Source organism: Bradyrhizobium sp. T-12, from assembly GCF_058314695.1.
Genome location: NZ_CM177756.1, coordinates 1,580,197 through 1,695,539 on the forward strand (window position 1 = coordinate 1,580,197; position 115,343 = coordinate 1,695,539).

89 protein-coding genes and 2 pseudogenes (1 of these 91 running past the window's edge) are annotated in these 115,343 nt (G+C 60.5%); 51 read left to right on the forward strand and 40 right to left on the reverse strand.

Annotated elements, in window-relative coordinates; translation table 11 throughout:
* Positions 1–175 precede the first annotated feature (175 nt).
* From AC0WRY_RS07630 to AC0WRY_RS07690, 13 genes are all read left to right on the forward strand, one after another.
* Positions 176–499, forward strand: a complete 324-nt coding sequence (locus AC0WRY_RS07630) for an STAS domain-containing protein (RefSeq protein ID WP_194406400.1) — start codon at positions 176–178, stop codon at positions 497–499.
* Positions 499–864, forward strand: a complete 366-nt coding sequence (locus tag AC0WRY_RS07635) for a response regulator (protein WP_018317043.1) — start codon at positions 499–501, stop codon at positions 862–864. The genes AC0WRY_RS07630 and AC0WRY_RS07635 overlap by 1 nt, the downstream gene beginning before the upstream one ends.
* Entirely contained in the window at positions 861–2,954 is a 2,094-nt protein-coding gene (locus AC0WRY_RS07640) for a chemotaxis protein CheA (protein WP_194406401.1), read from the forward strand. The genes AC0WRY_RS07635 and AC0WRY_RS07640 overlap by 4 nt, the downstream gene beginning before the upstream one ends.
* A complete protein-coding gene (locus AC0WRY_RS07645) occupies positions 2,954–3,415 on the forward strand; it encodes a chemotaxis protein CheW (RefSeq protein ID WP_194406402.1) in 462 nt (153 codons plus the stop codon). Before AC0WRY_RS07640 ends, AC0WRY_RS07645 begins: the two co-directional genes overlap by 1 nt.
* Before the next feature lie 37 nt (positions 3,416–3,452).
* The gene (locus AC0WRY_RS07650; protein ID WP_491122871.1) at positions 3,453–5,150 is read left to right on the forward strand and encodes a methyl-accepting chemotaxis protein; all 1,698 of its coding nucleotides are present in this window, start codon (positions 3,453–3,455) and stop codon (positions 5,148–5,150) included.
* 65 nt (positions 5,151–5,215) lie between these two features.
* Complete coding sequence (locus AC0WRY_RS07655) at positions 5,216–5,698, forward strand: chemotaxis protein CheW (RefSeq protein ID WP_491122872.1); 483 nt, start codon at positions 5,216–5,218, stop codon at positions 5,696–5,698.
* Positions 5,699–5,757: 59 nt separating this feature from the next.
* Positions 5,758–7,566: a methyl-accepting chemotaxis protein gene (locus tag AC0WRY_RS07660; protein ID WP_194406406.1), complete on the forward strand. Its 1,809-nt coding sequence runs from the start codon at positions 5,758–5,760 to the stop codon at positions 7,564–7,566.
* A gap of 137 nt (positions 7,567–7,703) precedes the next feature.
* Positions 7,704–8,558, forward strand: a complete 855-nt coding sequence (locus tag AC0WRY_RS07665) for a CheR family methyltransferase (protein WP_194406407.1) — start codon at positions 7,704–7,706, stop codon at positions 8,556–8,558.
* Positions 8,559–8,573: 15 nt separating this feature from the next.
* Entirely contained in the window at positions 8,574–9,665 is a 1,092-nt protein-coding gene (locus AC0WRY_RS07670; protein ID WP_194406408.1) for a protein-glutamate methylesterase/protein-glutamine glutaminase, read from the forward strand.
* 5 nt (positions 9,666–9,670) lie between these two features.
* Positions 9,671–11,395, forward strand: coding sequence for a chemotaxis protein (locus tag AC0WRY_RS07675; protein WP_491122873.1), 1,725 nt, complete (start codon positions 9,671–9,673; stop codon positions 11,393–11,395).
* Positions 11,396–11,545: 150 nt separating this feature from the next.
* A complete protein-coding gene (locus tag AC0WRY_RS07680) occupies positions 11,546–11,992 on the forward strand; it encodes a hypothetical protein (RefSeq protein ID WP_491122874.1) in 447 nt (148 codons plus the stop codon).
* Between the two features lie 107 nt (positions 11,993–12,099).
* On the forward strand, positions 12,100–12,381 hold the full coding sequence (locus tag AC0WRY_RS07685) for a hypothetical protein (RefSeq protein WP_194406411.1): 282 nt from the start codon (positions 12,100–12,102) through the stop codon (positions 12,379–12,381).
* Positions 12,382–12,502: 121 nt separating this feature from the next.
* Entirely contained in the window at positions 12,503–12,949 is a 447-nt protein-coding gene (locus AC0WRY_RS07690; protein ID WP_491122875.1) for a CHRD domain-containing protein, read from the forward strand.
* Positions 12,950–12,995: 46 nt separating this feature from the next.
* Here the strand turns inward: AC0WRY_RS07690 and AC0WRY_RS07695 are convergent, their stop codons facing one another.
* From AC0WRY_RS07695 to AC0WRY_RS07710, 4 genes are all read right to left on the reverse strand, one after another.
* A complete protein-coding gene (locus AC0WRY_RS07695; protein ID WP_491122876.1) occupies positions 12,996–13,361 on the reverse strand; it encodes a VanZ family protein in 366 nt (121 codons plus the stop codon).
* Positions 13,362–13,438: 77 nt separating this feature from the next.
* Positions 13,439–15,025, reverse strand: a complete 1,587-nt coding sequence (locus AC0WRY_RS07700) for an EAL domain-containing protein (RefSeq protein WP_491122877.1) — start codon at positions 15,023–15,025, stop codon at positions 13,439–13,441.
* 465 nt (positions 15,026–15,490) lie between these two features.
* The gene (locus AC0WRY_RS07705) at positions 15,491–15,652 is read right to left on the reverse strand and encodes a hypothetical protein (protein ID WP_491122878.1); all 162 of its coding nucleotides are present in this window, start codon (positions 15,650–15,652) and stop codon (positions 15,491–15,493) included.
* Positions 15,653–15,896: 244 nt separating this feature from the next.
* Positions 15,897–16,070: a hypothetical protein gene (locus AC0WRY_RS07710; RefSeq protein WP_194406416.1), complete on the reverse strand. Its 174-nt coding sequence runs from the start codon at positions 16,068–16,070 to the stop codon at positions 15,897–15,899.
* A 1,038-nt stretch (positions 16,071–17,108) separates the two neighbouring features.
* On the opposite strand from AC0WRY_RS07710, the gene AC0WRY_RS07715 reads away from it, so the two are divergent.
* The 7 genes from AC0WRY_RS07715 to AC0WRY_RS07745 all read left to right on the forward strand — a co-directional run bounded on the left by AC0WRY_RS07715 (position 17,109) and on the right by AC0WRY_RS07745 (position 21,351).
* On the forward strand, positions 17,109–17,396 hold the full coding sequence (locus tag AC0WRY_RS07715) for a hypothetical protein (RefSeq protein WP_194406417.1): 288 nt from the start codon (positions 17,109–17,111) through the stop codon (positions 17,394–17,396).
* A gap of 42 nt (positions 17,397–17,438) precedes the next feature.
* Positions 17,439–17,855 carry a hypothetical protein gene (locus AC0WRY_RS07720; protein WP_194406418.1) on the forward strand — a complete coding sequence of 139 codons (417 nt, stop codon included), beginning with the start codon at positions 17,439–17,441 and terminating at the stop codon, positions 17,853–17,855.
* Positions 17,856–18,424: 569 nt separating this feature from the next.
* Positions 18,425–19,306, forward strand: a complete 882-nt coding sequence (locus AC0WRY_RS07725; protein WP_194406419.1) for a hypothetical protein — start codon at positions 18,425–18,427, stop codon at positions 19,304–19,306.
* Positions 19,306–19,665 carry a hypothetical protein gene (locus AC0WRY_RS07730; protein ID WP_194406420.1) on the forward strand — a complete coding sequence of 120 codons (360 nt, stop codon included), beginning with the start codon at positions 19,306–19,308 and terminating at the stop codon, positions 19,663–19,665. Before AC0WRY_RS07725 ends, AC0WRY_RS07730 begins: the two co-directional genes overlap by 1 nt.
* Before the next feature lie 9 nt (positions 19,666–19,674).
* A complete protein-coding gene (locus AC0WRY_RS07735) occupies positions 19,675–20,127 on the forward strand; it encodes a hypothetical protein (protein WP_491122879.1) in 453 nt (150 codons plus the stop codon).
* A complete protein-coding gene (locus AC0WRY_RS07740) occupies positions 20,124–20,852 on the forward strand; it encodes a hypothetical protein (protein WP_194406422.1) in 729 nt (242 codons plus the stop codon). The genes AC0WRY_RS07735 and AC0WRY_RS07740 overlap by 4 nt, the downstream gene beginning before the upstream one ends.
* A gap of 262 nt (positions 20,853–21,114) precedes the next feature.
* Positions 21,115–21,351, forward strand: a complete 237-nt coding sequence (locus AC0WRY_RS07745; protein WP_246776488.1) for a hypothetical protein — start codon at positions 21,115–21,117, stop codon at positions 21,349–21,351.
* A gap of 15 nt (positions 21,352–21,366) precedes the next feature.
* On the opposite strand, the gene AC0WRY_RS07750 is transcribed toward AC0WRY_RS07745, so the two are convergent.
* Entirely contained in the window at positions 21,367–22,578 is a 1,212-nt protein-coding gene (locus AC0WRY_RS07750; protein WP_194406423.1) for a hypothetical protein, read from the reverse strand.
* A gap of 184 nt (positions 22,579–22,762) precedes the next feature.
* On the opposite strand from AC0WRY_RS07750, the gene AC0WRY_RS07755 reads away from it, so the two are divergent.
* Positions 22,763–23,005, forward strand: coding sequence for a hypothetical protein (locus tag AC0WRY_RS07755; protein ID WP_194406424.1), 243 nt, complete (start codon positions 22,763–22,765; stop codon positions 23,003–23,005).
* Between the two features lie 238 nt (positions 23,006–23,243).
* Here AC0WRY_RS07755 and AC0WRY_RS07760 read toward each other — a convergent pair whose 3' ends face one another.
* Complete coding sequence (locus AC0WRY_RS07760) at positions 23,244–23,726, reverse strand: hypothetical protein (RefSeq protein ID WP_491122880.1); 483 nt, start codon at positions 23,724–23,726, stop codon at positions 23,244–23,246.
* Positions 23,727–23,991: 265 nt separating this feature from the next.
* A complete protein-coding gene (locus tag AC0WRY_RS07765; RefSeq protein WP_491122881.1) occupies positions 23,992–24,489 on the reverse strand; it encodes a hypothetical protein in 498 nt (165 codons plus the stop codon).
* 111 nt (positions 24,490–24,600) lie between these two features.
* On the opposite strand from AC0WRY_RS07765, the gene AC0WRY_RS07770 reads away from it, so the two are divergent.
* Positions 24,601–24,975 carry a hypothetical protein gene (locus AC0WRY_RS07770; RefSeq protein ID WP_491122882.1) on the forward strand — a complete coding sequence of 125 codons (375 nt, stop codon included), beginning with the start codon at positions 24,601–24,603 and terminating at the stop codon, positions 24,973–24,975.
* Between the two features lie 3 nt (positions 24,976–24,978).
* On the opposite strand, the gene AC0WRY_RS07775 is transcribed toward AC0WRY_RS07770, so the two are convergent.
* Both AC0WRY_RS07775 and AC0WRY_RS07780 read right to left on the reverse strand, forming a co-directional pair.
* A complete protein-coding gene (locus tag AC0WRY_RS07775; RefSeq protein ID WP_491122883.1) occupies positions 24,979–25,641 on the reverse strand; it encodes a hypothetical protein in 663 nt (220 codons plus the stop codon).
* 62 nt (positions 25,642–25,703) lie between these two features.
* Positions 25,704–26,441 (reverse strand): metallophosphoesterase family protein, encoded by a 738-nt coding sequence (locus tag AC0WRY_RS07780; protein WP_194406427.1) that lies wholly within the window; start codon positions 26,439–26,441, stop codon positions 25,704–25,706.
* A 193-nt stretch (positions 26,442–26,634) separates the two neighbouring features.
* Here AC0WRY_RS07780 and AC0WRY_RS07785 point away from each other — a divergent pair, with 193 nt between their 5' ends.
* Positions 26,635–27,261 carry a transglutaminase-like cysteine peptidase gene (locus AC0WRY_RS07785; protein ID WP_491122884.1) on the forward strand — a complete coding sequence of 209 codons (627 nt, stop codon included), beginning with the start codon at positions 26,635–26,637 and terminating at the stop codon, positions 27,259–27,261.
* Between the two features lie 11 nt (positions 27,262–27,272).
* Here the strand turns inward: AC0WRY_RS07785 and AC0WRY_RS07790 are convergent, their stop codons facing one another.
* The 3 genes from AC0WRY_RS07790 to AC0WRY_RS07800 all read right to left on the reverse strand — a co-directional run bounded on the left by AC0WRY_RS07790 (position 27,273) and on the right by AC0WRY_RS07800 (position 29,612).
* A complete protein-coding gene (locus AC0WRY_RS07790) occupies positions 27,273–28,547 on the reverse strand; it encodes a hypothetical protein (protein ID WP_491122885.1) in 1,275 nt (424 codons plus the stop codon).
* Between the two features lie 151 nt (positions 28,548–28,698).
* Positions 28,699–28,974 carry a hypothetical protein gene (locus tag AC0WRY_RS07795; RefSeq protein WP_304489374.1) on the reverse strand — a complete coding sequence of 92 codons (276 nt, stop codon included), beginning with the start codon at positions 28,972–28,974 and terminating at the stop codon, positions 28,699–28,701.
* A 74-nt stretch (positions 28,975–29,048) separates the two neighbouring features.
* Entirely contained in the window at positions 29,049–29,612 is a 564-nt protein-coding gene (locus AC0WRY_RS07800; protein ID WP_472757362.1) for a hypothetical protein, read from the reverse strand.
* 277 nt (positions 29,613–29,889) lie between these two features.
* On the opposite strand from AC0WRY_RS07800, the gene AC0WRY_RS07805 reads away from it, so the two are divergent.
* From AC0WRY_RS07805 to AC0WRY_RS07850, 10 genes are all read left to right on the forward strand, one after another.
* The gene (locus tag AC0WRY_RS07805; protein WP_491122886.1) at positions 29,890–31,092 is read left to right on the forward strand and encodes a polysaccharide biosynthesis/export family protein; all 1,203 of its coding nucleotides are present in this window, start codon (positions 29,890–29,892) and stop codon (positions 31,090–31,092) included.
* A gap of 173 nt (positions 31,093–31,265) precedes the next feature.
* Positions 31,266–31,853, forward strand: a complete 588-nt coding sequence (locus AC0WRY_RS07810; protein WP_491122887.1) for a hypothetical protein — start codon at positions 31,266–31,268, stop codon at positions 31,851–31,853.
* Between the two features lie 82 nt (positions 31,854–31,935).
* The gene (locus AC0WRY_RS07815; RefSeq protein ID WP_491122888.1) at positions 31,936–33,384 is read left to right on the forward strand and encodes an O-antigen ligase family protein; all 1,449 of its coding nucleotides are present in this window, start codon (positions 31,936–31,938) and stop codon (positions 33,382–33,384) included.
* Between the two features lie 140 nt (positions 33,385–33,524).
* Complete coding sequence (locus tag AC0WRY_RS07820; RefSeq protein ID WP_491122889.1) at positions 33,525–34,142, forward strand: hypothetical protein; 618 nt, start codon at positions 33,525–33,527, stop codon at positions 34,140–34,142.
* A gap of 268 nt (positions 34,143–34,410) precedes the next feature.
* A complete protein-coding gene (locus AC0WRY_RS07825; RefSeq protein ID WP_491122890.1) occupies positions 34,411–36,678 on the forward strand; it encodes a polysaccharide biosynthesis tyrosine autokinase in 2,268 nt (755 codons plus the stop codon).
* 6 nt (positions 36,679–36,684) lie between these two features.
* Positions 36,685–37,428 carry a hypothetical protein gene (locus AC0WRY_RS07830; RefSeq protein WP_491122891.1) on the forward strand — a complete coding sequence of 248 codons (744 nt, stop codon included), beginning with the start codon at positions 36,685–36,687 and terminating at the stop codon, positions 37,426–37,428.
* Between the two features lie 457 nt (positions 37,429–37,885).
* Positions 37,886–38,737 carry a hypothetical protein gene (locus AC0WRY_RS07835; RefSeq protein WP_491122892.1) on the forward strand — a complete coding sequence of 284 codons (852 nt, stop codon included), beginning with the start codon at positions 37,886–37,888 and terminating at the stop codon, positions 38,735–38,737.
* Complete coding sequence (locus AC0WRY_RS07840; RefSeq protein ID WP_491122893.1) at positions 38,734–39,945, forward strand: polysaccharide biosynthesis protein; 1,212 nt, start codon at positions 38,734–38,736, stop codon at positions 39,943–39,945. Before AC0WRY_RS07835 ends, AC0WRY_RS07840 begins: the two co-directional genes overlap by 4 nt.
* Positions 39,942–41,348: a hypothetical protein gene (locus AC0WRY_RS07845; RefSeq protein WP_491122894.1), complete on the forward strand. Its 1,407-nt coding sequence runs from the start codon at positions 39,942–39,944 to the stop codon at positions 41,346–41,348. The genes AC0WRY_RS07840 and AC0WRY_RS07845 overlap by 4 nt, the downstream gene beginning before the upstream one ends.
* Before the next feature lie 261 nt (positions 41,349–41,609).
* Positions 41,610–42,296, forward strand: coding sequence for a TylF/MycF/NovP-related O-methyltransferase (locus tag AC0WRY_RS07850; protein WP_491122895.1), 687 nt, complete (start codon positions 41,610–41,612; stop codon positions 42,294–42,296).
* 22 nt (positions 42,297–42,318) lie between these two features.
* Here AC0WRY_RS07850 and AC0WRY_RS07855 read toward each other — a convergent pair whose 3' ends face one another.
* From AC0WRY_RS07855 to AC0WRY_RS07875, 5 genes are all read right to left on the reverse strand, one after another.
* The gene (locus AC0WRY_RS07855) at positions 42,319–43,356 is read right to left on the reverse strand and encodes a glycosyltransferase (protein WP_491122896.1); all 1,038 of its coding nucleotides are present in this window, start codon (positions 43,354–43,356) and stop codon (positions 42,319–42,321) included.
* A gap of 14 nt (positions 43,357–43,370) precedes the next feature.
* On the reverse strand, positions 43,371–44,042 hold the full coding sequence (locus AC0WRY_RS07860) for a hypothetical protein (protein WP_491122897.1): 672 nt from the start codon (positions 44,040–44,042) through the stop codon (positions 43,371–43,373).
* Positions 44,043–44,431: 389 nt separating this feature from the next.
* Positions 44,432–45,610, reverse strand: a complete 1,179-nt coding sequence (locus tag AC0WRY_RS07865; RefSeq protein ID WP_491122898.1) for a CDP-glycerol glycerophosphotransferase family protein — start codon at positions 45,608–45,610, stop codon at positions 44,432–44,434.
* Positions 45,591–46,034 carry a glycerol-3-phosphate cytidylyltransferase gene (tagD, locus tag AC0WRY_RS07870; protein WP_491122899.1) on the reverse strand — a complete coding sequence of 148 codons (444 nt, stop codon included), beginning with the start codon at positions 46,032–46,034 and terminating at the stop codon, positions 45,591–45,593. The genes AC0WRY_RS07865 and tagD overlap by 20 nt, the downstream gene beginning before the upstream one ends.
* Positions 46,035–46,099: 65 nt before the next feature.
* Positions 46,100–47,467: an undecaprenyl-phosphate glucose phosphotransferase gene (locus tag AC0WRY_RS07875; protein ID WP_491122900.1), complete on the reverse strand. Its 1,368-nt coding sequence runs from the start codon at positions 47,465–47,467 to the stop codon at positions 46,100–46,102.
* Between the two features lie 471 nt (positions 47,468–47,938).
* Between AC0WRY_RS07875 and AC0WRY_RS07880 the strand changes: the two genes are divergently transcribed.
* The 4 genes from AC0WRY_RS07880 (at position 47,939) to AC0WRY_RS07895 (ending at position 51,958) form a co-directional block, all read left to right on the forward strand.
* Positions 47,939–48,850, forward strand: a complete 912-nt coding sequence (locus tag AC0WRY_RS07880; protein WP_491122901.1) for an ABC transporter substrate-binding protein — start codon at positions 47,939–47,941, stop codon at positions 48,848–48,850.
* Between the two features lie 209 nt (positions 48,851–49,059).
* Positions 49,060–49,332 carry a hypothetical protein gene (locus AC0WRY_RS07885; protein ID WP_491122902.1) on the forward strand — a complete coding sequence of 91 codons (273 nt, stop codon included), beginning with the start codon at positions 49,060–49,062 and terminating at the stop codon, positions 49,330–49,332.
* Between the two features lie 283 nt (positions 49,333–49,615).
* Positions 49,616–50,590: a GDP-L-fucose synthase family protein gene (locus AC0WRY_RS07890; RefSeq protein WP_472757347.1), complete on the forward strand. Its 975-nt coding sequence runs from the start codon at positions 49,616–49,618 to the stop codon at positions 50,588–50,590.
* Between the two features lie 60 nt (positions 50,591–50,650).
* Positions 50,651–51,958, forward strand: coding sequence for a WcaI family glycosyltransferase (locus tag AC0WRY_RS07895; RefSeq protein ID WP_491122903.1), 1,308 nt, complete (start codon positions 50,651–50,653; stop codon positions 51,956–51,958).
* A 104-nt stretch (positions 51,959–52,062) separates the two neighbouring features.
* On the opposite strand, the gene gmd is transcribed toward AC0WRY_RS07895, so the two are convergent.
* From gmd to AC0WRY_RS07910, 3 genes are all read right to left on the reverse strand, one after another.
* Positions 52,063–53,154 (reverse strand): GDP-mannose 4,6-dehydratase, encoded by a 1,092-nt coding sequence (gene gmd / locus AC0WRY_RS07900; protein ID WP_472757345.1) that lies wholly within the window; start codon positions 53,152–53,154, stop codon positions 52,063–52,065.
* Positions 53,155–53,353: 199 nt separating this feature from the next.
* The gene (locus tag AC0WRY_RS07905) at positions 53,354–53,938 is read right to left on the reverse strand and encodes a transglutaminase-like cysteine peptidase (protein WP_491122904.1); all 585 of its coding nucleotides are present in this window, start codon (positions 53,936–53,938) and stop codon (positions 53,354–53,356) included.
* A 506-nt stretch (positions 53,939–54,444) separates the two neighbouring features.
* Positions 54,445–54,927 (reverse strand): hypothetical protein, encoded by a 483-nt coding sequence (locus tag AC0WRY_RS07910; protein WP_491122905.1) that lies wholly within the window; start codon positions 54,925–54,927, stop codon positions 54,445–54,447.
* Between the two features lie 277 nt (positions 54,928–55,204).
* Here AC0WRY_RS07910 and AC0WRY_RS07915 point away from each other — a divergent pair, with 277 nt between their 5' ends.
* Positions 55,205–55,459 (forward strand): hypothetical protein, encoded by a 255-nt coding sequence (locus AC0WRY_RS07915; protein WP_472757343.1) that lies wholly within the window; start codon positions 55,205–55,207, stop codon positions 55,457–55,459.
* A 5,354-nt stretch (positions 55,460–60,813) separates the two neighbouring features.
* On the opposite strand, the gene AC0WRY_RS07920 is transcribed toward AC0WRY_RS07915, so the two are convergent.
* Positions 60,814–61,152: a hypothetical protein gene (locus AC0WRY_RS07920; protein ID WP_246776432.1), complete on the reverse strand. Its 339-nt coding sequence runs from the start codon at positions 61,150–61,152 to the stop codon at positions 60,814–60,816.
* A 323-nt stretch (positions 61,153–61,475) separates the two neighbouring features.
* On the opposite strand from AC0WRY_RS07920, the gene AC0WRY_RS07925 reads away from it, so the two are divergent.
* The gene (locus AC0WRY_RS07925; RefSeq protein WP_194408513.1) at positions 61,476–61,739 is read left to right on the forward strand and encodes a hypothetical protein; all 264 of its coding nucleotides are present in this window, start codon (positions 61,476–61,478) and stop codon (positions 61,737–61,739) included.
* Positions 61,740–61,988: 249 nt separating this feature from the next.
* Positions 61,989–62,273, forward strand: coding sequence for an H-NS histone family protein (locus tag AC0WRY_RS07930; protein WP_371746354.1), 285 nt, complete (start codon positions 61,989–61,991; stop codon positions 62,271–62,273).
* A gap of 706 nt (positions 62,274–62,979) precedes the next feature.
* On the opposite strand, the pseudogene AC0WRY_RS07935 reads toward AC0WRY_RS07930, so the two are convergent.
* From AC0WRY_RS07935 to AC0WRY_RS07945, 3 genes and pseudogenes are all read right to left on the reverse strand, one after another.
* Positions 62,980–63,726, reverse strand: a pseudogene (locus AC0WRY_RS07935) (IS5 family transposase).
* Between the two features lie 172 nt (positions 63,727–63,898).
* Positions 63,899–64,912, reverse strand: a complete 1,014-nt coding sequence (locus tag AC0WRY_RS07940; protein WP_491122906.1) for a methyltransferase — start codon at positions 64,910–64,912, stop codon at positions 63,899–63,901.
* 35 nt (positions 64,913–64,947) lie between these two features.
* Entirely contained in the window at positions 64,948–65,907 is a 960-nt protein-coding gene (locus AC0WRY_RS07945) for a Bug family tripartite tricarboxylate transporter substrate binding protein (RefSeq protein ID WP_491122907.1), read from the reverse strand.
* A 113-nt stretch (positions 65,908–66,020) separates the two neighbouring features.
* Between AC0WRY_RS07945 and AC0WRY_RS07950 the strand changes: the two are divergent.
* A pseudogene (locus AC0WRY_RS07950) lies at positions 66,021–67,569 on the forward strand (winged helix-turn-helix domain-containing protein).
* A 1,505-nt stretch (positions 67,570–69,074) separates the two neighbouring features.
* Here AC0WRY_RS07950 and AC0WRY_RS07955 read toward each other — a convergent pair.
* The 3 genes from AC0WRY_RS07955 to AC0WRY_RS07965 form a co-directional block, all read right to left on the reverse strand.
* Positions 69,075–69,293, reverse strand: coding sequence for a hypothetical protein (locus AC0WRY_RS07955; protein WP_304489398.1), 219 nt, complete (start codon positions 69,291–69,293; stop codon positions 69,075–69,077).
* A gap of 788 nt (positions 69,294–70,081) precedes the next feature.
* A complete protein-coding gene (locus AC0WRY_RS07960; protein WP_491122908.1) occupies positions 70,082–71,716 on the reverse strand; it encodes a calcium-binding protein in 1,635 nt (544 codons plus the stop codon).
* Between the two features lie 645 nt (positions 71,717–72,361).
* Positions 72,362–72,568, reverse strand: coding sequence for a cold-shock protein (locus AC0WRY_RS07965; RefSeq protein WP_194406476.1), 207 nt, complete (start codon positions 72,566–72,568; stop codon positions 72,362–72,364).
* Between the two features lie 388 nt (positions 72,569–72,956).
* Between AC0WRY_RS07965 and AC0WRY_RS07970 the strand changes: the two genes are divergently transcribed.
* Positions 72,957–73,202, forward strand: a complete 246-nt coding sequence (locus AC0WRY_RS07970) for a DUF7662 domain-containing protein (RefSeq protein ID WP_194406477.1) — start codon at positions 72,957–72,959, stop codon at positions 73,200–73,202.
* Between the two features lie 610 nt (positions 73,203–73,812).
* Here AC0WRY_RS07970 and AC0WRY_RS07975 read toward each other — a convergent pair.
* From AC0WRY_RS07975 to AC0WRY_RS07995, 5 genes are all read right to left on the reverse strand, one after another.
* A complete protein-coding gene (locus AC0WRY_RS07975) occupies positions 73,813–74,427 on the reverse strand; it encodes a DsrE family protein (RefSeq protein ID WP_194406478.1) in 615 nt (204 codons plus the stop codon).
* A gap of 27 nt (positions 74,428–74,454) precedes the next feature.
* Positions 74,455–74,802 carry a hypothetical protein gene (locus AC0WRY_RS07980; protein ID WP_246776433.1) on the reverse strand — a complete coding sequence of 116 codons (348 nt, stop codon included), beginning with the start codon at positions 74,800–74,802 and terminating at the stop codon, positions 74,455–74,457.
* A gap of 278 nt (positions 74,803–75,080) precedes the next feature.
* Entirely contained in the window at positions 75,081–76,121 is a 1,041-nt protein-coding gene (locus AC0WRY_RS07985; RefSeq protein ID WP_194406480.1) for a TAXI family TRAP transporter solute-binding subunit, read from the reverse strand.
* A 39-nt stretch (positions 76,122–76,160) separates the two neighbouring features.
* Positions 76,161–77,555: a hypothetical protein gene (locus AC0WRY_RS07990; protein WP_491122909.1), complete on the reverse strand. Its 1,395-nt coding sequence runs from the start codon at positions 77,553–77,555 to the stop codon at positions 76,161–76,163.
* A 1,070-nt stretch (positions 77,556–78,625) separates the two neighbouring features.
* Positions 78,626–79,726, reverse strand: a complete 1,101-nt coding sequence (locus AC0WRY_RS07995) for a helix-turn-helix transcriptional regulator (RefSeq protein WP_491122910.1) — start codon at positions 79,724–79,726, stop codon at positions 78,626–78,628.
* A 992-nt stretch (positions 79,727–80,718) separates the two neighbouring features.
* On the opposite strand from AC0WRY_RS07995, the gene AC0WRY_RS08000 reads away from it, so the two are divergent.
* On the forward strand, positions 80,719–93,555 hold the full coding sequence (locus tag AC0WRY_RS08000; protein ID WP_491122911.1) for a VCBS domain-containing protein: 12,837 nt from the start codon (positions 80,719–80,721) through the stop codon (positions 93,553–93,555).
* 185 nt (positions 93,556–93,740) lie between these two features.
* On the opposite strand, the gene AC0WRY_RS08005 is transcribed toward AC0WRY_RS08000, so the two are convergent.
* Entirely contained in the window at positions 93,741–94,004 is a 264-nt protein-coding gene (locus tag AC0WRY_RS08005; RefSeq protein ID WP_491122912.1) for a hypothetical protein, read from the reverse strand.
* Positions 94,005–94,582: 578 nt separating this feature from the next.
* Here AC0WRY_RS08005 and AC0WRY_RS08010 point away from each other — a divergent pair.
* Positions 94,583–94,849, forward strand: a complete 267-nt coding sequence (locus AC0WRY_RS08010) for a hypothetical protein (protein WP_304489406.1) — start codon at positions 94,583–94,585, stop codon at positions 94,847–94,849.
* Between the two features lie 76 nt (positions 94,850–94,925).
* Here AC0WRY_RS08010 and AC0WRY_RS08015 read toward each other — a convergent pair whose 3' ends face one another.
* The gene (locus tag AC0WRY_RS08015) at positions 94,926–95,663 is read right to left on the reverse strand and encodes a metallophosphoesterase family protein (protein WP_491123450.1); all 738 of its coding nucleotides are present in this window, start codon (positions 95,661–95,663) and stop codon (positions 94,926–94,928) included.
* A 612-nt stretch (positions 95,664–96,275) separates the two neighbouring features.
* Here AC0WRY_RS08015 and AC0WRY_RS08020 point away from each other — a divergent pair.
* Complete coding sequence (locus AC0WRY_RS08020) at positions 96,276–97,706, forward strand: undecaprenyl-phosphate glucose phosphotransferase (RefSeq protein WP_211419554.1); 1,431 nt, start codon at positions 96,276–96,278, stop codon at positions 97,704–97,706.
* Between the two features lie 42 nt (positions 97,707–97,748).
* On the opposite strand, the gene AC0WRY_RS08025 is transcribed toward AC0WRY_RS08020, so the two are convergent.
* The 3 genes from AC0WRY_RS08025 to AC0WRY_RS08035 all read right to left on the reverse strand — a co-directional run bounded on the left by AC0WRY_RS08025 (position 97,749) and on the right by AC0WRY_RS08035 (position 101,211).
* Positions 97,749–98,036, reverse strand: a complete 288-nt coding sequence (locus tag AC0WRY_RS08025) for a hypothetical protein (protein WP_194406487.1) — start codon at positions 98,034–98,036, stop codon at positions 97,749–97,751.
* 417 nt (positions 98,037–98,453) lie between these two features.
* The gene (locus AC0WRY_RS08030) at positions 98,454–100,688 is read right to left on the reverse strand and encodes a Wzz/FepE/Etk N-terminal domain-containing protein (protein ID WP_491122913.1); all 2,235 of its coding nucleotides are present in this window, start codon (positions 100,686–100,688) and stop codon (positions 98,454–98,456) included.
* A gap of 31 nt (positions 100,689–100,719) precedes the next feature.
* On the reverse strand, positions 100,720–101,211 hold the full coding sequence (locus AC0WRY_RS08035) for a hypothetical protein (RefSeq protein ID WP_246776435.1): 492 nt from the start codon (positions 101,209–101,211) through the stop codon (positions 100,720–100,722).
* 689 nt (positions 101,212–101,900) lie between these two features.
* Between AC0WRY_RS08035 and AC0WRY_RS08040 the strand changes: the two genes are divergently transcribed.
* Genes AC0WRY_RS08040 through AC0WRY_RS08055 form a run of 4 tightly spaced genes read left to right on the forward strand, consistent with a single transcriptional unit; the run spans position 101,901 to position 106,652 of the window.
* Complete coding sequence (locus AC0WRY_RS08040; protein ID WP_246776436.1) at positions 101,901–103,103, forward strand: acyltransferase family protein; 1,203 nt, start codon at positions 101,901–101,903, stop codon at positions 103,101–103,103.
* 7 nt (positions 103,104–103,110) lie between these two features.
* On the forward strand, positions 103,111–104,448 hold the full coding sequence (locus AC0WRY_RS08045) for a hypothetical protein (protein WP_194406490.1): 1,338 nt from the start codon (positions 103,111–103,113) through the stop codon (positions 104,446–104,448).
* 9 nt (positions 104,449–104,457) lie between these two features.
* Positions 104,458–105,564: an acyltransferase family protein gene (locus AC0WRY_RS08050; protein WP_194406491.1), complete on the forward strand. Its 1,107-nt coding sequence runs from the start codon at positions 104,458–104,460 to the stop codon at positions 105,562–105,564.
* On the forward strand, positions 105,561–106,652 hold the full coding sequence (locus AC0WRY_RS08055) for an acyltransferase family protein (RefSeq protein WP_194406492.1): 1,092 nt from the start codon (positions 105,561–105,563) through the stop codon (positions 106,650–106,652). Before AC0WRY_RS08050 ends, AC0WRY_RS08055 begins: the two co-directional genes overlap by 4 nt.
* 21 nt (positions 106,653–106,673) lie before the next feature.
* On the opposite strand, the gene AC0WRY_RS08060 is transcribed toward AC0WRY_RS08055, so the two are convergent.
* Complete coding sequence (locus AC0WRY_RS08060) at positions 106,674–107,819, reverse strand: glycosyltransferase family 4 protein (RefSeq protein WP_246776437.1); 1,146 nt, start codon at positions 107,817–107,819, stop codon at positions 106,674–106,676.
* Positions 107,820–108,059: 240 nt separating this feature from the next.
* On the opposite strand from AC0WRY_RS08060, the gene AC0WRY_RS08065 reads away from it, so the two are divergent.
* On the forward strand, positions 108,060–109,517 hold the full coding sequence (locus AC0WRY_RS08065) for a lipopolysaccharide biosynthesis protein (protein WP_194406494.1): 1,458 nt from the start codon (positions 108,060–108,062) through the stop codon (positions 109,515–109,517).
* A 19-nt stretch (positions 109,518–109,536) separates the two neighbouring features.
* The gene (locus tag AC0WRY_RS08070) at positions 109,537–110,898 is read left to right on the forward strand and encodes a polysaccharide pyruvyl transferase family protein (RefSeq protein ID WP_246776438.1); all 1,362 of its coding nucleotides are present in this window, start codon (positions 109,537–109,539) and stop codon (positions 110,896–110,898) included.
* 27 nt (positions 110,899–110,925) lie between these two features.
* Here AC0WRY_RS08070 and AC0WRY_RS08075 read toward each other — a convergent pair whose 3' ends face one another.
* Together AC0WRY_RS08075 and AC0WRY_RS08080 are read right to left on the reverse strand one after the other, a co-directional pair.
* On the reverse strand, positions 110,926–112,053 hold the full coding sequence (locus AC0WRY_RS08075; RefSeq protein WP_194406496.1) for an acyltransferase family protein: 1,128 nt from the start codon (positions 112,051–112,053) through the stop codon (positions 110,926–110,928).
* Between the two features lie 231 nt (positions 112,054–112,284).
* Positions 112,285–115,343, reverse strand: the 3' portion of a protein-coding gene (locus AC0WRY_RS08080; protein ID WP_194406497.1) for an RHS repeat protein. 850 nt of this gene lie beyond the right edge of the window; only the last 3,059 of its 3,909 coding nucleotides appear in the window; its start codon lies off the right edge, out of view; the stop codon is at positions 112,285–112,287.

Genomic DNA, 115,343 nt, shown 5'->3' on the forward strand with positions numbered 1-115,343 from the left:
GCGGCGCATCACTCGCCACGGCGCGCACGTAGTTTCACGGAGCTGTGCACGTCTGCATGCACTTGCGCGAATTCCGAGAGAATGTGACCCGTAGTTGTACGGACCACTCCGTTAGGAGTTTGCTCATTTGATTCACGTCAAACGTGTATCGGAATTTAGCAGAGGCGGGGCAGCGATGGCGCTCAATCCGACGGAGCCGAAGTGGTCGTTGCGGTTGCCCGCCGATTGCAGCATAGCGGCCATTCGCAGTGTCTATGATCTCATTCGCGAGGCGTTCGGCCGCCAGCAGCGGCTCGAGATCGACTGCTCGAACGTCGACAAGGCCGACGTCACCTCGATCCAGCTTCTGCTGTCGACCGCCAAGACGGGCGAGGCCCAAGGCCGCCCGGTGGTCCTCACCTCCTTCTCCCAGTCTCTGCGTAACACCCTTCGCCGCGCCGGCTTCGCCAGCGAGGCGATGATCGATCAGCATTTCCCGCAAAAGAAAGATGGCACCTAATGGCCACGATTCTCACGGTCGACGATTCCCCAAGCATCCGGCAAATGATCAAGGTCGTGCTCGAGCCGGCCGGTCATAGCGTGATCGAGGCCGGCGACGGTGCGCAAGGGCTCGCCAAGGCGCAGGCCGGCAAGCTCGATCTCGTGATCACCGACCTCAACATGCCCGTCATGAACGGGCTGGAGCTGATCCGGGCGCTGCGCAAGCTGCCGAGCGCGGTCGGCATGCCCATCGTGTTCCTGACGACCGAATCCAACGACACGGTGAAGCAGGAAGCCAAGAGCGCCGGCGCCACCGGCTGGATCACCAAGCCCTTCAAGCCCGAGCAATTGCTGGCCGTGGTCGGCAAGCTGGTGCGCGCATGAGCGCGATGGACCCGACCGAGATCTTCCGTCAGGAAGCCGCCGAGCTCTTCGAAGTTCTTGAAGGAGCCCTGCTCGATCTCGGCCTGCGTCCCGACGACCGCGAACTGGTCGATTCCGCATTCCGCGCCCTGCATACGATCAAGGGCTCGGGCGCCATGTTCGGCTTCGACAAGGTCGCCTCCTTCACCCACGAATTCGAGACCGCGTTCGACCGCGTCCGCAAGGGCGAGATCAAGCCGACGCAGGAGCTGATCTCGGTCGCGCTCGCCGCCAAGGACTATATCCGCGCGCTGATCGAGGATCCCCAGTCGACCGACGACGTCATCGGCGAGGCCATCCTCGACGACCTCAAGCGCTTCGTCACGGCCGACCAGCCTGCCGCTGCGGTCGTCGCGATCGCCGAGGCGCCGCCGCTGGCCCCGGCCGAGAGCAAGCAGGCCGGCTGGCACCTGTACCTGGAATTCGAATCACACATCCTGCGCAACGGCTCGAACCCGCTCGACCTGCTGGAAGATCTCTGCAAGCTCGGTCCCTGTTTCGTCGTGCCCGTCACCGACGGCATTCCGCTGCTCGACGAGATGGAGCCGGAAGACTGCTATCTGAAGTGGGACGTCAAGCTGCACGCGGTCTGCGACAAGGACGCGATCGACGACGTCTTCATGTTCGTCCAGGACGAGATGAAGCTGACGCTCTCGCCGCTCGCGCAGGCCGAGGCGCCCGCGCCTACGCCGCTGTTCCAGTTGCTCGACGAGGAGCCGCTCGTCTCCGAGATGGCTGCGCCGGTGGTCGAGCCCGCGCCCGTCGTCGAACAGCCCGCCGCAAAGACGGAATCCGAAGCCGCATCCGAATCGAAACCCGAGATCAAGCGTGAGGCGGCGCCCGCGCGCCGCGAGGAGGCCAAGCAGGATCGCGGCATTGCCACCGTCCGCGTCCAGGCCGAGCGCCTCGACGAGTTGATGGACCGCGTGGGCGAGCTTGTCATCGCGCAGGCGCGCCTGAGCCAGCTCGCTTCGTCCGGCTCCGACCTCTCGATCAAGATGATCGCCGAGGAAATCGAACGTCTCGCCTCGTCCCTGCGCGATACCACGATGGGTGCGCGCATGGTGCCGATCGGCTCGCTGTTCGGCCGCTTCCGCCGCCTGGTGCACGACCTGTCGCGCGATCTTTCGAAGCCGGTCGAATTCGTCACCACGGGCGAGGACACCGAGCTCGACAAGACCATGATCGAGTGTCTCGCCGATCCCCTGGTCCACCTGATCCGCAACGCCATCGATCACGGCATCGAGGATACGGCCACGCGCTCCGCCAACGGCAAGACCGAGCAGGGCCGCATCGAGCTGGCCGCCGTTCACTCCGGCGCGCAGGTGCTCGTCACCGTGAAGGACAATGGCGGCGGCCTCAATACCGCGCGCATCCGTGCGAAAGCGGAAGAGCAGGGGCTGATCGCCGCTGGCGCCGTGCTCACCGATCACGAGATCCATCAATTCCTGTTCCACCCCGGCTTCTCGACGGCGCAAACCATCTCGGCCTTGTCCGGCCGCGGCGTCGGCATGGACGTGGTCAAGCGCACCATCGAGAACATGCGCGGTTCGATCGACCTCTCGACGAGGCCCGGCCAGGGCACCACGGTGACGCTGCGCCTGCCGTTGACGCTCGCGATCATCGAGGGCCTCCTGATCCGCGTCGGCGAGGGCCGCTACATCATCCCGCTGTCCGCGGTCGAGGAATGCATCGAGCTGACCGCCGAGGACGAACGCTCGCGCGGCCGCAATTTCCTCAACGTGCGCGGCAATCTCGTGCCCTTCCTCCGGCTGCGCGAGATCATGACCGCCTCCGGTGCGCCCGACCAGCACCAGAAGACCATCATCATCTCGACCGGCGAGACCCACGTCGGTCTCGTCGTCGACCAGATCATCGGCAACCACCAGACCGTGATCAAGTCGCTCTCCAAGCTGCACTCGGACGTCACGATCTTCTCCGGCGCGACGATCCTGGGTGACGGCACGGCGGCGCTGATCCTCGACGTCGCCCAGCTCGTCGCGTTGGCGCAGTCGAAGGTCGAAAAGCAGCATATCAGCGAGGCGGCGTGATGAACGATGGTTTGACTGGCGAGCGTCAGACGGGCGCGATGCAGGTCGTGATGATCGGTCTCGGCGAGGAAAAATTCGCTCTCGATGCCGGCCTCGTCCGCGAGATCATCGACCCCGTTCCCGTGACCAAGGTCGCCGGCGCGAGGGCCTTCGTTCCCAGCGTGATCAACGTGCGCGGCAACGTCATTCCGCTCGCGGACCTGCGCATCCGCTTCGGCATGCCGCAGCTCGACGACTCCGCCGACACGCGCATCGTCGTCATCGAGCTCGAGCTGGACGGTGAGCCGGTTCTGGTCGGGGTCACCGCCGACAAGGTCTACGAGGTCACCGAAATCTCGCAGACCGACGTGCAGCAGACGCCGCGCGTCGGCATGCACTGGAAGCCGGAGTTCATTCGCTTCATTGCGAAGTGGCGTGAAGAGTTTGTCATCGTTCCGAACATGGAACGCATTCTGAACTGACAAGTGGTCTCGGGCGAGACCGGGGTAGGGGCTGGAAATGAGATTTACGGTCAAGGCAAAGCTTGCCATTGCGTTCGGTGTGGTTCTGTTGCTCTCGATGGCGGCGGGCGGCCTCGCTTATGTGAAGCTGAGCGAGATGATCGATACCGCCGACAATCTGGTGTCCCGCGCAGGCCGGATGGAGCGCGCGGCGGAGATCGAGAGGGGAATCCTGACCCAGGTCCGGTCCGAGAAGAATCTGCTTCTGGCGCCCGATAGCGAAGCGGACGGCTTCGTCGCCGAGATCGCAAAGCAGCGCGAGACGCTCCTCAAGCTGAAAGAAGAGATTCACGCCGCAGCCTCCCCGGAAGGCAAGAAGCTGATCGAGAATTTCGGCGCCGCCTACGCGCGGATGAATGCCGTTCAAGACGACGCGCTCAAGACCGCCCGGACGAACAGACCGAAAGCCGTCGAGCAGTCCGCGGTCGAGGTGCGTAAGGCGGTTCGCGAGGCGATGGACGCCGCCAGCCTCTATGTCAACAACGTCAAGAAGAACATGGCGGACCGCGCCGCCTTGGCGCATGAGGACGGCAATCGCGCGCACGTCATGCTGGTCTCGGCGGTCGTCGCATCGCTCGTGATCGGCCTGATCGCCGCGATCTGGATCTCCCTCAGCATCTCCCGCGGGCTCGGCCGCGCGGTCGGCCTCGCCGGCGCCGTGGCGGGCGGTGATCTGACGCAGACGATCAAGGTCTCCAGCAACGACGAGATCGGTGATCTCGTCAAATCCCTGAACACGATGGTGGAGAAGCTTCGCCAGGTCGTCGAAGAGGCTCTCACCGCGGCCAACAATGTGTCGGCCGGCAGCCAGGAGCTGTCCGCGAGTGCCGAGCAGCTCTCGCAGGGTGCCACCGAGCAGGCCTCTTCGGCCGAGGAAGCTTCCTCCTCGATGGAGGAGATGGCGTCCAATGTGAAGCAGAACGCCGACAACGCCAACCAGACCGAGAAGATCGCCGCGCGATCGGCTCAGGACGCCGAAGCCAGCGGCGTGGCCGTCGGTCGTGCGGTCCAGGCCATGCAGACCATCGCCGAGAAGATCACGATCGTGCAGGAGATCGCGCGCCAGACCGATCTGCTCGCCCTCAACGCCGCGGTCGAGGCCGCCCGCGCCGGCGAGCATGGCAAGGGCTTCGCGGTGGTCGCCTCCGAGGTGCGCAAGCTCGCCGAGCGCAGCCAAGCCGCTGCCGCCGACATCGGCACGTTGTCGACTGAGACCGTGAAGGTCGCGCAGGAAGCGGGAGACATGCTGTCCAAGCTTGTGCCCGACATCAAGAAGACCGCCGAACTGGTGCAGGAGATCACCGCGGCCTGCCGCGAGCAGGACGTCGGCTCGGCCCAGATCAACCAGGCGATCCAGCAACTCGACAAGGTCGGCCAGCAGAACGCCAGCGCGTCCGAGCAAGTGTCGTCGACCTCGGAGGAACTCGCCTCGCAGGCCGAGCAGCTCCAGTCCACCATTTCGTTCTTCCGGATCGAGGATGCTGCCCGCAAGGACAAAGCGGTGGTCGAGCCGATCGACCGCGCCGTCGGTCAGCTCCGGGCCAAGGCCGCGCACATGGCGTCGGTCGATCGTGGTGCGAAGAAGCCCGTGCCCGCCCGCAGGCCGACGCGTGCGATGAAGGTCGCCGGTGGCGGTGGCTTCGCCTTCGACATGCATGACGGCGAAGACGAGCGCGACGCCGAGTTCCAACGCTGATCAACCGGTCCGGCGTCGCGCCGGACCGCATTTGCTTCCAAACCTTCGGAACCCCGGAACGCACCATGGCCGCAACCTCGCAATACCTGACGCTCGGTCTCGCCGGCGAGACGTTCGGCATCAGCATTCGCAATGTCCGGGAAATCCTGGACATGCGGCCGATCTCACGGCTGCCGCACGCGCCGGATTTCCTGCTCGGCATGATCGACGTCCGCGGCAGCGGCTATCCGATCGTCGATCTCAGGACCAAGCTCGGCCTGCCCGGCGTGTCGGCCACCGAGGCGACCCGCATCATCATTCTCGACGTGCCGATGAAGGGCCGTCTGGTTGGCGTCGGTTTCGTCGCCGATTGCGTCTTCGAAGTCACCGACATCGACGAGCAGGCGATCGAGCCCGTGCCGGAGGTCGGTGGCAAGTGGCAGTCCGACTATGCGGCCGGCATCGGACGCAAGGGTGAAAAGTTCGTCATCATTTTCGATCTCGCCAAGCTGATGGCACATGACGAGATCCCGGAAGGAAGCGATGCGGATGCATTCCGCGCCGCGTGAATTGAAGAGCGTAATGCGTTGCCAAGTGAATAAACCCGATTAGAACCGATGAGAAAACCATGAGATTCACTGTCAAGGCCAAGCTCGCAAGCGCATTCGGCGTCGTCATCCTGCTCTCGATGATCGCCGGCGCGGTCGCCTATCTGAAGCTCAACGATACGGTCAATACAACCGAGCACCTGTCGGCGCGGGCAGCCCGTCTTGCCAAGGTCGGCGACCTGCAGCAGAGCGTGCTTCTTCAGGTCCGCGCGGAGAAGAACACGATCCTCGCGGCGACCGAAGCGGACCAGGAAAAGTTCGTCAGCCAGATCGCGCAGCTTCGCGAGACTGCCTTGAAGATCAAGGATGAGGTCTATGCCGGCGCGAGCGAGGCCGGCAGGAAGATGATCGATACCTTCGCCAGCACCTATGCCGCGTCGAACAAGGTGCAGGACGAAACCATCAGGATGGTCAAGCAGGATAAGGTCAAGGCCGCCGAGCACTCGATGAACGAGGGGCTGAAGTCGACGACGCTGGCCCTGAACGCGGCGAACGACTACATCAACTACGTCAAGAAGGCGATGGCCGAGGAGAGCGCCGAGGCGCGGCACGAAGGCAGCAAGGCGATCACCATGCTGCTGGCGCTGGTGGCCGCATCTCTGGTCATCGCCGTGGTCGCCGCGGTCTGGATCGCCCTCAATATCAGCCGGGCGCTGGCGCACGCTGTCGGGCTGGCCGATGCCGTCGCGATCGGCGATCTCAGCAAGAAGATCGATTCATCCAGCAATGACGAGATCGGAGATCTGATCAAGTCGCTGAATGCGATGACGGTGAACCTCAATCAAACCGCGGCCCTCGCCAACGAGATCGCGCAGGGCAACCTCACGGTTGAAGCCAAGCCGCTCTCGGACAAGGACACGCTCGGCCTTGCGCTCGAGAGCATGGTTGTGAAGCTCCGCCAGATCGTGTCGGAAGCGCTGACGGCGGCGCAGAACGTCTCGGCCGGCAGCCAGGAGCTCTCCGCCAGCGCCGAGCAGCTCTCGCAAGGCGCGACCGAGCAGGCTTCGTCCGCCGAAGAAGCGTCCTCCTCGATGGAGGAGATGGCTTCCAACGTGAAGCAGAATGCCGACAACGCCAACCAGACCGAGAAGATCGCCGCGCAATCGGCCAAGGATGCGGAAGCCTCCGGCGCAGCCGTCGGCCGGGCCGTCAACGCGATGCAGACCATCGCCGAGAAGATCACGATCGTGCAGGAGATCGCGCGCCAGACCGACCTGCTGGCGCTCAACGCGGCGGTCGAGGCCGCGCGTGCCGGCGAGCATGGCAAGGGCTTTGCCGTGGTCGCCTCGGAGGTGCGCAAGCTCGCCGAACGCAGCCAGGCTGCGGCGGCCGAGATCGGCACGCTGTCGACCGACACCGTCAAGGTGGCGCAGGAGGCCGGCGCGATGCTCTCCAAGCTGGTTCCCGACATCAAGAAGACCGCCGAGCTCGTCGAGGAGATCACCGCGGCCTGCCGCGAGCAGGACGTCGGCTCGGCCCAGATCAACCAGGCGATCCAGCAGCTCGACAAGGTCGGCCAGCAGAACGCCAGCGCGTCCGAGCAGGTGTCCTCGACCTCGGAAGAGCTCGCCTCGCAGGCCGAGCAGCTGCAGTCCACGATCGCCTATTTCCGCATCGAGCAGGGCGCGAGGAGCCAGGCGCCGGCGCAGATCGACCGGGCGGTGAGCCAGCTGCGCGCCAAGGCGGTGACCATGGCGGCTGCCGAGCGTCCGGCGAAGAAGGTCGTGCCGGCCAAGCCGGCGCGCGCCGTGAAGGTCGCCGGCGGCGGTGGCTTTGCCTTCGACATGAACGACGGCGAGGACGATCGGGACGCCGACTTCCAGCGCTGATGTGTCGCGGCGGATCGGCGCGCAGCCAAGGGCCTGCCGATCCGCCCCCGTTCTTCCAGTAGAAGCGTAGGATTGCAGATGGCCAGGATGGCCCGACATTCAGTGCAAGCGACCGTTGGTGACTGGAGCCGGCATCCATGATGCCCGCCGTGCAGGATACCGCCGTCCACCTGTCGGACCGGCACTTCCGGACCATCGCCGAGCTCATCGAGGGGCAGGTCGGCATCAAGCTGCCGCAGGGCAAGCGGCTGATGCTGGAGGGGCGGCTGCACAAGCGCGTGCGCGCGCTGAATTTCTCCGACCTCAACGAATATGTCGAGAACCTGTTTGAGGCCGATCATTTCGACACCGAGCTCACGCATCTCATCGATGTGGTGACGACCAACAAGACCGACTTCTTCCGGGAGCCGCAGCACTTCACCTTCTTGCGCGATGTCGCGATCCCCGCCTTGCTCAAGTCCCACGGACGCAAGAATGCGAACCTGAAGATCTGGAGCTCGGCAAGCTCCACCGGCATGGAAGCCTACACGACCGCGATGGTGCTGGACGACATGACGCGGAACGGCTCGCGCTTTCAGTACCGCGTCCTCGGCACCGACATCTCGACCGCCGTGCTGCGCCTCGCCAAGACTGCCATCTACACAAGGGACGTGGTCGCCCCGGTGCCGGAGCCCTTCGTGAAGCGATATTTCCTGTCGTCGCGGGACAAGTCGCGCGGCGAGGTGAGGGTGGTGCCGGAATTGCGGCGCATGACTCATTTCATGAGGATGAACCTCATGGACGCGTCCTATCCCGTCGATCGTGACGTCGACATCATCTTCTGCCGCAATGTCCTGATCTATTTCGACAAGCCGACCCAGCGCAAGGTCGTCCAGCAGCTCTGCAGCCATTTGCGGCCGGGTGGATATTTGCTGGTCGGGCATTCGGAATCGATGATTCACAGTTCCGTCCCGGATCTGAAGCAAGTTCAGCCGACGATTTTCCAGGTCTGATTGGAGCCACACCAGATGCCGAAGGAGAAAGTTCGCGTACTGATCGTGGACGATTCGGCGTCGGTGCGCCAAATCCTGCAGACGATCCTCAACGACGACCCTGATATCGAGGTGATGGCGACGGCCTCCGATCCGTTCGTGGCGGCGCGTCGTCTCCAGGACGAGATTCCCGACGTCATCATCCTCGACCTCGAGATGCCGCGCATGGACGGCATGACGTTCCTGCGCAAGATCATGGCGCAGCGACCGATCCCGGTGATCATCTGCTCGTCGCTGACCGAGGAAGGCTCGAACGTGATGTTCGAGGCGTTCGAAGCCGGTGCGGTCGACATCGTGCCGAAGCCGAAGATCGACACGCGGCAGGCGCTGCTCGAATGCTCGACGCGGCTGCGCGAGGCCGTGAAGTCGGCGGCGCGCGCGCGGGTGCGCCCACGCGCGGAACGTCGCGCCATCGAGAAGAAGCTGACCGCCGACGCCATCATCCCGCCGCCGGTGCAGGGCAGGGTCCGGCCGACGACGGAGCGCATCGTTTGCATCGGCGCGTCGACCGGCGGGACCGAAGCGCTCAACGACGTTCTGGAGATGCTGCCGGCGCATTCCCCGCCGATCGTCATCGTCCAGCACATGCCGGCAGGCTTCACCGCCGCGTTCGCCAAACGGCTCGACGGCCTCTGCCAGATCAGGGTCAAGGAGGCCGAGGATGGCGAGCCGGTGCTGCCGGGCTGCGCCTATATCGCGCCCGGCGCCCGGCACATGCTGCTCCAGCGCATCGGTCTGCGCTACCAGATCGCGATCAAGGACGGCCCGCCGGTGTCGCGGCATCGCCCCTCCGTCGACGTGTTGTTCCGCTCGGCGGCCCAGCACGCCGGCGCCAACGCGCTCGGTGTCATCATGACCGGCATGGGCGATGACGGCGCGCGCGGGATGCTGGAGATGCGCAAGCTCGGCGCCTCGACGCGGGCCCAGGACGAAGAGAGCTGCGTGGTGTTCGGCATGCCCAAGGAAGCCATCGCCCATGGCGGCGTCGAAAAGGTCGTCTCGCTGCATCAGATCCCGCGCGAGATCATGCTCTGGTATCAGGCCGGCCACGCCGCGGTGGCGGGTTGATGGCCATGTCCACCGTTCCGGCCAACATGCTCGCTGAGGCGACCGCGGCGATCGAGGACGTCTCCTCGCGCATCGAGGACGTCTTCGCGCGCGTCGGTCACGAACTCGGGCGCGGTCACCTCATCTTCCAGGAGCTGAACCAGGGCTTGGCGACGCTCTCGGGCGAGCTCTCTGGCGCCGAGATCGAAGGCGCCGCGACCGCGCTGCAGGAGATCGCCGCGCGGCTGAGCGAGCTGGAGCGGGCGTTGCCGGCGGAAAGCGCGCTGCTGCAGACGATCGGCAAGAGCACGGCGGAAGCGTCTTCGCTGCTCAAGCCGCTGTTCAAGCACATCCAGATGATCACCATCATCGCGCGCAGCGCGAGGATCGAGGCGGCCTCGCTCGACGGCGACCGCGAAGGCTTTCTCGCCTTCACGCAGGAAGCCTATGATCTCGGCAAGGCGGTGCAGCGCTCGATCGAAGGCTGCGCGCGCGACCAGCAGCGCCTGTCGGAAGCGGTCGCCACCGCCTCCGGCCGGCAGAAGGACTTCGAGAGCCGCTACCGGGCCCAATTGATGTCGGAGAGCGACGAACTCGGCGCGGCCTATTCCGGGCTGCGCGACCAGCGCAGCAAGAGCAGCCATCTGGCCGATCGCGCCAGCTCCAGCACCAGGAAGATCGCCGAGGCGGTCGGCAGCGCGATCATCTCGCTGCAGGCCGGCGACAGCACGCGTCAGCGTCTCGAACACGTGTCTCACGGTCTCGGCCTCGCGTCGGCCACCGCGCCGAGCCTCGTCCCCGAACCCGTGACGAGCGATCACGGCATGCGCGTGATCTGCCATTTGCAGGCCGCGCAGCTGAGGGATGCCCAGCGCGAGTTCGGCGGCGACATCGGCCGGATCGTCGGCGCGCTGACCGCCATCCTGCGCGACGCGGGCAGCGTCGCCGGCCACGGCCGCACGCTGTTCGGCGGCGAGGAGGACGGCTCGTCGTTCCTGACGCGCATCAAGCAGACGCTGGCGCACGCCTCGAACCTGATCGCCACCTGCGAAAGTGCGGGCCGCTCGGTCGACGAGGCGCTCGCGATCGTCGAGGACACGCTGGCAAAATTTCGCCAGGCCATCGCCGGGCTTGCCGAGGCGACGGTCGACATCACGCTGATCGGAATGAATGCCGGCCTCAAGGCGAGCCATCTCGGCAGTCGTGGCAGCGCCTTCGTCGTTATCGCCAACGAGCTCAAGGCGACCGCCGACCAGGTCTCGGCGGGCGCCGGGCGCCTGCGGCCGGTGCTCGACGGCATCGAGCGCTCGGCCAATGAGCTGAAGGAGCTGCGCGTGCAGGGTGACCCCACGCAGCTTGCCAAGCTCGAGCCGCAGATCCTTGTGGCGCTGCGCGAGGTCGAGGCCGGCAATGAACGGCTCGGCAAGCTGATGAGCCGGCTCGTGAACGAAGGGGCGGAATTCGAGCGGCTGATGAATTCGGCGCAAGGGCAGATGACCACGCTCGGCGAAAGCTCGGCGGCCTTGCCTGCGGTCGCCACGCGGCTCGAGACGGCGAGTGCGGGTGCGCAGCGGCTCCAGGTGGAGCTGCAGGATCAGGCGATCCTGGACGATCTCTTCGCGCGCTACACGATGGAGCGCGAGCGTGACGTTCATCGCGAATTCCTGCACGCGCTCGGACTGGTATCGGCCGCCGCCTCGCGCCGGGTCGAGGCCGTCGAGACTGCGGACGACGGCATAGAATTGTTCTGACGGCGCCGCCGGCACCGCCTCGCGCGGCGGCGGCAATTTGATGTGTTGGTTTTGCAGGGCGTTAACCGTGGCGGAATGCTCGCCGCATCGGTCATTGTCGCGCCGCACAGTTGGCTGCAAATACCGGTCAATTCTACGGTGGATGTTACCATGATGAGAGACGGCAAATACGCGGCCTGGTTCAGGACCCCGCGCGCGCAGGGCACGGGCATCGTGCATCTGACGGAAGGGCGGATCTCCGGCAGCGACAGCTTCTTCACCTATGGCGGCTCCTATCGGTTCGATGACGAGCAGCGCTTCACGGCGGTTCTGACCACGCGGCGCCACGCCGATGGTCCGCCGACCGTGTTCGGTCTGGACGAGGTCGAAGTCGAGCTCGCGGGCGTGTGCAGCGGTGCGATGGCGACCTGTTCCGGAACGGCCAGGCAGGCGCCCGACGTGATGTTCGAGGTGACGCTGATCTACAGCCAGGACGCGGTGCCGGCCGCGGAGGCTCGCGGCGCCGTCGTGAAGCTCAACGACAAATTGCCCAAGGGCCTCGACAGTCGTTCGCGGCCGCGCCAGTTCCCGGCACCTTCGAAGCCTTCCGCATCTTAGTCTTGCGTTGACGCTGTCGCGTGAAACGGGCCGTGCGTGCGGCGCGGCAACGTAGCATTCAGGTGCACGAGGCTAGCAAGAGGCCGCTGTAAAGGACGGACGAAAACATGCCTCAGATCTGGATGACCTACGACGAGCTGGCCACACTCAGCGGCTGCACGCCGGCAGAAGCCAGGATGCGCGCCCTGCATTTGTCGCTCGACCGCCGCAAGAGCCGCGACGGCGCAACGCGCGTCAAGCTCGACCTGGCGCTGACGGCGAAGTTCTTCGCATCGATCCGCGACGCGGATTTCGATCTCGACGGTGCCATCGCCGCGCTCCAGAGCACACACCGGCAGATGGCCGAGCTGCTGGCACCGACCGGGTTCCGCGAGCGCGGGGCGGCATAAGCGCTTCGCGCTCGGAACTCCGATAGCTCATCGCGAATCAGGCATAGTCTCGTCTTCCGGAAGATATCGCCGGAGCCGGGGTTTCAACCGAGACGGGTCTTGGTGCCCGCAGGAGAATGCCATGAGGAAAGCCAAGTATCGGATCGGCGTGACTTCGTTGGGAATGGCGATGCTCGGTGGGCTGCTGATCGTCACAGCCGCGCCGTCACATGCGGATGTCGTCAAGCTGCAGGCCGACCTCAAGGGCAGCAATGAAGTGCCTCCGAACAACTCCACGGGTTCAGGCAAGGCCGAGGCCGCATTCGATACCCAGACGAAAGTCCTGACCTACACGGTCACCTATGCCGATCTCTCTGGTCCGGCGATGGGAGCTCATTTCCATGGTCCGAGCGAAGCGGGCAAGAACGCCGGCATCGCTTTGCCGTTCAAGACGGTCCAAAGCCCGATCCAGGGCAGCGCCACGCTGACCGACGCTCAGGCAGCCGATCTGTTGGCCGGGAAATGGTACGCGAACATCCATACGGCCGCGAACCCGGGCGGCGAGCTGCGCGGGCAGATAATGAAGTAGGGATGATGTCCCCGCGGCGCTGAACAAATTGTCAGCGCCGTGATTGTCAGGCTGGCGGCCGGGGTAGGAAGGCCAGGATCGTCTGGGCGAGGATGACGCCGACGGTCCCGCCCGTCGCCTTTTGCAGCACGTCGAGGAAGCCCGGATCGCGATCGGGGGTCAGCGCTTGCAGGACTTCCAGCCCCATTGCGACGGCCACGACGAGCGAGCAGGCCAAAACGAGCCGGCCGGGCAACAGGAAGGACAGCAGGAAGCCGAGCAGGCCATAGGCGCTGAAGCGCTCGATCACGACGATCCAGTAGGCTTCGCTATGCCCCATCAGCGCCGGCCGTCCCGCCAGTCTTGCCAGGGTGGCATAGACGATAAGGGCGAGGCAGATTCCCGCGGCTGCGATGAGGTGATTTCGGCGCATGGCCCAGCATAGCCCCTCGGCTGCGATCCCGCTTTGAAAGACGAGAATATCGTTAAAGCATCCCCGGCGGGATCCGGTCAGGCGACCAGGACATCGCCGGCCGGCGCCGCGGACGCGGTATGGCGGCGTGACGCGACGAGCTCGTTGAATTTGGCGAAGGGAAGCGGTGCGGCGACGAGATAGCCTTGTCCCTCTTCGACGCCGGAGGCGATCAGCGCACGGCGCTGCTCGTCGGTTTCGATGCCTTCGGCGACGACCGTCATCCGGAAGTCCTTGGCGAGCGCGACCAGCATCTCGACGATCGTCGTGGTCGATGCATCCACGGTGATGGTGTCGACGAAGAACTTGTCGATCTTGATCGTGTTGGCGCCGAGCCCCTTCAGCCGCGACAGTCCGCTATGACCCACACCGACGTCGTCGATGGCGACGCGGAAGCCGTGGTCACGCAGCTCGGCCACGACGGAAGCGGCGCGTGCGAGATCGTCGAGCTCGTCGCGTTCGGTCACTTCGACCACGATCTGGCGCGTGGAGATTCTCGCCGCCAGGACCGTGCGGCGCAGCGTTTCGATGAAGCCGGCACTCAGCAGGTGCTTGGGCACGACGTTCACGGACATCTTGAAGGTCTTGTCCGCCCTCAGCACGGCCTTCAGGTCGGAGAGCGCGGATCCCAGGATCTGCCAGGTCATCACCTGGATGCGCCCGCTGGATTCGGCCAGCGGAATGAAATTCATGGGCGGCACCACCGAGCCGTCTCGACGAACCCAGCGCGCCAGAATCTCGCAGCCCGTGATCCGGCCCGTCCTGAGATCGAAGATGGGCTGGTAATAGGGTCTGAATTCGCCGGCTGCGAGGGCGCGGTCGAGATCGGCGACCGGCCCCTCCATCCGGCGGCTGCGTGCCAGCAGGATGCCGAAGAGTGCACCAAGTCCAAGGGCCACCGCGAGTGCCGGCCAGTAAGCCTCGTTGTTCCAGCTCGAGAGCACTGCGTGCTCGAGCCGGATCGTGGCATGAAGCGGCAACCGCGTGGAATGCCGCTCGAAGCTGATCGGCCCTGGCAGGGGCCTGTCGGCATCGAGCCGGAATTCACCGAGCTTCTCGCCATTGCTCAAGGCGAGGATCACCTCGCTGTGCGCGCGCAGCTCGGCGGGCATGAGATCGAACAGATTGGCGTTGATGCCGACGATGGCAACCAGTGCGGAGCTGCGATTGACGTCACTGAGCACGCCCAAGGCGTCGCCGCCGAACTGCTCCACGCGAAACAGGGAAAGCCTCTTGTCCTGCGAGGGCAGCATGTCGCGACGATCCGCCCATCCCTTGTCGAACTCGAGCGTCTCGGAATAGGCCGAACAGATCACCGATCCGTCCGGATTGACGAGACGGACGTCCTTGATCGCCGAGCGCTGGTAGACGTGGAGCCGGATGGCTTGCAGCGCTGCCGGTGCGCAGCTGGCAAGATCGCGCTTGGCGAGTTCGTCGAGGCTAGCCGCTGCAAAATCGACAGCGAGTTCGGAGCGGCGCAGAACCACCTCGGTCAGCTCGTTCAGCTGGTGCGCCTGCTGGTGGCGAATGACTGCCTCTGCCGCAAAATGGCCCGCCAGCCCAAACGCCATCATGCTCGCAAGCACGAGCGCTACAAACGGAAGGTTCGGTCGCTGGTGTCTCATCCGGTCCGGGCGGAATTCAGGAGAGGCAGGGGACTAGGCTAGCGAATTATCTTGAGAACTATCTTGAGCGCTATCTTGGGAATTGATCCTAGCCAGCGGGGGCTAAGATAGGGTTTAACGGGCCGACCGGCGCGGATGGGCGACCGAGTGGTTGCCTGACCGATGGTCACGCGGCCCGAGCATGAAAGTTGAGCAGTATGATCAGGACGTTAAGCCTCCTCCTCCTGTCGTTGGTCGTCGGAAGCTCCGTGGCCTTGGCGCAGGGGACCAAAGACCAGCCCGCGGGCAATCAGCCCACCACACGCAGCGGCACGGCGACGAATTCCGGTTCGGACAGCATGGGTGGTGCTTTCAAGGGGACAGGGACCCCCAACTATGGAACCAGCCCCGGGATGGGGTCCCAGAAGAAGACGCGCAACTAGCCTGAGGCGCCGGCTGATCGGCTGCAAAGCGGCCGATCGAGTCTCACCGTCCGGGCCGTTGGCTCAGGGGGATCGCCTCCGGATAAGTGGCGCTGGAATTGTGGATGTAGGGGCCGGGGTGGTGGGTGGCCCGCAACCGGAGCACCACGAAGGCGATGTTGATCGCCAGCCAGACCAGGACCGCGGAAATGGCAAAGTGGAGCACTGCCAGACCTCGCTGTGGGACCGGAATCAACCTCCAAGCGTGGGTTTGGTTCCGTCCCGCCGAGGTAATGGCGCCGGAAACTAATGTTGCATCTGCGAGGTGACCGTGGGCCTCTGGGGTGACCTGCCGGTCCTGTCGTTGAGGTCGTTCGTCGTCACCGCCACGAGCCTCTGCGCCCGCTGGCGCGCCGAAGCGGGAAATCGTTCTGCAAGGCTCACGGCGAGCGTGGCCGCATTGCCGAGGCCTACGTCTTCTTTCCCGTCTTCGACTTTAACGAAAGACCAAGCCGCAAGGCCATGCGCTTGATCGCATCCGGCGAACGGCCGAGAAGTTTCGCCGCCTCCTCCAGCGAGGCTGAAGACTTGGCCAGCTCCATGAGCCGGCGGTCTTCCTTGAACGACCAGGGCTTGCGCGCCATAACCGAAACCATCCTCTTCGACACAATGACAAAGCCGCCAAGCGACCCATGTTCGCTCGACGGCTTTGCTTGGGTGGGGCCAGGCTTGGGGGAGCCTGGTGCGAAGATGGATATGCGTTTCGCGAGACTTCGCAACAAGCAACGCGGATTAAGCTAACTGCTCAACCTTACTGCGATGAAGTCGGCACGGGGCGCCCCGTATAACCACGGTATTTCGTGGCGAATCCGATGCACTGCGCTGCCGGTGGCGATGGTTGGAGCCGACGAAGTCGCACCGACGACGGAGGCTTTCCGTCAGTCGCCGCGGGCTGTCTGGAGCCCGCCGAAGACGGTCGTCATCATGCGCGCCATGAACGAGGGTTCATGGCGTCGCCGCGTCGAGTTCTGGTAAAAAGAAGAAAGAGAGCCTCTTCTCCGCGCTTGGTGCCCTCGCGTGCCGACCAATCTTCAAGCACCACGTTGCACAAACTTCATGTTCGTCTGACAAAAGTTTCAGCGGTGCCGAGCTTGAAGTCGACACACCGAAAAGATGAAATGAGCGCGGGAGGAGCGTTCCGGCAAACGTGGGAACATTCCAGATGTTGGCTGTCTTGGTTTTGATTTCGATTTTCGCAGCGGGCTTTTGCTGCGGCTATGGTGTGCGGGCGTGGCGCTCGTGGAGGCGATCGGCACGATATCGTCTTTACGCACCCTATACTCCGGCCTCGATGGAGGCCGGTCGAGCTCAGAGGCCATCGTAATCAGGGCACGCCACCCCGATGAATGGACGTCGGGGCGACGCCGAAATAACCATGGGCGGTTAGGTTAATCCGTCGCCGTCCTTGAGCGCTTTGGAAAGGCAGCCTAAGACGGAACAATTGATAGCGAAAGTTTGGCCGCTCCATTTTTCCGGGGCGCGCAGGTGGGCATAGATGACGTATCTCATTGCGTTGCTGGGCGCGACGATCTGCGTCCTCATTTCGATTGCGTTTGTTTGCAGCTATGGCCGGCGTCTGAAAGATCTTCCGGGTCCGTGGATCATGAACGAGGGTCATTCAAATGATTGATCAACGGCACAACGCCCCCCGCAGGTATTTCGTCGACGCGCAAGGGCATCGTGTTCTGATCGGCCTGTCGCTGCAGGAGACGGCGGAATTCGAAGCGCTGGATGTCGCAGCAGAGAGGCCGCAAATCGTGACCGAGACCGGCATGGGCAAGGCTGCCGCCGCGGTTGACGACGTTCGATGGCTTGAGCTCTACTCCAAGCACGAAGGCGCCTGGCGGGTGTGGATCGCACGGAGCCAGGCGGAGCGGACGCCTGATTTAGGCTTTGTTAACTATGTCTGACCGATGGTAGCCGCCTAAATCTCGAATGTGGGGATGGCCCAAATGTTTCAGCTGTTCCTGAGAGCGCGCGCACACAATCTTCTCGGCTCCCGCCGCGAGGACAAGGGTTTCAAGGCCCGCTCCGCGGAGCGTGACGCGGAGACCGACCGCACGCGGATCGGTGCGGTCATGGCGGCGATCGAAACGGCGTTGCAGGAAGCGGAGAGAGAGCAGGCCGGCCTCAACCGGCGTGTCGACGACGCACTTGCGCGTGCATCCGTCACCTTCGGAAACGGCACCGACGAGTATCTCGAGCGCGAGGCGCTCGACAATCACCACCAGGACCTTTTTGCGGCCGACATCTCGAACGGCCAGCGCCGGCTCAAGGAATTGGCGACCAGCATTGCGCACCTGAAGTTCGTCAAGACCGCAATGCTGACGCGCTTCCCGGACTTCAAGCCGCCGCAGCTCAATAGCTAGAGCGGATTGGCTTTTGGAGTCGATCGGTCAAAGTCGAGAGGCCTGAACCACTCGACCTTCTTGGCCCAGTCACGCAGCGTCTGCGGCGCGCAGCGGATCTTGGCCGCGAGGTCGCCGCCGCCCACCGCGACGGGAGCTTGTTGGCGCGATCCAGAATTATCCGGCCCAGACCTTCAGACAAAATTGTTCGTCGTCTTGCTTATCATGGCTCCATCCGCCCAAGAGTTGGAGCCTCGGCAAACCCGCGGCAGTTCATAACGAGGCTATTCCGAGCCCGTCCCAGGTTTTTCGGAGACAGTCCTAGCAGTTGGCGCAACCGCCTCGGCCTATCAGTCCTCACGAAACTAGCGGATCCAGCCCTGGATTTTTCAGGTGGGCGTTTCACTCGACGTTTTCATCGGACGAAATAATGCGCCGCACAAATGACCGAGGGTGCAGGCGCCTTACCCTGACCACTTGGTGCGGTCGCCCGACATTGGTGGTGGTGTTTATCTCACAGCACAATCTGATTGATTGTCAGAAATTTGCGTGATCAACTCGATTCAGGAGCTGGATGGGGAGAGGGGCCGATGCGTTCCGTGCGTTGCGCGGTAGCCGTTGTTTGCACGCTGTGGCTCGGAGCTTGCACCACAGAGCCTTACAAAGAATCGATCAGTACTTTCGCGAAGGGGGTCGTCGCGAGCCAGTCGGCACTCGCTAAGCTTGATGAACGCAACAATGAGATAAAGCGCAGAATCCAGATCCGAGCGCAGCTCAAGAATCTTAGAATTGGGACTTGCGAAATAGGAAGAGGCTGCACGTTCGAAGGGCTTCCGCCACCGAAGTCGACCATACCAAATGCTCTTCTCTACATGGCGCAAGTAACTGCTTACAGCAACGGGCTTGCAGAGCTGGCCGCTGCCAAAGATACCGAAGCGATCCAGAAAGCCGTCGGAAAAATCGACTCCGCGGCGCGCGCGGGCGTCAAATCATTCGGATCGCAAGTCCGGCAGTCCGCTACAGTGCTTGCGGCGCTAGATCTTGTAGGATTTGTAGCAAGCGAGGTTATTGAGGCGCAGCGTGTCGAGGCTCTAAGAGCGGCGATCATCAGAAACCGATATCGTATCGAGAATGCGATAACGTCCTTGGGGGCTACGTCCTATCAGCTTCAAGGCATCGTTATCGGTGTTGAGAGGGGATATCTTCAAGAGCAGGCTGAAGCCCTTAGGAGGTCCACGGATCCTGCCGAGCAGGCGCGATTGACCAACGAGCTAAGCCTTCAAGAGAAAAGCCTGAACGAACTGGCAACGGCGGATTCGCGCGTCCCGTTCAGAGCCCTTCTTTTGGCTCACAGAGCCGTCGTCCGCGCGGCTAAGGATCCGACCTATTCGTTTACCGATGCTGCCGGTCTGCTGCTCGACTTCCTTGAGAAGGCACAGGCGCTGGATGCGGCCGTGAAGAAGGGCGCTTGATGATGGCAAACAGCCAGCAATTCGCTCAAGCCGGAACTCTAATCATTCCGAGCCTCCAAAACTACATCAATCTGCTCGAGGCGGACTACCAAAACCAAAACGTGGCGCCGCCCGAGACAAGGGCGGCAATGGCAACCGCCATAAGGCGGCTCCGCGAATATTTGTTCGGACTGCAGAACGCCCAACTTCAGGCCGCTGATGAATCGGAAGAACTCAAACGGGCAATTGCCGACCTCAAATCAGCAAATGCGGATATCCAAAGCGAGATCAATTCCGCGAAAGAGTTCCAGGAGAACGTCGAGGCGGCAGCAGCGATTGCCGACATCATTCAACGAGCCATTGGTCTGGCGCTCGCGTAGGAGATATTGATGCCGGCCCCAATTCAGTCGTCCGATACCGGGTTAGATCGATTTAGCAAAATGTTGCCTGCCGACGTGACAGCGGCATTCATCAGCACCAAGGCTAGTTTGGGGAGTGCCTTCCAGGCTCCTGAGGAGCAGAATTACCCGGTCGTCATTAGCTTCCTCGTCATTCTTTGCCTCAGCCCCCTCTATTTTCGGCACGTGACCAAGATAGCAAATCGCTGGCATCGCTATTTTTTAGTGGGCACCTCCGCCGTGTTCGCGATTTCGCTTGCCAATGCCCAGCTGGCATCAGTCTTGATCGACGCGATTGGCGCCCTCCACATTCCTACCGAAAACGTGAATCCGATCGTGTCGGCGATGTCGGCCGTTCTTCCCATTCTTTGGACCCTCATCATCTCGCAAATTGCGCTGAGCGCCTTGAGCGACAAGGCTGTGGACCCGGGAGCGTCAGCATGAAGAAGTACGTGATTCTTGCGTCGCTCCTCTTCGCTTTGTGTTCTGAAGCGTGGGGCGAATGTTTTTCGTCGCCCAAGCCGATCGAGGATGCGAGAACGGTAAACCTGGGGACGTTGTTACTGAGTGCCTCTGGACGCTATTACGTCCTTGATCCCTGTGTGAGGATTAGCCGACGTCAGTTCGGCTCGAGGCTCAAGCTTGGCTTCATGAACAATTTCCGGAATGCTGACACGGCCGCAGCTTTCTACTCGGTAAAATCGAAGCGTACGCTTTCTCTGGATCAAACCACTCATGTCTCGCTGGTGCGAACGCCGGGATGGTTTGGCTATCCGACAACTTCAGACACAGAGGTCCAGCCGGTCCCCGAGACAAGGGGAGATCCCTTCCGGGGGACCATTGAACAGTGGAATAGCGCGCATGCAAACGGTTCTGGTCCGAAAGAGCTTCGAAATATCCCGGGCCTCATTCGACCATGGCACGCGTTTGTTGACCGGGAACAGTCGCTGGCATCAAGCTTCGATCCGCAGTTCTGGCAGATCAACCCGGCAGACATGACGTCGAAGACGATCGTCACAAACTATATTGTTCGATTCGCGCCCGCGCCCACCAACACATTTCTGGATTTCGACGTCTACATCCAGGACGGGGTGAAAAGTGTTGATTTGACCATTGCTTCTCAGATCGAGGCATTTTCCGGCAGTCGCACTTTCATCGTAGTCCCCTAGCTGCAATAGTTCGTCATCGGACCAAACCCTCTGCGGTGTCGAACCAGCGCACCCATGTTGGGGTGTCTCAAGTATCTCGACGCTGTCCGCGGTGCTGCTGTATGCGATGTCTCCGCAAGCAAAGTTGACCGCGTGACAATCGGCGCCGCTTTGCCGCTTGGCGCCTCGATCCTTTTTGCTATGGTTCCGGCAAACGTTCACGGTTCATGGGAGCAACAAGGTGCCGGTCAGAAATATACAGAGGTTGGTTGGATTGGCGTGCGTGTTGACCCTGGCTGCGCCGGCAACGGCATCGGCCATCACCGCGGAAGTGGCGCGCGCATGCGATGCGGCGGTGGCCAAGGCCTTTCCGCCCAAGCAAATTGGCAACCCGGCGGCCGGCAGCACCAAGGGTACCTCCAAGGACCGGCGCCAATATTTTGAGAAATGCGTCGCGAACAACGGCAAGGTCGATGACGCTCCGGCGGACGCGCCCAAGGACAGCAAGCCGTCAAAGTGAGAAATCAGGGTTCGGCTAGCGCCGCGGTGGCGGACAGGGCGAGTAGAACGCGCCGTTCGCAGCATTGATGCGTTCGACACATTGATTGGGATCGGTGACCGTTCCAGCCACCGTGAAGTCGTAGCCCATGCCCTTGATCACCACGACGTAGCGGCCGGGAGTGAGCGTAAAGCCGTCCTGCTCCGGTTGCAGCAACAGCATCCTCTGCTGATCCTCGACCGGTCCCACCTTGTAGGGATAGGACATGCTGCGAATGACCCAGGAATCGCCCGCGCTGACCATCGCGGCTTTCCCGGTGGCATCGACCCCCATGGCGCGTGAGACTTTCGCCACGACCCGAACTTCGGTCCCGCTTGCATCGACACCACCGTCGGGCCTGAACACGATGAACTTGACGTCGCCGTCCATCAGCGTGGTCGCGCTCGGCGTGTTGATGGCCGCCGAGATCGCGACGCGGCGGTCCGGAATCTTGCCCGGTACCGACTTGAGCTCATGGAGCTGGCCCTCGCTCAAGGCGTAGACGCCGAACGTCGTCGGCAGAGGCATCGAAGGTTGTGCAGCCTGCGCCGGCTCCTTCTGACTATCCGGGGTCCGTTCAACAGCCTCGCTCACGGCGGGAGGCGGACTGGCGCCCGGCTGAGATTGCGGGCCGTTCGGTGCTCGCTCGGGCGGCGGCACCGTCTGCGACAAGTTGGTCAGTTGTGACTTCAGCCGAGGCCAATAGACAGCCGCGGTCGCGCCCCCGCCAATGAGCAGGAGGATGATTGCCAGTCGAACCAGAGACTTGAAGGCGCCGCTTCGTTTGGGTCGGTCGAGCGAATCCGCAGGACGGCGCGGTGCTCCCGTGTCCTTCGGGCTGGACGGCGCAGCCGAAACCGGTGACGGCACCGGAACGGGTGGGGGAGTCGAAGTTTGGACCGCCGGGGTCACCGGAGCGGTGGTTGCCGCGACCAGTTTCTGCTGTTCCGCCGCGGCGCTGCGCTCGAAGGAACGTTCGACCTCCTTGATGGCACGTTCGAGGACCTGCTGGAGCTCGCGGGATTCCCGCGCCTCGGTGTGGGTGAATTGCTCCAGCAGCTTGACGCGCGCCAACTCATAGACGATCTCCCGCATCTGCTGGGGATCGTCGGATACGGCGCGGATGCGGCTCGACAGGAGACGGATAAACCCGGCTTTGATCTGTTGCGCCGAGGGGGCGTTGGCCGCAGTTTCACCGGAGTCGGTCATCAAGGCGATCAAGTAGCCCGGATAAGGCCATTTCGCTAGGTTTTTCCGCCTGAAACCTCGCGATCGAGGCAGCTCTCCCGCGGATGAACGGGTCTGCCGACGTCCCTCTCGGTCCCTTGAAGGCGCTTGCTTTTAGGGGAAAACCTGTGACATTTCGCCAAGCTCCTCTTTCCGGTGTTCAACCATGCGCGGCGTTCTGACAGTCCTCTCGGTCTTGACCTTCCTGGCCTCGCCTGCCGTTGCGCAGGGGATCAAGGATCAGGCCAACACCACGAGCTCCAGCATCATCACGACGCCGACGAAGAAGGCGCAAACCACCCAGGCGGCGTCCCGGCCGACCGCGGTCCGGCATGTGACGGGGCTTCCGGCCGGAAAGTCGGCGCAAGGCGTCTGGCGCGACGGCAAGCTGGTCGCCGTTCCCCGCTGAGGCTGCGACCCAACGAAGCGTGAAGGAACGGTGATCGCCTCCCTGACGTTCACGCTCGGGAGATATCATATGAAACGACCAGTTCTGATCGCCATTGCGTTGCTTGTGCCCGCCGCTGCCTGGGCGCAGGGCGTCAACGACCCCTCGACGCCCAACCGCAACGTGACCATCGTCAATCCGTCGCAGCCCGCGCCACCCAATGCGACGCGGAACATCCCAAGCCGGATCGAGCCGCCGGTCACCACCGGGAGCGGACGCGCCCGCCCATACTATGGGAGCAGAACCCGGGGCAGCGCGTCGAGCCACCGCTAGCCGCGCCGTTCACCGTTCGCCAGCCTCCTGGCTGTTGCGGGTTGACCTCGACCTCCAGGGTCGAAGTTCCCGAATCATGTCGGTTCTTGCCCGAGATCAGCAGCGTGAACTTGTCGGTGCCGCGCGTTTCGTTTTCCGCCGAATAGCGGAAGCCGGACCCGACCACGGCCAATTGTCCTCGCGAGGGGGCGCTGACGACCGACACGTTGAAGATCTGCATGTAGGACCAGCGCAGGCCCTGGATGCACTCCGCGCCAGGCGCGATCGACATCGTCCATCTCACCGTATCGTGCGACAGGGCAAACGGCGTCCGTTCCTTTATGCAGAGGGGGCTGGCGTGCGCCGCGAGGCCCGACACCACGGAAGCCGCGACGGCAATACCTGACAGCAATAAGGGTCTTGCACGCATGCCCGGCAACTCCACGGAGGGATGCCGAAGCTAGCAGCAAGGAGCTAATGAGGTCTTAGAAGAGAGCCGTTGTCGGTTCCGGCGCGGATCGCGGGTTCATCGGCCATCAGCCGGGCCCCCTCTCCGGGCCACGCCGGTCTGCCCTCTGTTTTGCCCGGGAAGTCAATCTCGATTTCGGAAAGTCGTAACCCATTGATTTGATGGGAGCCGGCTACTGTGCATGGGGTTGTTTTTCGATTTTTGAGGGGACGGCGCCGAGGTCCGGTTATTGCCCGTTTGGTGTCATCCCGCCGCCGGCAGGGAAGTTGCTGGACTTGAGCGTCATTCCGGAGACGCGGAAGCGGACATTTCCAGCCAAATAGAGATAGTCCGAGGTGGTGCTGCCAACCGTGCGCACTTCGACATAGGTCAGCGTGATCGAACCGACGCTCGGGGTCACCTGGGTGATCTCGACGTAACGTGCTCCAGGGAAGAGCTTCTGGTCGAGGCCGTAGAAGATCTTCTCGCGCTCGGACCACAGGACGAAGTGCCCGCCGGTCTTCTGATCGACAGCCTCATATTGAGTATGGATGACTTGCGGGTATTCGATTTGGCCGGCTCTCGCGGGCTGCACGCCGAAGCAGATCATCAAAATCAGCAAAGCAATGATGCGAGCCACGATCAAAATCCTCAGACCAAAAACGAAATCCTGCCCGCGAATTCGCTTCCTTGCAATCGGCAAAGCGATAGACTGAAAGCCTTGCGCCCAAGCGTTTGCGGCCAATCGCCGTTGTTGTGATGTGTCTTTGGATTTATCGATATGCGAACCGTTCGACCTGACCAATTGCCAGCTGGCGAACGCCGGCTTGTGGCGCTGGCTGGAGCAGTCGCAACCATGGCCGGTGCGGTCGGTCTTTGTCTTGCCAGTCCGTCCCTGTGTCTTGCTCAGACCGATCCGGAGCCTTCTATCAGCGACTATCTTCCGCCCAAAGAGCCGGAAGTCTCGCGCGACGAATGGCGGCAACGCATCGAGGAGGCGCGGCGGCGGGCCAAGGATGTCTCGCGCGAGCGGCGGGAGCATCCGGAGCTCTACAAGCCGATCCCGGAAGATCCGGACCTCGTCGCGACCGAACGTCTGCTCCGCGACGACAGCCTGCAGCGAGGCGACATCGTCACGACCAAGAAGGGCATGTTCGTCTACCAGGGTCGATCCGATCAGCCGCGCCGCGATCAGGATTTTGTGCCGGTCAACCCGAAATCGGTGCGCTGAGGCTCAGTAACGCCGCAGGATCTCGTTGAACTTGGGATCGGTCAATTTCGTGGTGTCGAGCAGCAGCGACTTGCCTTGCGGCGTGGCCTGCACATAGGCCGCGATCAGCAGCGGCTCGTAACGGGAGCGATTGGCCAGCGCGGAGCGGATGTCGGACTGCGCCAGCAGCTTGATCTCCTCATCCGTCGCGGCGGCGCCCGAGGTCACGGTCCGGACGCGGGCGAAGGCGACGTCGATCGGCACCGATCCGGTCAAATAGGACATCTTCACCGCCGGCGTTGCCGCTTCGCCGGCTTGGGCCTGCAGCGTGCCGAGCGTGAGCCAGAGCGCGGGCCTGATCGGCGAAACCTTCAAGGCCGAGACCACGGCGGCCTGGGCGGCCTTGTTCTCGCGGGCTCGTCCGTCCGCATCGACTGCGGGCCGATGAAGAACGTCAGCGGCCTTCGCCGCCGCGTAGTTCGCGAGCAGGTCCCCATCCAGCGAAAACGATGCCAGAGCACCGCCGGCCGCCAGCTTTGCCTTCTCGGGCGGGATCTCGCCCGAGAACAAATCGATGGCGCGAAAATCCGGTCGGACGAAATCGCCGTAGAAGGCCATGGCGGCATGAAGCGCCAGCAGGATCGCGGCGCAAATGCCGATAACGCGAAGCAGGATCATGCGGTTCATGGTGGAATCGACGCGGCCTGTGAGGGCAAAGCAAATACGCGATTGAAGGGAAAGCGGGGACCTTAAATTGCCATCAGACTATCGCCCTGGATCGTCAACAGCGTCAAGTTGCCGGTCGCGTAGGCGCCGGTGTCGATGTTGATGCGGTTCGGGCGAATGTCGGGCACGCTGACCGGCGTATGACCGTGGACGATATATTTGCCGAAGCGCTCCTCGGACGCCAGGAACTCCTCGCGGATCCAGAGCATGTCTTCATCCTTCTGGCGCTCGAGCGCGACGCCGGGCTTGACGCCGGCATGGACGAAGAAGAAGTCGCCGCAGGTAAAGGACGAGGGCAGTTGCTGCAGGAAGGTCAGGTGCTCCGGCGGCAGCGCGCGCTTCAGTCCGTCGATCAGCTCGACCTGCTGCTCCGCGGACGGGTTCATGGTCGGCGTGATGCCGTAAGAGACCAGCGTCAGCAGGCCGCCATAGTGGCGCCACTCCTGGAGGCGGGCGGGGTCCTTGAGGACCTCGAGCAGGAAGACCTCGTGGTTGCCCTTCAGGCAAACCGTCTCGTGCGATTTCGAGCGCGCGATCAACAGATCGAGAACGGCGCGGGAGTCCGGGCCGCGGTCGACATAGTCGCCGAGAAAGACCTGAATGGCCCGCTCGGGGGCGGAGCGGGCAAGATCGGCGTCGATGACGGTTAACAGCGATTGAAGCAGATCGGCGCGGCCGTGCACGTCGCCGATTGCATAGACGCGAATGCCATCGGGGAGCCGAGGCTTGGTTTTCTTTCGAAAGCGCGAGGAAAGGCCCATCAGGTCGGTCGAATCGCATCCAGCGTCACGAGCGGAACGTCGTGACCGCTCTTAGCAGAACAAGTTACACATCGGTATTCTTAATTGTTTCCGACCAAGTCGTCCGCATTTTGATTAAAGGATCGTGCGGCCTTTGAGCCGTATTTCAAGACGTCTCGCGTAGCGTTTCCTCAACAAGAACGGGGAGCGCGACATGCGCAAGATTGTAAAGTTCCTGGCGGCCGTGGCCGCGATCGTCGGTGCTGCAGGGGTGCAGCAGCGTGCTGAAGCCGCTTTCGTCGGTGCGCCCTTGGGGCTGCGCGGCGCCATCCAGTACATCAAGTTCGACCAGCCGACGCTGGCGCCGATGGCCTACACGCTGTTTTGCCTGAAGTATAAGGACGAGTGCAAGCCGCGGCCGCAGCAGATCGTGTTCCGTGGCGGCCGGCTGAAGCTCACGGCGGAGCGGATGGCGCAAATGCAAGAGGTCAACCGGCAGGTCAATACCGCCATTCATCCGGAGGCCAATCTCGAAGGGTTGCGCGGCGAGAAATGGCTGCTGCATCCGACCAGCGGCGACTGCAACGACTACGCTGTGACAAAACGCCACGAGTTGATCGCCATGGGCTTTCCGGCGCGCTCGGTGCTGCTCAGCGAGGTCGTGACCACCTGGGGCGAGCATCATCTCGTGGTCGTGGTGCGGACTTTCTCCGGCGATCTCGTGCTCGACAATCTCTCCGGTCACATCCTGCCGTGGTCGAAGAAGCCCTATCGCTGGGTCCGCATTCAGTCGCCCAAGAACCCGAACTACTGGGCTTCCCTCGGCGATCGCGCGGTCTGATCACCCGCGCTCTATCGTGATCCGGACTGGCCGACGCTCTGCGACAGGCCCAGTCCCACGATCACCGCAAGACACAGGATTGCTGCGGGCCGCAGCAATCCGGGACCTGCGAAGCTCTGAACCAGCGCAAACAGAACACAGGCCGCGGCGGCCGCAGGGAAGAACGAGTCGCGTCCGCGCTGCAAAGCACCGAAGAACAGCCGTACCAAAGCGATCAGGGCTGCCAGCAACGCAAGAGCAAGACCGATCGCTCCCATGCCGGCGAAGATCGCTGTTGCCGTCGACGGCGCCGCCAAGGCCGCTCCGGCATCGCTCTGATAGATCCTGCCGACCGCCGAAAACGTCCTTGCGCCCGCGCCGAACCAGCGTGTGTCCGCCAACATCCGCTCCAGCGCAGCCCGCGTTTCCGCGCCGATGTCGGGGTTGAGCCGCAGGAGGATCGGCCCGGAGCTCTGTTCGAACAGGAAGGTCAAGACAATGGCCGATCCGATCAGCGCGGCGGCGGCGAGCGCGCTCGCCGCCAAGGGCGACAGATCAAGCCGGCGGATGACGAGGATCAGAAGGATCAATACGACGCCGAAGCCCGCGGCGATCGCGTTGTTGGTCCCGGAAAGGCCGAACACCGCGGCTGCGCTGATCAGGGCTCCGGCAAGGCCGAGCAGGCCAAGCATGATCGAGCGAAGCAGCGAGTGATGCGTTTCGGCCCGCTCCGCGGCAAGCTGCATCACGGCAAGATTCAGGACGAGGCCGAACCCTGCCAGGGTCGTCGCGAACTCGGACGTTGCGGTCGCCCCCGCAATGGCCGGCGAGAGCCGGTGCAGATCCAGGGTCAAGGCGGAGACCGCTGTGATGCCAGCGAGGACAAACAGGACAAGCTCGGCGCGGCCGCGATCGCGGACGACCACAATGGTTACGCCGAGCAGCGCGGTTGCTGCCAGCGCCAGCATCAGCGCGTTCAGGGTCAAGCCAAGATCGGCGGTGACCGGCCCGAACGGGAGGCCACCAAGTGCGTCGCGAGCGCTCGCCCAGATCGGATGCCCGAAGCCCAGCGGAAGCGGCATCAGTTGCGCGGCGATCAGCAGCGGAATGGCGATCAGGATCCAGCGGGCCCAGGAGGTCGCGCGGACATAGTGGTCGTAGTCGGCTTTTCGCGCGCTGAGCGTGGCTGCCAGCAAGCTCAGCGCGGCAGCCATCATCCCGAGCTGCGCACCGAACTTGGCGCCGGCGATTTCGAGAGCGGATGCGGAAACGATGGAAACGATGAGGGCAAAATAAGCGAGGGACAAACGGCGCGCTCGATGCGGATTCCTGAAACGATCAGGTCACCATACAAGCGAGCGGGTGGTTTTCAAGCAAAGGTCGGCGCGGGCCAACAACTTGACTGTGATCCTCCGCATGCGTGCGAACGGTCGAGCGCAAGAGATTAGCTGAGGGAGATCAGCGAGCGCTCTTGACCGGACGGGCAAACACGCGCGCGGCCCGGGCGGCGGCAAGGCTGAAGCGAGCGGCCGAGCCAAAGAGGTAGCCGGCCTGGAGCGCAATGGCTGCAAAGGCCGCAGCCTTCAGGCCTTCGAGGACGCCAAGACTGGTCACGAGGCTGACCGGCAGCACGGTGAGCATCAGGGCGAATGTGACCGGCAGCAGCACCAACACGCGAAAGCGTTGGCCCAGCACGGCACCTACCAGAAAGCTGAAAATCAAAAACGCGGTCATCCGAAACACTCCGTGCTTCGGACCCTAGGTTCCCCACCCTAAAAAGACCCTTAAGCTGTATGGCTAAATTTGGCCTATAGGCCGCAATTTGCCAGCAGCGAATGATAGGCCTCCCGCAAGCCGTTCAGGGCCACCAGGCCTTTGATCTCGCTGTCGCTTTCCTTAACCACCACCGACAGCGAGGCCGTCGTCTGCCATTTGCCGGCGGCAAAGGCCGAGACCTCGTCGGGCAGCAGCACGGCAGCCCCTGCGGCGGCCATGCTGGCGTCAACGGTCAGGGTGCCGCCGCCGCTCGCGGCGATGGTGACTTTTGGACGGCTCCTGGGCGGGAAGGGCCGGATCAAGGCCACCAGCACGTCGATCTTGCCCTTTGGGGCACAGCGCACGATGAGACCGGCGAAGTCCGGGTCGGATTGGGTGGTATCCGCGGTCTTCGTGATGGCCGCGAAGCTCTCGCCGTCCTTGCCCCCTTGCGTGCGGCTGAACTTCCAGACGGAGGAGGGAGTGGAGGTCGCCACTTCGACGACGGGGGCGATCGGACACGAGGGCTGTGCGCAGGAGGTAGCCCCGTCCGCGGCGCGATCGGCGCCGCCAAGGAGCGATCCTGCCAAAAAGGCGAACAGAAGGAGGCCAGACACGGGGGAATCCTATCCTGATGGGTTCCAGCCTTAGCAGACGGACGCGAGGTCAAAAAGGCCGGTGCTGGCGTGCCGGGCCCTCCGCTTGGGCGGTTTGCCCGCGGACCGGGCACACGAAATACAACAAATAGTCACAAAGGGTTAAACCAAGCCCCAAAGCGTGACCCGCACGCAACAGTCACCGGTGATTGCACCGTTAACCATTCAGGAACCCTTGTCGCACCGCCCCCAGCGCCGTACCAATCGAGTCTAATTGGGGTCTCCTGGGGCGCGATTGATGCATTCCTTTGCCAAGTCATATCTTTTCAAGCCGGCATTTCTGGCAGCAGCTTTGGCGCTCGGCGCCTGTTCGACCAATCCCGGCTCCGGTCCGCTGACCGACGACGTTAACAACAAGATCCAGACCGAAAGCGCGCCGGCCTATGAGCTGGTGCCGCTCAATCCGGCCACCGTGAAGATCTTGCACACCCATGAGCCCAAGGGGCTCGCCGGTGTGTTCACCGACCGCCGTCCGCCCGCCAGCATCGTGTTCGGCATCGGCGACGTCGTCAGCGTCACCATCTTCGAAGCCGCGGCAGGCGGTCTGTTCATTCCGGCGGAAGCCGGCGTCCGTCCCGGTAACTATGTGACGATCCCGGATCAGTCGGTCGACAATGACGGCTTCATCACGGTGCCCTATGCCGGCCAGATCAAGGCCGCGGGCCGCACGGCGGTGGAGATCCAGCGCTCGATCATCGAGAAGATCGGCAACCGCGCCATCGAGCCGCAGGCCGTGGTCTCGATGTCGTCGCAGCGCACCCAGCTCATCAGCGTGCTCGGCGAAGTCAATTCGCCGGCGCGTTACCCGGCGAGCGCGGCGGGCGCCAAGGACAAGGTGCTCGACGCGATCACCCGCGCCGGCGGCATCAAGGGCCAGGGCTTCGAGACCTGGGTCATGCTGGAGCGTGGCGGACGTCGGGCCACCGTGCCGTTCGAGAATCTCGTGATGGCGCCCGAAAACAACGTCTATGTGCGTCCTGACGACAGCATCTATGTCTATCGCGAGCAGCAGAAGTTCATGGCGTTCGGCGCCAGCGGACAGAGCGGCGAGTTCAACTTCGATGCCTGGCGCATCAACCTCGGCGAAGCTGTCGGCAAGGCCGGTGGTCTGCTCGATGGTCAGGCCGATCCGGCTGCCGTGTATCTCTATCGCCGCGAGCCGCGCGAGGTTGCTGCCCAGCTCGGCATCGACGTGAGCAAGTACACGAGCGAGACGATCCCGGTCATCTTCAACGTCAACTTCCGCGATCCGGGCGGCTTCTTCCTGGCCACCAAGGTCATGATGAAGAACGGCGACATCATCTATGTCTCGAACTCGCGCAACGTCGAAGTTGCCAAGTTCCTGAACTACATGCGTGTGATCATGGCGACCGGCAGCGATGCCGTGAACCTCAGCAACGACGCCCTGATCTTCCGCAACAACGTCAAGCTGGCGCCGTAAGACGCCGACTTGATCGACCAACAGCGATGGCACCGGGGCTTCGTCCCGGTGCCATTTTCGTTGTGCGATCCAGGCGATATTGTCGCGGCCACGGATCGCCGTTGGGATCAAGGCGCTATTCGGCACGTCGCGCCGGTCGCTCACCCCGCATTAATGCAAGAGGCTTTCGCTTCATGCGCGTTCGAACAGTCTGGCGCCTTCCGGCTCTCGTCTTGCTGTGCCTTTGGCTTGGACTTGCGCCGGCCGGGACGGCTCTCGGCGCCCCTGCGGAGCTCGGCGTCCGCCACCGCATCGATGTGACGGTCTCCGCCGAGCCCGATGCCCCGATCTTGTCGCGCCTCAGGGGAGCCAAAGGCGAGCTGTCGTTTACGGTCCGGCTGTCGGCGAACTCCAAGGAGAGCAAGTTCTTCGGCATGCTGCGTCCGTCCTTCCCGGATATCGTCGTGCCTGACGGCGCGGGCAAACCGCTGGTGCAGCAGACCAAGCTGTGGGAGGAGGAGGTCTGCCATCAGCGCCGCGGCCTGCCGAAGGTCACCGTGACCCAGCTCGGCGGGCATTTTGGCGAGGGGGAGGGGCGGATCGAGATTTCCGCCATCGTCAGACACATCGGCGTTCTGGTCCCGCCCGATGAATTAACCCCTGGAATAAAACTCGATCAGGGGAGTGATAGCTTTGGGCTATTCTACGCGTTCCGGGCGCAGACCCGGAACAGCCGCCTCAACGTGGACCTGAAGATCTATCCGATCGATTGCTTCCTCTAAGCCCAGAGCAAGGCTCGCAAGAACGACGATGCGCCTTTGGTCTCCCAACCTCAGCTGGTCCAGGATTCGTTGGTCATGGAGCTTGCCCGCGACCTTCATCCTATTCTCAGTGGTGGCCGGCGCGCCGTTCCCGTTCGGCTCGACCAATGATCTGTCGATCGCGTTCTGGTGCCTGTGTCTCGGGATCGCGGTGATCTTCGCGCCGACGCGCGATCTGCGGGCGCCGCATCTGTGGCTGCTCGCCGGCATCGGAATGATCGTTGCCGCTTACGCCTTCGTGCTGCATGAGCAGCTCTCCGACCATCCCTGGGTGGCGCCGTTCCAGCCGATCTGGAAGCAGGCCTCGGATCTCTTGGGCGTGCCGATCGCGCCGTCGGCGTCGATCGTGAAGAACGAGGCGTTCTTCGCGCTCGGCGCGCCGCTCGCCAATATCCTCGCCATCGTTCTCGGCATCACCGTCGGTGCGAACCGCGAGCGCGCGCGTCGCATGCTGTGGGTGATCGCAATTTCAGGCGCGGCTTACGCGCTCTACGGCGTGCTCTCGTTCCTGATCGAGCCGACCATGATCCTGTGGCGGGACAAGACCGCCTATCTCGGCAGCGTCACCGGCACCTTCATCAACCGCAACACGGCGGCGGCCTATTTCGGCTCCTGCGCGGTGATCTGGATGCTGCTGATTTTGGAAGACGTCCGCCGCCGTCTGCCGGAGCGGCACATCGAATGGCGACGCCTGTCGCTCGACCTGCGCACCATCCCGCCACGGGAAATCCTGCCGCAACTCGGCTGCCTCCTGATCTGCCTGATGGCGATGTTCATGACGACCTCGCGCGCCGGCGTCGGCCTGTCGCTGCTGGCGATGATCGTGTCGTTCACGCTGTTCCTGCGCAAGGACCTGCCGCCGCGCACCGGCATCTGGATCTCGCTGGGCTCGGGCGCCGCGGTCGCGCTCGGCCTGTTGCAGCTGCTCGGCGGCCGTGTCTCCAGCCGCTTCGACAGCCAGGGCCTGGTCGACGAGGGCCGTATCGAGGCCTGGAAGTCGACGCTTCGGATCATCGGCGACAATCCCTGGTTCGGCACCGGCATGGGCACCTTCCAATGGGCGTTCCCGCCGTATCGCAGCCCCAACATCTCGATTCGCGGCGTGTGGGACGCCGCGCATTCGACGCCGCTGGAGCTTGCCTCCGAGGTGGGCATCCCCATGGCGCTGCTGGTGGCGCTCGGCTGGGCTGTGATGCTACTGGTGCTGGCGAGGGGCGTGATCGGCCGCCGGCGCGACGTCATCATCCCGCTGGCGGCAGTGGCGACCGCGACGCTGTCGCTGCTGCATTCCTCCCTGGACTTCACGCTGCAGGTGCCCGGCTACAGCATTCCATTCTTTGCGCTTTTCGGCGCGGGCCTGGCGCAATCCTTCCGCACCAAGGAGGGGCGCCAGATGGCGGAGGCGGGTGCCACCAGCCGGCGAGGCGAGGGCCGTCGGACAACCGCTGAAGCTGCTGCGAGCCGGGTCCCCGAATTTCACAAAACTGTCTAGTTTTGAAGCAGTTGCGACGTTTACGAAGTCTTTAGAATAAGTGGACAGCCCTTTTCTCTTCCGCTAGGTTCCTGCACTGAACAGCCATTTGCCCGGGCCGAGGACGCACATTGGGGCAGCTGATTTTTGGAGGTTTGTTTATGAGCGTTATGAAGATTGCGCTTCGCATGGCTGCCGCTGCGGCCCTCGCCGCGACGATCACCACGGCCGCCAGCGCCGCCGTTTACCCGCCGCAGCGCCAGCTGCCGGCCACCGTCATTTCCGACTTCAAGGCGTCGCCGAACAGCCTGCTGCAGCAATATCCGACCGGCGGCCCGCAGCTGATCTCGCGCGTGCGCGACCTCGGCGCCTCCGATCCGACCACGCTTCCCGGCCTGATCGCGCTGTTGAAGGATCCCGCGACCACCAAGGACCAGATGCGCGGCATCGTCGCCGGCCTCGCCCAGGTCGCCCGCATGGCTGCGCAGACCGACCAGGCCTACGCCAATGAAATCCAGGCCGCGATCGCCAACACCGGCAACGCCGACGTGATCGCCGCCTACCAGGCCGCAACCGGCGACGTCGCGATCGCCGCGACCGGCGGCGGCGCGGGCGGCGGCGGCACCGGCGCGGGTGGTCCGACCGGCACCAGCGGCTTCGCCACCGGCGGCAATGGCGGCGGCGGCTTCACCTTCGGCAACAACACGACGGCCAACAACGCGCCGAACGGCGGCAGCGGCGGCGTCGGCGGCACCACCAACAGCGTCAGCCCCCGCTGACCGGAACCGGCCTTCGCGGCCGGCCCATGACACCTTACGGCAGCGGCGCCAGCGGGCGCCGCTTTGCTTTTGCGCCGTTAAGCTTCCTGCAAAAAGTCGCGTGAAGCGCGCATTGCACTGCATCGATCGCGTTCAATTGCAGGCTGGCTTGTGCTAGTGTGACGCGCAGCGCGGTACCTTGGCATCCGGTTTGCTCCGGATTGCCGTCAGGCCTTTGGCCAGCATTGATCCCAAGACGACAGATCGATCCATTTTCAGGAATTGCTAGATGTTGCAGGTGAACAAGCCGACCTCGGAGATCAACCGTGATTTCGCCGAGGCCGACGGCTCTCCGTCGCAGACGCTGACCTCCTATCTCGACATCGTCAGGCGCCAGTTCCCGACCATGGTCGCGATCGTCTCGGCCTGCGTGATCCTGGCGCTGCTCTACCTCTTCACCGCCGCTCCGCAATTCACCTCGACCGCCTCGATGGTGATCGACACGCGAAAGGTGCAGCTGTTCCAACAGCAGTCCGTGCTCGGGGATATCGCGGTGGATTCCGCGACGGTTGAGACCCAGGTCGAAATCCTGAAATCGGAAAACATCAGCCTTGCGGTAATCCGCGATCTTCATTTGATTGAGGATCCCGAATTTACAGGCAGCGGCGGCGGATTTCTTGGATCGGTGGTTGATTTCGTCGGCACGCTTTTTTCGGATGGGCATGCGCCGTCAGAATTTGAGCTCACCCGCAAGGCGCTGGAGCGCTTCGAGAAGAACCGCCTGATTAAGCGGCTCGGACTCACTTATGTTATGGAAATCGGCTTTACCTCGAAGGATCCAGCTAAGGCCTCGAAAATCGCCAATTCGATAGCCGATGCTTACATAGTTGACTCGCTTGAGGCCAAGTATCAAGCCACGCGCCGCGCCAGCGTGTGGTTGCAGGATCGTATTAAGGAGCTTCGTACCCAAGCCTCCGCGGCACAGAAGGCAGTGGTGGATTTCAAGACCGCCAACAACATCGTCGACACCGGTGGGCGACTGATGAACGAGCAGCAGCTCGCCGAGGTCAACAGCCAACTGGTGATGGCGCACGCCGCTACTGCCGAGGCCAAGGCGCGGATGGACCGCATCAACGATATCCTTAAGCAGGAAATTCCGGATGCCAGCGTCGCCGACGCGTTGAAGAACGACACCATCGTCAAGCTGCGCGGCCAATATGTCGACATGGCCTCGAAGGAATCGATCTGGTCGATGAAATATGGCTCGGATCACCTCGCCGCGGTGAACCTCCGCCGGCAGATGGCTGAGATCAAGAAGAACATCATCGACGAGCTGAAGCGGATCCAGGAGTCCTACAAGAGCGACTACGACATCGCGATGACACGCGAAGATGCGATTAAGTCCAGTCTCGCCAATGTCGTTTCGGAATCGCAACTCACAAACCAGGCGCAGGTGCAACTGCGTGAGCTAGAGAGCAACGCGCAATCTTATCAGGCAATGTATGACAACTTCCTGCAGCGCTATATGGAAAGCGTGCAGCAGCAATCCTTCCCGATCACAGAAGCGCGTGTAATCAGCGCGGCCACGACGCCTCTTAAGAAGAGCTATCCAAAAACCTTAATCATCCTAGCTGCCGCCCTTGGTGGAGGTTTGATTGTAAGTTTTGGGGCGGCAATGGCTCGGGAGCTTTCTGACAAAGTATTCCGCACTACGTCGCAAGTGGAAGAGATTCTGGGCGCAAACTGTATCTCGATCCTGCCAACGTTGAGCGCCACGACCTCTAAAGGAAAGGATTTCGCGAAGGGGCTAAGCAACAAGTTTTCAAAAAAGGCAAATCCGGAGCCGGATCTTCTTCGTTACGTGGTCGACAATCCGCTATCGCGCTTTTCGGAGGCCGTTCGTTCATTGAAGGTCGCGGTTGACCTCAATTCGATCGTTCGCGAAAATCGCGTCCTGGCGACGACCTCCACCCTACCTAACGAAGGTAAGAGCACTCTTTCAACTAACCTCGCGCAGCTTATGGCCCACGGAGGCGCTCGAGTCATCCTGGTGGACGCCGATCTGCGAAATCCATCTCTTTCTCGTGCTCTCGTCCCGGACGCGAAGCTCGGTCTCGTCGACGTGGTTGGCAAGAAAGCTCAGCTTGCTGACGCAGTGATCGTCGACGCTCAAACTAAATTGTCGATCCTCCCTGCCGGACTCACGTCCAAGCTGTTGCACACTAATGAGATACTCGCCTCTCAAGCGATGCACGCCTTGATCACTCAGCTGAGGTCACAATTTGACTACGTCGTGCTTGATATGCCCCCTATGGCCCCGGTCGTCGACGTGCGAGTTACCTCGTCGTATGTTGATTCGTATATCTTTGTCGTGGAGTGGGGCAAAACTAACATCGATGTCGTTAGGCACAACCTGCGTGGGTCACCAGAGATCCAAGACAGGCTGCTCGGTGTGGTTCTGAACAAGGCTGACACCAAGGCGCTCGCTCGGTATGAGGCGTATCACGGCCGATATTACTATCAGAAGTATTATGCCCGATATGGGTATGTGGAATAATGTTAGATGCGCGAGTTTCCGGTCAGATGTGGTCTTTTATTGGCTGGAGTAATCGCAGTTTTGTGGTTCGCCTTTACTCTACCATCATTCCAATCCGCGACCGCTGCAGCAAATGCGGCCTCTCAAATTCTGTCTGGCCAACGCTTTAGGCCTGTAACGCTCTCCGAGTTTTTGGAGCGGTTGGGCGCGTCGCCTGCGACGAGCATGCCTCCATCAACGATGATAAGAGCCGAAGCATTAATTAGAGTTAGCTTAGCGGAGAACGTAGACCGCCAACGAGGCACCGATGAGATTGATAAGCAAATCGATGTGGCAGCGGAGAAGATCAAGCTTTCTCTAGCTCTTAACCCGAGCGATTCATTCCTTTGGTTTTTGCGTTACTCACTCGAAACACGACGTCTCGGCTACGATTCCAGGAACCTAAGGTACCTCAATTATTCGTACGAACTCGGACCTTATGAGGGTTGGATATGCTTGCGGCGTCACCGGTTGGCGCTCACGATCTTTGATTTGCTCAGCGAAGCCGTTCAGGAGCGTATAGTCGCAGAGTTTGCGCAGATAACGGATGCTGATCTCATCGAGGATGCTGCGCAGGCTCTAATCAGCACCGGCTGGCCACACCGACAACGGCTACTTGCCGGACTACAGAAGGCTGATTTGCTCTCAAGAGAAGGTCTTAGTCGTCGGTTAGCGCGCGACGGCTTCAAGGTGGATATCCCGGGGGTTAAGAAGGACGACAGACCTTGGTAAATTCATCTCGTTTGTCCCGCAGAGCAATTTTTGGTCTCTTTTTAGTTTCCGCTTCAATTTGGGTTTCGGAAGCTCAAGGTCAGTCAAGCTCAACGATAACCTTGCAAGGACCCGCCGAAAGCTCAAACCAGCCTATAATGCGAGACGGGCTGGGTCGTCCTTGCCTGGACATCGAGGCCGCCGCTCGTAGCCATGCGGTTAATCCGAAGATATTCGATCATGTCGTGAGTATCAAGAATAACTGCCCTCGCAAAATAAACGTCAGAGTTTGCTACTATGGCTCTGAGAAATGTAATGCGATCGATCTCCTTGGCTACAAGAGAGTAGACACTATCCTGGGTACAATGACCGGCGTCAAAGTATTCAGATACGTCATATTTCAAAAGTAAACCTGAGGCGAAACTTGCTGCCTATATTCACATATGAAACGCGAAACGCAGGTCATGTTGATGCCTTCATGGAAAGCGGTAAACGTGCCTGCGCTCATGTCACTTTGCTCTCAACGCCGCCTGATAAGAGCAATAAGGGTTACTCAGTTTTCCTCCAGAACTATATTCACAAATCGCTGAATCCGCCGGCATTTGAGATCGCATGTTTTGCTCGATACTTCGCAATAGCCGACCACCTAAAGCGCTCTTCGGTGGATAAGTTTTTCTTGTCCGATACGGACATTTTAATCCAGTCGAAATTTCGTGAGATCGAAAGCTTTGTCGGTGATGTCGATGCTCTCCTAAGCGGAGCTACGACAGCGACACGAGCTCCTTCCACCTATCTAGAAATGTCACCGCATTTTTCGTTCTGGCGCAAAAACTCCCTTGCCTCGTTCTTGGACTACGTTCAGCAGATTTACGGCACTGCCACTGGAAAAGCGCTTCTGGAAGCGGTCTTCGAAGGAAATCGCCGGCTCGATCCGCGCTCTGGAATATCCGACATGACGCTGCTTGCGATGTGGCAAAAGGAGTGCGGTCTCAAAATTGAGAACGGAACGACTATACGAGACAGCAAGACCATCGATCACAACGTTGGGATGTCCTCTCACCAAAGCGCTAATCAATTCCAAATGCGTTGGGGCATCAAGCGACTTGTTCGGGACGGTGCAGATCTTTGGTTCCGGACTCACTCAGGGCAATTGGTCTATCCCTACGCCATTCATTTTCAGGGCAAGTATAAGATGATAATGGCGGACACGCTTGCAGGAAGGTCATTTCTTCCTGTTGTCACCGCTCAGCTGATCAGTGCATTGCGGAGAGGTAGGTCAAAGCTCGCCCGAAGGCGGCAGGTAGGAAACTCGTCATCGACGGGGCAATGAACAAAGTGCCCAGACTGCTGCAGTTTCCGCGGTGGCTTAGCAATCTCATGTTGCTGACCGGGCGGGCGTCGGTCTACGCATCAGGATTCCTGTACAATCTTGTATTCTCATCCATTCTTTCGCCGGCCCAATTTGGCGCATTTGCTACTTTGATGGCTATCGGGGAGTTGCTGCTGGTTCCTGTCACTTTGGGAAGTGGACTCTTGGTCTATCGTGAGGCGAGGCGTACAGGGGTCATGCCCGCCGCTCAGATTGCGACAAGTCTCGGGCTAGGCGCGGTACTTGCGCTACTATTACTCCTCGCTCTTTTGAGCGTTCCAAGATTTACAAGTGAGCAGCTGTTTTTCGCTTTGAGTATCGCGCTCCCGCTTGGTGCGACCCAGTTGGTGATAAATGCGTTTCGTGGCTTTGGATCGGTGACGCTATTTACTCTAGATCCGGTCATTCGATATTTCCTATACACAGCCTCAGCGAGCTTCCTCTGGCTCTGCTCTGTCCACAATCTTAGAGATTTCCTTTTTGCCATTGCGGCATCGAACTGTGTGATCTTAATTGTGTATTCTTGGGCGAGCCTCAGGGGGCGTGAGCTCTCATGGAGGATGGACGGAGTTGATCGTCGGGAGCAAAGCTGGCTGCTTTTCTCAGCGCTTCTCAGCTTTGCTGTTCGTAAGAGCGACATCTTGCTTCTATCTAGTAGTCTGGGGAATGCAGAACTAGGAAGTTTCAAAATAGCTCTGGTGCTTTCAGAAGCGCCTATGCAGTTTGTTCAAGCCATCATGTATAAGTACTCGGCGGCATTCGAGTTTGGATATATGGGGAGCCGCCGGAGACTCGCTTTAAGCCTCGGCGCCTTGGTATTGCTGCTTAGCTTTACCGCGCTATGCGGGGCCTTCGCATTTCAGCAATACTTTTCCGAGAAGTACGACTTCTTGTCTCAAATGCCTTATCTTCTATCCTATTACTTTTTTAGAGTGTTATGCCTGCCGCTGGACCAGGCATTAGTCATGGATGGTAGGACGAAACTTCTGACGGTAGTCTATGGGGCTTCGGCTATTCTCAAGATCAGCATACTATTGGCGAGCGCGCAGATGTTGGGTAGCGCCGTGCTAGTAGTCTATCCTCTTCTTGGCTTGATTGATGTTGCCATAGTTCAAACTGTGGTTCGGAAGCATGTTGGAATATCGTTCTTGAGATGGCTGCTGGGATGAATCGCCTCTCTTATAGCCGTTTAGCGCAGCGGTCTATGCCGAAGCGAACTCAGGGATTCGCGCCGTTTTCGCTTAGCGTGCTCGTTGTCAACTTAGGTACGATCCCACTCTTGCTAGCAGTGGGTGTCGGTCCGCTGACATATTACGCGCTTTTTGCAATGTACCTGCTGACCCTAGGCTTCTGGCTCGTTCAGGGCGACGTAACTGAGGACTTTCTGGCGCTCTCGGTGATGTTCGTTGCATTCTACGTTTTGCTTCCCGAGCCGATGTTGTCGGAAGCACAATACTATTTTTGGAACGCGCCGTCGGAATTCAACAATCCAAATGGTTCTGTATTGTTGATGTGCGGAGCGTTTTTGGCTACTGCGACGTTTCCAACGCTCTGGCGAACCCGTATGCCACGAGAGTTTGCAGCTCTTCCTGTGGTAAGATTGCGTCTTCCCGTTCTTGGGCTTGTCATGCTCAGTCTGATCGTCTTTGCTGCTTTGTTTCCCAGCATCTTGCTACAAACCCGGGCTGAGGTGCGGACTCAGGTGGGTCAAGAAGGGGGTGCTCTTCGCCAACTTTTGCTTGTCACCGCTCCGCGCGGATTAGCCGGCGGCTACTTGATCGCTCTTGCGATCTCTGCTTGTGGACGGATAGCTCGCCAAAGGGCTTTGCCGCTTGCGGAATTGATGCTTGCGTTGCCCGGTGTCGCGTTCTTCAATCCGGTTGCGATCTCGCGTCAATTGCTGTTGACAGGCTTTCTCGCGGTGATCTTTATATCGTCTCGCTTTCGCATCGTCGATCGCAAATGGATTTTGATTTGTCTGCCCCTTGTCTCCTTGGTTATAGCGCCGGCAATCTCTAACATTACGAGGTACGAGGCGCGTAATGACGTCTTTCCCTTCGCGCCCGATTTTGATGTTCATCAGAATATCGCCCTAGCGATGCAGTTGGTCGAACTCGAAGGTCATAGGTTTGGTCTTCATTTGCTTGCGTCACTTTCTACGGTGTTGCCATCGGACTTAAAGTTATTTCAGGCTGAGCATCTCCTCGCCTCGGGCCGACTCAAGGCCATATATAGTCAGACCAATATATCTCTTCCTATCTTTGTCGAATTCTTCGTGGACTTCGGGTGGATTGGTGTGGTCATCATGACGTACGCGCTATTCGCGGCGCTACGAAAACTTCAGGAAAGAGTTTACTATCAATCGCCGAGCCTCTGGCTATTGGGTGTTTCGGCAATCATTAGCGCAAATTGGCTTTCTCTTAACCGTGGTCCATTTCTAGGTAACAGTCCGGTCTTAATCTTCTTCATGCTTGGCTGGACTGTTTGTGTATTGGGCTTGAGATTGAAGGAGCCCATTTCGAACGCTGCAGAACGCTATTCTCGGCACCTGCTAGAGCGGAGAACAGGATGATGCGTGGAATGAGGATATCTGCAATATTGTCTCCGGCGGATGATCGCAAACTGGATCCGAAGGTTCAGCGGCTTGTCAGCAAGCGAGTTGGCTTGACGTGGGCTGGACCAAGCGTGTGGCGTCTCGAAAATGGCGGCGAGGCCGATGTCTTCCAGGAGCGAGATCTGGCATCCGTGATTACGCTTCGTGGCGGCGACCAAGATTAGCTTCGATGCGGTCTGGCGGGTGACCGCCAAATTCCTTTAACATTTGGGGGATGCTATGGGTCTGCAAAGCTCTTTAGTTGAGATGGTTCGTCGAGAGCTTAATAGAAGAAACCGCACTATCATTGCAACGATGCCCAATCTCGGGCGACCGCGGCGGATTGACGTATTTGAGAATCTCTATACGAATGAATATGTTCGCCTCTCGACGCTTGATTTGATAGCCGACGAAATCGCTCGAAAGCAGGTAGGAGGGGCGGTCGCGGAGCTAGGAGTATACAAGGGATATTTTGCGCGACGAATCAATGAAGCGTTTCCCGAGCGTACACTCTACCTTTTCGACACGTTCGAAGGATTTGATGCGGCCGAAGAGCAGGCTGATCGTGATAGGGGATTAGTTCACAAGCGCGACTTTTCGGATACGAACGAGCGAGACGTCTTGCTTAGGATGCCTTCACCAAGTCACTGCGTGGTTCGGAAAGGCTTGTTTCCTTCGACAGCTGTGGGTTTGGAAAGTGAGGCGTTCTGTTTTGTTTCTATCGATACCGACTTGCATGATCCGATTCTGGCCGGCCTAAACTTTTTCTATGACCGGCTGAGTCCAGGCGGATACATCTTCGTACATGACTACAATAATTCGCAATTTCCGGGTGCGAAGGCCGCAGTTCAGACGTTTGCTGAAGCGCGAAAGATATCGTTCGTTCCGCTTCCGGACGTCTACGGAACGGCCATTCTTACGCGTTGAAACCTAAACAGGTGGCTCTGAACTAGGTTGGCGCACCAAGCACATCTTCAAAGAACTGAATGTAGCGTTCGGCTGCGAATCTGGGCTCTGTCTTCTCTGCTAGCCCCCAAGGACCGCGAGACGGAAAGTTGGAGAGATAGAACTGAAATTGTTCAACGTCGAAACTTTTTGCCGCTGGATCAGCGAGAAAGGCGTATCCGCTGAATAGCTCCCGATGCACCGGTATATCTGAGAGTAAGAGAGGCCGACCGAGCTTTGCTGCCTCAGCGGCAGACATATTGAAGCCTTCAAAGAGCGACATTGAGATAAAGAACTCTGCGCCGGCAATCAAATTAAGTACTTCTTGCTTGTCAATGAAACCGGTGAAGACTACTGAATCCTGATCCAGGCCAACCTTAGAGATCAGGTCACTGCGCTTCGGTTGCCGTCCCGTGACAATTAGCTTGAGCTCCGGCGTAACCGAGCGCATTTGACGAAAAAGGTCGAAGACCTTTTCCAGATTTTTGTGCGGATAAGAGTGGAAGTTGGCGATTGCGTATGGAACGCGGGCGTATTTGCTGGCGCTGTGACTTGAGTGACTGGTGCCGGCAACCTCGATCGGTGTGAGGATCACTGCTGATCGACTGGGATGACCGTAGAATTTAACAAAATCGCTCCGCGTTGCTTCGCTGATAAAAACAACGCCCGCAGCTCTGCGTTGAGCCAACCGGTACGAAAACTCCAAGATGAGGCGCTTCCATATCGATTGGAAGCCTGGATAATACTTAAACTGGAGATCGTGCACTACCACGATCGACTTGGCCTTGGACCAAGGCAAAGGCAAAGCAAAATAGTTTGGAAACAAAAGTACAACATGATCGGAGAAATGGCGAAGGCTCAGCTCTATCTCAGCAAGGAAGCGCCAGAGTGTTCTTCCCTTTGTTCGGTCAGCTGGGAACACCTCAATAACATCGCTTGTTGCTTGATGAAGTGCTGATGCCAGGTTATTCGCCATGTCAGCTACGCCGCCCGGATTCTGGATATAGGCGTAATTGTGAGACATGATGTATTTCGTGGACATATTAAGTTTCTCGATCAGCGCAGCTGGCTTAGCAACCTGAGGGTGTCGTCTCCGATAGCTCCTTCTTGGTAGATGCCGACGTTCATCGTCAATCCTATGCCCAGTCGGGAATAGCTGCTTATTGTCGATTCCATTTGCTCGCGCGAATATAGGGCGGGACCAATTTCTCCTGGACCCCGATGCCCCCAACGTCCGTTGTCGTCAATTGGAGCAAGTACGTGGCCGACGCACGGAAGATGGTCCAAAAATTCGGCAGTCAGATGAATAGGCTCTAGTCGGCCTTTGTCCTTCGCCAATGGTCCAGTTGGATCCAAGCCATCAGCTTCGCCCGACAGAAAATCTTGATCGGAGGTCAACGGATAAGGATGTTTAACCAAAAAGCAGCCGTCGTTGAACGCAAGTGCAGCTTGGGGGTTGCCGGCTCGCAGTGCCGAACTCCACAAGGGCCAATCACGAGCCGAGTTCGGAAAAGCGCGCCAGTTGTAACAGCCGTCTATCCACCAGCCGCTGCATAAAGATTTATATCGTTCAGAGTACTCTCGTATAAAGGCGGTATATCTTCGTTGAAATTCGCGCTGATCGTCCGGGTTCCAGCTAAATACTTGATGAAGACTCGTTACTGCTTTGATTTCCCCTGGGAGATAGGCGATGAATCGCACTCCTATCTTAGCCAATGCCTTGGCCAATTCCAGAATTAGGTCTCGCTCGGACGTATGGCCCGGACCCGCTAGAGAGTCTAAATACTGATTCGGACTAGCGTAGTAGCCGGTGTTTTGGCCTATTGTGAATATAAGCCATCTGGCCTTGGTTTGCGCTATTTGGTCTACCAAGTGTTGGACATCAAAAGAGTTAACTGCGTCATTGAGTTTCGCTTGATACTGTCCGGCACGTGGGGCTGGACCTGGTGCGATCCAATGAACCATTAAGCCCCAGCTGCCCTTTAGCCACAGCGCTCTTGTTGGCGCTGCAGACGCTTGCCTCTCTGCCGGAACTGATGAAAAGGCAGTCGCAGCAATGGAGCCGCGGATGAAACTGCGCCTCGAAACCATTTTCTCGATCCAATCAGCGTCCTGAGCTACATGATCTCAGCCAAGTGTCCGCGCTGAACGAGGCTCGTGTGTAGGGTCTTGCAGGCTTCCATGTTGGCATCAGCGTGCATGTATCCAAATGATGAAGCTGGTAACTCTGTAGATAAATCTCCTGCCATGAAGTTCGCAATTTCGACAGCAGAACTGAGGCGGGCACCAGGAAACCCTACGTTTTTTAGGACGTCGTCAATAAACCCCCGAATGTATCGGTCTTGGTCGGGAATATAGAAGCCGATTGGACGGCGGGTGAGAGCGAAATCAATGAAGACAGACGAAAAGTCGGTGACGAGGCAGTCCGCAGCTGCCAAGAGTTCTTCATAGTAATCGTGCTTTCCGTTGTCATCTGCAGCTCGAAGGACACGAATGTTCTTGAAGGTTTCATTTAAGTATCCGTTCAAGTGATCCATCGGATGCAGCTTTAGAATGCAAACCGTGTGTGTATCATCGAGGAGATGGTCGACCGTTCTTAGAAGGTCCGACGTGATAACGTCCAAGCTTGAGTCGGCTCGGACATCCCCAAAGAACGACTTTCGAAACGTTGGCATCCACATCGCCACGCGGGTGTGCTCTGGCAGCGCCAAATATCGCGGGATGGATCTCTTGACCCTGAGCGCATCATTTCGTGGAAGTCCGCTAATGAGAACGCGTGACTCCGGCATCCCAAACGCTTGCGCGATCACCTTCTGAAAGAAGGCCGAAGTAGCGATCGCATAGTCTGAGTAGAACGGGGTACGCCGAGCTTTCGGATCTAAGAGCTCGATCGTCTTCAAGGGCATGCCATGCCAAAGATTTACGATCGTTCGCGTCTTTGAACCCCGAAAGAAATAGTAGTGTCCATGTGTATGAAAGGTGTATTTGCTTCGTAGAAATAGGAAGAGGCCTTCCAATGTGCGTTTGCGTGCGATTCGAACGTTCCGTTCGGTCCCGTGCATTTCGAGCAGCTTTTCTCTCGATGCCTGGATATTCGCAACAAGCCAAACCCATTCGACTTCGGGCGACGCGCGCTCGGCAAGATAGCGAAAGAGGGCCCACGCATTATCACTCAGATCTGGACTGCTAATAAAGCATACTTGCCTAGGCTTTGGCGGCACCAGGGCAAGTATGGCTGTTAAACATCTACTAGCAAGGTCTACCACCAACCTCCTATCAAGCAATGGAACGAACACCTTGCTCGCGCTGCACTTGTGCTTGCTTCTGGCTATGTGTCTCGAATATGTCGAGCTTGATCGATGTCGAGGAAACCGCGGGCGTCCTGGGCAGGTAAACAACTCGGCAGTGAGGCTTCAAGAAGTCAAATTTCCCGACCCAATCGTCGCCCATTCCGAAGATGTCCACTCCATGCGCCTTCACGTCGTGAACTTTCTGCTCCCAGTTGCTCTCTGGAATTACCAGATCTACGCATCGGAGAGCTGAAACAATTCTCACGCGCTCTTCGAACGAAAAGCAAGAACTTTTCCCTTTTCCCGCATTAAACTCGTCCGTAGAGACAGCGACTATGAGACGGTCCCCCATCCCGCGAAGGCGCTCGAGCACGTTCAGATGGCCAATGTGGAACAAATCGAAAGTGCCGTACGTGATTACTGTTGTCATATGTCTTTCACATCGTTTGTGTAAAACACCATCGGGACTGAGATGAACAACGTGGCGTTCAAGGCTCAATAAGCGGTCGCTTGCGAAAACGAAAGGAGTGCGGTCTTTACGACGATTCTTATATCCAACCCCAAGCTCCAATTATTGATATACCACAGGTCATGCTCCACTCGCTTCTGCATCAGGTCGAGCGTGCGGGTTTCTCCGCGGTAACCATTAACTTGGGCCCAGCCGGTGATACCAGGCTTGACGTGGTGGCGGAAGGCGTAGTTGCCGATGATCTGCTCATATTCGTCGTTGTGGGCGGCCGCGTGCGGGCGGGGGCCGACCAGCGACATGTCGCCCTTGAGCACGTTGAAGAGCTGCGGCAGCTCGTCGATCGAGGTCTTGCGCAGCCATTTGCCGATCGGCGTGACGCGCGGGTCGTTCTTCTCTGCTTGCTTGATCGTCGAGCCGTCCTCCAGCACGCGCATGGTGCGGAACTTGAAGATCTTGAACGCGCGCCCGCCGAAGCCGTGGCGGGTCTGGCGGAAGAGCACCGGGCCCTTCGAGCTCAGCTTGATCAGGATCGCGGTCACCAGCATCACCGGCGCGAACACCAAAAGCGCAACGCTGGCGCCGGCGAGGTCGAGCGTCCGCTTCAGCGCGCGTTCCTTCCAGGACAGCGGCGCGCGGCGCAGCTCGGCGGTAAATGTGTTGCCGGTGGAGACCAGCGGATAGCGCAGGAACCGCGCCGCGTTGGGGTCCGGCACCAGGTGCACGGGGATCGGCAGGATCTTCAACGCGTCCAAAATGCTGTCGATCGCGTGCTGCCGGCTCCAGTTCATCAGCAGGAAGACGTGCTCGATCCGGTGCTCGCGCGCGAACGCGATCAGCTCCTCGAAGCGCGGCGCCAGCTGCGACAGCAGCAGCGGCGAGGCGAGGTCCTTCGGCGGGATCTCCATCACCCGCACCAGGCGGTAGCCGTGCTGGCCGAGGTCGTCGACCGCGTTGGAGGAACTGGCAAGGCCGAACTCGGCGATCATGATGGCGCGGCCGTTGGCGAAGGCGCCGGTGCGCAACGCATAAGCGGTCCAGCGCGCCGCCAAAGTCTTCCAGGCGAGCAGGACGATGAGGCCGACCAGGTAGAACGAGATCGTGGTGCCGCGCGAAAACTCCTCGCTGACCTTCATCGTGAAGGCGATCGCCAGCAGCGCCCCGAACAGCCCGGTCCACGTCGTCAGCGTCAGCCGGAACGTGCGGGGCAGGTTGGTGATGTTCTTCAGGCGGTAGCCGTGCTGCACCACCGTCAGCAGCACGAAATTGATCGCGACCAGCACGCTCGCGGCCGCATAGACATCCGCCTTGCCGAGCGTGCCGGCGGTGACGACGTGATAGCCGACCGCACAGCCAATTCCACTGACCAGAACCAGCGCTGCATCAACGACAGCCATCGCCCGCTCGACGACCGCAGGTCGCATCCACTTCGGCGCAAAACCTGTAGTCGTTTCCGCACCTGGCGCGACCACGCGGATTTCCGTCGTAGAATCAGCGACGGGTACCGGTCGAGTGGAAAGAATCGTCATCCTGCCAAACCCATTGACGCAATATTCATTTACCCGAACAAGCCGTGCTATCGGTCAAAATCGCTGATAAAACAAGGCGAAGGAAAAATTAACCTTACCCCACAAGCTGTATTGTAGCTCATCTCGCCTTCTCTGATATGTTAAATTTCGCAACCCGTTAGGAAGTTTTCATTGCCTCGAACCCAGTCTCGGCGGCGAACCCGGTCGAGAGGGAAGCGCTACCTCGCCATTGGCCTTGTTGCCTTGGCCTTGGTCGGAACCGCGCTCCTCTTTCTTAGTCCCGATGTGGCTCCAGTACGGGCGCCGACGGCCCCAACGGCCGCCGCAGTCAGGTTCTTGTTGGACGGGCCATATGGGGCGCGTTTTGCCGGCGATCTCGCAGCATCGAGGCAGGGTTATTTCTCGTCCCGCATCGAGCTGGCGGCCCAACCCGACCCGAACTTCGTCCAGATTGTTGCAGGTCAACATGCCATCGGCGTGACGAGCGGCCACAAGTTCCTGCTGGCCACCTGGCGCGGCGCTCCCGTCACAGCGTTTGCCGCAAGCTTCCTCGATACATCCGTCGCGATCTTCACGCTCGAAAGCTCGGGCTTGCGGCGGCCGGCTGAACTGGTCGGAAAGCGGGTTGGGTACCACAGAGCGAGCGAGGGAGACGTCGTCTTCGATGCCATGATGGCGCAGCTCGGCCTTCCCCGCAGCCAGATTACCAAGGTGCCCGATCGCGACAGCTTCGAGGCTCTGCGGGCCGGAGAGGTGGATGCCGTCATCACAGCCATCGACGAGCAACCGGATCCCTCCAGTTCGGCTTTTGTGAAGCTGAATGTCATCAAACCGCAAGACTACGGGATCCATGTTCCTGGCTTGGTCTACTTCGCGAGCAATGCCCTCGTCCATGGACAGCCATCCATGATTGCCGATGTCCTTCAGGGCGTCATTCGGGGATGGCAGTTCACCTACGCGGACTATGCACGGAGCGTGCCCGTTCTCGCTGGCGCCGTACCGGCCAAGCTGCCCCCTGAGCGACTGAAATTCGAGCTGCAGCAGCAGCGCCCGCTGGTACTTCCGACGGGCGGCCGGATCGGCGACTACGACGAGAGCCGCTGGCGCACGCTTCGGGATATCCTTCTCTTCGCCAAACTCGGCGAGGAAGACGTCCCTCTGGCCCAAACTGTCAACTACCAATTCCTTCGGGATGTCTACCGCCGATCGCCCGATCTCGCCGCCCCGGGCGCCTGGAGCGAAGAAAAATAGGACCAAGAAGCCACACTTGCGCGCCATATCGTCCCAAAAGCCCCCCGGCTGCCTCGGCATCAGTTGCATTTCCGCTGGTGGCCTTGGTAAACTTCGGTTCACTATTTGGGCTGGTCGCGGAGTGAACTGGCGAACCGGCGACGTCGGTCGGCGGGAATCTGACGAGCATGGTTGGGAATCAACTCCGCAGGGGCGAGGAGCTATTTTGGATGTTTAAGACGTTGATCCGCGCAGGCCTTTTGGCCGCAACTGTTACCTTCTGCACAGTGAGCGGCGCGAACGCGGCGATGCAGATGCCTGCCCCGGCAGCCCTGCTGACGGGCGAAAGCCAGGCGACGCCTGTGACGTTCTGGGCGCAGCCTTATCCCTACCGCTACGCGCCGTGGCGCCGTTGCCCGCTGGTGCGTGTCGAGACGCCCTATGGCTGGTATATGGACCGGGTTTGCGCGCCTCTTGGCCCCGTCCTGCGCCGGGCGTACTGACGTTAGCCTAACCCGGGCGGCGGCTGCCGTTTTCATCGATCTTCAAGGCAGCCGCACGGCCGATGCGGCTGCCTTGCTCGTTTTTGTTTCATTTGTGCCGACCTTTTGTGCGCGCGGTGCGGGTTCACCATGAATATCTTTGCCTAGCCGGGACAGGCTGTCGCATGGTGAAGATTGTGTTACCTGTCTGGCGGGGCTGCATCGGCAGCGTGATTGCGTAATGCGACGGTCGCTGAACTCACAGGAGTGAGGTCCGCCGATCTGAACGCTGGTAGAGGATATGATGACAGGGGCTGCTACTTACGATCTCTCGGGCAAACGTGTCTTTGTCGCGGGTCACCGAGGCATGGTCGGGTCGGCTGTCGTCCGCAGGCTCGCGTCCGAGAATTGCACTGTACTGACGGCCGATCGGCGCGAACTGGATCTGACGAAGGAAGAGCCCACGCTGAGATGGCTCGAGGCCAATCGCCCCGAGGTCGTTGTTCACGCTGCCGCAAAGGTCGGTGGTATCGCAGCCAACAACAATTTCCCGGTCGACTTTCTCTGCGACAATCTTGCGTTGGAATTGAGCGTGATCCGCGCAAGCCATGCGGTCGGTGTGCAGCGCCTGCTGTTCCTCGGCTCGTCCTGCATCTACCCCAAGCACGCCAAGCAGCCAATGGCCGAAAGCGAATTACTGACAGGGCCGCTTGAGCCGACCAACGAATGGTACGCAATCGCCAAGATTGCCGGCCTCAAGATGTGCCAGGCGTATCGTCGGCAATATGGCGATGATTTCATCTCAGTCATGCCGACGAATCTTTACGGCCGCGGCGACAATTATCATCCGGATCACAGCCATGTTCCGGCAGCTTTGATCCGGCGCTTTCACGAAGCCAAGATCGCCAAGGCGCCGACGGTCACTGTGTGGGGCACGGGCACGCCGCTCCGCGAATTCCTCAACGTCGAGGATTTTGCCGACGCCTGCATTTTCCTTCTGAAGAATTATTCAAGCGACCTGCCGATTAACGTTGGCAGCGGCGACGAGTTGTCGATTGCCCAATTTGCAACAGCGGTTGCGGAAGTCGTGGGCTATGAAGGTAAGCTTGTGTTCGATACCTCAAAGCCAGACGGAACGCCCCGCAAGCTGCTCGATAGTTCGAGGCTTCTTGGGCTTGGCTGGCGCCCGAACGTTGCTCTGCGGGCCGGTCTTGCGGCCGCCTACGAAGATTTTTTGAAGGGCTACGGACGCCATTTGGAAGTCAGCGCAACGCACTGAGTAAACGACTTGGACTGCAAAAAGATTTTTTATTCTGAACTTTGATTTGGGCGGGGCTTAATGCGTGTTCTTCTGGTCGGCATCAACTATGCGCCCGATCTGATCGGCGTGGCGAAATACAACGCCGAGCTCTGCGAAAGTCTGGCCGCGGAGGGGCATGAAGTTAAGGTCATTACGGCGCCGCCCTATTATCCGGCCTGGAAGATTCCCCCGGCGTTCAAGTCGTCCTACTTCAGATCAAGAGATATTGGCGGCGTTCAAGTGACGCGCACGCCGATTTATGTGCCGGGACATCCCTCGGGCGCAAAACGGTTGGTCCATCATGCTTCATTCGCGGTCACGAGCGCGGCGCCGGTCCTCTTTCAGGCGGTATCCTGGCGACCCGATATTATGATCGCCGTCGCGCCATCGCTGATGTCGGCTGCTTTCGTCTCGTTCGTAGCCCGTCGCGTCGGTGCAAAGTCGTGGCTCCACATTCAGGATTTCGAGGTCGATGCGGCGTTCGATCTTGGCCTGTTGCGCAATCCTAACTTGCGAAAATGGATGCTGAAGGCCGAGGCGGCGATCCTCAGATCGTTCGATCATGTTTCAACCATCTCTCAAGCAATGGTCGAGCGGCTGAGAATCAAAGGGCTGCGTCCCGACAAGACAGCCGAGGTGAGAAACTGGATTGACACCAATGCGATCTGCCCGGGATCGCGAATGACCAAATACCGTCAGGAGCTGAAGCTGGGCGAGAGCGAAATTGTTGCACTTTACTCCGGAACAATGTCCAACAAGCAAGGCCTCGAACTCGTGATCGAGGCAGCGATTGGATTAGAGAAAAGCCATCCGCACATCCACTTCATCCTCGCAGGCGAGGGGCCTCATAAAATGAGGCTCGAGCAACTCGCCACCGGACATGGTAACATCCATTTTCTCGGGCTTCAGCCGATGGATAGCTTCAATCAATTGATGGCCACGGCCGATTTTCATCTGATTCCGCAGAAGGCTGAGGCCGCCGATCTGGTGTTGCCCTCGAAACTTGGCGCAATCTTCGCGTCCGCTCGGCCTGTCATCGCGATGGCCGAAGAAGGTACGGGTCTTGCGGCGGAAGTCACCGATGCGGGCCTTGTGATTCCGCCCGGAGATTCGTCGGCTCTCGAGCTCGCAATTTGCCAGCTCAGCGAAGCGCCTGCCCTGCGGGAGCACTACGGCGAAGAAGGAAGAAAACGAGCCCTTGATCGTTGGGACAGGCGTACGATCGTGCGCCGGTGGTCGGATGCTATGACAGGGCAGGGCAATGCGGCAGGGCAGACGAATGCCGGCCTGACGGACGCTGCGACCAACATTGGGCTTCCCGTTGAGGACGCTGTTCGGTCGTCCTAAGGCACTCGACAGCAGTGGGATACGTGACGTCATCTCAAAAAAAGAGCGCCCCGATGGGCGCTCACTTGCTTGGCTAGATCGCTTTTCTGGCTGATCTGTAAGAACTATTCATGGCGCGGATAATATCTGAAGCCGTGCTGCTTGATGAGTTCGTCCCGTTTTGCGGATTCAAGATCTTCCTTCATCATTTCCCGAACCAGGCTTTCGAACGACGTCTTCGGCTCCCAGCCGAGTTTCTGCTTGGCCTTGGACGGATCACCAAGAAGCGTCGCGACCTCGGTGGGCCGGAAATAGCGCGGATCGACCGAAACGATGCACTTTCCGGTCTTGGCGTCATATCCCTTTTCCTCGACGCCGCTTCCCTCCCAGCGAACTGTCATGCCGACTTCGTTCGCCGCGACATTCACAAAATCTCGGACAGAGTGTTGTACGCCAGTAGCAATGACGAAATCCTCCGGCTTGTCTTGCTGCAGCATCAGCCATTGCATTTCGACGTAGTCACGCGCGTGTCCCCAATCGCGCAGCGCGTCCAGATTGCCGAGGTACAGCCGCTCCTGCAGTCCCAAATGGATGCGCGCTAAAGCGCGCGTGATCTTCCGGGTCACGAAGGTTTCGCCGCGAACCGGAGACTCGTGGTTAAAGAGGATGCCATTGCAGGCATACATGTCATAGGCTTCGCGGTAGTTGACCGTGATCCAGTAGGCGTAAAGCTTGGCGACGGCGTATGGGGAGCGCGGATAGAACGGCGTGGTTTCCTTTTGGGGGATCTCCTGGACCAAACCGTAGAGCTCGGACGTCGAAGCCTGGTAGAACCGCGCCTTCTTTTCCAAGCCTGTAATGCGGATAGCTTCAAGAATGCGCAACGCACCAAGGGCGTCGGAGTTCGCAGTATATTCCGGTTCCTCGAACGAAACGGCAACGTGGCTCTGCGCTGCGAGATTATAGATCTCGTCTGGCTGCACCTGGCCGACGATCCGGATCAAGCTCGAGGAGTCCGTCAGATCGCCATAGTGGAGCTTGAAGGGCGGATCAGGCTCGTGCGGATCGAGATACAGATGATCTATGCGATCGGTGTTGAACAGCGAGGTCCGGCGCTTGATGCCGTGGACCTCATATCCTTTCTGCAAGAGAAGTTCGGCCAAATAGGCGCCGTCCTGGCCAGTAACGCCGGTAATTAGAGCTCGTTTCTTTGTCATATCGATCCCAAAATCTAAGACTTTTGCTTACATGAAATTGATTTGGTTAGGGAGGGTGAAATCGCCCGAAAGTGGCGCTTAGATTAACGGCCTTCCGGTGGCCGGCCGGATGCTTCGGAATCTGCGCTATGGTTACCCTGCGGCCACTTGCCAACAAATGAGAAGATACCCAGACCGTTAGCCGTCGGCCGATTAATTGCTAAAAGGCAGTAACTTCGCGTGTCCAACGCTGGGGTTCTGTTCCGGCTTCCGCGCGCACGATGCTAAATCGATCCAGCGCATCAACCAGCGGCGTAACGACCGGACTGAGGTTATCCAACACGAGGACCGCTTTTCCCTCGCGCACGAGCAGCACAAGGTGGTGCTCGCCGGTCGCTCGGATGACGACCTCTGCGAGAAGGAGCGCCGAGCTAGGCCAGCCGGATCGCAGCAGCAGATGGCGCTTGGTGACGGCATAGTCGCCGCAATTGCCTTCGTAAGGGAATATCTGCCATTCCGCGTCTCGCCTGCTTGCCGGCGGATCCCTTGGGGCTATGCCAAAGTTCACCGTTGAGTTGATTTGCGCAAGCTCTCTCCAGCGCTGAATCGAGGAGCGGAAATCTCGGATCCTGCGATCGTCGTGGCGTTCGCAGTCCTCGGGATATTGGATGCAGAACTGCGAGAACGACAGCGGTGGCGTCACCGCTTGGGATTTGTAGCTCGAATAGGCGGGCTGGCCGCAAACGCAATACATTATGGCCAGCATGCGGACCGCATGCCTGATCATCGAAAGTTCGCCTGACATTTCTGATTGCTAGAGGAAGTATATTGCGATGCGGTGGAATCGCTATGACAATTGTGAGGCAATTGATGCTCAATTGCGGAGCAGAGCGCGCACGCTAGACCTAAATGAAGATAGGAGGCGCCTGTATTGGAGCCTTGGTCTCGATCACCTGCATGACTTGAAGGTCTGCTCCCGCTAGGCTTTACGGGATGAAGCAAGGGCCCGTGCAAAGAAACCCTGTCAGGATGTCGTCTTGCCGGAGGATGACCTTACGGCTGACTCCTGCGTGTGCAGTCCCGCAGCATGACATCAATGAACGCGATTCAAGAGTGAACTCGGAGCTGGACCGCTGCTGCATCCAATCGCTGATGTTGTGCTTGAACGTCTCATTGCCGCATCAAATCCAGCCGCAGAAGGATAAGGCCGGCCGAGCCTTGTGAGGTTGGTACGCGCGCGGCAGGCGGGTCCTTAGGTGCAATACGCTGCACCGGCCCAGTACCGGCGCAGCGCTATAAGGCGGCCTTGATCTACTGCCTGTCGTAGACGGCAACGCTACTGATTGGCTGACCGTTGGCACCGACGCCCTCAGTACTAACGGTAAAGGTTTTGCCCTCAGCGGATATCTCGTTTGAGCCGGTTTGAATGGGCTTATCGGCTTTGGATCGGACCCACCTCACGTGGTGATCATCGACCCGCGTGTACGTCGTTGCGTCAAATAGGGGATTGCCTGTCGTGGGATGCGGCCTCCCATCGTAAATATGCATGAAGACAATTTTAGAGGCCTGCCCCTGTGCGTCGATCGTTTCCGCAGTATTCTGGAGATCTTGCCCGACCCGTTGAAAATTGAGGGTTTGACTTTTCGGGGGTGGGCCAGGGCTAAATCTTGATTTTTCGAGGTTGAGCTTCCACGTTCCTATCAGAAGATCGCTCTGCGTCAGTCCCATCTGCGATCCTGCGCTGGTGAATGCAGCAGATAGCAGCGCCAAAGCAAGGACGGTTCGTCGGTTCATGCTGTTCCTCCTATACAATCATCAACGACCTCTGAATGCGTTTCGCTGTTAAAGACGGCGAGAAGTTGTAGCGAGTGTCACCGCCTGTCGATTTGATCTGGATCTGCGATCCGGATCAAAGGATTTGTGAGGTTCGCGCTGTTTGACGACTAGATAGATGATCTGTCCGTACGACCACTAGCGAAAGCTCGCCGAGCCATATCGAGCGCGCCAGGGAGGAGAGAAGCTGGATAAGGCCGGGAGGACCACCTTAGGGCTGCAGCCGCGAGAGGAGACGTTGTCGATCGAGGTCGCGACGTCGCTGATCTTCGCGCATTCGTTCAAGTTCGGATTCAGCTTTGGCTGTATCCAAGTGTTGGCGTTTCAAATCAATAATTCGAGCTTCTTGCTCGGCAAGCCGTCGTTCTCCGTCGACCACATCGCGTTCAATCTGCCTGAGCTCATCAAACGGCGCTGTCCTGTCCATCGCGCACCATGCTCCGGCCCTGTTGCGATTTACGTGTCTGAACAAGACAGAAGCACGCAGCAATGACCGCTCAACGCAGCCAACTTCTCGAACGTTCCGAGTGACCCAGATTTTCCCAAGCCTTTGGCAGGCGTATCGCTAGGGCAGCGGGGCTCTTGCGCGCGCACCCTTCGGAGGCGGAGCCTGGCGAACCGCTTGCGAGTCTAACGATAAATGTATCCCGCCCCGCCACAGGCAGTCGAATAAGCGAGCGGTGTGCCCTAGTTTCCAGCCCGCCACACGCAGTAGGTCTCACGCGTCAAATGCAGCTCGGAATGGATAACTGACTCTCGAGCGCAGCTTGTCTCGATAGCCGCATGCCCTAGCCATATACCCACGTTCGCCCGATCTGCTCCGATGATGGCGGCCTGAACCACCCCTATGAAGTTCGCGTCTCTACCTTCGTGCAGTTCGATGAGAACTCAGGACGGAGTTCAATCAGCGGCCTGGCAGCAAGATGGAGGCGGAAAGATCGCCAAAAGATCGCCAGGAGCGAGCGCGAAACAAAACAGCACGAAAATTCTGTTCTGCCCCGGAGAACTACAGACTCTGGGATTTTGTTCTCCGGACGGAGAACTACGGAGATTTGTTCGACAGCTCAGGATGCCAGACCACAGGGAGGGGCTGTGCCAGTAACATAGGACCGCTCTAGAGCGTCGTAGGAGCGGTGCAGCATCTTGCGCGTCATCCCATCTTTGCACTGCTGCCTTACGACCGGGCGAGATACTCATCCAGCCATTTCCGATCTGTACGCAACACGGGTCTCTCCCACGTATGCAGCGCGAGAGGCCAACTTATGATAGGCGATCGGGTTCCTTAGTCGTCTCACACGAGCTTTCCGCACCGGCACTGAAAGCCCGAAACCAGCTTGCCTTTCCCGGCATCGAAGATCGACGCGGCGAGGAGAAACGGGCCGAAGGATTTAGGACAGGCCCGAACTGTGCGCAGTCGTCAACGCCGGGAGGTCAGACCCTAGCCATGCCCCGCAGCCTGCAGCGATAAACGATCATTGTCTTTCACTTACGATAATCGGACATAGGCGGGAACGCTTCTGCGGTTGCCAAGTTATCCCGACGCCCTTTGCCCCAAGGGTAAACCCCAAGTGAAGTGGCCCCAGCTCACCGCCCCCCAACCCTGCGAGCTGGGGCTTTCTTTTGGGCGTGGTCCGCCAGCACGGTTCATTACCCCGGATATATGTTAGCAATTACACCGGTTTCATTTTCGGAACTTACGAAAAATGATTCGCTTTACCGATTTGTCCCGAATAGGCTCCTGCTCACCGGGGCTGGCTTCATATTTCCCCTAGAACTTTTCACCCGGATTTTTTGGCACGGCGCGGGCCGCAGCGAAATGAACCTCCGCTGCGGCCTTCGTGCGTGGGCCCGTATGACCCTCGGGCTGCCCTTACAAGGCGCCGACCCGCTTACACATGCTTATGCAGCCCCCAAAACGCTATTAGCAGAAGGGCCACGGCTCCAATTCCCAACAGCATGAGAATAGCTTCCAGCATGACGAATCAAGCTCCGCCCGTGCAATAGGTTACATCCGGGCGTGAATATGTCATCCAGGCCGTTTGCTCGGGCAGCTAATGCGGAGCGGCGTCCACCTGCGCCACTTCGGAACATCGATCTGGGATGTAACACTTCGGTTACAGCATTTGCCGAAGAGCGTTGCTAAGCAGTTCTGGGGCAACGGAGGCGCAGCATGTCAGCCGATATCGCTCACAGACCAGAACGAGACGAAGACCACTCAAAGGTCAATTCTCAGGCGACTCCTCATCCGTCCGGCGTGCATTTCGCGGAAGCTATCAAGGCGGAGGGGGACGCTGATCCTTACCTGCCGGGCAAATGGAGCTGGGGACCAACGAAGGCTTCGTTCGATTGGTAGATCGCCCGCATAGCATCGCAAACCCGTTGCGCTTTCGTAGCTATCTGCTATCGCCGGCGCTCAGACCGAGCATCGTAGTAGATGATCGCCGCGAATGTGGCCCCCACGGCTAAGATGCCGACGCAGCCAGTAATCAAAAGCCCTACCACCATACCCTGGTAGTATTCGCAAGCGCATCACGGCGGCAATTCACGAAAGATTAGCAGCGGGAATGACGGTTGATTGCGTCTATCCGCATCGACGAGTCCCGTCAGTCTTTGGAAGCGGCGTTGCGTTTATCAAGGACTTGACGCCTCCAACTTGCTCAGGAGGCGCGCCGTCGGCCCACCAACTTTTGAGCCAAGCTTCCTCAGTCAGCGTATACAAGCTTCCACCGCGCTTTCCGATTTTTCGACAGTCCTGGCCGTGCTGACCGCGATGGGACTGGAGTTGAAGGTAACACCTAGGAGGAGCGACAAACGAACAGCCTCACTCGGGCGGATGACACAGCAGTGTATGAAGCGAGCTCCGTTCGATACTGGTCAGGGGAAGCTTGCGCTGAAGCGAGCGGGCTAAGACGTCGGTCTCCACGGTAAAATTGGTGATGCGTGGCTCTTCCGGAACGGACCGAGTGGCCGCCGCGGCACCCCTGCCCAGCCTTCCTCCATAGCCGGGGCCGGGGACATCACTAGCCTGCTTCGAACTCATACACCGTTTCGAGTCAACGGCGTCTCTGGTTGTTCTCAGCCAGCCAGACCTTCTCTCTAAGCCTCTCTAGGTCTTCCATTGCTTTAAGCAATCTCGTCAATTCGGAGACGATGTGTGCCAGAGTGGGTTTGCGCAGTTTTCGGACTCGAGATTTCTGCCTCATCGCGAAACGGCTCCCTGCCAGGACCGACGGAGATGTGGCTTGAGTCGCAAGAACCATGCCAGTGAGTGCAACCGCAATTATTTGGCCGGCGTCCCTCTCCACCCATAGGCCTGGCGTGCGATCTGGCCAGTGGCGTCGTCCCTCTCGTCAGAGAGACGCCAGGCCGCACTCCGAAGCAAACAGTTAAAATTACTGCTGTTGTTAACAGTGCATCGATAGAAACCGACTCACACCTATACCCGCAAATCGACGCATGAGTGAGGGCCATGAAACGTTGATTCGGAAAATACAGATCCGTTGACCTAAAGGCAGGGCATCCCAACAACAGCCAGTCCGGATTTATCCCGCGTGCAGTTTCTCCATGTCGGCCGCGCGAGCCGCATCTGTTCGAACAGCGGAATACTGATTGGTACGGAAGGCAGCCGGTTATGAACTCACACGCGAGACGGGCCGCGGCCTAGGGGCAAAGTGCAGGTGGGAACGTTGGGTGCGGGCGCGGACCGCACTGATAACGTTGCGGACCTCGCATCCCGCGATGCTGAAAGGGCGGTCGAAATGAACGAGGAAAAGCCGATCACTGCGAGCGCTATGAACACAACTCCGGAAAATACGCTGGCCATTTGAACCTTCCTCACTCGCCTCAGCATCGGACGGAAGTGTTTCAGTATTGTTTCGCTTTGGCGCCAATATGGCTTCGTACACACAACCGTGTACTGCGGAGTGGTGTCTTGCTATGGCTACCCATAAGCTCCTGCAGGGGCCATCTAGGAGTGAGCTAGCAGCCCAGAATATTTACATCTCGGATGGTTGCACCGGCACAACGGGCAATTTTGATTACGGGACTTTCCGTCCGAGATCTTTCAGCACCGCGTGAAGAAAATCGCTGGCATGGTCGTATTGCGCGTTGCCGCTTCTGACCTGGTGGGCTTGCGGCTCCATTATCCGGCCCACGGTTTCGGGGCCCAGAAGTTCAACTCTGTCCGACCGCTGCTGCAGTAGACGATCGGGAATGTCTTTCACGGATTCGAACAGTCTGAGCAAGCACTGTTCGCCCGCCGACTCATGGTCGTGATGAGCTTTCGCTGCGAAAAATGCGAATAACCCGCGGAATGCCTCACGGGAACGACAGGTTTTCCCATCGCAATATCCCTGAAAATAAAATCCCAATAAGATCTAGGTTGCCGACTTCGCACGGGAAAAAGTTGCAAAAATTACTTTCGTTCACCTAGGTCAATGCTCGTAATCTACTCAGCCCTAAGCCAAGAGCGCCGCGGATTGTATTGGTTGCCTTCGACGGTCCTGTCGAGACTTTGTCGCGACCAAAATATTTAGTTCATCTATTTAAAACGAGGTGTGGCTAGCTCAAACTGGTTCGGGCTCCGGTGATTGCCGCTGCTTAGCCGGCGCAGGTGGCCCCGGAGCGCGACGACCAAGAGCCCCTTGTGCAGCCAGGCGGTCGAGAAGCTGGGAGCGCGATATCCGAGCTTCGCGTCTCGTGTGGTGTGCCGCACGTTCTTCGTGCGTTTTGACGCGCAATAGAGCGCCGACGACCAGCATTCGAAACCCTTGCGAAGCCTAAACCGAAAGCCGTTGCTCATAAGCGCGAATGGAACTTTAAAAGCTCGCGATTTAATGACAAATTTTGTTATAATATATAATTATGATGACTCCATCGCAAAAATGAAAAATATGCTTGGAGAAAATGGGAGGTTGCAATGGAAGCTGCTCGCCGCTTTCGCGCCATGGCATTGCTTTGTCGACAGACTGCCGCGCTTCAACCGGGCAGAAGCTGGCAGCTGCTTGCAGAGGCGGAGTACTGGGAGCATCTGGCGGCTGCGGCTTTAGCTCATTGAGCTTCGGTCGAGTGATTGTTCGTGTTTCTCTTTTTCGGCGGTTTTTTAGTTCAATTCATTTTCCGAGGCATGTGATGTTGCGTACCCAGACTTATACTTGTGCCGTTCTGAGAGCGCGGCTGCAGGCGCTGGTGACGGAGCTTAGAGAGGTGGAGAAGCTCCGAAGTAAGCTCCGCCATGTAGAAGCGAGAGCAATCAGCCGAAGACGTCGGATCAGGGCGGACGGCAAAGCGAGAGCCCTTTAGGCTCGAGACTCGCCTGGTCCGAAGCTTGATATTCGAATCCCCAACTAAGTGGGGAGGTCGCCGTTCGTCCCGCGGGGGAATAACCTCCGCGAGTATGTCTCTGCGACGCACAGCCCGCCAGCCACTGCGACGTACCTCGCTATTCTTTAGAACACTCAGCGGCGAAGCCCGGGCCTCTATTCAGGATTGCGGGCTCGCCCCAGAGTCTCATTCGTTACACTTCGGAACACTGCAACAAGTCGATCGCGTTCCCAAAGCTCCACGTCGTGCTGGCCGTTCATCTGCTGGGCTCGACGTCTCGCCGCTTGCTCGTCAATGCAATCGAGCTTTGCAGCGCAGATCACTCGCCGATTCCCGTCCACCATGAACACTCTGTACCGCACGATGGCAGTCCCAAACTCAAGAGAGGACTGCATCATAATCGAATGTTGGGCTGAGGCAGTATGAGATGAAGTGCAGGCGCGTGGAACATTATAAGTGTTGCAATCCGGTAGATCCAGCGCGCCAGAAACTCACCGAGCCTTTGGGTGATCTACCAGCATGTTTTCAGTGGCGAAATCTCACCGCGTGCCGAAGTGCCCGAGTCGCGCTTAGTATCGAGAAGCCTCCCAGCATCATCAATGCCGCACCGAGCCAGGTTACCGCTCGGCTGCGCACCTCGCCCGGCGCCTGTTCGTCGCGCGCAGCCGTCGGCATAACAAGAGATAAGTCGCCTCGCGCGGCAGCGGAAAGCTTCTCAACCTCAGCTTGGGACGGCACGGAATGCTCGGCCGTGAGCTGGCCGCTGGGAAGATCAGAGAGGGGAGCCGCCGTAATTGGGGTCGACGTGCCGGAATCGAACACAGAAGCAGCATTCGCCACCTTCATTTCGCGTGCCGGCGGCATCGGTTGAGGCTCGTCAGCCTTCGCAGAGCTTGGTAACTCCGCGTGCGCATCGCTTACCGGGCTCCGCCTTTGCCGCATGTTCTCGTTCTCGTCGGGCCTGACGGTGCGGGTAGCGATGCGACGATGACCCGGTTGTCGCGCCGTCGCGACTCCCTCGGCCAAGAACCAGCATTTGCTGCGGCCTTCCCGCCGATACACCCAGCGCTGGCTGGTGCCGGGCGGGTTGCCGGGCTGTGCCAAGCATTCCGGTCGCGCTGACGAGCTTGTAGCAGGTTCGCGAGGTGCAGGATGAAACAAGTCAGTAAACGGGGCGGAGAGCGCAGGTGTCGCCGCAAGATCTCCAAGGAGAACCAAGCTGGCGAAACGACATCGCAAATGATCGGACATCGAAAACTCTCGGTGATGTGCCCCACCCGAGACTTCGCGGCGATATTGGCCCCGATACGACTAAAATCCGGCAGGGCAATGAATTAAATGTGTTCCTGGTCAGTGGAATTAAAATACCTATCCAGCTCGCGTCGGTTGCATCAGGGTTAGCTCAATTGGCCAAGCTGGGGGCGAAGCTGACGAGCGAGTTTCTTGGATAATCTCGCTTTGGTTGCGGCGAGCGAGCGTTGCGTCGATGATCAATTAAATGCCCTGCCATGATGTTACCGCTGTCATGCCATTCTCCGCGCCGCATCCCGCATTTAAATGTGGATTGTGCGATTATCATCGGTCTGATGCCTTGCCTGCTTCTTCATCTCAGACTTTTGTGCCTAGGCTTTCGTCCCTAAACCTCGGATCTCGCCATGGACACCGCGCATTTCAATTCGCTCTCCCTTGATGAGCTCTGGATGTTTCACCAGCAGGTCACTGCCAGGCTTACTCAGAAACTCTTGGTGCAAAAAGCACATTTGGAGGAACGACTTCACAGGATTGGGCTAGCCGAGAATGCTACACGGTTCGATCGTAAACGCCGTCCATACCCGCCCGTTCGTCCCAAATACCGCAATCCCACGAACCCGTCGGAGACATGGTCCGGTCGTGGCAGGCTGCCGCGGTGGCTGCAGCCGCAGCTCCGAGGCGGTCGGAAGTTAGACGATTTCCTAATCGAGCGGGCTTCAGTGCAAAAGCGCTAGGCGAATTCAACGGCGGTTGCGACATCTGGAATGAGTATGCTGGCGACGGCGGTGATCCATCCTGCGGCTGGGATCATTGCTTCAAAGCCTCATCGAATTCCGGTCTAGAACCGTGCTTGGAGGGATTGTCATCCCGCTATTTGAAATGACCATCTTTTCTCGGCTGGACCGCGCGGTCTTCTGTGGTCGCCACATCGAGGCCGCGTTTGTTGCGGGAAATCGGCTGAACCGTTGAGCTGTAACTTTCGGCCGCGCGACACATTGGCGTGGCAGACCGGTTCTCGCTCGATGCTATTTCTTCAGTAACAGCCCCAACTTCCGGGCCATTCGCCTCACGGACCCCGCGTAGCGGCCGAGTTCGGCGGCGATCCTGCCGGCGCCAACTCCCTGCCGGGCAAGCCTTCCCAATCGTTGGGTCTCCTCTTTAGCCCATTGCTTTGGCTTCGGTGTTTTCATGCTGCGAGCACTCGGCTCGAACCAGTAAACCAGCGAGCTTGGTGGTTGACACTTGGGAAATTTACGGGTGGCCAGCCCTTTAAGAGGGGTTGTTGCAATCTGCTTGGATCGTCTCAAGACCGGGGCCGGCGCAGTGGTCTGGCGGAAGCAGCCGCAGGCTCGTGAAGCAGGGCTCGCTGCCGACACGAGCTGCACGATGCGGATCTCGGAAGGATCGGCTGCCTCGAGCCGCATCTCGTACGCGGACTCATTAAAGGCGCAGCCATAGCCTGATTGACGTGGGTTGAACGAAGGCAAGGTAGTTGGCGGCGAGCCTGTCGTAGCGCGTCGCCACCCGGCGACGTTGTTTGATCCTGTTGAAGAGCCGCTCGACCCGGTTACGAGCCCGGTAGAGGTAGGGACTGAAGCAGATAGGATCGCTGCGATTGCTTTTCGGCGGGATGTTGGCCCACGCGCCCTTCTTCATGGCAAGCGCTCTGATCCAGCCGGCGTCATAGCCACGGTCGGCAAGCAACATTGACCCGGACTTCAGACGAGACAGCAGTTTTCCCGCAAGTCGAACGTCGTGGGCCTCGCCAGGACTCAACGCCAGCCGTACCGGCAGACCATTGCTATCGACCACCGCATGAAGTTTACTCGTCAAGCCGCCGCGTGACCGCCCCATCGATTGGCGCTGGTTTCGCATGATGCAGGCTCCATGCTGATGCACGCGGACAATCGAGGTGTCGATCATTTGGACAGCGGCATCATGAGCAGCGGCAAGTGCGTCTATGATACGGCTCCAGACCCCAGCCCTCCGCCAGCGAACGAAGCGGTTATATCAAGTGGTGTACGGGCCGAACGCCTCAGGCAGATCGCGCCAGGGTGCTCACGATCTCAAGACCCAAAAGATGCCGTTTAGGACACGACGATCGTTTACCCGAGGAACGCCACGCGGCTTGTTGGGCAACATCGGCTTGAGGGCCGCCCATTCAAAATCGGCAAGTTCATAGCGCATGATTCGAAGCTCCATTTTGACAGCTTGAATCACAGGCATCCGACCAAACATAATGCGCCTAATTTGTCCACCGTCACTGCTGCTTTTTGAGCGGAGCGGACATCAACCAAGGGACTGTCCGGCTGGATCAGTCAAAATGATCCTGTGTCCGCACCGGAAGATATGGCGCCGTCTATTTTTCGCCGATGATCATGGAGTTTCCACCTGGAAGGTGGCGAACCATCGTCTTTGTGAACCCGGCCGAACGCATCCAACCGGTGCAATCCGTTGCCGTATATCCAAACCCACCCGCCGTCCAAAGGAGCATGTTGAGAGAGGAGAGCAAGCCAGTTGTGCTTGTGCGCCGGTCGTCATCGATCAGCATATCATAGACGATGACAGCCCCGCCGGTCTGGATCGATCGATACGCCTTGTCCAGCAACATCTTCTTGGCTTCAAGGTCCCAATTGTGGAGGACGCGACCCAACACGATGACATCGGCCTGAGGCAACGGATCCTTGAAGAAATCGCCTCCCGCGAAACTCACCCTATCAGCGACGTTGCGTTTGACCGCGTACTCCTCGAATGCCGAGCACAGCATCGGGAGATCGAATCCGATCGCGCGGACGTGAGGATGAACCAAAGCAACCTGGACCGGTAGGCAACCTTGAGCGGTGCCTACGTCGCAAAGTGTCTGATAGTTCTCCCAGGGGAACTGGTGAGCGATACCTTGAGCGGCGAGCAAGCTGCCGGACGTCATCGCGGTGACGAAGGTCCGGAATCTCGCTGCGTCGTTGTACAAAGACCCAAAATGATCATGGCCATGCGTTTCGGCCGCCGGGTTGCCGGTCTGCAGCGACTGCGTCAGCGACCCCCATAAGACGTATTCGCGGCGGTTGTACTGATCGAAGCTGGCGCCGAGATACGTCGGCTTCGCTCGGTCTAGATAAAAATCGCTCTCCTCGGTGTTGCGATATCGCCCTTCGTCATCTCGCGTCAGAAGACCAGTGGCGACGAGTGCATCGAAGAAGTCGCGAGCTGAGCGACCGTGGACCCGAATGCGGCTGGCGAGATCCCTCGCATCGAGCGGGCCGGCTGCGAGCTCGGAAAAAACTCCGAGTTCGACCGCGCTCAATAGAACTTTCGCCTGTCGATAGGCGCTGCCGATCTCGAAAAGCCGATCGGTACGCGGATGTTCGCGGGTCATGGGACATTTCTCCTGTCTCGGTGCTTTGCGCGTCCCTATTTCGGCGGCGCCTGGGTGTAACGGGCGAGCGCGTCGCGCTCGTCCATGACGATCTTTTGCAGTTCTGCCGGAGAGGTGACTCGTACCCGCATGCCGATCGCATTGAAGCGTCCCGCCAAGTCCGCGCCTGCGCCGATCGCGTGCAGGTCGGCACCGATGCGTTCACGCAGCTCCGCCGACATCCCGCGGGGCGCGAAAAAGCCCAGGAACGCTTCGTACTCAAGCTCCGGAAAACTCGACTCGCGCGCCTTGGGAACGTCCGGTAAGAAGGGGGATCGTTGACTATTCGTGATCGCGATAATCTTGATCTTACCGGTTTGCGCCATCGGCAACTGGGTCGCGAGGGCAGCAGCATAGAATTGGAGTCGATCTTCCGAGAGGTCCTGCATCGCCATGCTCACCTCTCGGTATGGGACACGCGGGAGATCGATGCCGGCGCGCTTCAAAAACCCCGGCACTAGATAGTCCAGACTGCCGGGAGTTCCGCTCCAATTGAACTGGCCCCGCTTGAGGCGTGCCTGCGCCACAAATTCGGACAGCGAGCTTGTCGCCAGGGAAGCAGGCACCCCTATCGCTACGTAGACTTCAGCGGCCGCCGCAACCGGCAGCAGATCATCGGGATTGTACGGAAGGCTGCCCGCGTGCGCGAGCAGGTTGCTCGTGAGCGGTCCCCCGTTCGTATAGAGGAGAGTATGACCATCGTTCGAGTTGAGCACCGCGGTCGCGGCGATGATGCCGTCGGCGCCTGGACGATTTTCGACGATGACGGGCTTCCCCCACCGCTCCGCAAGCTTTTCGGCGAACGGACGCGCCGTGACGTCGCCACCGCTGCCAGGCGGAAATGGCGTGATGATCTTCACGACTTGGGTTGGCCACGACTGGGCGTTGCCCGGAAGCGCGGCAAACGAAAGAGCGATCGTTGTCAGCAGTCCCAAAGCTAAATGCGTGGTGCGCATGACGGAATCTCCTCGTCCCGATCGCCGGCACGGCGGTTTGTCGGGCTCGATGGACACTACGGAGCGATACCCTTAAGGTCCTTGTTTCAGGGTCTGAAGAGTTCTGAACAGGCATGGCGGTCAATCCGAAACCGGATCGAGACACTGTTCGATTTGGAAAGTTTGTGCTGGATCTTGTCGAGCGGCGGCTGACCTTTTCGGGACAGCCCGTCAAGCTCCCAAGCCGCGCGCTCGATATCCTCTGCGAATTGGCTTCGGTCCAAGGCGAGGTTGTGAGCAAGGATCGCCTGATGGAAAAAATCTGGGGCGGGCCGCGTGGTGGAGGAGAACGCGATCCAGGTGCACGTGTCCGCCTTGCGCAAGGCACTTGAACTCGGAAGTGACGGTCAGAGCTACGTCGTTACCGTTCCGGGACGAGGCTATCGCCTCGTGGGAGTCAAGAATGGTCCAGACATGCTGGCGTATTCGGGCTCTGGAGACATCCCGGCGCGCGGGACTACGGTCGCCGTGCTGCGGTTCGCCAATCTTAGTGGGGATTCCAGCCAGGATTACTTCGCCGATGGTATCGTAGAGGACATCATCACGGGACTATCCCGTATCACCGGTCTATCGGTGGTCGGCAGCACGTCGAGTTTGCTGTTCGAAGCCGGCACCGGCGACCTGGCAAGTATCGGGCGGAAGCTGGGGTGCCGCTATCTCGTGCAGGGGAGCGTGCGCAAGGCCGACAATCGCATAAGGATCACGGCGAGGCTGGTTGAATCTGACACGGGTGCTGCATTGTGGGCCGAGCGGTACGATCGCCGGTTTGACGATATTTTCGAAGTTCAAGACGCCATTGCGATGAGCCTGATCGGGGCACTCGAACCGAATCTGCGCAAGGTCGAAATCGGCCGCGTCCGACGAGAGCGTCCCAACAGTCTCGATGCCTATGATCTCGTCTTGCGGGCGATCTCATCAATGCGCACGACCATGCCGACGGGCGCTGGGGAAGCCATTCCACTTTTGCAGAAGGCATTGGAGCTGGAGCCCGATTATTCGGCTGCTCAGGCACAGCTGGCGCGATGTTTTCAGATCAGATTCAGCCGCGGTGGACTGAGCGAGGCCGATCGCGCCACCGCCGTCCGCTATGCTCGCGCTGCGACGAGAAGTGATGACGCGACCGCACTCGGTGCTGCCGGTCTGGTGATCTGGTTCGCTGACCCTGACTTCAGTGACGCGTTCGAGGTGTTTCGCCGGGCTCTGTCGATCAGTCCTTCAAATGTCGTTGCCTTGGGGAATAGTGCATTCGCGCATGCGTTCATGGGCGACCGCCAAAGTGCGCTTGAACTGGCGCAACACGCGCTCGAGGTAAGTCCTTTCGATACACTGATTGCTCATATGGCGATCGCGGTGACTGAGCTCTATGCCAATCGGTTTGATGAAGCTCTGAAGGCAGCGGCTCGCGCAGTCGAAGCCAATCCTTCATTCAGTGTGCCGCACGTCCTTCAAACGATTGCCCTGGTCCGGCTCGGTCGAATCGAAGAGGCGAGATCGGCCGCCGAACGTGTCTCGAACCTAGACCCCACGTTCACGATGCCAGTATGGTCAGTCACCGTACGGAAAAACCCTGCCGTTTTCGATCCAATGGCACAGGCGTGGAGCGAGCTCGCTAATTGCAGTTAATGTCTGCGCATGCGATGTGCGACATATTGCGCCACCGCATGATCTCGGCCGCTTTCGGAGCGAAGCAGACAGGTCGAAATTAATGAGTACGCGCCCTCGTGGGCGACCTCAACCGAAATGGGCATCCGCCTTTAAAAGAGTGGTCTTGAGAAAAAGGCTGGTCTTGGCCCAGCTGCGCTGACGAGTCAGCATATACCGCTCGTCTCGGCGAACTAGGTCAATTACCGGTGGAGAAGTGCGTGGCTCGAGGACGAGTGTGTGTTGCATCAACAGGAACTGGATTGCGGCGTGGGGGTTAATGCAAATTTGGCGAAGGAGATCGTCAGATGCCCGCCAAGCCGCAATTAATTGCCGCCATCGTCGCAAGCTCATTTCTAGTGGTCCTCGCGTCAGACGGCATGGCTAATGCCGGGTCCGGAGGCGCAGGCACCGGGACAGGCCCGAGTAGCGCCAGCGCTGGCCCGTCGGCACCCTCTGGAATGGGGACGGGTGCAGGTAACGCTGGTTCGTCAGCAACTCCGGGAATGGGAACGAAAGATACTGTCACCAGCGGAAATCCAGGCATCAACGCCGAGCCGAGCAATTCGAACGTTCAGCCCGCCACGCGGGCGAGGTCGCGGGCGGCAGCCCAGGCCGCACGAAATGCAGGGGCTGGCCACGCGCAAAATGGCCTGCCGATCGGTGCGGTCGGAAGCGGCACGAGCAAGGAGGATCAAATCTCCATCGGCCTAGCGTCTTCCCGAAATAGATCCGGGCCAGCAACACAGGCCCAAGGAAATACCAATGTTGATTCAGAAGGTCTCTCAGGGAGAGGCACGAGCCTTTCGGACCAGATCAGCCTTCCGCGCGCTGCACGAGCTGGAGACAAGGTGCTGGACGCCAAGGCGCAGGTCGGGCGACGGACAATTGTCTCCCCCCGACGCGTTCCGGGGCGGCCAAAATTAGGTTTATAGGCGGAGGGCGCGCCTCTTTTCGCGGTGCTTACGAGAGCACAAGCAGGTGACGAGACGAACACTTGCCAGTTGCCCGCTAACGCTGCGCAGAAATTTCCCTGTTTCGAGATCGCATGCTTTGATTGCAGCAGGCTTCAATTTTCAGGACAGTCACGCGGAGCCCGTTCGTGGATCGCCCCAATTACCTTGAACCCGGAAGGGCGACGATGGCCACTCTGGCTATGACACTATGGCCGGCCTGGTCTCCACAGGCGATAAGGTGATGACGCAGGATTTGGTTGGTTAGGCCACCAACGAAAATGCCGAATGAGCAGCCGCTCTGTTGCTCAAGCTGCATTGCGTAAGCGGACCAGCGAAGTTCGCTCCCTTCAGGGCAGAGGCACACTTCCGTCAAGGCATCACTACAAAAGCCCCAGCTCCAGGGCGGCCTGGAGCTGGGGCCTGATCCAGCTGGCCGGGGGGCCAAGGCAGCTTGATCAGACTTCGCCGAAGAGCATGCGAACCTAGCCCATCGGCCAATCGGTCCACGCCCGCGGTCGAACTAGTAGAACCTCAACGGCCCCTGTCGTCCTTGCCGTTAGGGCTGCCATCTCCGCCACCATTGCCCCAACCATTGTTGCCGCGGTGGTGCACCAAGCCGCCGCCGGAATGGGCGATGGCTGTGCTGGTCAGAGAGGTCGAAAGCAAGGCTGTGATCGCGGGTGGCGTCACCACCGCGAACTTTCCGCAGGTCTTCAGAAATTCGCGACGGTCGTCATCTTGCTCGGGCATGGTGTCCTCCGCGCCGGCTGAAGGATTAAAGCGCCTAAATAGAATTAAATCAAATTAAATAAGTTCACTGATGGTGTGATCACGAGAATGCGACCCGAGGCAAGTTAGGTGTCGCCTTCAGTTGGTATTCATTGGTGGGGGACCTCCTGCGCCGCCTTCCGGGCACGTGAGTGACGATTTGTCCTTTGAGGCGTTGGCTGTACCGCTTGGTTGGCTCGACTGCCCTTCGAAACGCTGAAGCAGGCTGTGATTCGCTGCGGATGCGGCGGCATGAAAACGATCGTGTTGCGAAAGCTCGGCTCGCGTACTGGAAAACCGTTTGAACCCATTTCCGACTGCGCAACTCGCCAACCTTCAGCCTGCGGCAGACGGAGCGCTGATCTCTTACGAGCTGCCGGTTCAGTCCGATCATCGGGTAGGCGGGATATGCGGCAGCTTCCTGTTGCCAAGTACCGGCTCGCCTGGTGCTAGGTCCAGTGGCGGATGTGGCCTTGCGAGGCCCGTCGTACCGGGCCGCGTTTCGTTGCTCGCCGTCCTTGTGTCGACCCCATCGAGTGTCGTGACGAGCGCCGCGAGGATCGCAACGATTACCGCACTAGCGAAAAGTACGACTGAGGTGCGGTGGCTATTCCACTCTTTACTCATGAGGGGCCTCCACAGCTTCCGAAGTGTAATACGGCTCGGATAGTTCCCCCCGCGCGTCCGGGGCAGCCGAAGACTACCCGATGACCTCGTCGCCCTGAGCACGAGGTTGTTTGTCGCGTGCGCGGGTGGCCGTGAGCGTCGGCTCAGACCAACAAACCCTCCTGATGTGGCGTGAAGATAAAATCCTGAGGGCTGAGTGCTTCCTCGCTATGCACCACCACGTCGTTTCCCAGACCAAACGTGATCGAGCTCTCGTGTGTTACAGGATCAAATAGCGAGATACTCAGATCACCGAAGGTCTCTATGTGAAGCGCGGAGACATCGATGTGATCGGCTCCCAAATTCGAGAGGCTCTGCCCGAAATCCTCGACCTTATCGTGGCCGTTGTCGAAATTGAACACAAACGTGTCGTTGCCACCTTTGGCCAAGCCAAGCATCACCTGGGCATCGCCCCAGACATCATCATTTCCGGTGCCGCTTACTAGTTTATCGTCGCCGCCGCATGCGTGGTCGGACATGGATCGGGCATCGCCGACGAGAATGGTCTCGTAGCTGCCCGCCGGATGCGGATTCGGATCATCGCCACCAACCAGCGTGTCATTACCGCCGTCGGCGTGGCCGGACATGACCGACGCATCCCCATACGCCTGATTGACCAGCCCGGGGAATACGTTGCCACCGATATAGATGTCGTCGCCGCCAACAGCTCGATCACCCATATTGCCGCCGGCATCGCCATAAAAGATATCTTGGTCTTGGGTGTTTGAGGCCTGGAAAATGTCGTCGCCGCCGTGGGCACGGTCGGACATATCGCCTGCGGCGTCGCCATAGAATGTACTTCCCCCTAGGCCGGTCTTGTTGAAGGTGTCATCCCCGCCTCGGGCGGAACCGGACATGTTCCCGCCAGCGTCGCCGGCGAAGACATTTCGATCGGTCAGGGTTACATCGCTTGAGTCATTGAAGGTGTCATTCCCACCGGCGGCGAAGGCGGACATGTTTCCACCGGCATCGCCAAAGACAAAATTGAACGGATTGGCTCCGCTCACGGCGAAGCTATCGTTGCCGCCAGCCGCATGACCAGCCATGTCGCCGCCGGCATCGCCATAGAGATAACTGTTGTACTCAGATCCGCTCACAGTGAAGCTGTCATCACCGCCACGGCTAAGCCCGAGCAAGCTACCGCCCGTGTCGCCAAAGAACACTACATTACTGTCCGGTCCGACGTGGCCAACGAACGTGTCGTTGCCCCCCGCCGCCCAATTGATTAAGTTGCCGCCAGCGTCTCCGTATACGGTGACGGTCTGATGCCCACCACCGGAAACGCTAAAATGGTCGTCGCCACCACGGGCGTGACCGGACAAGATTCCGCCGGCATCGCCGTAGGCATTCACCTTCACCCCGGGTGTAAAGGTCGGGGGCAGTTCGAGATTAAGGGTGTCATCGCCGGCAATAGCCCAAGCCGAGATATCACCGCCAGCATCGCCGTACATATTCAGGATGAAAGCCTCACCAATGGTGACAACAGACGCGAGCACCTGCGCTGACAACGTATCGTCGCCGCCCCGTGCATGATCGGAAATATTACCGCCTGCGTCGCCGAACAGACTTCCTGCGCCGGAAGTTACCAATGTGTCGTTACCGCCAATTGCGTGGTCGAGTAAGTTCAAACCCGCGTCCCCGAATAATAGGTTCATCGGTTCAGAACCAATCAGAGTTTGGCTTCCGCCATGCTGTCGTCCCGTGAGCGACCCAGTCGTATCGCCGAATAGAACCGCCATGGGCCCCTCCGTTTATTATGCTTCACGTGAAGATGCGCGGTGAACATCTACAACGCTTCGTTGCCATATATAAATCACGTTTTAAATCAAGGGAATTAATATTTTAAATCGATGTTCTGAGGAGTTTAGCGATGAGCCTGCTAATCTGACGATGCGGCCTGAACGGCCGCAGCACTTCTCAGCTCTGCCGCGGCCTAAGGAGGATTCTCGTCCCCGTCCCATCTCAGCCCAGCGTCGTGCGTAACGCAGAGAATCGCAACCGTCCCGCGGCTAGCCCGCGATTGCTCGTCACAGTTCGATGGTCGTAGCGTCTCAGAGCTAAGGAGGGAGCGATGCGCCTTGTTTTGCCCTATGTGGGAATCGGCATCTGCTTTTGTGTCGTCCTCTGGTTTGCATCGAGGCTTGTCCTCTAGGGCGGCATTTTGCCCGTTGGAGCGCCTCAGCACACCTGTTTGCCACCGATTTGAGAGCCGAATCCGTTGCTGCTACGGCCAATCTTTAAGGAAAGGAGACGTGAAGGACGCCGCGCGAGACACTGCCGACGCGCTCGCGAGAATAAGTAGAGGAAGAGACCACTGAAACTAGCCGCCTAAGGGCGGCTTCTTTCGTTCTGCTAGGCACAGGCCGGGCTTTGCATGTAGCGTTTCAATCAACGCGCAGATCCTCGGCAGCCATTTTCCCGGATCGACCCGTTCTAAGCTCGTAGCTGACACGCGCTCCTTCGCGCAATACATCATGACCGGCCTTTTGCACCGCGCTAATATGCACAAATACATCCGGCCCGCCAGCGTCAGGCTGGATGAAACCGTAACCCTTCGTCACGTTGAACCACTTAACCGTCCCCATCGCCATGGTAAGACGCTCCAAATGGTTGAAAGAAATCCGACTGGCGTTAGTTGAAGCTCGCTTCGGACAGACACAATTTCGCGCCTTTCGCGCTCAAGCGCGCTGAGCACAATCACAACCGTCTATTCTCCCCAATGTACACGCTCGCACCCGCAAGAGTGGTACTGAACTTGAGAGGCCTTCAAAGCTTTTGACCTAGAATAGACATAGGACTTCGAAGATAATTTGCGGACCGTGCCTCAGCTGCCCGTGCATTGACGGACGCGATGGCAATTTAAACTAGCTTTTTCCCGAATGAGGAATTAAAATGATTATGTCGTAATCATATTTCGTTTTGAGAAGATTGAAATGGGAAACCTGTGTTTTCCCGTGATGCCGTGACGAGCTGGATTTGATGTCCGTTTACGACCCCCTGCGGAAGGAGCTGCAGCGCCGCAAGGCAGAAACGATCCGCCTCAGCTTCTCGGAAATCGAAGACATTCTTCGTCGACCATTGCCGCCGTCAGCCTCCAGGTTCAGCGCGTGGTGGGGAAATCAGACATCGCGCAAAGGTCACACGCAGTCTATGGCCTGGCTGCTCGCAGGCTTTGAGGCCAGAGTTTCGCTGAAGCAGCGGGTAGCCGAGTTTCGCCGACTATGAAGGCATTTGCGTCGCTTAACGGAGTGACCGCGATGACCCGGCATCCAAACGAAGCCTGGATGGTGGAGAATATACCATCTGTGCCGTTATTGCATCGTTCGCTTTCTTTTGCCAAGGCGGAGCCGCTGGAGGAACAAGGCGGGCTTTCTTAGCTTGAGAGTCGCCAGCTTACCGCGGAGCTGGCAGAGCGGCCCCGGCCACCTCAACAGCCGCCCCAAAGCCGGGGCCGTCTCTTAGGTGTTAGTATTGGAGTAGGTCGTCTCCACGATCGGCGCATCGTGCTGCACAATCGTGCCGCACAAACGTAAAAGGCTGCTGCGCTTGGTGAGGGTCGGCGGACGTCCAAGAACGTTTTGCACTTCGAAAGTACGAGCATGACGTGGAGATCGGCGCTTTCAGTCCCCCGTTTTGGACCGTGGCGACCTGCGCATGGACCGCCATTATCGTAAGTCGGGCTTTGGATGGCTTGCTCAGTCCGGCGCCGCGATAGGCCTCTAGTGTGTCAAGCTTGCTACTCCAATAACGGCTCTTGGGGGCGACCGCACGAATGTCATCGGTAATTCGCGCCGCGCCGAGCTACGGTCCATTGATGATCTAGCCGCCCACGAAGTCAGGGTTTTACGTAACTCCAGCCCTGCTCTTGCAGCTCCATAACGCGGACGACGCCGGATTCAACAACCGTGGCCTGCGGAATCAACTTAATGTCCTTGCTTTCCGCCTTACGCATGTTTTCCTGGGTGTTCGCGCAGGCCCTGAAAGATATTTCCGGATGGCTCATCGCGAGCACCTCGATGCGAGGCTTTACCGGCGAGGTGTCGTCGCGCAACATGTGAAGGCCAGGGCCGAAGGTGACAACCTCGATGGACACGGGCTCGCCCCGATCGTTGTAATATTGCGCGACGTTGGTCGCATTGTTGAGCACCAGATTCATCATGGCAGGCTCATTGGAGTTCACCTGTAGGATCAGCCTATGCGACTTCGCGGCGGAGGCGGCTTTTGTCGCCTGAGCCAGCATCGGCTCAGCCCGAGCGGCGGGGTGCCTTGTTTGGTGCTGGCCCTGCTTTCTCGCCGGCTTCAATCTGCTCTGCGTCTGAGAATTTGCTGAGCTATCATTCGCTTGTGAGATCACATGGTTGTCTATCTCGGCACGGACGTTCGCGCTAACCAGGGCTATCATCGCCAGGCCGCTGATGATGGCTGCCATTGCCGACTTCAATTTGCTCATCTTGTTCCTTGCCCGTTTCTATGACCATCACCCTCCTGGTCTGGCGACGCTATGTGGCCATTTGCATGCCGCCGCCAGTTTCTCGCGCACGTGCCCGAATCCATCGAGCTGGAAATGTCCTTCCTGTACCGCGCCGATGCGAGGCGAAAGACGCACAACAATATTGCCGTCGTCCGGTAGTGCCTTCAGCCATTGAATGGCATCGCCGCCGAAAGAGACGCCGGACCCGAACGACGGCGAGGCGGCCGCGAGTTGAACTGGCGGATCCGCGTTGACTTGATACGAAATTACATATTCCTTGGCGCTGCGTGAGAGCAAAGCTCCTGCGACCGTAACTTCTGTGCGACCGGCTCGGCAGTGAATCGAGAGTTGCATGGCGGCGCCATCGGCAGCGCTGACCGAGGAGGTGGTAGCGGCGACGACTGGGGAATAGTCGATCGGTGACGTAGTCTCGCTCACAAGCCATCGGTTGTCTGATGCTTGTCGGCCGAGCGATGGAGCCTCGCGTGGCGAATTATGCAGGCAGTCTCGCCGCCCTGACCCCTCCGCCACCGAACACGCTCGAGCTATCCCCATGGGGTCCTTCGCACTTTGCGCGTGCGCGATTTGGCAGGCGAAGCTGACGGCTACGACCAGAGGAGCGGCCGCATGATTCATGGTGACTCTGCTCTCCGCGAGTTGCGATCTAGCCATTCCTGGGCGGCGTGAAAACGGGTGAGACCAGGAACGGTGGCTGCTAGATTGATCGACCTCCACTTCGCGTCAAAGCCCGGCGCCTGAAGCCGATCAATACGCGAGAACAGATACTCGACGAGGCGAGCCACGCGTTGATAGCGGTTTGAGCGTGGCGGCCAATTGAAAGCAACCAACGCTGTCGAAACCGCGATCGTTGAAACTCGCTCACCCGGCTTGATGAGGTTTGGGTACTCATTTGGCTCCAATGTCGCCGGTAGGTAATAGTCCTCGAATCTACTGTCATAGTGAACCGGAAGAAATTTGAAGCCCGCCTCCCAGCGACCGCGGACGAAGGCGTCGACCGGCTTTGACGTAATGAATACGACGGCCGATATCTCCCCTTTGCGCATCTGTTCCAAGGCAACCTGATGCGGAATAAATGTCTTGTCGGCCTCGATGCCGAGGCGGCTGAAGATCAGCGGTCCGGAGTAGGCGGCTGCGGTGCCCAAGGTGTTGAAGTTGACTCTCTTACCGGCAAGATCTTGCAGATTTGTGATCTCCGGCCGCACGAAAACATGCAGCTCGGACGGGAAGAGGTTGAGCAGATATGTGATGCGGCTTCGGACCTGAGGTGCCTGAATTTTGTATTCCTCGAACGCGTCGGAATTGATGATCGCCGTGTCGACGCCGCGCAAATAGAGCAACGCGTTCAAATTGTCGGTGGCCCCGCGCGTGACAATCGGTAGGAGATGCAGATCTGCGCCGTCATCGACGACGCGTGCCATTTCCGAGGCGAGACGGATCGGTGCGCCTTCAAGCAGGCCGCCGGCGAGCCCGACGGTCCAGGCATTGACGCGGTCCTTCTCACTCTCCTGAGGGAGCGACCGTCGGATCACCTGGACATCAGCTTTGGTGCTCTTCGCGCTTTGGGCCTCAAGGCAGGCCGTCTGCAGCATCATCGCGACTGGCATGAATCCAGCGAGCAGCAGCAACGAGTGTGACCTTGGCACCTTCTTCATGTCGATCCCTTCTCGAGCAGGACTGCGACGAGTCCCTTTTCAGCGAGGCAGTGCATCAAGCCGTTCCTGGGCGCCGCGAATGCCGCCCTTTTGAGCCTTGGCATACAGCTCGCGCGCCCTCGCCACTTCACTGCGCGTTCCGTAGGTTCCTAAGGCGGACAGCACGGCCGGATCGTAGGTCTCGGCGAGCATGAAACTTGCCTGCGGGACGTCCTTCTCAGCCGCGAGCTCAAGCACAATCCGCGCTGCTCCAATATCCCCCTGATCGAGCAAGGCCCTGGCCCGCGGAATGAGTCGAGTCTCTGCCTCGCTTTGACGTGCGGCTACGGGTCCTTCCGCTACCATCGTCCCCCCGTTCTGCGTCGTTGGCGGGACCAAGCGTTCAGTGGCCGGAGCGGTCGAAACGTCCTCAGTGAGGCTTGAGGACGCTTTACGGTCTCCTGCCTGAGCCTCCGTCCCGCTCCGCTGCTGTCGCAGCGCCTGTCGCAGTTCGGCTATTTCTCGGCTCGCCGCCTGTTTTTGCTGCGCGATCGCATCATTCGCATCGCGCAATTGAATGTTCCGGGCTTCGATCTCACGCCGCGCTTCCGCAAGTTCCGAGGCCAACGCGGCCGCATGCGCTCGGGTATCTTGTACCGCACGACTTTGTTGTTCGGCATTCGCCGTTTCAGCCCGCGCAGCTTTGGCCTCTGCGACGAGCTCGGCGTTCTTGTCTCGCTCCTCTTGGAGAGACTGCTGCAATTCCGCGATTTCGTGAGCCATTGCCTTCCTCTGCTGCTCGGCGACATCGGCGGCATTGCGCGAGTCTTCGTCACGGGTCTCGAGCTCGCGGCGAGATCTGGCAAGTTCTACCGTGAGCGCGTCCTTGCCTGCTTGCTCCTGTCGAAGCGACTGCCGCAGCCGTTCCGCGGCCGCTTCTGCCGCCTGCGCGCGCGGGACCGTGATATCGAACTCGTTCCGGGCGCCAGCCAACCCGCTGGCGAGTGCTTGCTCTTCATCGAATTGCTGCCGCCCAAAGCCTGGCGGCACCGCCAACATCGACGCTGCGGTCGTTTCCTGCTGAAGTGCCGCTTGAGAGCCGGTTTCGATCTCGGCTTGTCGATGGAGGCCAAAAATAGTTCTGCCATCGCTCCAGACCGCGTCTTGACCCGCTCCCGAACTAAATGGGTCGAACGCGGCGAGCAGGACTGCTCCAAGGAAAATTGCAGGGATCAGGATGAGGGCGGCTGCGGCCGAGCTGCCTGATGGTTCGTCGTCCGGATCGCCATACTCGGCTGCTGGATACCAATGAGTCGGAGCAATATCGATTGGCGTGCCGTCTTTCCGAACCCATCCATCCATGTCTGACGACCACCGGACGGCCTCAACAGCCCCCGCCGCACCTTCAACCCAGATGAATTCACCATCCCTTGGCGCAGTATCGATTGGGCGCATAGTCACGCCTCTTTCGAAGAGTTAGGCAGTCAAAATAAAAATTAAATAACAAATAATATATAAATTTAACTTCAGGCAGAGTCAAATTAATCTACAGCGAGAGCGGCTCCTACGGTTGCGTCGCTTTCCGAAGGGTCGCGTTTCGCCCTGCTCGATCTGACGTTTCGAATGAGTCCGCGCGTTGCGGGGATCGGGCGTAAGGTCGTTGGCCAGGCGGTAAGCGATGGAGAGCTGCGATAGCGCAGCCGGTCAACTGTCTGGTCTCATGCCGTTCACCTTGCGGACCGAAAGTCAGGAAAAAGACACCGCAAACGGCTTCTGCACGGCTGCGAAGCTCTGCATGGCAGCCGTTGCCGACTACGAGCGGTCGGTGGGAAGAGCCCTCACTCAATCTGTCGCCTGTTCTTTGCTGGCTCCGTGCAGGTATGGGGCAAGCAATTTCCCTGTTCGCAGCCTGTTTTTTGCACGATCAGGAAAGTGTCCTTCTCGATGCATGACCCGCGGCAAACAGGGCTCTATTTTCATTGGCAGCTTCCAGAACCGGCAAGCCATGCCTGTTCTTCGGCACGATCTTCGAAAATTCCCTGCGGCCAGCGATGGACGCCTCGCCTCCTTGGGGGGCATGTTTTCTCCCGACATAGCCCATTTGGGGGAGGCGCACCCGAAGCGGGTGGCCTATCGCCTTACGCGACGGTCCGTTTCTCGGCAGCGTTTTTGCGTTGGTTTGGGATGCGTGCGGGCCGGTCGTCAAGTCGCGAAGCGACGTCAAACCGTTGGGAGACAATCTGGTGGATCTCGATGACTTTTCGTTCTTCGAGCTCGAGATGCGCAAGCGGTCACGGGGCTGGGCGTGGCGTATTGGCTCACGCGACGGAAAGGCCATCATGCGAGGACGAGCGAGGAAACGCGTGGTGGCGAGATATCAGGCGACAAGCGCGTTGTTTCTCTTGCTGATGAACGTGTCCGTGGCGGCTCGGAGCCGGAAGTGAGGGGGGCGCGCGCATAAGGCGCTGAAGTGCTGCTTCGTGCTCGGAGGAAATTTGGGGGTGCCGATGGACACAAGCCGGATGTCACCCCAACTGCGAAACCAGCGTGACCAGCTCCGACTGGCGGTGGATACCTGTTTTCGAGAAGATCGACTTCAGGTGGTTGCGGGCGGTTTCGCGCGAGATGCGCAGATGGTCGGCGGCGTCGGCGATCGATGTGCCGGTCGCGAGCAGGGCAGCCAGTCGGGATTCCGCCGGGGTGAGATCGAAGGCCTGGCCGATCAGCGCGGGGTCCGGCGCAGGGCGCGGGGAGAGATTGGACAGGATGAGCAGGGCGCGCGCTCCGAGGAAAACGGAGCGCGCCGCGCCGTCCACCGGCAGGAGCCGTAACACGACCGGTGGCTTGGTCGTCCGGCGGACAAGGATCGGCGAGGCGGCGATGGCGGCGGCATCCGGCGTCGATCGGATCATGCTGACCAGCTGATCGAATCGCGTCATCGCATGCTTGTCGCGAAGAAGCAGGCGCCGCCCCCTGATGCGGATCTCGGCGTCGAAGCCGTGATCGGCCATCTGGTTCGTGCGCAGAACCATGCCTTCCCGATTGAGGACCAGGGCGGGTTGTCGAACCCGGTCCAGGACGTCGGTCATCGAGGTCAACGCGGCTCGTCCAACCGCCGTCGCGAGCGTGGCGGTCTCGGTCAGGCGCGGCGCCAATTGGGCAAGCAGTTGCTTGTCGCGCGCTTCGAACGTGCCTTCGCGGCCGGTCCGTTGGAGCGTCAATGCCCACGCCGCGCTGTCGGCCCAGAAGCCGATGCCGGCAAACCACCGGTATCCGAACGGGAACAGTACCTCGTTGTACATGGGATCGGCACGAATCTGCTCAGGCGTCATCACATCGAAGTCGGTCACGACCTCGCCCGCCATCATGCGGGGAAAGCCCCTGACGCGCGGGTCTCTCAAATGCCAGTTGTTCCTGAAGTAGAGATCGGTGGCTTCGGCAATCGAATCCGTGCGGGGAACGTCCGGGGTTCTGATATCGCTCTGAAGAAGCAGGGCCGCCGACGCTCCGACGGCCTTGCAGATGTCATCCATGATGCCGCGCCAGGCTTCCGGATTCACGGCAGCCTCGCCAAGTCGATTGAGGACCTTCGACAGCTCCTCATTGTCGATTCCATTGGTCTTCACGAGCGGTTCCCCCTCCGCTGAGCCCCGGGGCATTCGCTGCGAGCCGGCGCGCATCCTTTCTTGCTGCATTCCGTGCAGACACCCCGCGTCATGCTTCGTGAGGAGGCGGCCCGACGCAAGCCCCTTTGCTTGTTTTTCCTGAAAACGGCGTCCGACCAAAGTCTAGCGGATAATGTCTGCCGAGACGCTGTCCCCTGCACCTGGATGACCCATTCGGGTCATGCGTCAAGACGTGCGGGGGTATTCCATGGAGCAGGAAAGCTTTCGTCCCGGGAATTGAGAATGACGTTGCTCTGCTCGAACCAGATTTATTTCGGCGCAGGTTCTCCGCCTGCAGCGTCGATCCGCAGTGAGATCTGGGTGCGGCAGAGTGTCGCAGGCACCGCAGGGGGACAGGGCGAGCCTCGCATCCCGGCGCCATCAGCGGTGGTAGCTCATTTGCTCGGCATCTTGGGCGATCTCCTCGCGCCGGTCGCGACGCGAAGGGCGATCGCTTCGTTCCGGCCCTTATTGTGCTGTAGTCCGGGAAAGCTTCGATTCCCCGTTTTGCTGAAATCGGGCGCGACCGCCGGTAGGGTGCGCGCGCATTCCAGGCTGCGCTGTCCAGTCCACACTCCTCTTAAGGTTAGCCGCTGTGCTGTCTTGACGCAGTCACGCAACAGTGGAAACAATTTGCAATTATCAGAAAAGCTTTTTCGACGTTCGGAAATAGCAATTTCGAGAATTCAGGCGACGCCGAGCAACGGGGCGAAGCGTCGAACGATAACAAGACCACGTCATTTCAAACTCACGCCGTGGGGCTGACGGCGAACCCAAGAAATCAAAAAGGTTACGGGAGGGGGCTCACCATGAGCGACCGCACGACGTCACGCGTCTGGTCCATATCGCGTTCTGCTTTCGACGATTGAAGATCTCTCCATCCGCACAACGCGACGCCGCTTCCGCGCGCTCGCGAACAATGCCTGTTGCCATATCGAGAAAGATGAATTGCCATGATCATTAACGGCACCAATGCAAACGATCAGATCGCCGGCACCAGCTCGACCGATATCATCAATGCGAAGAACGGCGACGATACCGTCGGCGCTGGGGCAGGGAATGATCTCGTTCAGGGCGGCAACGGCAATGACAACATCAATGCCGGTGCGGGCAACGACATCGTCGACGCCGGAAATGGCAACGACACCGTGGATGGCGGCACCGGTAACGACATCATTTTCGGCGGCAACGGCAACGATACGCTGCTCGGTGGGGCGGGCAACGATCTGATCTCCGGCGACAACGGCGACGACATCATCGACGGCGGCGCCGGCACCGACATCATCAGCGGCGGCAATGGCAACGACATCCTGATCTACCGCGTGTCGGAAAACGTGGGCTCTGTCGACATCTACGATGGCGGCAAGGGCCAGGACACGCTCCGCCTCGTTGTCACGCAAGCGATGGCGAACTCGGCTTCGTTCAGGTCCGATCTTGCGGCCATCCAGGCCCTCATCGCGCGCTATGGCAGCGCGGACTATGCGTTCAGGAGCTTCGACCTCGCCGTCGCCTCGATCGAAAAGGTCGAAATCGTCATCGAGGGCCCGACCAATCACGTGCCGGTCGCAGTCGCGGACACCGCCTCCGTCAAGGAGGACGTGACGACGGTTGCCAGCGGCAATCTGCTCGCAAACGACACGGACGCCGATGCCGGTGATACCCACACCGTGTCGGCCGTGGCGGGAGGCGCGGACAACGGCACCACGATCACCGTCGCCGGTACCTATGGAACGCTGGTGGTCACCAAGGCGACCGGCGCCTACACCTACACGCTGAACAATTCCAGCGCCGCCGTGCAGGCGCTCGCTCAAGGCCAGCAGGTGACGGAGCAGTTCACCTATACGAATGCCGACAATCACGGTGGAACGGGCTCGTCGACGCTCACGGTGGCCATCACGGGCAGCAACGACGCGGCCACGATCACGGTATCGGGGAGTCAGGATATTTCAGTGACCGAGGCCGGGAGCGGTGCCGGCGATCCCAACGCGTCGGGCCAGCTTGCGGTGAACGATGTCGACAGCGGCCAAGCCCATTTCGCGGTCCCGGCCTCGCTCGCCGGCACCTATGGCAATTTCACATTCAATGCGGCGACGGGCGCGTGGACCTATACGCTCGATCCCTTGAAGTCGAACCCGCTGACCGCAGGGCAGCAGGTCACCGACACCCTGACGGTCGTCTCCGCCGACGGCACCGCCACCCGCGACATCGTGGTGAACATCACGGGCACCAACGATGCCGCCGTGATCGGCAATCTCGTTCAACACGATGTCACTGAGGACGGCGTCCTGACGGCGTCCGGCACGCTGTCGATCAACGATGTCGATCAGAACCAGAATTCGTTCCAAACCGTTGTCGCTTCGGGGCCCGGCAATCTCGGGTCGCTGACGATCGGCGCCAACGGGGACTACAGCTATTCGGTCGCCAACGGCTCCGTTCAATATCTCGGCCAGGGCGAGACCCGCGACGAGACCTTCACAGTCAAGGCTCTGGACGGCACGACCAAGAACGTGACGTTCACGATCCACGGCGTGAACGATGCGGCGGCCATCGGTGGCCCGACCCAGCATGACGTCACTGAGGACGGCCAGCTAACCGCATCCGGCCAGCTATCTATCAGCGATGCCGACCAGAACCAGGCCGCGTTCCAGGCCGATGAGATCACGGCAGCCGGCAACCTCGGCAAGGTGACGCTGCAGGCCGATGGCCACTACAGTTATTCCGTCGACAATTCCGCGATCCAGTATCTCGGCGCCAACGACCTCAAGACGGAGACTTTCACGGTCACCTCCGTCGACGGCACGACCAAGAACATCAGCTTCGACATCCACGGCGCGCAGGACGCGCCGGTTCTGAACGTTCAGGACTCATCGGGCGCTGCGGACGGCAACATCACGCTGAATATCGCGGCGGCCAAGATCGACCAAAGCAGCACCTTGTCGCTGAAGATCGAGGGTGTGCCGTCGAGCTTTGCGGTTCAGAACGGCGCAGCGCTCGGCGACGGCACCTGGCTGTTGACCGGCGATTCGATTCAGAACGTCGTCCTGATCCCGAGCCATGCCGTCGGCAGCCCCGATCCGTTCACCCTGCACGTCACCGCCATCTCCGACGACGGCGTTCATCAGGCGGTGAGCTCGGCCGAGCTCTCGCTGAGCGTGACACCCGGTGCCAACGAGATCAACGCGCTGGATATCGACGGCTATATCGGCGGCGCGACCGTGTTTGCCGACGCCAACAACAATGGAATACTCGACGCGGGCGAGGCGTTCACGACGACGCGGGCTGACGGCAGCTTTACTTTGGCGGGCGGGTCCGGTCCGCTCGTGAGTATCGGCGGTGTCGACATTTCGACGGGATTGCAGGTCGCCGGCGTGCTGAGGGCGCCGGAAGGGTCCACCGTCATCACGCCGCTCACGACGTTGATCGTCGCACTGGTCGACAGCACGGCAAATGACGAGCACCCGCTGACGGTGGACCAGGCCATCAACGCCATTGCGGCCGCGTTCAACGTCGATCTCGCCGCTGATCCCCAAAATCCCATTGACTTGCTGTCGTACGACCCGGTGCCCGCCGCGGTGGGGGGCGATGCGACCGCGACCGCGGTGCTTGCGGCGGCCATCCAGGTCCAGAGCACGGTGGCGCAGATCGCGGCTGTCGGGGTCGCGCCGGACGCGGTGATCGCCGCGATCGCGGAGGCCGTTGCGACCGCTCAGGCCGATCCGGACAATCCGCTGCCCTTCAATCTCAGCTCGCAGGAAACGGTGGAGAGCGTCGTCTCGTCGGCCGGCGTCAGTGCGGCCGCCGCCGCGACGGTTGTGGAGGTCGTTGCTGCCGCGAACGACAGCATTCAGTCGGCCACCAACGTCACCGAGCTGGCGCAAGCCGGCCAGGTCGCCCAAGGCGCTGCCGCCGACCAACTGGCTGCGACCAATTTTTCGGATCAAGGTTCCATCGATCTGCTGACGGACCGCTTTGTCGACAATCTCGACACGGAGGTTTCGAATGCCGTGCTGACCCCGGTTGGGAACGCCGTGTTCGGCTCGCTCGGCGACGACGTCCTTTCGGGCGGAATCGGCAACGATCTGATCGACGGGCAGGACGGAAACGATCGTCTCAACGGCGGCGACGGAAACGACATCCTCTTTGGCGGCGCCGGCAAGGACTATCTCAGCGGCGGCTCGGGTGACGATATTCTCGACGGCGGCCCGGGCTTCGACCGCGCCGTCTATACCGACGCAACCGGCGGCGTCACGATCGATCTCGCAGCGGGAACAGCGTCCGGCGCAGGCGTGGGCACAGACACACTCGTCAACATCGAAGCAGCCATCGGCAGCAATTTTGACGATACGTTCAACGGAGCCGGCTTCACCGGCGACGCCCATGTCCCGGGTAGCCCCGTCGGCTACAACGAGTTCGAAGGCAAAGGCGGCGATGACACCATCATCAGCAACACCAACAGCCAGGGCGCGGAGCTGACGCGCGTCTCCTATGTCAGCGCCACCGGGGCGGTAACGGTGGATATCGCCGCCGGTTATGCGCAAGGTGATGCGTCAGTGGGCCACGACACCCTGGTCGGGTCCGGCTTCAACGGCGCCTGGGGATCCGCCTACAACGACACGATTCTGGGCAGCAACAATCCAATGTTCACCGCTGAGGTCTACGCGGGTCTTGGGGGCAACGACTACATCGACGGCCGCGGCGGCTATGACCGCGTGGATTACAACGTCGATCCGAACACCACGACGGGAATTACGGTCAATCTCGCCGCCGGATCGGTGACCGGCGATGCGACCATCGGATCCGATACGTTGCGCGGGATCGAGGCGATCCGCGGCACCAACTTTGCCGATACCTACAATGCCACAGGTTTCGGCTCCGGCAGCGCCAATGCCGGGTCCAACGGGACGTTCAACGAGTTCACCGGCAATGGCGGTGACGACACCATCACCGGCAACGGCTTCACGCGGCTCGGGTTCAACAACGCGACCGCCGGGGTCCAGGTCGACTTCGTCACCGGCATTGCCACCGGCGATTCATCCGTCGGCACCGACCAATTCACCGGCGTCAACGCCGTCCAGGCGTCGATGTTCGACGACACGCTGCTGGGCGGTGCGACCAACGACACGTTCACCGGCCTTGCGGGCAACGATTACATTGACGGCCGTGGTGGCTTCGACGTCTCGTCCTACAACAACATCTTCTTCATCACGGGAAGCATCACCGTCGATATGGCGGCCGGTATCGTCACCGGAGATGCGTCGAACGGCACGGATACACTTCGGTCGATCGAGGGCATTCAGGGCACCAACTTCAACGATACCTACGATGCGACCGGTTACGGCGTGACCGGCGCCAATACCGGCAACAACGGAACCTTCAACCAGTTCGAAGGCCTCGGTGGGGACGACGTCATCACCGGTAACGGCAACACGCGCCTCATCTTCGCCAATGCGACCGGCGGGGTGACCATCAACCTCGCGGGCGGCACCGCGACCGGCGACGGCTCGACCGGTCAGGACACCTTCACGGGTGTCAACAGCGCGCTCGGCGGCAATTTTGCCGACGTTTACGACGCGACGGGGTTCACCGGCCCCAACGCGAACTTCAATTCATTCCAGGGCAACGGCGGCAACGACGTCATCTCCGGCAACGGCAATACGCAGATCCAGTTTGGCAACGCGACCGGCGGTGTGAGCGTCAACCTCACTGCAGGCACGGTCGACGGCGACGGCTCGGTCGGCCATGACACCATCACCGGAGGCGTGTTCAACGTCCTCGGGTCCAACTTCAACGACACCATTATCGGCAGCGGCAGCAACGACAGTCTCTCCGGCAGCAACGGCAATGACACCCTGGACGGCCGTGCCGGCAACGACTTCCTCAGCGGCGGCGCCGGCGCGGACATCTTCGTCTACGCGACCGGCGGCGGCTTCGATTTCGTCCAGGACTTCGTCCATGGCCAGGACAAGATCGATCTGACCGGCGTCTACGGCATCTTCAGCCTTACCGATTTGCAATCACATGCAGTTCAGAGCGGTCCCAACACGGTCATCACGTTCAGCTCGGTCGATAGCCTCACGCTTCAGAACGTCAATCTGAGCAGCCTGACGGCGAGCGACTTCCTGTTCGGCACGCCGGCCGCGCCGATCGTCGGCGACGGCAACGCGAACGACCTCGTCGGCACCGCCAATGCCGAAACCATCAGCGGTCTCGGCGGCAACGACCGCCTCCAGGGCCTCGGCGGCAGCGATCTCCTCGATGGCGGCTCAGGCTTCGACCGTGCCATCTATACTGACGCGACCGGCGGCATCGCCGTCAACCTCGCGGCTGGCACCGCCTCGGGACCGGGGGTCGGCACGGATACGCTCGTCAACATCGAGGGCGCTGTCGGCAGCAATTTTGCAGACACGTTCAGCGCGGCCGGATTCACCGGCTCGACCGGTCTGCCCGGCGTCGCCGCCGGGCAGAGCGAGTTCGAAGGGCGCGGCGGTGATGACGTCGTCGTCGGTGATCTCAATGCCCTGGGGCAGGCGGTCACGCGGCTGTCCTATCTGAGCGCGAGCAGCGCAGTCACGGTCGACATCGGCGCGGGGACCGCAGATGGCGATGCCTCCGTCGGTCATGACAGCTTCTCCAACGTCTCGACGATCTGGGGCTCGGCCTCCAACGACACGTTCTACGGCAGCGACAATGCGGCCTTCACCTACGAGACCTATGAGGGTCGCGGCGGCGACGACTATATCGATGGCCGGGGCGGCTACGACCAGGTCACCTATAACTCCGACACGACGACCACCTCAGGCATCTATGTTCACCTCGCCGCGGGCACCGTGAACGGCGATGCGACCGTCGGCACCGACACGATCCGCAACGTCGAGGCCGCCCGCGGCACCAATTTCGACGACACGTTCGACGCGACCGGATTCGGTCTGGCCGGGGCGACCAATGTCGGCTCGTCCGGCGCCTTCAACGACTTCGCCGGCGCCGGCGGCAACGACACCATCATCGGCAACGGCTCCACCCGCCTGAACTACCAGATCGCCGCCTCGAGCGTCAGCGTCGACCTCGAGACCAGCCCCGTGGGAACCACCACGGCGCTCACCGTTGCCGGCAGCGCGAGCGGTGCGACCGAAGGCACCGACAGCTTCACCGGCGTCAATGCGGTGCAGGGCTCGACCTTCTCCGACACGCTGCTGGGCAGCAGCTTCAACAACAACTTCACGGGGCTCGGCGGCGACGATTATATCGACGGCCGCGGAGGGTTTGACACCGCGATCTACAACAGCCTCAGCACGCTCACGGGTGGCGTCACCATCGACATGGCGGCGGGCACGGCGAGCGGCGATGCTTCGATCGGCACCGACACGCTGCGCTCGATCGAGGGCATTCAGGGCACGGCCTACGCCGACACCTATGTGGCGACAGGCTACGGACAGGCCGGTGCGCTCAATATCGGCAACAACGGCGGCTTCAACCAGTTCGAGGGCCTCGGCGGCGACGATCAGATCACCGGTAACGGCAGCACACGACTGCTCTACACGAACGCGACCGGGGGCGTCACGGTCGGCTTGAACGCCGGCTCGGTCACGGGTGACGTGTCGGTCGGGCATGACACCTTCGCAGGCGTCAACAGCGTCTATGGCAGCAATTTCGCCGACACTTACGACGCGTCAGGCTTTGTCGGCTTCAATTCGTTCCAGGGCCTCGCCGGCAACGATCTCATCACCGGCAACGGCAGCACGCAGCTGCTGTTCGCCAACGCCACCGGTGGCGTTGTCGTCGATCTCGCCAGCGGCACTGTCAGTGGCGATGCCTCGGTCGGGCATGACACCATCACTGGCGGCGTGAACGGCGTGTCCGGATCGGGCTTCAACGACACGCTGAAAGGGGGGATCGGCGCCGACAATTTCCTGGGCAACGGCGGCGCGGACACCTTCGTGTATGTGAGCGGCGGCGGTGCGGATTTCATCGGCGACTTCTCGCATGGGCAAGCCGACAAGATCGACCTTTCGGGCGCTGGCATCTACAACCTCGCCGACGTTCAGGCGATCGCCTCGCAGCAGGGATTGAACACCTTCATCAATTTCGGCAATGGCGATAGCCTGACGCTGCAGAACGTCAATCTGGCGAGCCTCACGGCTGCGGATTTCATCTTCGCGCCCGGCGTTCACTTGATCGGCGACGCCAATGCGAACACGCTGGTCGGCACGGTCTATGCTGACAATTTGAGCGGCCTTGGCGGCAACGACGTCCTGCAAGGCCTCGGCGGCAACGACCTGCTCGACGGCGGCCAGGGCTTCGATCGCGCCGATTATGGTGATGCGACGGGAGGCATTACCGCCAATCTCGCGGCCGGTTCGGTGACCGGCCCGGGTGTTGGAACCGACGCGTTGACGAATGTCGAGGGTATCCTCGGCAGCAACTATGCCGACATGTTCAACGCGGCCGGGTTCACCGGCTCGACCGGCCTGCCGGGCGTCGCCGCCGGCCAGAGCGAGTTCGAAGGGCGCGGCGGTGATGACGTCGTCGTCGGCGATCTCAACCCTCTGGGGCAGGCGGTCACCCGGCTGTCCTATCTGAGCGCAACCGGTGCGGTCACTGTCGACATCGGCGCGGGGACCGCGGATGGCGATGCCTCCGTCGGTCACGACACCTTCTCCAACGTCTCGACGATCTGGGGCTCGGCCTCCAACGACACGTTCTACGGCAGCGACAATGCCGCCTTCACTTACGAGACCTATGAGGGGCGCGGCGGCGACGACTATATCGATGGCCGCGGCGGCTACGACCAGGTCACCTATAACTCCGATACGACGACCACCTCGGGCATCTATGTTCACCTCGCCGCGGGCACCGTGAACGGCGATGCGACGGTCGGCACCGACACGATCCGCAACGTCGAGGCCGCCCGCGGCACCAATTTCGACGACACGTTCGACGCGACTGGATTCGGTCTGGCCGGGGCGACCAATGTCGGCTCGTCCGGCGCCTTCAACGACTTCGCCGGCGCCGGCGGCAACGACACCATCATCGGCAACGGCTCCACCCGCCTGAACTACCAGATCGCGGCCTCGAGCGTCAGCGTCGACCTCGAGACCAGCGTCGTGGGAAGCACCACGGCGCTCACCGTGGCCGGCAGCGCGATCGGTGCGACCGAAGGCACCGACACCTTCACCGGCGTCAATGCAGTGCAGGGCTCGACCTTCTCCGACGCGCTGCTCGGCAGCAGCTTCAACAACAACTTCACGGGTCTTGGCGGCGACGACTACATCGACGGCCGCGGCGGCTTCGACACCGCGATCTACAACAGCCTCAGCACGGTCACGGGTGGCGTCACCATCGACATGGCGGCGGGCACGGCAACCGGCGATGCCTCGATCGGGACCGACACGCTGCGCTCGATCGAGGGCATTCAGGGCACCAGCTATGCCGACAGCTATGTGGCGACAGGCTACGGACAGGCCGGTGCGCTTAATATCGGCAACAACGGTGGCTTCAACCAGTTCGAGGGCCTGGGCGGTGACGATCAGATCACCGGTAACGGCAGCACACGCCTGCTCTATACGAACGCCACCGGCGGCGTCACGGTCGGCTTGAATGCCGGCTCGGTCACGGGTGACGTGTCGGTCGGGCATGACTCCTTCGCAGGCGTCAACAGCGTCTATGGCAGCAATTTCGCCGACACTTACGACGCGACCGGCTTCATCGGTTTCAATTCCTTCCAGGGCCAGGGTGGTAACGACACCATCACCGGCAACGGCAGCACGCAGATCCTTTTCGCGAATGCGACGGCCGGCGTGATCGTCAACCTCGCGAACGGGACCGCGGACGGTGACGCTTCGGTGGGTCACGACACCATCGTGGGAGGGGTGACCAACGTTTCCGGCTCGAACTTCAACGACACGATCACCGGGTCCAGCGGCAACGACCAGCTGGTCGGCAACGGCGGCAGCGACCTGCTCAGCGGCGGTGCCGGCAACGACGCCCTGAACGGCGGCATTGGTGCGGACACCTTTGTCTATACCACCGGCGGCGGTGCCGATGTCATCGGCGATTTCCTGCAGGCGGACGCCGACAAGATCGACCTCACGGGGGTGCCCGGTATCTCGACCCTCGCGGACATTCAGGCGCTCGCCACACAGCAGGGACCGAACATGGTCATCGACTTCGGCAATGGCGACACCCTCACGCTGCTGAACGTGACGCTGTCGAACCTCACGGCTGCCGACTTCATCCTCGGCCAGGGCGTGCATCTCACCGGCGACGCCGGCGCAAATACGCTGGTCGGCACCGCCTACGCCGACAACCTGAGTGGTCTCGCCGGCAACGACCGCCTGAAGGGCCTCGACGGTAACGATCTGCTCGATGGCGGCCTCGGCTTCGACCGCGCCGACTATGTCGCGGCAACCGGAGGCATTACCGCAAATCTCGCGGCAGGCTCCGTGACCGGACCAGGCGTCGGCACTGACACTCTGGTGAACGTCGAGGCCATCGTGGGCAGCGACTATGCCGACACGTTCAACGCGACCGGCTTCACCGGCGACACCGGAATTGCCGGCACCAACGTGGGCTTCAACGAGTTCGAGGGCCGCGGCGGGAACGACAGCATCACGGGCGCGACCAACAGCCTGGGTGCGCTGCTGACGCGCATTTCCTACGCCAGCGCAACGGGCAGCGTGACCGTCGATCTGGCGGCCCATTCGGCGATCGGAGATGGTTCGGTCGGCACCGATACCTTGGTCGGTTCGGGCTTTGGCGGTGTTGTGGGTTCCGGATTTGCCGACCAGCTGCTGGGCAGCAGCAATGGCCCCGGCACCGTGGAGATCTTCGAAGGCCGCGCCGGCGACGACTTCATCGACGGTCGGACTGGCTTCGATCGGGCAGACTACGCGCTCGACCCGGCCGCCGTGGGCGGGATCAACGTCCAGCTGGCCTCGGGAATCGTGATGGGCGATGCCACGACAGTCGGCACCGACACGCTGCGATCGGTCGAATCGGTGCGCGGCTCGAACGCTGCGGACGTCTTCAACGCTGCGGGCTTCAGCGCAATCAGCCAGAATGCCGGTTCCAACGGCACCTTCAACGAATTCATCGGCATGGGAGGTGACGACAACATTATTGGCAACGGAAACACGCGCATTGCCTTCACCAACGCAACCGGCGGGGTGATCGTCGATCTGCTGGCAGGCACCGCGAGTGGCGACCTCTCCACGGGCAACGATACGTTCAGCGGCGTCAACGCCGTGATGGGGTCGATGTTCAACGACACCATCCGCGGCAGCAACATTACAACGGCAACGGAGACGTTCACCGGCTTTGCCGGCGACGATTTCATCGACGGCCGCGGCGGATTCGACATCGCCAGCTACAACAACCTCTACTTCTCGACCGGACCTGTCACCATCGACTTCACGGCGGGCACCGCGACCGGCGACGCCTCGATCGGCACCGATACGCTCCGCGGGATCGAGGGGGCCCAGGGCACCAACTTCAACGATGTCTTCACGGCCACGAATTTCGGCGCCGTCGGCTTCCAGAATGCCGCGACCAACAACGTCGGCAACAATGGCAATTTCAACCAGTTCGAAGGTTTGGCCGGCAATGATACGATCACCGGCAACGGCAACACCCGTATCATTTATTCCAGCGCGACCGATGCAGTCACCATCAACCTGCAGGCGGGGACGGCGACCGGCGGCAGCTCGATCGGCACCGACAGCTATGTCGGCGTCAACAGTGCCACCGGCAGCAACCTGAACGACACTTACAATGCCACAGGCTTCACCGGCGTGACCTCGGCCGGATCGTTCGGCACCTTCAACCTGTTCGAGGGGCTGCTCGGCAACGACACCATCACCGGTAATGGCAATACGCGGGTCTCGTATTCCCAGGCGAGTGGCGGCGGCGTCTCCGTCGACCTGTCGACCGGAATTGTGAGCGGTGCGGCTGGCGCCGACGTCATCACGGGCGGCGTCAACAGCGTGCAGGGCTCGAACCAGGTCGATACGCTGGTCGGTGGCTCAAACAACGAGTTCTTCTTCGGCGGCGGCGGTGGCGACACCATCAACGCGGGTGGTGGAAACGACGGCATCACCGGCCAGGGCGGCGACGATGTGATCGACGGGGGCGCCGGCACCGACATGGTGATCTTCTCGGGTGCGCAATCGCAATACAACGTCACCATGGCCTCAACCATCCAGGTTCAAGATACAGTTGCGGGCCGTGACGGCACCGACACCTTGACCAATGTCGAAGTGCTGCAGTTCAGCGATGGCATCGTGCTGCTGTCCTCGGGCACATCGGGGAGTCCGATCGATCTTTCCGCGCAGCAATTCTCCAACTCGGCGCCCGTGATCGGAACGGCCGGAGACGATTATCTTCGCGTCGGAGCCAACATCTTCGGGCACCAGCTCAATCTGGGAGCGGGGACTGCAGACACCGTCCTGCTCAACGGCACCTTTGGTAACGGTTACACGCTCAATCTCGCGGGGGTCGAAAACCTGGTTGGCACCGGCAACGACGAGTTCGTCAACCTCACGATGAATACCAACGGCCTGGTCGTCGACCTCGGCGGCGGCAATGATCAGCTCAATCTCGCGGGCGGGGCAAATACTCTCAGCCTGATCGGCGTCGACGGAATCGCGGGAACGGATTTCGGAGCGACGCCCGGCGTCAACGACGTGCTCACCCTGTCGACGACCGTCACGGGCCTGAACATCAGCCTCGGCAACGGCGACAACACGATGAACCTCGCTGCCGGAGCAAATTCGTTCGTGAACATCTACGATGTCAACCACGTGAACGGCATGGCGGGTGACGACATCCTGACCGTTACCGGTGCGATCGGCGCGGCCAACGGCGTCGTGATCGACCTCGGCGATGGCGATGATACGGTCGCCTTCAACGGAAACTTCGCGTCCTTCGCCGCGATGGGCATCGAGCACATCATCGGCAATGCAGGCGACAATTCGGTCAGCCTGACCAACAACGTCAACGGCATCGCCATCGATATGGGCGGCGGAACCGATTGGGTGTCCCTCGCCAATGGCGTCAATTCGCTCAGCATCAATGGCGTCGAGAACCTCAACGGCAGCGACTTTACCGGCAATCTCCATCCGTCGGACGATATGGTCACGCTGCTGAACACCGTGTCCGGCGTGACGGTCAATCTCGGAGAAGGGACGGCCAACGTCCTCAATCTCGCCGAGGGCAGCAATTCGTTCGACAATCTGTGGAACGTGAACCTGCTCAACGGCAGTTCGTCGGATGACGTTCTGACGCTGCAGGGCAGCCCGGCGAACGTGATCGATCTCGGCGACGGCAACGACACGCTGAACTTCAATTCGAATGTCTACGACATCACCGTGACCAATGTCGAAACCGTCAATGCCGCCGCGAATTTCGACCGGATCACGATCGGCAACACGTCGGGCAACACGACGGTTACGGCCGGAACGGGTGCGGACGAGATTTACGCCAGCGCGGGCCATGACAACTTCCGCTTCGTCAGCACAGCAGACTCCGCCGCCGGTGCTGCCGACACCATCCACAATTTCGACGCGGGCAATGACAGCTTTACGTTCTCGGGCATCAGCGTCGCCGGCGGTCACATCGAGTATGTGGACGGGGCGGCCCTTCTCGGCGGAAACCAGGCTTCGGCTCATTTGCAGAGCTTCGGGCCGGGTAACGACTATCTCCAGATCGATATCGATGGCGATGGAACGAGTGACATGGACGTGAACCTGCAGAATGCCAGCGGCACGCTGCACAATGGGAACTTCTTGGTCAGCTAGCGGCCATCGACCTTGGAGGGCCCCGGTCCATCTGGCTCCGGGGCCGGTGCTTCCAGCCCTGGAGCCCAAACGCGTGGGTGCTCTCGAGGGCCGCGGCGGATCCGCCTCTCTCAAACAAAACCGCCGCCCCCGTTGGCCGGTGGGGCGGCAGTTGTTAGGCTTAGCTCAGCGGGGCGCAGTCGAACTCAGCGGACGTACCAATATCCCCACCAGCGATGGGATACGGGCCGTGCCTGCGCCTTCATGGCTGCAACTTCTTCGACCGGACGGAGCTGGGGACCATAGATCGCGGGCGGGTAAACATCATCCCACAGCACGACGCCGCCCTGGACGGCGGCCGCCCGGTGTGACGGAGCAAGCGCGAGCTCGGCGGCCGGCGCGACGGAGCCCGTCACGCCGAGGCCAAGGGCGGCGAGGGCAATGGATGGAATAAGGGCGCGGAAGTTCATTGGATTTGAATCCCTCTGAAATGCGATGCGAAATAATGCGACGGCTGCCGGACGGTTGCAAGGGCGTGGGCTGGCCGGTTGCCCGAAATTTCCCGTGTGAGGGAAGGCCGTCGGGCTTGCCGACTGCAACCGGCTTGGCGGGTCCGGATCTGCGAGAACATTTCTCTATATAGAGTGCGTCTCATGGAAAAATCCTGATCGCTGCGATCGATGCACGCGAGACTGCGCTGCATGCACGCCAGAGGTCAGGCATGAACAATCTTTCGGCGCCCACAGTCGGAAAGAATCATGATGTCGACACACTGCTCGCTCTTGATAGGTCGCGGACTATCCAAGGCAACTCCCATGACTTCTGCATTCGTCTCCGCTTTGATTTTCAGCGCTGGCCTCATCTCGGGATACGCGTTGCGCGCTTGGCGCGTCCAACGAAGTCCTGCGAACTCATCCCGTGGCGCCTCGCGTCGAACGGCCGGGCCGACTCCCACCACAACCTTCGGCCACGCCCGACGAGCGTTTTAGATGCCGTCTAGTTCTCTGTCGGCATCCAACTTCACGCTGAAACGAAGGGGCATGATGACATGAGCGAGCCCAAGAAGGACGCTCCACGACGCTACATTGCGGATGGCGCCGGACAGCGCGTGCTCGTTGGTTTGACGATCTCGGAGACCATCGAGTTCGAAGCGTTGGACAAGCCTGACGCCGATTCGATCGGCGAAATGGGGCGCGTCCGTCAGGCTCGGCACGGAGAGCGCTGGCTGGAGCTCTACGTCAAGCACGAGCGAGCCTGGAGCGACTGGATGGCGCAGACGCGCGCGCGGCCGGAGAAGCCGCAATTGCTCAACTAGGGCTTGCCCGGAGCGGCGTACAACCAGTCCGCGCCAGTGCAACCACCTCGCGCGTCAGCGGCAGGCCGTCGTCACCTCACACTGCGAGCATGCGGCTGCCCTGGATACTCATCAGGGTAAGGTTGCCGGTCGCATAGGCGCCGGTGTCGATGTTGACCCGGTTCGCCATGAATTCCGCACTGCGGACCGGCGTATGACCATGCACGATATATTTGCCGAACTGCTCCTCGCTCCGCAGGAATTCTTCGCGAATCCAGAGCAGATCGCGCTCGGTCTGCTCGGCCAGTGGAACGCCCGGGCGAACGCCGGCGTGAACGAAGAAGAAGTCCCCGCAACTGAAGCTCAGCCGCAAATCGTCGAGGAATTCCAGATGTTCGGTAGGCATTGCCCGAATCAAATCGCGCATGATCGACGCCGGCTCGTCGCGCTTCAGGTCCGGCGGGGCGAGCCCGTAGGACATCAACGTCTGGGCTCCGCCGACGGCAATCCAATCCTCGAACAATGAGGGATCCTCGAACACCCTCACGAGAAACGCCTCGTGGTTTCCCTTGAGGAAGACCGCGTTTCCCCGCCGGCTCCGTTCGACCAGGACGTCGAGGGTGGCGCGCGTGTCCGGGCCGCGATCGATGTAGTCGCCCATGAAGACCTCGATCGCATAGCGCGGCCGGCTCCGGGTCACGTCGGCGTCGATCACCCGCAGCATGGGCTCGAGCAGATGCGCGCATCCGTGAATATCCGAGATCGCATAGATGCGGACTCCCTCCGGCAATTGCGGTTTGGGAACGGGCGGGCGGGGGCGGGCGAGAGATATCATGGCGCTCAATCGATCGGGTGGTCGAAAAATTTCCCCAAGTCGCCGGCACCGGAGAGCTTCCATCCAACACGAACAAAGCGAATTCGGCGAGGGAGCGTGCTTGTTCTCCGGCTCGATCACGCCAAAAGAAGGGCGCTGCATTTTTTGCCTACCTGGTTGTGGGACTGGCAGGCGACGGTCGGTCCGCACGATTGCATTGCTGAGTGCGGGAGGACGGCAAAGTTGCATGCCTGAGCCAATTTTTCCGGACGCACGCCCAGATAGAAATCCGTCGGAATTCTCGCAAATGATTCGCCGCGCTTCATCGCGCAATCGCGTCGCCCGAAAGATGAGCGACAAAGCGCTCGCGCGACGATCACGCATCGCGCTCGACGTGGAACTTGATTCAAAATAGGGCAACGCGCTCGCTCATATGTCATCACTGTGACGACATTTTCAGCGCAACGAAATTCGCTGCGCATTTCAACGTGGCGCATGATCCGTGCGCCGCAAAAGTTTTGCGTGCAGCGCCACAATGTCGCTGCGATCACGCAACACCTTCCGCGCGGGGAAGTGACGAGTCTTCAGCATCACGATGAGCGTCAGACACTCTCTCGATAGGCAGAGGTTCGAATGGCTGTTGCAACTTATGGTTCTGAAAACGCTCACACGCTGTCGTCGACGCGCGGTAGTGCTCTTCAGAGGCCATTTCAGATCGTCGTCATGGCGGCTGACTTTCTGCTGATCTTGTTGAGCTATGCCGCCGGGGCCTCGCTGTACGGTGCTGCCGTCGCTTCGCCCAATGACGGGGCTTCGGTGGGAGCGGGGTTGTTCGTCGGTGTGGTGTTCGTGGCGGTCGCCTATTTCCGGGACGTCTATGCCACGCACCGTCTGCTCAACATCGTCTGGCAGCTGCGTAAGGCGGTGTTTATCTGGCTGACGTCCCTGACGATCCTTGCCGTTGCGGCCTTCTTGCTGAAATCGACGGACAACCTATCCCGCGGCACCGTCATCGTGTTCGCTGTGATCGGCGGACTTGGCTTGATCAGCCTTCGCTTCGTCTGGCAGGCGGTGTTCGGCACGAGCTTTGCGAGAAGCCGGCTGGTCGATCGCAAGGTGATCCTGCTCAGCCTCAAGCCGCTCGACTTCACCTCGAGCCGCTTCAAGGACCTGCGGAGGAATGGCTTCGACGTGATGCGCCATTTCGTGCTGGGAGACGATCGGGATGACGGCCACTGGGAGCGGCAGATTCGCGACGTGATCCGTCAATCGCGCTCGGCTGACGTCGACGAATATCTGCTTGCGATCGACTGGAACGAATTGCCGATGCTCCGCAAGCTGGGGCCTTACTTACGCGCCGTCCCGCAGCCCATACGCTTGCTGCCGGACGACCCGGTCGCAGATCTCGTGGCCCGTCCGTTTCTGCCGGTCAGTGGAACCGTCGCGGTCGAAATCCAGCGGCCGCCTCTCACCATTCTCGAGCGGCTGCAAAAGCGCTGTCTCGACATTGGCGTGGCCCTGTTCGCACTTGTGATGCTGACACCGCTGCTGCTGACCGTCGCGGTGCTGATCAAGCTGGATTCCCCGGGAGCCGTCATATTCCGCCAGTCGCGCCGCGGCTTCAACGGCAGGCCGTTCGAGATCTGGAAGTTCCGGAGCATGACCGTTTGCGAGAACGGCGAAACGATTGCCCAGGCGACCAAACGGGATGCCCGGGTCACCAAGATCGGGCGCTTCCTTCGCATGACGAGCATAGACGAGCTGCCGCAGCTCTGGAACGTGCTGCGCGGTGATATGTCGCTGGTCGGCCCGCGGCCGCATGCGCTGGCCCATGACAATTATTATGACGAGCTGATCAGCAAGTACGTTTACCGGCACCACATGAAGCCGGGGCTGACGGGCTGGGCCCAGGTGAACGGGTTCAGAGGGGAGACGCCGACGATCGATCTGATGGAAAAGCGGGTCGAGTACGACGTCTGGTACGTCAGCAACTGGAGTATCTGGCTCGACCTGAAGATCATGGCCCGCACGGCGTCCGCCGTGATGTTCCAGGAAGCCTACTGACCGTCCAATTTCCCGATGATCTGAAATTGCGAACGCGAGAGGTCAGGTTCCATCTCGCGACGACCTGCCGAAGAGCCGCATGATTGCGGCGCGCAAGGCGAGCAACGGCGGTACCAGCACGAAGAATGCCCCCATCGCAACGGAAACGATGACATGGCGGATCGAGAAAGGTTCGTCCTGCTCGATGTCCCGTCGGCTCGGGTCGATGGGCGCCGGCGAGAGCGTGGTCGCCATCGGCTGCCGACGCACCTTGCGCGGAGGAACCACGATCAACACGAACAGGATGTTGAGCAGAACCCAAATAGTCAAAATCGTCAGGACGATCAGCATTCCGAGCCCGCCGGAAAAGAACTACAAATATGCGCCGAGCTTAGCCTCAGGGAACCCGGAAAGAAAGATGCCCAAAGCTCGGCTGTTTGAGGCGTCGAAGACCGGATTGTCTCGTCTTATCGCTGGATGGTTGCCAATCGGCGCACTGTCCTAGCCATCGTCGTCCTCGTCAATCCTTGCTTTTGGCTAGAGCAATAGCTGCAAGTTGTGGATTCCGGGCGAATACGGAGGCCTGAGCCATCGGGGTGTGGCTTGCGTGTGGCTTGGGGGCGGCTTGGCGCAATCTCCGGCCCGATGCGAAGGCGCACGTGATCGCCTTCAGACGACAGTTCCGCAAGGCATGAAAAAGGCCCGCTGCCAAATGGCAACGGGCCCGAATTCGTGTCTGTTCGGCTGGGCGCTGCGCCGCGCCTCGGCCTAGGCGTGCTCGACGTAGTAGCTGTTGTGATGCTTGCCCTTATACGCCTCGATGCGCTTGAGCATCTTCGGGTTGGCGCGGTTGAGCACGGCACCGAGCAGCTTCTTCTGCAGGACTTCCGACCCGGAAACCGATTCCTGGAGCGCGCTTCGTGTCGTCTGCCCCCATTCGATCACATAGACCATCGCGTCGATCAGCATGCTGACGGCCTTCGAGTCCGCCACCGGCATCACCGGGGCAAGGTCGATCACGATGTACTCGTAGTGCTCTCTCAGCACCTTGAGCAACTCGGCCATCGCCTTCGATCCGATGACGTCGGCCGAATTGACCATGCGGGACGCCACCACGGAGGGCAGGAAGTCCAGGCCCGTCTCCTTGCTTCGCTGCACATGGTAGCCGAGGCTCGCCGGATCACTGAGAGCCTCCACCAATCCGCTCTTGGCGTTGGGAGCGAGCTCTCGGGTCAGCGAGCGCGTGTGCAGATCGCCGTCGATCAGGACCGTGCGATGTCCGGTGAGGGCGACCAACTGCGCGAAGTTGGCCGCCACCGTCGTCTTTCCTTCCTTGGGAAGGGAAGACACGATGCCGATCACCTTGATCTCGCGGGTCAGCCGCGCAACGTCGATCGACACCTTGATGTTGCGCAATGTCTCGGCAAACCGCGAGAACGGATGATCGACGACGTAGCGCGACAGATCCGCTGAGCTCGTCTTGGCCGACGTCGACGAAAGCAACGCGCCGGTCGTCGTTGGCGGACGAATGTCGGGCAGGACCCCGAGGCACTTGACGCCGAGCTCGTCCTCGACCTCGCCGGGGGTCCGCAGGACGTCGCTGAGCAGTTCGCGTCCGAATGCGACGCCGAAGCCGAGGCAGAGGCCGCCGACCAGGCCTCCCACCAGCGCCAGCACCGTGCGCGGCGAGCTCTTGCGATCCGGCTTGGTGGCGGTGCTGATCAGGCGCGCCTCGCTGAGCGGAAAGCTCTGATTCTGCGTCGCGCTCTGCAGCTTCTCGAGGAAGCTGTTGTAGAGGTTGCGGTAGGTGTCCGCGGCGCTTTCGAGGTCGCGCAGCTTGACCGCGGCCTGGCCGGTATCGCCGGCCTGGGCGACGAGCTCCTTCACGTTCTTCTCGAGCGAGGCTTCCCGGCTCTTTGCGATCTCATAGTCGCTGCGATAGGCATCGCCGATCCGATGCAGCTCGTCGGCGATGTTCTTGCGCAGCTCCTCCATCTTGTTGGCCAGATTGACCGCCGCAAGATGTTGCTTGCCATAGCGCCTCGACCAATCGGCATACTGGGCCTGGAGGTCGAGATATTGCGCGCGCAGGCGGGTGATGACCGAGTTGTTGAGAGCGTCGGTCACCGTCGATTGTGCGACGTCCTGGTCTGAAATCGCGTTGATCCGGTCGAGCCGGGCCTTGGCTTCGGCCGTCGATGCCCGCGCTTGAACCAGCTGGGTGTTGAGGTCCGACAATTGCTGCTCGGACATCAGGCCGCGGCTGGTCCCGACGATGTTGTTTTCGGCCTTGAAGGTCTGCACGGCGCGGTCGCTGGCGGTTGCCTGCTCGCTCAGCTCGAAGCTGCGCTGCTGCAGCCATTCGGTTGCCCGCTTGGTGGACTGATATTTGGCTTCCAGCGCGCCGACGAGATAGGCATTGGCGATGGCGTTGACGATCTTGGCCGCCTTGTCAGGGCTCCGCGAGCGATAGTTCATCGACAAGACATACGTCGTCAGGACGCGTTCCGTTCTCAGGTTCTTCTGAACCTGCTCCACCACGGCGTGCTCGAGACGCTCCTGGGACGCAGCTTCGCCGGAGCTGAACAGCGACATGACCTTGCCGAGGACGACGGACAGCAGGCCCGGACTGGAGCCATTGAATTCCGGATCGTCCGTTAGCTTCAGGCGACGGACGACCGAGAGAATCAGGTCGTCCGAATTGATGACCTCGACCTGGCTGTCGACGTAGCCGGTATCGATGAGGGCGCTGTTGGCGTTGCTGTCCTTGTCCAGCACCTGCGCCTGACGCGTATCCATCATGATACGGGCATTCGCCGTATACATCGGTTGCGCCGTCAACAGATAGATCATGACGAGGGCCAGCGCAGCGCCGGTGCACGCCGCGATGATCGGCCACTGCCGGCGCAGCACGTCGGCCACACGCTCGAAGCTGAGGACCGCTCCGCCAAACTCGATGCCGAATCTGTGTCCCGACTGGAAATGTTCTCTGGGTTGGTACATTGGTTGCTTCGCTGCCTCTGACGATGGCTGATCAGTTCGGAAGGGGGACGGGTTTGAAAGGATTGGCCAGCTTGGTCTTCCATTCGCCTTCGAGCAGCGCCCCGCCTCGGGACGGCTGCGTCGAACTCTTGGCTTGCGATTGAGCCTGGATGCCGGAGGCGTCGTCGCCCGCGGCGGCATAGCCTGATTGCACGTTGAGATCGCCGATCCGCTGCGTGAAATCCCTGATCTTGCGCGCCGCGTCCGGCTTCGTCGAGGTGCATCGCCCTTCGGCAATCTTCAGCGCGGCGCCGATGGCCGAACGGTCGGTTGCCGCCGAGGCCGAAATCAGGGTCTGCACGGAGGGCAACACCGACGGATTGGTCGCAATAAGGGTGGAGAGCCGGTATCTCAGCTTCTCCTTGTCATTGCGCAGTCGTTCCAGAAGCGAGGAGGGCGACTTGACGAACGTGTCGAGCTCGAGCTGCGAGGCACGATCCGAAAATTCGACGCACTGAGCGCGGCAAACATCGATGCTCGACACGACCAAGGCAAAGCCTGCCAAGACGATCGGTAGCCATCGTAGCCTTGCATGACGAATCATTGGTCCGCAGCCCATCCGTGTCCCTTGCTTCCTGTTGCATTAGGAGAACACGCGAAACCTGACAGGTAACTGTGTCAATTTTTGTGCGACGCAAAAGCCGAGTGCGCGTCGTCGATGACAACCGATGCATTGCCTGTTTTCCGATCGGTTGCAAAATGACGATATGCAATGCCTGCGAGATCGGCATGCTGGCGCCCAGGAATGTTGCAACTTGAAAACATATGAGGCGTTCGCACGTTCAGGAGTCGCAAGACAGCGTCGCAAAACCGACACAAGTCGCCGCGTGCGACATTGGTTCCCGACCCGCGGAAAATTATCGTCGCGACATTTGCGACAGGTGCGCATCGAGATATCAGCGCCGTTGTCGTCGCCATCATCGCAACAGCGCCGAATTTCGCGCACACTTTGCACGCAAATCGCAATCATCATGCCCGAATTGATTTGCGCGCCGACGCGCGGCGATCTCAAGCAAATAATGGCGTGAACTTGGCGCTCGCATGTCCGAATGACTGCGAGCTTTGAAAATATCGTCGATCGTCATGCGTCGAATGCGAGTCCGCGATCGCGGAGATTGAACACGCGCGAGTCCTGATACACACTGCTGCGGTGCAATAGTTGGGAATGTTGATGTGACGGAGTTGGTTCATCGTGAGAAGGCGCATGTCCTGCCGCTCGACAGCATCAGGGGCATCGCTGCGACGTCGGTGGTGATTCACCATCTGCTGCTGATGCCGACGTTCCTCGCAGCGTTCCCGCACAATGCGTGGATCAACTGCTCCTTCTTCAGAAGCTCCTGGCTGCTGGTCGATTTGTTCTTCGTTCTCAGCGGGATCGTCATGTCGCTCAGCTACGTCGAGAGCGACTTCGGCCGCTTTTCGCTGCGTGAGTTCATGGTGCGGCGCCTGGCGAGGGTCTATCCGTTGCACATCGTCATGCTGATGGCCAATCTGTTGTTTCGCCTCCTGCGCATCAGCCTGGTCATGGCGGGCGTCGTCGTGGCCGCGCCGGCCGCCTTCGAAGTGAACAATGCCTATTCCTTCGGTCTCAACGTCCTGCTGCTGCATTCGATGGGGTTCATCGACTATCTCAGCTGGAACGCGCCAAGCTGGAGCATCAGCGTCGAATTCTACACCTATCTGGTGTTTGGCCTGATCGTCCTCTTTGCCCAGCGCATGCGGTCCCTGCTCTGGTTCTACGTGCTCTGCGGCGCGCTTGCGGTCGCAAGCCTGGTCTTCATCATCTTCGGGCTCGACAAGAGGAGCCTCGGGCTTCAGACCGATTTCGGCATCCTGCGCTGCTTCGTGAGCTTCTTTCTGGGCGTGTTGACGGTCAGGATCGTTGACCGCCTGCCGGCCAAGCCGGGCCCTGCCGTGCAGGGCGCGCTGCAATTCGTCGCCATGATCGCCAGCATCGTGCTGGTGTCCCTGGCGGAGACCAGTCCTGCGTCGACCTTCCTCGCGCCCGTGACGTTTGCGATCTTCCTCGGCAGCCTGCTCGCCTTTCCGGATGCGCTGCTGGTGCCGCGGATTCTGGTGGCCAAGCCGCTGGTCTGGCTCGGGAAACGTTCCTACTCGATCTATATGGTGCACGCCCTCGTGGTGCTGCTGGCCGAGTATTTTGTGCGGGCGGTCGGGGCGGGGCGCATCGCCGCGCTGGATTCGGTCTGGGCCGGTCTGCCGGCCTCGCTGAATCTCGTGGTCTCGTTGGCCGCCGTGCTGGCGGTCTCCCACTTCACCTATCTCTACGTCGAAATCCCAGGCGGAAAGCTCATGCGGAACGCGCTCGGAAGCCGGCCCGATTTCTCGGCGTCCCCCGCGCGGCAGACGAACTGAGCCCGGCATGACGATCCTTGCGCTGCATCGTCCCCGGATCACGCTGATCAGCCTCAACATCGAGGCGATCGCGCTCGGGGTCTATCTGGTCCGCGACGCCTTCGGCGGCGTGATCCGTTATTACACCAGCATCTATCACGTGGATCCGCTCTGGTACCTGCCTGACGGCGTCGCGCTTTTGTGCCTGGCCCAGTTCTTCGTGCATTGCATCCTGCGCAATCGTAGCACCCTCGCGCTGCTGGTGCTGGTCCAGATCATGCTGTCGCTCGTGCTCGGCTACCTCTTCATGGGAACGATGAACGCGGCGATCTCGTCGTTCAAGATGATGCTCCCGGTGTTCGTGGGGTTCTGCTTCTGCGATTCCAGTCTTGGTTCGTACCGAAAGCTGCTGTCGGTCATCGCGGTGACCTTCTATCTCTCCGTGATCGGCGTTTTCCTGACCAAGTTCTATTTGATGCCCTGGGTGGGCTATAAATACGAATCCTTCGGCGCGGTGCGCGAGGCCGGCCGGTTGTGGTGGGCCTATGGCGGCGACGACCAGCGCCTCATGGGCTTTGCCGCCGACAACACCATGGCGGCCTTCTTCATCCTGGTGTCGTTCGCGATCACGTCCATTCGCATGAGCACCAGTTGGTGCCTCATATTTGGTTCCATCGCGATCTATGCCATCAAGCTGACCACGAGCAAGACGACCATGATCGTCCTCGTGCTCTATCTTGTTCTGCTGGTCTTCGTGCGGATGCTGCCGGAGAAATCGCGCTTCCCCGCAATCCGATTGATCGCGCAATGGTCCTTCGCCGCGATCTTCGTGCCGTTCTTCATGATCGTGGTGGCATCGGGGACCGCCGCGGTGCCGCACTCGACCCTGTTCAGCATCGTCGATCGCATCAACAACAGCTGGCAGCTGCCGTTCGTCTACATGAACCAGCTCATGCCGATCGGTCTGGTGACCGGTTGCGGCGCGGGCTGCTTCAACTATCCGCAGAAGCTGTTCTCGCCGCTCGCGCATTTCTGGGTGCCCGTCGACAATTTCTACATCGGGACTTACCTGATGTTCGGTCTCCCGTTCGCCGCATTCATGGTGATGGTATTCCGGGCGACATTCGGAGCGACCGACGTCTACAAGCTGACGCTGATCTTCGTCGTCAATCTGTTCACGATCACGGTGCTGAATTACGGCCCGGCGTCCGGCCTGCTGATCATCGCATTGAGCTTCAGCGAGGTGTTCTCGCGCCGTGCGGCCTCCGCGCGGGCGGGAGACGCAGTGCCAATCGTCATGCGGCCGCCGGTGCCGTCATTGGAAGGCTTCCGCCCGGATATACCGGCGGCGAGCGGAAGCAGGTGAGAACGAACGATGCATAAACGGCTTGCATTCATCGACACGCTGCGCGGCATTGCCGTGCTGTCGGTCCTGGTCCAGCACGTATTCGAGATCATCGTCGAAAAGCATCCGACGGGTGCCTATTACTGGCCCTTCCATGACGTGTTCGGCTACTATATGAATTTCGGCCGGTTCGGCGTCGTGCTGTTCTTCTTCGTCAGCGGCTTCGTCATTCCGTTCAGCTTTCCGGACAGCGCCACGCCGGTTCGGGATTTCGCGATCAGCCGCTTCTTCCGGCTCTATCCGGCCTACTGGACCTCGCTCGTGATCGGTCTCGTGACGATGCAGCTGATGGACTCGAAGGTCTATCCGCTGGGGCAGGTTGCTGCGAACGTGACGATGCTGCAGACCTTCGTGAACATCCCGAACCTCTGGGTGTTCTACTGGACGCTGGCGATCGAGCTGCTGTTCTATGTCGGATGCACCATCCTGTTTGCGATGGGGCTGCTGAACCAGCGCTTCACGGCCGTGGCGATCGTCATTGCCGCCGCGCTGGTCGGAACGACCGCTGCACTTCTGGCGGAGAACAGGACCGTTTCCTCGGTGATGGAGGTGGGGTTGAACCTGTCGGCGATGTTCCTGGGCAAGATCATCCGCGATACCGTCATCGGCGGAAAGCTGCGATGGACCCACGTGGCGGTCTGCACGCTGCTGTATGCGATCTTCGCCATCACCCTGTCCGACCGGCGCTTCGGCGGCGTGTATCACGAGAATTTCTTCTACAGCTATTCGATCGGATCGGCTTATGTCGGCGCCGCGCTGGTCTTCATCGGCTTCGCCGTGTTCGGCGAGCGAATGGCGTGGCGCCCGATGGCATTCGTCGGCGTGATCAGCTATTCGGTCTACCTGATGTCGCCCTTCGTGATCGTCTTCATCCATCGCCTCGTCTGGTTCGGCGATGGGCCGCTGGGATGGTCGATCTTCCTGGCGCTGATCCTGGCGCTGTCACTTATCGTCAGCTGGATGACGTTCACGTTCGTCGAGAAGCCCAGCATCGCCTTTGGACAACGGTTCCGCTCGGCGCGACGAAAGAAAGTGGTTCTCGAGCCTGCGCTCAGCACCCAGGGCGCCGCAGAGTGACCAAGCTTCCGCACCAGCCGGGCGTCGCCTATGACGGATCGTTCGTTCCGTCGGTGCAGGGGCTTCGCGGCATTGCGGCGCTGAGCGTGCTGATGGATCATTTCTACGACATGCCGAAGGGCGGCATGTACGACATTCCGGATCCCGGATTCCTGCCGCCGCTCTGGACCTGGCTGCAATCGGTGATCAATGTCGGCGGGCATGGCGTCGAGCTGTTCTTCATGATCAGCGGCTTCCTGATCCCGGCCAGCCTGGTACGGCACGGATCGCTGCCGCGGTTCTTCTTCGATCGCGTCCTGCGCATCATGCCGGTATTCGTCGTCCTGCATCTCGCGCTGTTCGCGATAGGTCCGATCGTCGCTTACAAGTTCTTCCGTGGGATCGATCTGCCGAGCTATCTCGGGATATTCGCGGCCAACCTGTTCTTCGTGCAGGACGCGCTCGGCTTGCCCATTGCCCAGCAGAACGCCTGGACGCTGACCTATGAATGGGCATTCTACATCTGGTTTGCCGCGACGTTCTCGATGCTGCGCATCGGCGGCAAGATGTTGGCAGCGCCTCTGATCCTGCTGGGCGTCGCCTGTCTGCTGCATTGGCCGATCACGGCCTTCTTCTGCATCGGCATGCTCTTCAGCGCCACCGGCTTTCGCATCGCGATTCCGGGGCGTCTCGGCTTGGTCGTGGGGCTAGCCTGCGGAGTGGCGATGTATGCGAGCCTTGTGCTGTTTCACCCGTTCGTGGCGCTGCTTCCCGGCTTCCTGCTGTTCGGCATGGTGCTTGCCCCGGAGTCAGGCCTCGGCAGGGCCCTGAGTGCGCCGGCGCTGCAATATGTCGGCAAGATCAGCTACAGCCTCTATCTCGTGCATCCCTTCGTGCTGTTCCCCTTGCAGGTGATCGGCCTCAAGCTGGTCGCCGTCGGTGTCGATCGCTGGCTGTTGTGGGCCGCTTTCATCGCGCTTGGGCTGGTGATGTCGTTGGTGGCGAGCGCGATCAGCTATGAGCTGATCGAGGTCAGGCTGCGGCGCCTGCTCGACGGTGCGATCCGGGGCATGTTCTTTCGGCCGCTGAAGGTCGGACAATCGGTTTGAGACACCGCGGTGCCGTCGCGGTCAGCTCACGGTACGACCCGCGAGCTTGTGATAGGAGCCCAGCAATCCTTCGGCGATGCGGTCCCAGTTCAAGATGCCGGCCGCGGTCTGCCGCGCGCCGTCGGTCAATGTCGCGGCAAGAGGTTTCGAGGTCAGCACGCGTTCGAGCGCATCTGCCAGTGCCGTGGCATCGCCGGGAGGAACAAGCAGCCCGTTGACACCGTCGGTGACGACGTCGGGAATGCCGCCGGTGGCGCTGGCGACGACGGGACGCGCATTGCCGTAAGCCGATGCAAGCACGCCGCTCTGCGTCGCATCCTTGTACGGCAAGGCGACTACGGCGGCGGATTGAAACAGTCGCCCGGTATCGGCAGGTGAAATGTAGGCATTGATGGTCTTGACCGTCGGCATCGCCGCCATCCGCGCGCCGAGCCGCGTCATCTCGGGACCGCGGCCGGCAACGATCGCCTCGTGCGCCACGCCGCGCCGGGCCAAGATGTCGATCGCGTCGATGAAGACGTCCAGGCCCTTGTAGGCCCACATCCGTCCAAAAAACAGGATGCGCGTGGATTCGGGCGCGGTGATCGTACCCCTGGCCGGCGGAACCATGAGCACGCCGTGCATGCTGGAAACCGTCTCGCCCTTGAAGTCGGGTGACGCGCGGCGGAAATCTGCAATGCAGCTCTCGCCGTGCGTCGTAACGACCGACGCGGCGGCGCGCATGCGTTCACGCCAGCTGTCCTCGCGTGGCGAGGTGCCGGAGCCGCCTTCCGAATGCGGAATCGCATCGTGAACCGTCAACACGAGAGGGATGCCGAGGGGACGAAGGAACTGGATCAGCTTGGACGTGTAGATCTCCGGAACTTCGTGACAATGAATCACGTCCGGACGAAACGAAATTATGTCGAGGAACGAGGCCGGGATGCCGATCGCGCCACCACGGCGCAGGCTCAGGTCGCGAATCCGGGTCTGAAATGGCGCCGCCACGGCGATATCGGCCAGTTCCCATTGCTGGTTGGCATCCTTGCGGTTGAGCACGAGGCGAACGTCGCAATGATGCGCCAATCCCGATGCGAGCCGGTAGGAATATTCCGCAAAATGCGGTGCGTAGATCGCTACACGCAAGCGCCTGGAGTTGCGGAGAGAACGCTGGGCAGGCGAATTCATCAAGGCATCCATTTTGCATCACTTTGCAAAGGTTGATTGGAGTGTAGTCCACGATTTGAACTCACTTCCACTCTAAATCGGAAACGTGACGGCACTCATCTGATTGCCATCACTCCGTCGTAACGTAGCGAGCAATCAGTACTCCGCCGTGATCGGAGATGGTGACGTCACGGCCGCATCGTGCCACGTCGTCTAGTCTGCGATTGTGGTTGGATCTGTCGGAATTGGGTCGAATTGTTGATGAACGTCACGCAGGGCAAACAACATCAGGTCGTGGTGGCGTTGTTTTGGTCGCTCGCACAGAATTGGGGCGGCCGCGCACTGTCGTTCGTGCTGTTCCTGGTATTGGCGCGGCTGCTCAATCCTGCCGATTTCGGCCTTGCCGCGCTGGTCGCCTTCATCCTGCTGCTTCTGAGCTCGATCGCCGAATTCGGCTTCGGTGACGCGCTGATTCAGCGGCGGACGCTCGAGCCCGCCGACGTGACGCTGCCTTTTTTCTGCTCGTTTGCAGCCTCGGCGCTTCTGGCCGTCCTGATTGCGCTGCTCGCAACCGACATCGAGCGTTGGCTCGACGTGAAGGGGCTCGCGCCGCTGTTGACAGCTGCCTCTCTCGCGCTGCCGATCGGCACCGCCACCCTGTTCCAGGAGGCGCTCTACAAGCGCCAGATGGATTTTCGCGTGCTCGCGGTCAGGACTATGGTGGCAACCGCCGTGTCCGGCGTCGTGGGCATCGCCTGCGCCTATGCCGGGTTTGGCGCTCTCAGCCTCGTGATCCAGGTCGTCGTCCAGAGCGCGATCAGCGGCTTGTGGCTCTGGAGCCAGCCGCGATGGCTGCCGATGCGCGGCCACGACATGACAAGTTTTCGCGAGCTCTCGGGCTACAGCATCCATGTCGTGCTGAACAGGCTGCTGGATTTCGCCATCGTGCGGACGATCGACATGATCATCCTGTCGCTCTATGGCGTCGCGGCGCTCGGCATCTACACGGTCGGTGCGCGGGTCTACATCATCCTGATGCAGCTGCTCACCCAGGCGGTCATGGACGTCGCGCTCAGTGCATTGTCCAAGATTGCACATGAGCGAGACCGCATCGCAGGCGCCTATCTTCGCAGCGTCAGCCTTGGTGCGCTGATCGGATCTCCGGTCTTCGTGCTCCTCGCGGCGATCGCGCCGGAGTTTTCCCTGCTGTTGTTCGGTGCCAAGTGGGGCGGCAGCGAAGCGGTGATGCGGCCGCTGATGCTGATCGGGGCGGTGCAGACGGTACAGTTCGTCAACAGCGCTTATTTCGGCGCTCTGGGCAAACCAAACTACGTCTTTGTACTCAACATCCTGAAGTTCTGTACGGTCGTGCCGGCGATGTTCCTGCTTCCGTCGCGCGACATCGGCCAATTGGCCACGATCTTCGCGTTCTCCCAGCTCGTGGTGACACCCGTGACGTTCACGCTGGCGCTCCGGCTGCTGGGCTTGAGCTGGGGCCAGTTCCTGCGTCCGATTGCGGGCTGCCTGTGCGCCATCGTCCTGGCTTACGGCGCGGTCGCGCTGTGCCGCGAGGCGACGCCCGGCATGAATCCCTATTTGCGGATGGGATTGCTGTCGTCCTGTTTTGGCGTGACCTATCTGACCGGCCTTCTGCTGTTCTGGCGGAAGCAGGTCCTTTCCCTGATCGAGTTCGTCGTGAAGCGCGGTGCGACCGCCTGATGAAGACGAGGAGGATGTCGTGAAGCAATTGATCCCCGTGCCCGTACGCCGGCAGCTCCGAGGCTGGCTCAACAGCGCGAAGAATACGCCGTTGGCACTCGATCTGCTCGAGCTGCGCAGGTGGCAGATCGCCCGCAAGGACGTCGGCGTCAACGGCGCGCCGCGCAACAATCCTCGCCGGCTGGTCGTGCTTCCCTCCGATCCCTGGAGCGTTCATCAGTCGCGCGGCGACGAGGCCATGATCGAAGCGGCGGCCGGGGAGATGAGGCGGGCCTATCCCAACCTCGAGGTCTACATCATCACAGCGACCGCAACGGCGAGCGCGGACGTGCGCGCGATGGGCTTCGAGCCGCTCGAGCTCTGGAGGCAGCCGTTCTCCTATGAGACGGTGGCGCAGGAGCTGTCGCTCACCAGGCCGGATTTCGGGCTGGTCCTGGGCGCCGACGTGCTCGACGGCTACTATTCTCCGGTGGATGCCGCGCGCATGCTGCTGGTTGCCGATCTGATGGCGGCGTTCGGCGCCAAGGTCAGCGTGCTCGGCTTCAGCTTCAACTCCCGCCCGGCGAAAGCGCTACGCGAGGTATTCCGGCTGCTCGATCCGGGCGTGGTCCTGAATCTGCGTGATGCGATCTCCCTTCGGCGCTTCGACGATTTCGCCCGCAAGCGCGCCCATCTGGTCGCTGACGCCGCATTCATGCTGACGCCGCGGACGGATACGGCCGCAGTGAAGCAGATCGCGGCCGCGATCGCGCGGCAGCGCGAGCAGGGCCGCAAGGTCTTCGTCTTCAACATCCATCCGATGCTGTTCAAGAAGCCGGAGCCGGCCAAGTTGCGGCAAATGATAGACCGCGCGGCGGGCGCCATGGAGCTTCTGTCTCGCGAGCACAATGCAAGCTGGTTGTTGCTGGCGCACGACTACCGCCCGGAGATCGCCGACGACAATTGCCTCCGGCCGCTGGCCGCCCGTCTCAAGCCCGCGCTGGGCGACCGCGTGCATCACGTCGATCAGGTGCTGTCGGCTGGCGAGATCAAGGCCGTCGTCGGTCTGGTCGATGGCGTGATCACCGGCCGCATGCATCTGGCGATTGCGGCGCTCGGGCAGGGAACGCCCGTCGCAGCGATTACCTATCAGGACAAATTCCAGGGCCTGTTCGCGCATTTCGGCGTCAGCGAACAGCTGTTGCTGTCGCCCGCGCAGTTTCTCGTCGGCGACAGCTTCGAGACGTTTCTGCAGCATTTCCTCGGCGCGCACGAAGCCGTCGGCCAGCAGGTCCGTCAGGCTCTGCCTGGCGTCATGGAATTGTCCCGCGCCAATGTCGCGCCGCTGCTGGGCGAGAGCGCGATGCGGATTGTGCCGGCGGCCGACGGTAAGGTCGCCTGAACGCCGCTCACGTCATCGGCAGGGCAGTCAGTTGACTGCCCGCTCGGTGTTGTCGAAACGCATGGGTGTCTCGGCGGTGGCCGTCTGGACCTTGCGCGAGGAGGGAGCGCCGGTGTCGGCCCAGCGATTGATGAGGCGCCGCGCGGGATTCTCGAAATAAGCGTAGGTGCGGTCCGCGATGACGGTCAGGACCACGCAGCACGCCAGGGCGAACAGGCCGAACTGATCGGGCCGCAGTCCGAGCCAGGTCCAGAGCGGCTTGAACACGGCAATGAGAACGGCGTCGTGCAGCATGTAGATCGCATATGAGGTGTTGCCGAGCCGGCCGAGCAGGCGGGCGCCCGGAAACTGCTTGAAGGCGCTTTCGCCGACCGCCGTGAGCAGGATGGCGCAGGAGAACAGCAGGATGGCGAGGTCGGGCTTGGCGAAGACGTTGAGGACGAGCACCGAGACGCCGAACATGCCGATGCCGGCGAAGATCATCCGCTTGTTCCGGTAAGGATGCGACATCCGGAACAGTATGGCGAGCAGGATGCCGTTCAGGAAGCTCGGCAGTGCGCGGAGCATTCCGTAGTCGAAATTGGCGCCATACATCTGCGACCGCTCCTGCCAGATCGGCAGATGGCCGTGGGCGAGAACCAGATAGAGCGCCGCAACGATCGCAGCGAGCACGATCGGCTGGACCTTGCGCGCGAACAGCATCAAGGGCGGAAACACCAGATAGCAGAAGAACTCCGCGCTGATCGACCAGGACGGCGAGTTGAAGCTGAGGTGATCGGTGACGCCCCAGGCCTGTAGCAGCAGGATATTGTACAGGAAGTCCAGCGGGGTCGAGCGGGCCGTGCGTTCCAGCCCGACGCCGATGAGCACCACGAAGACGAGCAGGCTCAAGAGGTGCAGCGGATAGATCCGCGCAATACGCCGGATCATGAAGCGGGAATAGGCGGCCACACCGCGCGCGTCGGACGGGTAAGAGTAGGAGATTACGAAGCCGGACAGAATGAAGAACATGTCCACGAACAGGCCATAGGACCCGTTCCACGCCGGCGAGATGCCCGTGTCGATCAGCTTCAGGTGGAAGATGAAGACCCCGAGCGCGGCGACGAAGCGGTAGAAGTCGAGAACGACGAAACGTCTTGCTTCACTGGCTTCCATCGGGCCTCGGAGTCCTTGCGCGGTTCGTCTCCGTTTCTAACGGCGAATTGTGACGCAAGTTCGCTGCGCGTTGGCCGATGCGGCGCAATCGGGGCAGCTCGCCCGCATTCATGGGAGCCATCCCATTGCGAATGGCAGCCGGCGTACTGCTCATCGATCAGGCAGGCGCCCAACAAACGACGGGGCCGGGACCGACATGGTCCCGGCCCTCTGGGCTCGAATTCGCCGTGCTCAGACGAACAGGAAGTCGTGGCTCGTCAGGCTGGAGACGTAGACGTTCTTCAGCAGGATCGAGTCGGTGGCGGAGAACGTGATGAGCGCGTTGGTGCCGGACTGCGTGATTTGCAGGTGGCTGTAGTCCGCCGCCAGCAGTTTCGAGATCTGGACCACGTCGTGAGTCGTGCCGTCGCCGGCCTGGAAGTTGAGGATCTGGTCCTGGCCGTGGTCGTAGGCAATGGTGGTCGCGTTCGGTGAGGCCGAGAACACGTCGTTGCCGGCCCCGCCCTGGATCGTCACGCCGCTGGCGACGGCCGTGACATTGTGGGTACCGTCGGTCTTGGTCTGATCGAAGTACTGCAGCGCGCTGGCGCTGTTGTAGTTCTCGTGCTGCGTGGTGCCGGTCTGTCCGTTGAAGTTGAACAGGAAGACGTCCTTCGAGCCGTCGGTGTTGTTGGCGATCTCCTGGGTCTTCACGCCCGCGCTGCTATAGATATCGGTCAGCTTGCTGCCGTCGTCGTGGATGACCTGGGTATAGTCCAGGGTGCCGTCGGCGTGGGTCCGGGTGAGGTCGACCAGCTTGCCGGAGGCATCGAGGTGCTGATGCTGGGTGGTGTAGGACTGCCCGGTGACGTTGTAGTTCCAGTTATCCGACGTGCCATCGGCATTCTTGATATAGGCGGCGGTCTTCACGCCGCCGGTATAGACCGTCGTGGAGCTGTAACCGTCGAGCTTCGTGGTCACCTCGCTGGTGATGACGCCGTGGGCGTCGTACCAGTCGGAGGTCTTGGTGCCGTTGGCGCTCTGCTCCAGTGTGAAGGCCAGGCTGTTGTCGGCGTGGGTGCGAACGATGTTGGTGAGGAAGCCGGTCGAATCGTAGGTGTCGTGCTCGTTCGCGTAGGTCTGGCCGACGACGTTGAACTGGAAGACGTCCTTCGACCCGTCGGCGTGGTAGTCGGTCTCCGTCTTCTTGACGCCCGACGCATCGTAGTTGGTGACCACGCTGCTGCCGTCGCTGTTGATGATCTGGGTGTAGTCGAGCGAGTTGTCCGCATGCCAGCGGGTCACCTCGGTCGTCTGGCCTGTGGGGTCGAGGTGCTGGTATTGCGTGGTGTAGCTCTGACCGGTGATGTTGTAGCTGTAATTGTCGTGGCTCTGGTCGGCATTGGTGATGTAGGCCGCTGTCTTGACGCCGTTGGTGTACACCGTCGTCGAGCTGTAACCGCTCGGCTTCTGGAACACCTCGCTGGTGAGGACGCCGTTGGCGTCGTACCAGTCGGTCGTCTTGGTCCCATCGGCGGTCTGCACCAGCTTGAAGGCCATGCTGCCGTCGGCGTGCTTGCGGATCAGCGTGGTGAGGAAGCCGGTCGCATCGTAGATGTCGTGCTCGGTCGTGTAGCTCTGGCCAGTGATGTTGAAGAGGAAAACGTCCTTGCTGCCATCGGCATGGAAGTCGGTTTCCTTGGTCCGCGTCCCCGCAGCGTCGTAATTGGTGACGACGCTGCCGCCGTCGGCGTAGATGATCTGGGTGTAGTCGAGCGTGCCGTCGGCATGCTTGCGGGTCACGGCCGTGACCTTGCCCGAGGGATCGACGTGCTGGATCAGCGTGGTGTAGCTCTGGCCGGTGATGCCAAAGGCGTAATTGTCCTGGCTGCCGTCGGCATTCTTCACATAGGTATTGGTCTTGACGCCGTTGCTGTAGGTCGTGGTCGACGTAGTGCCGTCCGCCTTCTGCACCACCTCGCTGGTGAGGCTGCCGGCGGCATTGTACCAATCGGTCGTCTTGGTGCCGTCCGTGGTCTGAGTGAGCTTGAAGGCGAGGCTGCCGTCGCTGTGCAGGCGCGTCAGGCTGGTGAGGAAGCCGGTGGCGCTGTAGACGTCGTGCTCGGTCGTGTAGTTCTGGTCCGTGATGTTGTAGGTCCAGACATCCTTGCTGTGGTCGGCGTGATAGGCCGTCTCGACCAGCTTCACGCCGGCAGCGCTGTAGGTGGTGATCACGCTGCTGCCGTCGCTGTTGTAGACCTGCGTCGAGTCCAGCGAGCCGTCGGCATGGCTGCGGGTCACCGAGGTGACCTTGCCCGAGGCGTCGAGATGCTGAACCTGGGTGGTGAAGCTCTTGCCCGTGATGCCGTAGGTGTAATTGTCCTGCGTCCCGTCGGCATTCTTGACATAGGCGGCGGTCTTCACGCCGCTCGTGTAGAGCGTGGTGGAGTAATAGCCGTCGGACTTCTGGACGACTTCGCTCAGAAGGGTGCCGGCGGTGTTGTAGGTGTCGGTGGTCCTGGTTGCGTCGGTGCCGACGTGAACGAACTTCGTCTTCACGCCGCCCGTGTAGCTGATCAGGTCCTTGGAGCCGTCGGTGTAGGCCACGGTGGTCGAGGTCGGCTGCCCGCTCGAATTCAGGCCGGTATCCGACTTCGACACGAGCGCTCCGCTGGAACTATAAGTCTTCGTGCTGCTCCAGGTCGCGGCCGAGTTCGTCACCGAGAACGAGTAGCCGCCCTGGATCTTGGAGAGGGCGCTGCCGTAATGGGCAATGATGTAGTCCATGGTCGCCTTGGAGGCGACGGGCAGGACGTGCGAGCCGGTCAGCGTGATGGTCTGCAGTGCCGTCGACTCGCTGAGGTCGGACAGTTGCGGCACGATCTCGGCGGCCGAGCCGCTGACGGTGGTCCTCGTGTCCGGCGGAGTCGACGTGGCCGGGGGCGCGTCGATCTCGATGATCAGCGGGTGGTCGCTGACCGGAATCGTGATCGAGCTGACGTCGGTGTAGCTGGCGATCGCCGTGGTTCCCGTCAGGGTGTCGTACACCTTCACCGAATGATGCACGCCGCCGAGATTCACGGTGACCGTCTGGGCGGTGTTTGACACCTCGCTATCGGTGGAATCGTTCCAGAGCTTCGGCTCCGCCCACACGACGAGCTCGTAGGCGCCGTTGCTCTTGCCGAGCACCATGCTGTTGCCGGTCGCCGGCATGTTGCTCAGGGTGTAGTTCAACGGATCAGTCGGCTGCAGGCTGCCCTTGCCGTCGTCGGCCAGAATGGTCGTCAAATTGTGGATGGCGGTGGCGGCGA

Coding starts and splice junctions, on each gene's coding strand:
- AC0WRY_RS07750 (WP_194406423.1), bottom strand. CDS start 22,578: ATGACCGACTCCGGTGAAACTGCGGCCAACGCCCCCTCGGCGCAACAG.
- AC0WRY_RS07640 (WP_194406401.1), top strand. CDS start 861: ATGAGCGCGATGGACCCGACCGAGATCTTCCGTCAGGAAGCCGCCGAG.
- AC0WRY_RS07690 (WP_491122875.1), top strand. CDS start 12,503: ATGAGGAAAGCCAAGTATCGGATCGGCGTGACTTCGTTGGGAATGGCG.
- AC0WRY_RS07665 (WP_194406407.1), top strand. CDS start 7,704: ATGATGCCCGCCGTGCAGGATACCGCCGTCCACCTGTCGGACCGGCAC.
- AC0WRY_RS07655 (WP_491122872.1), top strand. CDS start 5,216: ATGGCCGCAACCTCGCAATACCTGACGCTCGGTCTCGCCGGCGAGACG.
- AC0WRY_RS07825 (WP_491122890.1), top strand. CDS start 34,411: ATGTTGCAGGTGAACAAGCCGACCTCGGAGATCAACCGTGATTTCGCC.
- AC0WRY_RS08045 (WP_194406490.1), top strand. CDS start 103,111: ATGACGATCCTTGCGCTGCATCGTCCCCGGATCACGCTGATCAGCCTC.
- AC0WRY_RS08015 (WP_491123450.1), bottom strand. CDS start 95,663: ATGATATCTCTCGCCCGCCCCCGCCCGCCCGTTCCCAAACCGCAATTG.
- AC0WRY_RS07755 (WP_194406424.1), top strand. CDS start 22,763: ATGCGCGGCGTTCTGACAGTCCTCTCGGTCTTGACCTTCCTGGCCTCG.
- AC0WRY_RS08050 (WP_194406491.1), top strand. CDS start 104,458: ATGCATAAACGGCTTGCATTCATCGACACGCTGCGCGGCATTGCCGTG.
- AC0WRY_RS07945 (WP_491122907.1), bottom strand. CDS start 65,907: ATGCGCACCACGCATTTAGCTTTGGGACTGCTGACAACGATCGCTCTT.
- AC0WRY_RS07855 (WP_491122896.1), bottom strand. CDS start 43,356: ATGTCCACGAAATACATCATGTCTCACAATTACGCCTATATCCAGAAT.
- AC0WRY_RS07650 (WP_491122871.1), top strand. CDS start 3,453: ATGAGATTTACGGTCAAGGCAAAGCTTGCCATTGCGTTCGGTGTGGTT.
- AC0WRY_RS07670 (WP_194406408.1), top strand. CDS start 8,574: ATGCCGAAGGAGAAAGTTCGCGTACTGATCGTGGACGATTCGGCGTCG.
- AC0WRY_RS07785 (WP_491122884.1), top strand. CDS start 26,635: ATGCGCAAGATTGTAAAGTTCCTGGCGGCCGTGGCCGCGATCGTCGGT.
- AC0WRY_RS08030 (WP_491122913.1), bottom strand. CDS start 100,688: ATGTACCAACCCAGAGAACATTTCCAGTCGGGACACAGATTCGGCATC.
- AC0WRY_RS07820 (WP_491122889.1), top strand. CDS start 33,525: ATGAGCGTTATGAAGATTGCGCTTCGCATGGCTGCCGCTGCGGCCCTC.
- AC0WRY_RS07955 (WP_304489398.1), bottom strand. CDS start 69,293: ATGCCCGAGCAAGATGACGACCGTCGCGAATTTCTGAAGACCTGCGGA.
- AC0WRY_RS07940 (WP_491122906.1), bottom strand. CDS start 64,912: ATGACCCGCGAACATCCGCGTACCGATCGGCTTTTCGAGATCGGCAGC.
- AC0WRY_RS07905 (WP_491122904.1), bottom strand. CDS start 53,938: ATGTCAGGCGAACTTTCGATGATCAGGCATGCGGTCCGCATGCTGGCC.
- tagD (WP_491122899.1), bottom strand. CDS start 46,034: ATGACAACAGTAATCACGTACGGCACTTTCGATTTGTTCCACATTGGC.
- AC0WRY_RS08005 (WP_491122912.1), bottom strand. CDS start 94,004: ATGAACTTCCGCGCCCTTATTCCATCCATTGCCCTCGCCGCCCTTGGC.
- AC0WRY_RS07710 (WP_194406416.1), bottom strand. CDS start 16,070: ATGGCGCGCAAGCCCTGGTCGTTCAAGGAAGACCGCCGGCTCATGGAG.
- AC0WRY_RS08000 (WP_491122911.1), top strand. CDS start 80,719: ATGATCATTAACGGCACCAATGCAAACGATCAGATCGCCGGCACCAGC.
- AC0WRY_RS07795 (WP_304489374.1), bottom strand. CDS start 28,974: ATGACCGCGTTTTTGATTTTCAGCTTTCTGGTAGGTGCCGTGCTGGGC.
- AC0WRY_RS07725 (WP_194406419.1), top strand. CDS start 18,425: ATGCGTTCCGTGCGTTGCGCGGTAGCCGTTGTTTGCACGCTGTGGCTC.
- AC0WRY_RS07970 (WP_194406477.1), top strand. CDS start 72,957: ATGTCCGTTTACGACCCCCTGCGGAAGGAGCTGCAGCGCCGCAAGGCA.
- AC0WRY_RS07930 (WP_371746354.1), top strand. CDS start 61,989: ATGTTTCACCAGCAGGTCACTGCCAGGCTTACTCAGAAACTCTTGGTG.
- AC0WRY_RS07885 (WP_491122902.1), top strand. CDS start 49,060: ATGTTTAAGACGTTGATCCGCGCAGGCCTTTTGGCCGCAACTGTTACC.
- AC0WRY_RS07645 (WP_194406402.1), top strand. CDS start 2,954: ATGAACGATGGTTTGACTGGCGAGCGTCAGACGGGCGCGATGCAGGTC.
- AC0WRY_RS07780 (WP_194406427.1), bottom strand. CDS start 26,441: ATGGGCCTTTCCTCGCGCTTTCGAAAGAAAACCAAGCCTCGGCTCCCC.
- AC0WRY_RS08025 (WP_194406487.1), bottom strand. CDS start 98,036: ATGCTGATCGTCCTGACGATTTTGACTATTTGGGTTCTGCTCAACATC.
- AC0WRY_RS07830 (WP_491122891.1), top strand. CDS start 36,685: ATGCGCGAGTTTCCGGTCAGATGTGGTCTTTTATTGGCTGGAGTAATC.
- AC0WRY_RS07990 (WP_491122909.1), bottom strand. CDS start 77,555: ATGCGCCCAATCGATACTGCGCCAAGGGATGGTGAATTCATCTGGGTT.
- AC0WRY_RS08010 (WP_304489406.1), top strand. CDS start 94,583: ATGAGCGAGCCCAAGAAGGACGCTCCACGACGCTACATTGCGGATGGC.
- AC0WRY_RS07875 (WP_491122900.1), bottom strand. CDS start 47,467: ATGGCTGTCGTTGATGCAGCGCTGGTTCTGGTCAGTGGAATTGGCTGT.
- AC0WRY_RS07835 (WP_491122892.1), top strand. CDS start 37,886: ATGGAAAGCGGTAAACGTGCCTGCGCTCATGTCACTTTGCTCTCAACG.
- AC0WRY_RS07805 (WP_491122886.1), top strand. CDS start 29,890: ATGCATTCCTTTGCCAAGTCATATCTTTTCAAGCCGGCATTTCTGGCA.
- AC0WRY_RS07895 (WP_491122903.1), top strand. CDS start 50,651: ATGCGTGTTCTTCTGGTCGGCATCAACTATGCGCCCGATCTGATCGGC.
- AC0WRY_RS07720 (WP_194406418.1), top strand. CDS start 17,439: ATGTTTCAGCTGTTCCTGAGAGCGCGCGCACACAATCTTCTCGGCTCC.
- AC0WRY_RS07810 (WP_491122887.1), top strand. CDS start 31,266: ATGCGCGTTCGAACAGTCTGGCGCCTTCCGGCTCTCGTCTTGCTGTGC.
- AC0WRY_RS07715 (WP_194406417.1), top strand. CDS start 17,109: ATGATTGATCAACGGCACAACGCCCCCCGCAGGTATTTCGTCGACGCG.
- AC0WRY_RS07975 (WP_194406478.1), bottom strand. CDS start 74,427: ATGAGCAAATTGAAGTCGGCAATGGCAGCCATCATCAGCGGCCTGGCG.
- AC0WRY_RS08075 (WP_194406496.1), bottom strand. CDS start 112,053: ATGGAAGCCAGTGAAGCAAGACGTTTCGTCGTTCTCGACTTCTACCGC.
- AC0WRY_RS08065 (WP_194406494.1), top strand. CDS start 108,060: ATGAACGTCACGCAGGGCAAACAACATCAGGTCGTGGTGGCGTTGTTT.
- AC0WRY_RS07730 (WP_194406420.1), top strand. CDS start 19,306: ATGATGGCAAACAGCCAGCAATTCGCTCAAGCCGGAACTCTAATCATT.
- AC0WRY_RS08060 (WP_246776437.1), bottom strand. CDS start 107,819: ATGAATTCGCCTGCCCAGCGTTCTCTCCGCAACTCCAGGCGCTTGCGT.
- AC0WRY_RS07660 (WP_194406406.1), top strand. CDS start 5,758: ATGAGATTCACTGTCAAGGCCAAGCTCGCAAGCGCATTCGGCGTCGTC.
- AC0WRY_RS07770 (WP_491122882.1), top strand. CDS start 24,601: ATGGCCGGTGCGGTCGGTCTTTGTCTTGCCAGTCCGTCCCTGTGTCTT.
- AC0WRY_RS07910 (WP_491122905.1), bottom strand. CDS start 54,927: ATGAACCGACGAACCGTCCTTGCTTTGGCGCTGCTATCTGCTGCATTC.
- AC0WRY_RS07920 (WP_246776432.1), bottom strand. CDS start 61,152: ATGCCGCCGGCACGCGAAATGAAGGTGGCGAATGCTGCTTCTGTGTTC.
- AC0WRY_RS07635 (WP_018317043.1), top strand. CDS start 499: ATGGCCACGATTCTCACGGTCGACGATTCCCCAAGCATCCGGCAAATG.
- AC0WRY_RS07980 (WP_246776433.1), bottom strand. CDS start 74,802: ATGCAACTCTCGATTCACTGCCGAGCCGGTCGCACAGAAGTTACGGTC.
- AC0WRY_RS07960 (WP_491122908.1), bottom strand. CDS start 71,716: ATGGCGGTTCTATTCGGCGATACGACTGGGTCGCTCACGGGACGACAG.
- AC0WRY_RS07985 (WP_194406480.1), bottom strand. CDS start 76,121: ATGAAGAAGGTGCCAAGGTCACACTCGTTGCTGCTGCTCGCTGGATTC.
- AC0WRY_RS07680 (WP_491122874.1), top strand. CDS start 11,546: ATGATGAGAGACGGCAAATACGCGGCCTGGTTCAGGACCCCGCGCGCG.
- AC0WRY_RS07890 (WP_472757347.1), top strand. CDS start 49,616: ATGACAGGGGCTGCTACTTACGATCTCTCGGGCAAACGTGTCTTTGTC.
- AC0WRY_RS07685 (WP_194406411.1), top strand. CDS start 12,100: ATGCCTCAGATCTGGATGACCTACGACGAGCTGGCCACACTCAGCGGC.
- AC0WRY_RS07630 (WP_194406400.1), top strand. CDS start 176: ATGGCGCTCAATCCGACGGAGCCGAAGTGGTCGTTGCGGTTGCCCGCC.
- AC0WRY_RS07735 (WP_491122879.1), top strand. CDS start 19,675: ATGCCGGCCCCAATTCAGTCGTCCGATACCGGGTTAGATCGATTTAGC.
- AC0WRY_RS07760 (WP_491122880.1), bottom strand. CDS start 23,726: ATGCGTGCAAGACCCTTATTGCTGTCAGGTATTGCCGTCGCGGCTTCC.
- AC0WRY_RS07700 (WP_491122877.1), bottom strand. CDS start 15,025: ATGAGACACCAGCGACCGAACCTTCCGTTTGTAGCGCTCGTGCTTGCG.
- AC0WRY_RS07740 (WP_194406422.1), top strand. CDS start 20,124: ATGAAGAAGTACGTGATTCTTGCGTCGCTCCTCTTCGCTTTGTGTTCT.
- AC0WRY_RS07845 (WP_491122894.1), top strand. CDS start 39,942: ATGAATCGCCTCTCTTATAGCCGTTTAGCGCAGCGGTCTATGCCGAAG.
- AC0WRY_RS07840 (WP_491122893.1), top strand. CDS start 38,734: ATGAACAAAGTGCCCAGACTGCTGCAGTTTCCGCGGTGGCTTAGCAAT.
- gmd (WP_472757345.1), bottom strand. CDS start 53,154: ATGACAAAGAAACGAGCTCTAATTACCGGCGTTACTGGCCAGGACGGC.
- AC0WRY_RS07775 (WP_491122883.1), bottom strand. CDS start 25,641: ATGAACCGCATGATCCTGCTTCGCGTTATCGGCATTTGCGCCGCGATC.
- AC0WRY_RS07850 (WP_491122895.1), top strand. CDS start 41,610: ATGGGTCTGCAAAGCTCTTTAGTTGAGATGGTTCGTCGAGAGCTTAAT.
- AC0WRY_RS07965 (WP_194406476.1), bottom strand. CDS start 72,568: ATGGCGATGGGGACGGTTAAGTGGTTCAACGTGACGAAGGGTTACGGT.
- AC0WRY_RS07675 (WP_491122873.1), top strand. CDS start 9,671: ATGTCCACCGTTCCGGCCAACATGCTCGCTGAGGCGACCGCGGCGATC.
- AC0WRY_RS07695 (WP_491122876.1), bottom strand. CDS start 13,361: ATGCGCCGAAATCACCTCATCGCAGCCGCGGGAATCTGCCTCGCCCTT.
- AC0WRY_RS08020 (WP_211419554.1), top strand. CDS start 96,276: ATGGCTGTTGCAACTTATGGTTCTGAAAACGCTCACACGCTGTCGTCG.